This window comes from Magnetospirillum sp. UT-4, assembly GCF_902729435.1.
Taxonomy (GTDB): domain Bacteria; phylum Pseudomonadota; class Alphaproteobacteria; order Rhodospirillales; family Magnetospirillaceae; genus Magnetospirillum.
Map to the genome: position 1 here is coordinate 25,011 of NZ_LR746521.1, position 114,503 is coordinate 139,513.

96 protein-coding genes, 1 tRNA gene and 1 other RNA gene (1 of these 98 only partly in view) are annotated in these 114,503 nt (G+C 68.5%); 50 read left to right on the forward strand and 48 right to left on the reverse strand.

Annotated features, from left to right (window positions below; translation table 11 throughout):
- Window positions 1-258: 258 nt before the first annotated feature.
- From MTBUT4_RS15365 to MTBUT4_RS15380, 4 genes are all read right to left on the reverse strand, one after another.
- On the reverse strand, window positions 259-1,779 hold the full coding sequence (locus tag MTBUT4_RS15365; RefSeq protein ID WP_173980575.1) for a replicative DNA helicase: 1,521 nt from the start codon (window positions 1,777-1,779) through the stop codon (window positions 259-261).
- A gap of 102 nt (window positions 1,780-1,881) precedes the next feature.
- Complete coding sequence (locus tag MTBUT4_RS15370) at window positions 1,882-2,244, reverse strand: response regulator (protein ID WP_173980576.1); 363 nt, start codon at window positions 2,242-2,244, stop codon at window positions 1,882-1,884.
- On the reverse strand, window positions 2,241-5,372 hold the full coding sequence (locus tag MTBUT4_RS15375) for a CheR family methyltransferase (RefSeq protein ID WP_173980577.1): 3,132 nt from the start codon (window positions 5,370-5,372) through the stop codon (window positions 2,241-2,243). Before MTBUT4_RS15375 ends, MTBUT4_RS15370 begins: the two co-directional genes overlap by 4 nt.
- Window positions 5,373-5,618: 246 nt before the next feature.
- Complete coding sequence (locus tag MTBUT4_RS15380) at window positions 5,619-5,957, reverse strand: copper-binding protein (RefSeq protein WP_173980578.1); 339 nt, start codon at window positions 5,955-5,957, stop codon at window positions 5,619-5,621.
- A 60-nt stretch (window positions 5,958-6,017) separates the two neighbouring features.
- Between MTBUT4_RS15380 and MTBUT4_RS15385 the strand changes: the two genes are divergently transcribed.
- Complete coding sequence (locus tag MTBUT4_RS15385; protein WP_254434886.1) at window positions 6,018-6,359, forward strand: GIY-YIG nuclease family protein; 342 nt, start codon at window positions 6,018-6,020, stop codon at window positions 6,357-6,359.
- A gap of 49 nt (window positions 6,360-6,408) precedes the next feature.
- Here the strand turns inward: MTBUT4_RS15385 and MTBUT4_RS15390 are convergent, their stop codons facing one another.
- The 3 genes from MTBUT4_RS15390 to MTBUT4_RS15400 form a co-directional block, all read right to left on the reverse strand.
- Window positions 6,409-9,597, reverse strand: coding sequence for an efflux RND transporter permease subunit (locus MTBUT4_RS15390; protein WP_173980579.1), 3,189 nt, complete (start codon window positions 9,595-9,597; stop codon window positions 6,409-6,411).
- Window positions 9,594-11,054, reverse strand: coding sequence for an efflux RND transporter periplasmic adaptor subunit (locus MTBUT4_RS15395; RefSeq protein WP_173980580.1), 1,461 nt, complete (start codon window positions 11,052-11,054; stop codon window positions 9,594-9,596). The genes MTBUT4_RS15390 and MTBUT4_RS15395 overlap by 4 nt, the downstream gene beginning before the upstream one ends.
- A 61-nt stretch (window positions 11,055-11,115) precedes the next feature.
- Window positions 11,116-11,520 carry a hypothetical protein gene (locus MTBUT4_RS15400; protein ID WP_173980581.1) on the reverse strand — a complete coding sequence of 135 codons (405 nt, stop codon included), beginning with the start codon at window positions 11,518-11,520 and terminating at the stop codon, window positions 11,116-11,118.
- 243 nt (window positions 11,521-11,763) lie between these two features.
- Here MTBUT4_RS15400 and MTBUT4_RS15405 point away from each other — a divergent pair, with 243 nt between their 5' ends.
- The 3 genes from MTBUT4_RS15405 to MTBUT4_RS15415 all read left to right on the forward strand — a co-directional run bounded on the left by MTBUT4_RS15405 (window position 11,764) and on the right by MTBUT4_RS15415 (window position 14,759).
- Window positions 11,764-12,390, forward strand: a complete 627-nt coding sequence (locus MTBUT4_RS15405; protein WP_173980582.1) for a peptidoglycan-binding protein — start codon at window positions 11,764-11,766, stop codon at window positions 12,388-12,390.
- A gap of 476 nt (window positions 12,391-12,866) precedes the next feature.
- Complete coding sequence (locus MTBUT4_RS15410; protein ID WP_173980583.1) at window positions 12,867-14,330, forward strand: site-specific integrase; 1,464 nt, start codon at window positions 12,867-12,869, stop codon at window positions 14,328-14,330.
- 102 nt (window positions 14,331-14,432) lie between these two features.
- Window positions 14,433-14,759, forward strand: a complete 327-nt coding sequence (locus MTBUT4_RS15415; RefSeq protein ID WP_173980584.1) for a DUF3768 domain-containing protein — start codon at window positions 14,433-14,435, stop codon at window positions 14,757-14,759.
- A 729-nt stretch (window positions 14,760-15,488) separates the two neighbouring features.
- On the opposite strand, the gene MTBUT4_RS15420 is transcribed toward MTBUT4_RS15415, so the two are convergent.
- A complete protein-coding gene (locus MTBUT4_RS15420) occupies window positions 15,489-16,856 on the reverse strand; it encodes a hypothetical protein (RefSeq protein ID WP_173980585.1) in 1,368 nt (455 codons plus the stop codon).
- A 27-nt stretch (window positions 16,857-16,883) separates the two neighbouring features.
- The gene (locus MTBUT4_RS15425; RefSeq protein ID WP_173980586.1) at window positions 16,884-17,816 is read right to left on the reverse strand and encodes a hypothetical protein; all 933 of its coding nucleotides are present in this window, start codon (window positions 17,814-17,816) and stop codon (window positions 16,884-16,886) included.
- On the opposite strand from MTBUT4_RS15425, the gene MTBUT4_RS15430 reads away from it, so the two are divergent.
- The 3 genes from MTBUT4_RS15430 (at window position 17,779) to MTBUT4_RS15440 (ending at window position 19,778) form a co-directional block, all read left to right on the forward strand.
- Window positions 17,779-18,642, forward strand: a complete 864-nt coding sequence (locus MTBUT4_RS15430; RefSeq protein WP_173980587.1) for a hypothetical protein — start codon at window positions 17,779-17,781, stop codon at window positions 18,640-18,642. The two genes, MTBUT4_RS15425 and MTBUT4_RS15430, sit on opposite strands and share 38 nt — an antisense overlap.
- A 69-nt stretch (window positions 18,643-18,711) precedes the next feature.
- Window positions 18,712-19,608, forward strand: a complete 897-nt coding sequence (locus MTBUT4_RS15435) for a hypothetical protein (protein ID WP_173980588.1) — start codon at window positions 18,712-18,714, stop codon at window positions 19,606-19,608.
- A gap of 2 nt (window positions 19,609-19,610) precedes the next feature.
- Entirely contained in the window at window positions 19,611-19,778 is a 168-nt protein-coding gene (locus MTBUT4_RS15440) for a hypothetical protein (protein ID WP_173980589.1), read from the forward strand.
- Window positions 19,779-19,817: 39 nt separating this feature from the next.
- Here the strand turns inward: MTBUT4_RS15440 and MTBUT4_RS15445 are convergent, their stop codons facing one another.
- Window positions 19,818-20,534, reverse strand: coding sequence for a recombinase family protein (locus MTBUT4_RS15445; RefSeq protein ID WP_173980590.1), 717 nt, complete (start codon window positions 20,532-20,534; stop codon window positions 19,818-19,820).
- A 152-nt stretch (window positions 20,535-20,686) separates the two neighbouring features.
- On the opposite strand from MTBUT4_RS15445, the gene yhdJ reads away from it, so the two are divergent.
- The gene (yhdJ, locus tag MTBUT4_RS15450) at window positions 20,687-21,565 is read left to right on the forward strand and encodes an adenine-specific DNA-methyltransferase (RefSeq protein ID WP_173980591.1); all 879 of its coding nucleotides are present in this window, start codon (window positions 20,687-20,689) and stop codon (window positions 21,563-21,565) included.
- On the opposite strand, the gene MTBUT4_RS15455 is transcribed toward yhdJ, so the two are convergent.
- The 3 genes from MTBUT4_RS15455 to MTBUT4_RS15465 form a co-directional block, all read right to left on the reverse strand.
- Window positions 21,530-22,555: a type II restriction endonuclease gene (locus MTBUT4_RS15455; protein WP_173980592.1), complete on the reverse strand. Its 1,026-nt coding sequence runs from the start codon at window positions 22,553-22,555 to the stop codon at window positions 21,530-21,532. The two genes, yhdJ and MTBUT4_RS15455, sit on opposite strands and share 36 nt — an antisense overlap.
- 54 nt (window positions 22,556-22,609) lie before the next feature.
- The gene (locus tag MTBUT4_RS15460) at window positions 22,610-23,503 is read right to left on the reverse strand and encodes a LysR family transcriptional regulator (protein WP_173980593.1); all 894 of its coding nucleotides are present in this window, start codon (window positions 23,501-23,503) and stop codon (window positions 22,610-22,612) included.
- Between the two features lie 265 nt (window positions 23,504-23,768).
- Window positions 23,769-24,227, reverse strand: coding sequence for a hypothetical protein (locus MTBUT4_RS15465; protein ID WP_173980594.1), 459 nt, complete (start codon window positions 24,225-24,227; stop codon window positions 23,769-23,771).
- 141 nt (window positions 24,228-24,368) lie between these two features.
- Here MTBUT4_RS15465 and MTBUT4_RS15470 point away from each other — a divergent pair, with 141 nt between their 5' ends.
- From MTBUT4_RS15470 to MTBUT4_RS15485, 4 genes are all read left to right on the forward strand, one after another.
- Entirely contained in the window at window positions 24,369-24,617 is a 249-nt protein-coding gene (locus MTBUT4_RS15470) for a hypothetical protein (RefSeq protein ID WP_173980595.1), read from the forward strand.
- Window positions 24,618-24,688: 71 nt separating this feature from the next.
- Window positions 24,689-26,338 carry a citramalate synthase gene (gene cimA / locus MTBUT4_RS15475; RefSeq protein WP_173980596.1) on the forward strand — a complete coding sequence of 550 codons (1,650 nt, stop codon included), beginning with the start codon at window positions 24,689-24,691 and terminating at the stop codon, window positions 26,336-26,338.
- 15 nt (window positions 26,339-26,353) lie between these two features.
- Window positions 26,354-27,046 carry a M48 family metallopeptidase gene (locus MTBUT4_RS15480; protein ID WP_173980597.1) on the forward strand — a complete coding sequence of 231 codons (693 nt, stop codon included), beginning with the start codon at window positions 26,354-26,356 and terminating at the stop codon, window positions 27,044-27,046.
- Window positions 27,043-27,801 carry an RNA methyltransferase gene (locus tag MTBUT4_RS15485; protein WP_173980598.1) on the forward strand — a complete coding sequence of 253 codons (759 nt, stop codon included), beginning with the start codon at window positions 27,043-27,045 and terminating at the stop codon, window positions 27,799-27,801. The genes MTBUT4_RS15480 and MTBUT4_RS15485 overlap by 4 nt, the downstream gene beginning before the upstream one ends.
- Window positions 27,802-27,852: 51 nt before the next feature.
- On the opposite strand, the gene MTBUT4_RS15490 is transcribed toward MTBUT4_RS15485, so the two are convergent.
- The 5 genes from MTBUT4_RS15490 to MTBUT4_RS15510 form a co-directional block, all read right to left on the reverse strand.
- Entirely contained in the window at window positions 27,853-29,748 is a 1,896-nt protein-coding gene (locus tag MTBUT4_RS15490) for a PhoX family phosphatase (protein WP_173980599.1), read from the reverse strand.
- A 102-nt stretch (window positions 29,749-29,850) separates the two neighbouring features.
- Window positions 29,851-31,146, reverse strand: a complete 1,296-nt coding sequence (locus tag MTBUT4_RS15495; protein ID WP_173980600.1) for an HlyD family type I secretion periplasmic adaptor subunit — start codon at window positions 31,144-31,146, stop codon at window positions 29,851-29,853.
- Window positions 31,139-32,806 (reverse strand): ATP-binding cassette domain-containing protein, encoded by a 1,668-nt coding sequence (locus MTBUT4_RS15500; protein ID WP_173980601.1) that lies wholly within the window; start codon window positions 32,804-32,806, stop codon window positions 31,139-31,141. The genes MTBUT4_RS15495 and MTBUT4_RS15500 overlap by 8 nt, the downstream gene beginning before the upstream one ends.
- Window positions 32,803-34,092, reverse strand: a complete 1,290-nt coding sequence (locus MTBUT4_RS15505) for a TolC family outer membrane protein (protein WP_173980602.1) — start codon at window positions 34,090-34,092, stop codon at window positions 32,803-32,805. Before MTBUT4_RS15505 ends, MTBUT4_RS15500 begins: the two co-directional genes overlap by 4 nt.
- A gap of 29 nt (window positions 34,093-34,121) precedes the next feature.
- The gene (locus MTBUT4_RS15510; RefSeq protein WP_173980603.1) at window positions 34,122-37,580 is read right to left on the reverse strand and encodes a FecR domain-containing protein; all 3,459 of its coding nucleotides are present in this window, start codon (window positions 37,578-37,580) and stop codon (window positions 34,122-34,124) included.
- A 245-nt stretch (window positions 37,581-37,825) separates the two neighbouring features.
- On the opposite strand from MTBUT4_RS15510, the gene MTBUT4_RS15515 reads away from it, so the two are divergent.
- The 4 genes from MTBUT4_RS15515 (at window position 37,826) to MTBUT4_RS15530 (ending at window position 53,358) form a co-directional block, all read left to right on the forward strand.
- A complete protein-coding gene (locus MTBUT4_RS15515) occupies window positions 37,826-39,775 on the forward strand; it encodes a peptidase domain-containing ABC transporter (protein WP_256367265.1) in 1,950 nt (649 codons plus the stop codon).
- Window positions 39,772-41,952 (forward strand): peptidase domain-containing ABC transporter, encoded by a 2,181-nt coding sequence (locus MTBUT4_RS15520; protein WP_173980605.1) that lies wholly within the window; start codon window positions 39,772-39,774, stop codon window positions 41,950-41,952. The genes MTBUT4_RS15515 and MTBUT4_RS15520 overlap by 4 nt, the downstream gene beginning before the upstream one ends.
- Before the next feature lie 14 nt (window positions 41,953-41,966).
- The gene (locus tag MTBUT4_RS15525) at window positions 41,967-43,331 is read left to right on the forward strand and encodes an HlyD family type I secretion periplasmic adaptor subunit (RefSeq protein WP_173980606.1); all 1,365 of its coding nucleotides are present in this window, start codon (window positions 41,967-41,969) and stop codon (window positions 43,329-43,331) included.
- A gap of 73 nt (window positions 43,332-43,404) precedes the next feature.
- Window positions 43,405-53,358, forward strand: a complete 9,954-nt coding sequence (locus MTBUT4_RS15530; protein ID WP_173980607.1) for a hypothetical protein — start codon at window positions 43,405-43,407, stop codon at window positions 53,356-53,358.
- 435 nt (window positions 53,359-53,793) lie between these two features.
- Here the strand turns inward: MTBUT4_RS15530 and MTBUT4_RS15535 are convergent, their stop codons facing one another.
- The 3 genes from MTBUT4_RS15535 to MTBUT4_RS15545 all read right to left on the reverse strand — a co-directional run bounded on the left by MTBUT4_RS15535 (window position 53,794) and on the right by MTBUT4_RS15545 (window position 56,121).
- On the reverse strand, window positions 53,794-54,294 hold the full coding sequence (locus tag MTBUT4_RS15535; protein ID WP_173980608.1) for an RT0821/Lpp0805 family surface protein: 501 nt from the start codon (window positions 54,292-54,294) through the stop codon (window positions 53,794-53,796).
- Between the two features lie 165 nt (window positions 54,295-54,459).
- A complete protein-coding gene (locus MTBUT4_RS15540) occupies window positions 54,460-55,029 on the reverse strand; it encodes a DUF1013 domain-containing protein (RefSeq protein WP_173980609.1) in 570 nt (189 codons plus the stop codon).
- A gap of 99 nt (window positions 55,030-55,128) precedes the next feature.
- A complete protein-coding gene (locus MTBUT4_RS15545) occupies window positions 55,129-56,121 on the reverse strand; it encodes an NAD(P)H-quinone oxidoreductase (RefSeq protein ID WP_173980610.1) in 993 nt (330 codons plus the stop codon).
- Between the two features lie 78 nt (window positions 56,122-56,199).
- On the opposite strand from MTBUT4_RS15545, the gene MTBUT4_RS15550 reads away from it, so the two are divergent.
- The gene (locus tag MTBUT4_RS15550; protein WP_173980611.1) at window positions 56,200-56,382 is read left to right on the forward strand and encodes a DUF1192 domain-containing protein; all 183 of its coding nucleotides are present in this window, start codon (window positions 56,200-56,202) and stop codon (window positions 56,380-56,382) included.
- Here the strand turns inward: MTBUT4_RS15550 and MTBUT4_RS15555 are convergent.
- On the reverse strand, window positions 56,372-59,068 hold the full coding sequence (locus MTBUT4_RS15555) for an HAD-IC family P-type ATPase (RefSeq protein ID WP_173980612.1): 2,697 nt from the start codon (window positions 59,066-59,068) through the stop codon (window positions 56,372-56,374). The two genes, MTBUT4_RS15550 and MTBUT4_RS15555, sit on opposite strands and share 11 nt — an antisense overlap.
- Before the next feature lie 217 nt (window positions 59,069-59,285).
- On the opposite strand from MTBUT4_RS15555, the gene MTBUT4_RS15560 reads away from it, so the two are divergent.
- Complete coding sequence (locus MTBUT4_RS15560; protein WP_173980613.1) at window positions 59,286-60,815, forward strand: hypothetical protein; 1,530 nt, start codon at window positions 59,286-59,288, stop codon at window positions 60,813-60,815.
- Between the two features lie 33 nt (window positions 60,816-60,848).
- Here the strand turns inward: MTBUT4_RS15560 and MTBUT4_RS15565 are convergent, their stop codons facing one another.
- A complete protein-coding gene (locus MTBUT4_RS15565; RefSeq protein WP_173980614.1) occupies window positions 60,849-62,690 on the reverse strand; it encodes an ATP-binding protein in 1,842 nt (613 codons plus the stop codon).
- Between the two features lie 4 nt (window positions 62,691-62,694).
- Window positions 62,695-63,213, reverse strand: coding sequence for a molybdopterin-dependent oxidoreductase (locus MTBUT4_RS15570; RefSeq protein WP_173980615.1), 519 nt, complete (start codon window positions 63,211-63,213; stop codon window positions 62,695-62,697).
- Window positions 63,214-63,409: 196 nt separating this feature from the next.
- On the opposite strand from MTBUT4_RS15570, the gene MTBUT4_RS15575 reads away from it, so the two are divergent.
- Window positions 63,410-65,176, forward strand: coding sequence for a PAS domain S-box protein (locus MTBUT4_RS15575; protein WP_173980616.1), 1,767 nt, complete (start codon window positions 63,410-63,412; stop codon window positions 65,174-65,176).
- 10 nt (window positions 65,177-65,186) lie between these two features.
- Here the strand turns inward: MTBUT4_RS15575 and MTBUT4_RS15580 are convergent, their stop codons facing one another.
- The 3 genes from MTBUT4_RS15580 to MTBUT4_RS15590 are packed head-to-tail and all read right to left on the reverse strand — an operon-like array spanning window position 65,187 to window position 67,485.
- Window positions 65,187-66,518, reverse strand: a complete 1,332-nt coding sequence (locus tag MTBUT4_RS15580) for a sensor histidine kinase (RefSeq protein WP_173980617.1) — start codon at window positions 66,516-66,518, stop codon at window positions 65,187-65,189.
- A complete protein-coding gene (locus tag MTBUT4_RS15585; protein WP_173980618.1) occupies window positions 66,518-67,186 on the reverse strand; it encodes a response regulator transcription factor in 669 nt (222 codons plus the stop codon). The genes MTBUT4_RS15580 and MTBUT4_RS15585 overlap by 1 nt, the downstream gene beginning before the upstream one ends.
- Window positions 67,183-67,485 carry a PepSY domain-containing protein gene (locus tag MTBUT4_RS15590; protein ID WP_173980619.1) on the reverse strand — a complete coding sequence of 101 codons (303 nt, stop codon included), beginning with the start codon at window positions 67,483-67,485 and terminating at the stop codon, window positions 67,183-67,185. The genes MTBUT4_RS15585 and MTBUT4_RS15590 overlap by 4 nt, the downstream gene beginning before the upstream one ends.
- A 109-nt stretch (window positions 67,486-67,594) precedes the next feature.
- Here MTBUT4_RS15590 and MTBUT4_RS15595 point away from each other — a divergent pair, with 109 nt between their 5' ends.
- Genes MTBUT4_RS15595 through MTBUT4_RS15605 form a run of 3 tightly spaced genes read left to right on the forward strand, consistent with a single transcriptional unit; the run spans window position 67,595 to window position 69,087 of the window.
- Entirely contained in the window at window positions 67,595-67,762 is a 168-nt protein-coding gene (locus tag MTBUT4_RS15595) for a hypothetical protein (RefSeq protein ID WP_173980620.1), read from the forward strand.
- A 10-nt stretch (window positions 67,763-67,772) separates the two neighbouring features.
- Window positions 67,773-68,624 (forward strand): DUF1924 domain-containing protein, encoded by an 852-nt coding sequence (locus MTBUT4_RS15600; protein WP_173980621.1) that lies wholly within the window; start codon window positions 67,773-67,775, stop codon window positions 68,622-68,624.
- A 1-nt stretch (window position 68,625) separates the two neighbouring features.
- Window positions 68,626-69,087, forward strand: coding sequence for a diheme cytochrome c (locus MTBUT4_RS15605; RefSeq protein WP_173980622.1), 462 nt, complete (start codon window positions 68,626-68,628; stop codon window positions 69,085-69,087).
- A gap of 11 nt (window positions 69,088-69,098) precedes the next feature.
- Here the strand turns inward: MTBUT4_RS15605 and MTBUT4_RS15610 are convergent, their stop codons facing one another.
- The 5 genes from MTBUT4_RS15610 to MTBUT4_RS15630 form a co-directional block, all read right to left on the reverse strand.
- A complete protein-coding gene (locus tag MTBUT4_RS15610) occupies window positions 69,099-69,677 on the reverse strand; it encodes a TMEM165/GDT1 family protein (protein ID WP_173980623.1) in 579 nt (192 codons plus the stop codon).
- Between the two features lie 21 nt (window positions 69,678-69,698).
- Window positions 69,699-69,773: transfer RNA gene (locus MTBUT4_RS15615), tRNA-Val, on the reverse strand.
- 43 nt (window positions 69,774-69,816) lie between these two features.
- Window positions 69,817-70,398, reverse strand: a complete 582-nt coding sequence (locus tag MTBUT4_RS15620) for a TIGR00730 family Rossman fold protein (RefSeq protein WP_173980624.1) — start codon at window positions 70,396-70,398, stop codon at window positions 69,817-69,819.
- Window positions 70,398-71,030: a thiamine phosphate synthase gene (gene thiE / locus MTBUT4_RS15625; RefSeq protein WP_173980751.1), complete on the reverse strand. Its 633-nt coding sequence runs from the start codon at window positions 71,028-71,030 to the stop codon at window positions 70,398-70,400. Before thiE ends, MTBUT4_RS15620 begins: the two co-directional genes overlap by 1 nt.
- The gene (locus tag MTBUT4_RS15630) at window positions 71,000-71,962 is read right to left on the reverse strand and encodes a class I fructose-bisphosphate aldolase (protein ID WP_173980625.1); all 963 of its coding nucleotides are present in this window, start codon (window positions 71,960-71,962) and stop codon (window positions 71,000-71,002) included. Before MTBUT4_RS15630 ends, thiE begins: the two co-directional genes overlap by 31 nt.
- A gap of 219 nt (window positions 71,963-72,181) precedes the next feature.
- Between MTBUT4_RS15630 and MTBUT4_RS15635 the strand changes: the two genes are divergently transcribed.
- Window positions 72,182-72,442 (forward strand): hypothetical protein, encoded by a 261-nt coding sequence (locus MTBUT4_RS15635; RefSeq protein WP_173980626.1) that lies wholly within the window; start codon window positions 72,182-72,184, stop codon window positions 72,440-72,442.
- Window positions 72,443-72,452: 10 nt separating this feature from the next.
- On the opposite strand, the gene MTBUT4_RS19325 is transcribed toward MTBUT4_RS15635, so the two are convergent.
- Together MTBUT4_RS19325 and MTBUT4_RS15645 are read right to left on the reverse strand one after the other, a co-directional pair.
- Window positions 72,453-72,809 carry a hypothetical protein gene (locus MTBUT4_RS19325; protein WP_217424188.1) on the reverse strand — a complete coding sequence of 119 codons (357 nt, stop codon included), beginning with the start codon at window positions 72,807-72,809 and terminating at the stop codon, window positions 72,453-72,455.
- A complete protein-coding gene (locus MTBUT4_RS15645; protein ID WP_173980627.1) occupies window positions 72,806-73,285 on the reverse strand; it encodes a DUF3124 domain-containing protein in 480 nt (159 codons plus the stop codon). Before MTBUT4_RS15645 ends, MTBUT4_RS19325 begins: the two co-directional genes overlap by 4 nt.
- Window positions 73,286-73,390: 105 nt before the next feature.
- On the opposite strand from MTBUT4_RS15645, the gene MTBUT4_RS15650 reads away from it, so the two are divergent.
- From MTBUT4_RS15650 to MTBUT4_RS15670, 5 genes are all read left to right on the forward strand, one after another.
- Entirely contained in the window at window positions 73,391-73,651 is a 261-nt protein-coding gene (locus tag MTBUT4_RS15650) for a DUF4164 domain-containing protein (RefSeq protein ID WP_254434887.1), read from the forward strand.
- Between the two features lie 4 nt (window positions 73,652-73,655).
- Window positions 73,656-73,982: a cell division protein ZapA gene (locus MTBUT4_RS15655; RefSeq protein ID WP_173980628.1), complete on the forward strand. Its 327-nt coding sequence runs from the start codon at window positions 73,656-73,658 to the stop codon at window positions 73,980-73,982.
- 125 nt (window positions 73,983-74,107) lie between these two features.
- Window positions 74,108-74,264, forward strand: a non-coding RNA gene (gene ssrS / locus MTBUT4_RS15660) — 6S RNA.
- A gap of 11 nt (window positions 74,265-74,275) precedes the next feature.
- A complete protein-coding gene (locus MTBUT4_RS15665; protein ID WP_173980629.1) occupies window positions 74,276-74,881 on the forward strand; it encodes a 5-formyltetrahydrofolate cyclo-ligase in 606 nt (201 codons plus the stop codon).
- Window positions 74,878-75,693: a TIGR00282 family metallophosphoesterase gene (locus tag MTBUT4_RS15670; RefSeq protein ID WP_173980630.1), complete on the forward strand. Its 816-nt coding sequence runs from the start codon at window positions 74,878-74,880 to the stop codon at window positions 75,691-75,693. Before MTBUT4_RS15665 ends, MTBUT4_RS15670 begins: the two co-directional genes overlap by 4 nt.
- A 10-nt stretch (window positions 75,694-75,703) precedes the next feature.
- On the opposite strand, the gene MTBUT4_RS15675 is transcribed toward MTBUT4_RS15670, so the two are convergent.
- The gene (locus MTBUT4_RS15675; protein ID WP_173980631.1) at window positions 75,704-76,450 is read right to left on the reverse strand and encodes a YkgJ family cysteine cluster protein; all 747 of its coding nucleotides are present in this window, start codon (window positions 76,448-76,450) and stop codon (window positions 75,704-75,706) included.
- Between the two features lie 43 nt (window positions 76,451-76,493).
- Here MTBUT4_RS15675 and MTBUT4_RS15680 point away from each other — a divergent pair, with 43 nt between their 5' ends.
- The gene (locus tag MTBUT4_RS15680) at window positions 76,494-78,344 is read left to right on the forward strand and encodes an SLC13 family permease (protein WP_254434892.1); all 1,851 of its coding nucleotides are present in this window, start codon (window positions 76,494-76,496) and stop codon (window positions 78,342-78,344) included.
- Window positions 78,345-78,415: 71 nt separating this feature from the next.
- On the forward strand, window positions 78,416-79,264 hold the full coding sequence (locus MTBUT4_RS15685) for a PfkB family carbohydrate kinase (protein ID WP_173980632.1): 849 nt from the start codon (window positions 78,416-78,418) through the stop codon (window positions 79,262-79,264).
- A 3-nt stretch (window positions 79,265-79,267) separates the two neighbouring features.
- Here MTBUT4_RS15685 and paaI read toward each other — a convergent pair whose 3' ends face one another.
- Window positions 79,268-79,735, reverse strand: a complete 468-nt coding sequence (gene paaI / locus MTBUT4_RS15690) for a hydroxyphenylacetyl-CoA thioesterase PaaI (protein WP_173980633.1) — start codon at window positions 79,733-79,735, stop codon at window positions 79,268-79,270.
- Window positions 79,736-79,914: 179 nt separating this feature from the next.
- On the opposite strand from paaI, the gene MTBUT4_RS15695 reads away from it, so the two are divergent.
- Complete coding sequence (locus tag MTBUT4_RS15695) at window positions 79,915-81,135, forward strand: diguanylate cyclase (RefSeq protein WP_371738020.1); 1,221 nt, start codon at window positions 79,915-79,917, stop codon at window positions 81,133-81,135.
- A gap of 37 nt (window positions 81,136-81,172) precedes the next feature.
- On the opposite strand, the gene MTBUT4_RS15700 is transcribed toward MTBUT4_RS15695, so the two are convergent.
- From MTBUT4_RS15700 to MTBUT4_RS15740, 9 genes are all read right to left on the reverse strand, one after another.
- Window positions 81,173-81,640: a RidA family protein gene (locus MTBUT4_RS15700; protein WP_173980634.1), complete on the reverse strand. Its 468-nt coding sequence runs from the start codon at window positions 81,638-81,640 to the stop codon at window positions 81,173-81,175.
- Window positions 81,641-81,662: 22 nt separating this feature from the next.
- Window positions 81,663-81,866: a hypothetical protein gene (locus MTBUT4_RS15705; protein ID WP_173980635.1), complete on the reverse strand. Its 204-nt coding sequence runs from the start codon at window positions 81,864-81,866 to the stop codon at window positions 81,663-81,665.
- Window positions 81,867-81,888: 22 nt separating this feature from the next.
- A complete protein-coding gene (gene lexA, locus MTBUT4_RS15710; protein WP_173980636.1) occupies window positions 81,889-82,596 on the reverse strand; it encodes a transcriptional repressor LexA in 708 nt (235 codons plus the stop codon).
- A gap of 102 nt (window positions 82,597-82,698) precedes the next feature.
- Window positions 82,699-83,901 (reverse strand): gephyrin-like molybdotransferase Glp, encoded by a 1,203-nt coding sequence (gene glp / locus MTBUT4_RS15715; RefSeq protein ID WP_173980637.1) that lies wholly within the window; start codon window positions 83,899-83,901, stop codon window positions 82,699-82,701.
- Window positions 83,901-84,377, reverse strand: coding sequence for a cyclic pyranopterin monophosphate synthase MoaC (moaC, locus tag MTBUT4_RS15720; protein ID WP_173980638.1), 477 nt, complete (start codon window positions 84,375-84,377; stop codon window positions 83,901-83,903). The genes glp and moaC overlap by 1 nt, the downstream gene beginning before the upstream one ends.
- Window positions 84,377-85,192, reverse strand: a complete 816-nt coding sequence (gene trpC / locus MTBUT4_RS15725; RefSeq protein ID WP_173980639.1) for an indole-3-glycerol phosphate synthase TrpC — start codon at window positions 85,190-85,192, stop codon at window positions 84,377-84,379. The genes moaC and trpC overlap by 1 nt, the downstream gene beginning before the upstream one ends.
- Window positions 85,189-86,253, reverse strand: a complete 1,065-nt coding sequence (trpD, locus tag MTBUT4_RS15730; protein WP_173980640.1) for an anthranilate phosphoribosyltransferase — start codon at window positions 86,251-86,253, stop codon at window positions 85,189-85,191. Before trpD ends, trpC begins: the two co-directional genes overlap by 4 nt.
- Complete coding sequence (locus MTBUT4_RS15735) at window positions 86,253-86,843, reverse strand: aminodeoxychorismate/anthranilate synthase component II (protein ID WP_173980641.1); 591 nt, start codon at window positions 86,841-86,843, stop codon at window positions 86,253-86,255. The genes trpD and MTBUT4_RS15735 overlap by 1 nt, the downstream gene beginning before the upstream one ends.
- 80 nt (window positions 86,844-86,923) lie before the next feature.
- The gene (locus tag MTBUT4_RS15740; RefSeq protein ID WP_173980642.1) at window positions 86,924-87,811 is read right to left on the reverse strand and encodes a methyl-accepting chemotaxis protein; all 888 of its coding nucleotides are present in this window, start codon (window positions 87,809-87,811) and stop codon (window positions 86,924-86,926) included.
- A gap of 183 nt (window positions 87,812-87,994) precedes the next feature.
- On the opposite strand from MTBUT4_RS15740, the gene MTBUT4_RS15745 reads away from it, so the two are divergent.
- Both MTBUT4_RS15745 and MTBUT4_RS15750 read left to right on the forward strand, forming a co-directional pair.
- Window positions 87,995-90,400 (forward strand): heavy metal translocating P-type ATPase, encoded by a 2,406-nt coding sequence (locus tag MTBUT4_RS15745; protein WP_305792117.1) that lies wholly within the window; start codon window positions 87,995-87,997, stop codon window positions 90,398-90,400.
- Window positions 90,401-90,480: 80 nt separating this feature from the next.
- Entirely contained in the window at window positions 90,481-91,617 is a 1,137-nt protein-coding gene (locus tag MTBUT4_RS15750) for a divergent polysaccharide deacetylase family protein (RefSeq protein ID WP_173980643.1), read from the forward strand.
- Between the two features lie 171 nt (window positions 91,618-91,788).
- Here MTBUT4_RS15750 and msrA read toward each other — a convergent pair whose 3' ends face one another.
- Window positions 91,789-92,427 carry a peptide-methionine (S)-S-oxide reductase MsrA gene (gene msrA, locus MTBUT4_RS15755; RefSeq protein ID WP_173980644.1) on the reverse strand — a complete coding sequence of 213 codons (639 nt, stop codon included), beginning with the start codon at window positions 92,425-92,427 and terminating at the stop codon, window positions 91,789-91,791.
- A 114-nt stretch (window positions 92,428-92,541) separates the two neighbouring features.
- Between msrA and MTBUT4_RS15760 the strand changes: the two genes are divergently transcribed.
- The 17 genes from MTBUT4_RS15760 (at window position 92,542) to MTBUT4_RS15840 (ending at window position 111,094) form a co-directional block, all read left to right on the forward strand.
- A complete protein-coding gene (locus MTBUT4_RS15760) occupies window positions 92,542-93,111 on the forward strand; it encodes a cytochrome c oxidase subunit 3 (protein ID WP_173980645.1) in 570 nt (189 codons plus the stop codon).
- 2 nt (window positions 93,112-93,113) lie between these two features.
- Window positions 93,114-93,407, forward strand: a complete 294-nt coding sequence (locus tag MTBUT4_RS15765) for a cytochrome C oxidase subunit IV family protein (RefSeq protein WP_173980646.1) — start codon at window positions 93,114-93,116, stop codon at window positions 93,405-93,407.
- 400 nt (window positions 93,408-93,807) lie between these two features.
- The gene (locus tag MTBUT4_RS15770; protein ID WP_173980647.1) at window positions 93,808-94,899 is read left to right on the forward strand and encodes a ParA family protein; all 1,092 of its coding nucleotides are present in this window, start codon (window positions 93,808-93,810) and stop codon (window positions 94,897-94,899) included.
- Between the two features lie 79 nt (window positions 94,900-94,978).
- Window positions 94,979-95,491: a chemotaxis protein CheW gene (locus MTBUT4_RS15775; RefSeq protein WP_254434888.1), complete on the forward strand. Its 513-nt coding sequence runs from the start codon at window positions 94,979-94,981 to the stop codon at window positions 95,489-95,491.
- Window positions 95,492-95,496: 5 nt separating this feature from the next.
- Complete coding sequence (locus tag MTBUT4_RS15780; protein ID WP_254434893.1) at window positions 95,497-96,918, forward strand: protein-glutamate O-methyltransferase CheR; 1,422 nt, start codon at window positions 95,497-95,499, stop codon at window positions 96,916-96,918.
- A complete protein-coding gene (locus MTBUT4_RS15785; protein ID WP_173980650.1) occupies window positions 96,915-97,463 on the forward strand; it encodes a chemotaxis protein CheW in 549 nt (182 codons plus the stop codon). The genes MTBUT4_RS15780 and MTBUT4_RS15785 overlap by 4 nt, the downstream gene beginning before the upstream one ends.
- A 13-nt stretch (window positions 97,464-97,476) precedes the next feature.
- The gene (locus tag MTBUT4_RS15790; protein WP_173980651.1) at window positions 97,477-99,099 is read left to right on the forward strand and encodes a methyl-accepting chemotaxis protein; all 1,623 of its coding nucleotides are present in this window, start codon (window positions 97,477-97,479) and stop codon (window positions 99,097-99,099) included.
- Window positions 99,099-101,390, forward strand: coding sequence for a response regulator (locus MTBUT4_RS15795; protein ID WP_173980652.1), 2,292 nt, complete (start codon window positions 99,099-99,101; stop codon window positions 101,388-101,390). Before MTBUT4_RS15790 ends, MTBUT4_RS15795 begins: the two co-directional genes overlap by 1 nt.
- Window positions 101,387-102,442 (forward strand): chemotaxis-specific protein-glutamate methyltransferase CheB, encoded by a 1,056-nt coding sequence (gene cheB, locus MTBUT4_RS15800; protein WP_173980653.1) that lies wholly within the window; start codon window positions 101,387-101,389, stop codon window positions 102,440-102,442. The genes MTBUT4_RS15795 and cheB overlap by 4 nt, the downstream gene beginning before the upstream one ends.
- Window positions 102,439-104,145, forward strand: coding sequence for a response regulator (locus tag MTBUT4_RS15805; protein ID WP_173980654.1), 1,707 nt, complete (start codon window positions 102,439-102,441; stop codon window positions 104,143-104,145). The genes cheB and MTBUT4_RS15805 overlap by 4 nt, the downstream gene beginning before the upstream one ends.
- A 20-nt stretch (window positions 104,146-104,165) precedes the next feature.
- A complete protein-coding gene (locus MTBUT4_RS15810) occupies window positions 104,166-105,782 on the forward strand; it encodes an ATP-binding protein (RefSeq protein WP_173980655.1) in 1,617 nt (538 codons plus the stop codon).
- Window positions 105,783-105,855: 73 nt separating this feature from the next.
- On the forward strand, window positions 105,856-106,572 hold the full coding sequence (locus MTBUT4_RS15815) for a hypothetical protein (protein ID WP_173980656.1): 717 nt from the start codon (window positions 105,856-105,858) through the stop codon (window positions 106,570-106,572).
- Between the two features lie 20 nt (window positions 106,573-106,592).
- On the forward strand, window positions 106,593-107,357 hold the full coding sequence (locus MTBUT4_RS15820; RefSeq protein ID WP_173980657.1) for an MBL fold metallo-hydrolase: 765 nt from the start codon (window positions 106,593-106,595) through the stop codon (window positions 107,355-107,357).
- Between the two features lie 172 nt (window positions 107,358-107,529).
- Window positions 107,530-108,795, forward strand: coding sequence for a PP2C family protein-serine/threonine phosphatase (locus MTBUT4_RS15825; protein WP_173980658.1), 1,266 nt, complete (start codon window positions 107,530-107,532; stop codon window positions 108,793-108,795).
- A gap of 11 nt (window positions 108,796-108,806) precedes the next feature.
- Window positions 108,807-109,685: a methyl-accepting chemotaxis protein gene (locus MTBUT4_RS15830; protein ID WP_173980659.1), complete on the forward strand. Its 879-nt coding sequence runs from the start codon at window positions 108,807-108,809 to the stop codon at window positions 109,683-109,685.
- A gap of 22 nt (window positions 109,686-109,707) precedes the next feature.
- Window positions 109,708-110,367 (forward strand): STAS domain-containing protein, encoded by a 660-nt coding sequence (locus MTBUT4_RS15835; protein ID WP_173980660.1) that lies wholly within the window; start codon window positions 109,708-109,710, stop codon window positions 110,365-110,367.
- The gene (locus tag MTBUT4_RS15840; protein WP_173980661.1) at window positions 110,360-111,094 is read left to right on the forward strand and encodes an ATP-binding protein; all 735 of its coding nucleotides are present in this window, start codon (window positions 110,360-110,362) and stop codon (window positions 111,092-111,094) included. Before MTBUT4_RS15835 ends, MTBUT4_RS15840 begins: the two co-directional genes overlap by 8 nt.
- A 3-nt stretch (window positions 111,095-111,097) precedes the next feature.
- Here the strand turns inward: MTBUT4_RS15840 and dmeF are convergent, their stop codons facing one another.
- Window positions 111,098-112,036 carry a CDF family Co(II)/Ni(II) efflux transporter DmeF gene (gene dmeF / locus MTBUT4_RS15845; RefSeq protein ID WP_173980662.1) on the reverse strand — a complete coding sequence of 313 codons (939 nt, stop codon included), beginning with the start codon at window positions 112,034-112,036 and terminating at the stop codon, window positions 111,098-111,100.
- Between the two features lie 162 nt (window positions 112,037-112,198).
- Window positions 112,199-114,503, reverse strand: the 3' portion of a protein-coding gene (locus MTBUT4_RS15850) for a vitamin B12-dependent ribonucleotide reductase (protein ID WP_173980663.1). Its footprint extends 1,352 nt past the window's final position; 2,305 of the gene's 3,657 nt are visible here — the last part of the coding sequence; its start codon lies beyond the right edge, outside the window; its stop codon occupies window positions 112,199-112,201.

Sequence of the window (114,503 nt, forward strand, 5' to 3'; positions counted from 1 at the left end):
GGGCGCGCGCCGTCAGGTGCGCTTCGCGACAGCGAAAACCTCTGCGTTTTCAGGTCTTGGGCGCGTGGACACGCGCCGCCCTCACCCCGGCTCGCTGACGCTCGCCCCCCTCTCCCGCAGGCGGGCGAGGGGGCAATTGCCAGCCGAGAATTAAACCGGACAGAAGTGGGTCAAGCCTGGGCATGACGGAAAGGGGGGCACAACCGGATGCCGCCTTCCGTTTCATAGCCGCCGGTCCTGGAGCTGCTGGGGTGACCCTCAGAACCCCGGGTCCTGGTAGTGGTCGCCGGTGATGAGGTTGCCGAACTTGGTGAATTCGCCGTGGAACGACAGGCGCACGGTGCCCACGGGGCCGTGGCGCTGCTTGGCGACGATGACCTCGGCGGTGTTCCACACCTCTTCGCAGCGCTGCTGCCATTTGGCGTGGCGCTCGTTGAACTTCTCGGGGGTCTCGTCGGGGCGCTGGCCGGGTTCGGCGCGTTCCAGGTAGTACTGTTCGCGGAACACGAACATGACCACGTCGGCGTCCTGTTCGATGGAGCCCGATTCGCGCAGGTCGGCCAGCTGCGGCCGCTTGTCCTCGCGCTGCTCGACGGCGCGCGACAGCTGCGACAGGGCGATCACCGGGACGTCCAGCTCCTTGGCCAGGGCCTTCAGGCCGCGGGTGATCTCGGAGACCTCCTGCACCCGGTTCTGTTCCGACGACCCGCCCGAGCCGCGCAGCAGCTGCAGGTAGTCGATGACGATCAGGTTCAGCCCGTGCTGGCGCTTGAGCCGCCGCGCCCGGGTGCGCACCGCCGAGATGGAGAGCGCCGGGGTGTCGTCGATGAACAGCGGCAGGCGGTGCAGTTCCTGCGCGGCGGTGACCAGGCGCTCGAATTCGTCGTTGGCCAGCTCGCCCTGGCGGATCTTGTGGCTGGGGATCTCGGCCTGCTCGGCGAGGATGCGGGTGGCCAGCTGCTCGGCCGACATTTCCAGCGAGAAGAAGGCGGTGACCGCGCCGTCCACCGCCTTGCGGGCGCCCAGCGCGTCGACCTCTTCCCGGTAGGCCTTGGCGGCGTTGAAGGCGATGTTGGTGGCCAGCGAGGTCTTGCCCATGGACGGGCGGCCGGCCAGGATCAGCAGGTCCGACGAATGCAGGCCGCCCAGCTTGGTGTCGAGATCGACCAGCCCGGTGGGCACGCCCGACAGCTTGCCCTGGCGCTTGTGGGCGGCCTCGGCCTGGCGCACCGCCTCGATCAGCACGGCGTTGAAGGTCTCGAAGCCGCCTTCGGTCTGGCCGGTGGTGGCAAGCTCGTAGAGCTGCGCCTCGGCCTTGCCGATCTGCTCCATGGCCGAGGTCTCGATGGTCGGCTCGAAGGCGTGGTTGACCAGATCCTCGCCCAGGGCGATCAGCTCGCGGCGCAGGTGCAGGTCGTGGATCAGCTTGCCGTAATCCTCGGCATTGATGATCGAGACCACGGAATTGGCCAGCTGGGCCAGATAGGCGGTGCCGCCGATCTCGGCCAGGCCGCCGTCGCTCTCGAAATAGGTCTTCAGGGTCACCGGATTGGCGATCTGGCCGCGCTCGACCAGCTTGGCGCAGGCGGCGAAGATGCGCCCGTGCGCCGGCTCGGCGAAGTGTTCCGGGCGCAGGAACTCGGCCACCTTCTCGAAGGCGCGGTTGTTCAGCAGCAACGCCCCCAGCAACGCCTGCTCGGCCTCGAAATTGTGGGGTGGCGTGCGGAACGTCGCGCCCTCGTTGGAAGGTGCGCCGCCGAAGGGGATGACGGATGACATGCCGCGAAGGGTAGACCGGATCGCCCGTCCGCGGGGAGGGGGATTCTTGTCCACAGGGTGTGGAACCCGGGGAAGGCGGGGCGTGGCGGCGGCAACCGGGCCTTACGCCGTCAGTTCCCTGACGGCGGCGACCAGCTGGATGGCCTGGAAGGGCTTCGACAGGATGCGGCCGGACCCGAACCGGGCCGGCAGGATGTCGCGGCCATAGCCGGTGAGGAAGACATAGGGGATGCCGCGGGCGGCAAGGATATCGGCCACCGGAAAGATGTCCTCTCCCCGGACGTTGACATCCAGGAGGGCGACGTCCATCCGCTCGTTGCAGGCCGCGTCGAGCGCCTGGTCGAGGCGGCCGAACGGCCCGACCACGTCGTATCCCGCGTCCTCAAGGGCCATCTCCAGGCCCATTGCCACCATCATCTCGTCCTCGATCACCAGCACGCGCCGGCCGGTACTCTCGCGTTTCATGGGGAAACCCCTTCCGTGTGCTGGATGATCTCGGCGGTCGCGGGGATGACGAGCGTGACCACAACCCCTTCCGGCCGGTAGTCGATGGCGGCGCGCCCTCCCAGCTCGAAGTCGAGACTGCGCCGGATCAGCTCGCTCCCCAAACCCGTGCGTTCCGGCGGTTCCACCGGGGGGCCGCCCGATTCCGTCCAGGTCAGCACCAGGTCACGGCCATTCTTGCCGGTGTCGAACGCCCATTCCACCCGCAACCGGCCGATCCTGTTGGCGAAGGCCCCGTACTTCACCGCGTTGGTGGCGAGTTCATGAATGACGATGCCCAGCGTCGTCGCCACCTGCGGCCGCAGTTCGACCTTCGGCCCGTTAAGGCTGGCGCGCGCCGCGTCGAGGATGAAGGCGTCCAGTTCGGCCTGCAGCAGCTCGGCCAGGTCGACGTCGGACCATTCCTTGGCGGACAGGATGTCATGGGTCTTGGCCAGGCCGTGGATGCGGCCGACGAATCCTTCGGCGAATTCCGCCACGCTGGTGCTGCGCCGTGCCATCTGGGCCGCCATGGACGCCACCACCGAAAGGATGTTCTTGACCCGATGGTTGAGCTCGGCCACCAGCAGCCGCTGGCGTTCCTCGGCCTTGACCATGTCGCTGACGTTGAGGAAGGTGATGATCGCCCCGTTCACCTTGTCGTACATGGTCTCGTAGGGGACGATCCGCATCAGGTAGTGGGCGCTGCCGTCGCGGCGAACCACCCGCCGCTCCAAGGGTTCCGACGTGCCCAGCACCTTGTGGACGTCCTCGACCAGACCGTCATAGTCGATGTGGCTGACGATATCGGCCAGCGACCGGCCGCGGTCGGTGGAAATCAGCTTGTAGATGGCATTCATCGCCGGGGTGAAGTTGCGGATGACGAGGTCGCCATCGAGGAAAATCGTGGCGATGCGGGTGATGTCGAGCAGGTTCCGCAGGTCGGCGCTGGCACGGTCGAGCTCATCGACCTTGCTGGCCAGCTCCGCATTGACCGTCGACATTTCCTCGTTGATGGATTGCAGCTCTTCCTTGGATGATTCCAGTTCCTCGTTGGACGACTGAAGTTCCTCGTTGAGGGACAGCAGTTCCTCGTTGCTGGACTTCAGCTCCTCCGTCGCCGTCTCGTACTCCTCCACGGTGGTCTGCAGCCGCTCGCGGGTCTGGTTCAGATCCTGCTCGAGATGAAGGAGGGCGCCGTCGCGGTCGGCGGCGCGGGCCAGTTCCGCCTTGGCGATTTCCTCGGAACTGCGGGCCGATCCGATGTCGGTGAAGATGATGAGCCAGAATGGCTGCCCGTCGATCTCGGGCAAGGGCTCGACGGCGATGTCCACCGTCTGGATGTCGCCGTCGATCTGCACCGCGACGGCGTCGCGCCGCGCCGGCCGCCCGCTTTCCTGGACTTCGCGCAGGGCCGAACGCAACGGCAGGTTCAGCCCGCCGCGCGCCATGGCCAGCAGGTTGCGGGTGGGCGCTCCCGCCGGCGCCTCGAGATACTTGCCGGTCCGTGCCGAGTAGTGGATGACCTCGCCGTCCCGGTTGACCAGGATATGGGCCGGGGCATAGCGCTCGAGGACGCGGCGTTCGAGTTGCCGCACCACGTCGTCGCCCTTGCTGGCGCGGGCCGGCACCGGCGGGCGCGACGGACGCGGGCTGCCGGGCGTGCTGGCAAGCGCCATGGCCGGCAGGCGCGAGGGGCTGTCCTTGCGCTGATAGATCCGGAACTTCTTGTCCAGCGGGGCGAACAGGCTGCCGTGCTGGGTCAGGTTCTCGGCGTTGCCGAGGAACAGGTAGCCGCCGCGACGAAGGGCGTAGTGGAAGACCGGAATGACCTGCGACTGAAGCTCGGCGTTGAAGTAGATCAGCAGGTTCCGGCACGACACCAGGTCGATCTGCGAGAACGGCGGGTCGCGCAAGATGTTCTGCGGCGAGAACAGGCAGCACTCCCTGATCTCCGGCGTCACGGTGTAGCTTTCGCCGTCACGGACGAAGAACCGGGCCAGACGTTCCGGCGACACCGAGGTGAGCAGATTCGCCGGGTAACGGCCGAGGCGGGCGATGGTCAGGGCCTCCTCGTCGATATCGGTGGCGAAGATCTGCAGGCGCGGCGCCGACATCGAATTGCCCGCCATCTCGCGCAACAGGATGGCCAGGGAATACACCTCCTCGCCGGTGGCGCAGCCCGACACCCAGACCCGGACGGCATCGGTGCTTCCCTTGCCTTCCAGGATCTTCGGTATCACCAGCTCGGCAAGGCGTCCGAAGGCTTCGCCGTCCCGGAAGAAGCCGGTGACGCCGATCAGCAGATCGCGGAACAGGGCCAGCGCCTCGTTCTCATCCGTCCGGATCAGCTGAACGTAGCCCGGCAGGTCCGTCACCTGATGCACCTTCATCCGGCGTTCGACCCGCCGCAGGAAGGTCTTGTCCTTGTAGCGGCTGAAATCGTGCCCTGTACGCTGCTGAAGCGCCGCGTAGATCGCGGTCTTGGCATCCTCGACCACAGCCCGCTGTTCGGCGATGTCGTGCCGGCTGCTCAGGCCCATGTGGCCGATGAACCCGGCGAAGCCGTCCGCCAGTTCCTCGATCGATACCACCCGGTCCACGTAGCCGGTGCCGATGGCGGCCTGGGGCATGCCCGGGTAGCTGGGGCCGTCGCCGCCGCGGCCCTGGGCGAAGGTCACCCCCCCGGCCTCGCGCACCGCCTTCAGGCCGAGCGCGCCGTCGCTGCCGGTTCCCGACAGGATCACGGCAATGGCCCGTTCGCCGAATTCTCTGGCCAGCGAGGCGAGCAGGATGTCCACCGGATTGCGTTCGTTGTGGCGCGGCTTGAGCACCAGGCGGCCATCGACGACGGTCAGCACGGAAACCGGGGAATTGAGGTAGACGTGGCCCGGCTGGATGCACTCACCGTCCCGCGCGGTGACGGTCGGCATGGTGGTGACGCGACCGATGATCTCGGGCATCAGGCTGTCGCGGTCGGGTGCCAGATGGGTGACGACGATGAAGGCGGCATGCGGTTCGGGGGGCATCCTTCGGAACAGCGCCGTCAATGCCTCGACACCGCCGGCGGATGCACCGATGCCGACGACGGCAAAGGCGGGATCGGCCATCACCAACTCCCGACTGGAATATTCAAGCTCGGATACGGGATCCGAAGCACGGCGGAAGACCCACAAATAGCGATTATAGTTCGCAGCCTGACCATCCGATACGGATAAAGCAGAACTATGGCAGGGGGCATAGAGGATTGCCACCCCGTCGGAGCGGGGGAATGGTGGAACGCCCGCATGCGTTCCTGCGGGTTCACCCATTCGCGGCCCTCGCGGCAGGTGCCGCGAGGGCCGGGCAGGGGGGCGCTATTTTCGGGTCAGGCCGGTGATCATGTAGATGCCGTCGCCGCCGCGTGCGAGCTCGAAGTCGATCCGGTCGCCGGCCTTGACCCGGGACAGGTCGATGCCGTCCGCCACCGCGAAGTCCATGGTCATGGCCGGCCAACCCAGGGCCTTGATGGGGGCGTGGGTCACCTTGACCTGGCGCGCATCGGCCCGGACCGCGTCCACGGTGCCGCTGCCGGCCACCGCCGGCTGCTTCTGCGCCATGTGGCCGTCGCCGTGGCCGGACATGGAATGGCCCGATTGGGCGAAGGCCGGTACGGCGGCGACGGCGAGGATGGATGCGAGGATGATGGTCTTCATGTCGATGTCTCCGGTCTGTCAAGTTAGCGAGGGGTTAATTCCCATGGACATAGCTTCGTCATGCCCGCGAAAGCGGGCATCCATTCCGGCGGTAGGGCCGCTATGAGCGCGATGACGAGGCGCCCTTGCGTATACATTCTGGCCAATAGGCGAAACGGCACCCTGTATATCGGGGTGACCAGCGACGTCATCCGGCGCATCTGGGAACACAAGACAGATGCTGTTGAAGGTTTTACCAAGACTTATGGCGTCCATATGTTGGTGTATTACGAGATGCACGAAACCATGCCAGATGCCATTCTTCGAGAGAAGCAAATGAAGAAATGGAACAGGGCGTGGAAGATAGAAATGATCCAGCGTTTTAATCCACAATGGCGTGATCTTTACGACGATATCATCTGAAGGCCACCACCGTATGGATGCCCGCTTTTGCGGGTATGACGAACCAAAATTACCCACTTGGAAATCCGGATTGGGAGCACTGGCCAAGGGCGCCCTTGGACGATGGCGTGGGGTTGCGGATGGCGTCGAGCCGGTTGACCAGCACGAACACCGCGGGAATGACGAAAAGGGTGAGCAGGGTGGCGGTGGCCATGCCGCCGACCATGGGGGCGGCGATGCGGCGCATGACGTCCGAACCGGTGCCGGCGCCGTACATGATCGGCAACAGGCCGGCGAAGATGGTGGCGACCGTCATCAGCTTGGGGCGCAGGCGCAGGAGGGCGCCTTCGCGCACCGCATCAAGGACGTCCTCCATGCCGACCGGCCGCCCCTCCTCGGCGGCTTTGGCGCGGCGCTTGTCCAGTGCCAGGTTCAGGTAGACCTGCATGATGATGGCGGTTTCCACCGCAACGCCGGCCAGGGCGATGAAGCCCACCACCACCGCCACCGACAGGTCGAAATCCAGCAGCCACAGCAGCCAGAACCCGCCCGACAGCGCCACCGGCAGGGTGACCATGATCACCGCCACGTCGATGGCGCGACCGAAGGCCAGGTAAAGCAGGACGACGATCAGCAGCACCGCCACCGGCACGATCATCCCCAGCCGCTTCTCGGCCCGTTCCAGGAATTCGAACGGGCCCGACCAGGCGACCGAATAGCCGGCGGGCAACTGCACCTGCTGCGCCACCACGCGGCGGGCCTCCTGGACGTATCCGCCCAGGTCGCGGCCGGCGATGTCCACATAGATCCAGCCGTTGAGCCGGGCGTCCTCGGAACGGATCATCCCCGGCCCGTCGGCTATGGCGATGCGGGCGACGTCGCCCAGGGCGATATGGGCGCCCGAGGGCGTGACCATGGGCAGCTCGCGGATGGCCTCGATGCTGGTGCGGTCGTCGTGGGGATAGCGGATGTTGATGGGATAGCGTTCCAGCCCCTCCACCGTCTCCGAGACGCGCATGCCGCCGATGGCGGTGCGGATCACGTCCTGGACGTCGGCGATGGACAGGCCGTGGCGGGCGGCGGCCCGGCGGTCGATATCGACGTCGAGGTAGCGTCCGCCCACGGTGCGCTCGGCATAGGCCGAGGCGGTGCCGGGCACCGTCTGCACCACCTTCTCGATCTCCGCCGTGATGCGGCCGATCTGCTCGAGATCGGGGCCCGCCACCTTGATCCCCACCGGGGTCTTCACCCCGGTCGCCAGCATGTCGAGCCGGTTCTTGATGGGCATGATCCACACATTGGTGACGCCGGGCACCTGGACCAGCTTGTCCAGCTCGTCGCGGATCGTCCGCATGGTCACGCCGGGGCGCCATTGGTCCTTCGGCTTCAGGCGCACCGTGGTTTCGACCATGGTCAGCGGCGCCGGGTCGGTGGCGGTTTCGGCCCGGCCGACCTTGCCGTAGACGGTCTCCACCTCGGGCAGGGTGCGGATCAGGCGGTCGGTCTGCTGCAAAATTTCCCCCGCCTTGCCGATGGAAACGGCGGGCAACAGGCTGGGCATGTAAAGGATGTCGCCCTCGTCCAGCTCGGGCATGAACTCGGTGCCCAGCTGGGCGATGGGGACGAGGGTGGACGCCGTCACCACCAACGCGGCGGCCACCATCATCACCGGATTGCGGACCACACCGCCCAGCAGCGGCCGGTACATCCAGATGAAGACCCGGCTGATGGGGTTCCTGTGCTCGGGGATGATGCTGCGGCCGCGGATGAACCAGCCCATCAGCACCGGCACCAGGGTGATGGACAGGATGGACGCCGCCGCCATGGCGTAGGTCTTGGTGAAGGCCAGCGGCTTGAACATGCGGCCTTCCTGCGCCTCAAGGGCGAACACCGGCACGAAGCTGAGCGTGATGATGAGGAGCGAGAAGAACAGCGCCGGCCCGACCTCGCAGGTGGCCTCGGCCACCACCTTCCAGCGGTTCTCGCTGGTCAGCGGCGTCTGCTCGATCTTGCGGTGCAGGTTCTCGATCATGACGATGGCGGCGTCCACCATGGCGCCGATGGCGATGGCGATGCCGCCCAGCGACATGATGTTGGCGTTGATCCCCTGCAGCCGCATGACCAGGAAGGCGGCCAGCAGGCTGACGGGCAGGAACAGCACCACCACCAGCGACGAGCGCAGGTGCAGCAGGAAGGCGGCGCAGACCAGCACCACCACCAGCATCTCCTCGACCAGCTTGTGGGACAGGTTGTCGATGGCCCGCTCGATCAGGCCCGAGCGGTCATAGGTGATCACCACCTCGACGCCCTTGGGCAGGCTGGCCTTCAGATCGTCCAGCTTGGCCTTCACGGCGGCGATGGTGGCAAGGGCGTTTTCGCCCCAGCGCATGATGATGACGCCGCCCACGGCCTCGCCCTGGCCGTCCAGCTCGCCGATGCCGCGCCGCAGTTCCGGCCCCAGGCGGATGGCGGCCACGTCGGACAAAAGAACCGGCGTGCCGCCGGGGCTGGCCTTGAGCGGGATGGCTTCCAGGTCGGCGGGCTCGTCGATGTAGCCGCCGGCGCGGACCATGTATTCGGCCTCGGCCATCTCGATCACCGAACCGCCGGTCTCCTGGTTGGCCTTCTGCACGGCGGCCTTCACCGCCGACAGCGGCAGGCCGTAGGCGCGCAGGCGCAGCGGATCGACGACGATCTGGTACTGCTTGACCATGCCGCCGATGGTGGCGACCTCGGAGACGCCGGAAACCGTCTGCAGCTCGTATTTCAGGAACCAGTCCTGGATGGAACGCAGCTGCGACAGGTCGTGCGCGCCGGTGCGGTCGACCAGGGCGTACTGGAACACCCAGCCGACGCCGGTGGCGTCCGGCCCGAGCGCCGGCCTGGCCCCCTCGGGCAGCCGCGGCGTCACCTGCGACAGGTATTCCAGCACCCGCGACCGGGCCCAATAGAGATCGGTCCCATCCTCGAAGATGATGTAGACGTAGCTGTCGCCGAACATGGAATAGCCGCGCACGGTCCGCGCCCCGGGCACCGCCAGCATGGCCGTGGTCAGCGGATAGGTGACCTGGTCCTCGACCACCTGCGGCGCCTGGCCGGGATAGGAGGTCTTGACGATGACCTGGACGTCGGACAGATCGGGCAGGGCGTCGACCGGAGTGCTGCGCAGCGCCCAGCCGCCGCCGACCACCAGCAGCGCCGTCATCATCACGATGAGGAACCGGTTGGCCAGCGACCAGCGGATGATGGCGGCGATCATTGGACCGCCTCCACCTTGACGACCTGGACCATGCCATCGGCATCCTTGCCCAGGTCGAGGCGGACCTTGGCCCCGGGCGCAAGATCGGGCATGGCCAAGCCCTCGGCCAGGGCGAAATCCATGGTCATGCCCGGCCAGCCCAGGGCCGGGATGGGGCCGTGGGTGACGTTGAGGGTGCGGGCCCCGGCATTGACGGAATTGACCGTGGCCTCGGCGGTCACCAGGTCCTCGGCCGCCTGGGGGGTGTGGCCGTCATTCTCCATGCGGGCGAACCCGGCCTTCAGGCTGGCCTCGGAATCGATCAGGAACTGGCTCGACAGCACCACCCGGGCGCCCTGGTCCAGGCCCTCCAGGATTTCCGTGCGGTCCTGGTGCTGGGCGCCGACCTTGACCGCCACCGACCTGAACCGGCCGTCGCCAAGGGCCTGCACCACCCGGTCGCTGCGGCCGGTGCGGATGACCGCCTCGGACGGTACCGCCAGCACCGGCTTGCGGGGTTTCCCCTTCAGGGTGATTTCGGCGAACATCCTGGGCCGCAGCTTCATCCCCGGATTGGCGAAGCGCAGGCGGACCCGCAGGGTGCGGGTGGTCTCGTCCAGTTCCGGATAGACGTAATCGACCCGCCCGCGCCAGACCTCCTGCGGCAGATGCGCCAGCCGGGCTTCCGCCTCCATGCCCGGGAAGACGCGGTCCGACTGGCTTTCCAGCACGTCGGCGATGACCCAGATGGACGACAGGTCGGACAGGGTCATGATGGTCTGATCGGGGCGGATGTACATGCCCTCGCCGACGCCCAGCTGCACCACGACGCCGTCCTGGGGGGCGTGGATGCGGAAGCGGTGGGCCGGCCGGCGGCTGGAGGCGATCTCCTGGATCTGGCTTTCGGACACGCCGAGCGCCCGCAGCTTGTAGGCGCCGCCCGAACTCATGCCGGCATTGCCGCGTTCGAGGTCGCGGACGTATTCCGTCGAGGTCGCCGCCAGCTCCTGCGAGAAATACTCGAACAGCAGATCGCCCTTGCGCACCTCGGTGCCCAGCGAGCGGACCACCAGCTGCTCGATCCAGCCGTCCTTGCGCACATGCACGTGCGAGGTGCGGTCCTCGTTCTGGGCGACATAACCGACGGTGCGGATGTCGGCCGAGAAATCGGCCGGCTCGGCGGTGCCGGTACGGACGCCGATGGTGTTGACCACCGCCGGCGACAGCGTCACCTGCGCGTCGTCGCCGGCCTTCCGGGCACCCGGCTCCTCGCCCTCGTAGACGGGGATGAGGTCCATGCCCATGGGCGACTTGCCGGGGGCGTCGCGCCGGTAATTGGGGTCCATGGGCGCGACCCAATAGGCGATCTTCTTCCCGGACGGGGGCGCGCCGCCGGTGCCCAGGCGTTCATAGGCGATACCGCCCGCCGTGCCCACGGCCACGGCCACGGCGACGGCCAGCAACCAACGTGCCGACATGGGATGTTCCTTCCAGCCAGACTTCAGGGCGGCGCGACCGGTCGCGCCACGTCAAGGGCAGTCAGGCGGAGAAACGGGGGGGGCGGAGGGTCGGCGGGACCGAGTGGGCGACCGAGATTTCGCCCGGCGCGTGCCGATGCACAATCGCTACCGGGACAAGCGCGGCAAGCTCGATGACGGCCGGAAGGGTCCCGGCAACGCCGGTGCCGCAGGCCATCACCCAGGACCCGCAATGGCCGGGAACCATGCCGGCCGACCCGTCCTGGCATGCCGCCGCCTGGCGCTCGCCCATCTCGGCATGGCCGCTATGGGTGGCGTGCTGCGGCGCGTCCATGCGGTGCCCCGCCATGGCGTGGCCGCGGGCCTGCGCCGGCCCCGGATGCCGCCCCAGATCGGCGACGGCCGGCCACGCGCCGAGCATCACGGCGGCGACGAGCAGGACCAGACGAAGGGCAAGAGGACGCATGGGATTTCCGGGGCGACCGACCACCGCTGCAGGCTACCGCCGCCGGGCAGCCGGCGTCAAGCTCGGGCGGCGAGGAATCGGGGGAAGGCAGGACGTCCCGCAGGGTCGTCGTCGCCCCCGCGTTTCGGTTGGCTCCGGCTCGCCCATCCTCTCTACACGGTTCTGTGTATGTTCTGGACTATTGTTGTGAAATGCGGTATATATTCCGTCATCGGACGCCGTAGCAGAACGAGGTGCCGTCACATGCTTAATCTCAAATCCCCCATTGGCACGAACTACCGCATCGAGCCCAACGACCTCATGAACACCAAGCTAGCGCTCAACCAGCTTGGCTACTACGATATCCCGCCCCACCGCGGCATCGACGACTGGACCGACGACGCCATGTTCGACGGCATCAAGCGTTTCCAGAAGGACAACGGCCTGAAGGTCGATGGCTTCATGCGGCCGGAAGGGCCGACGGAGCAAAAAGTAAACATACGCCTAGCTGCAAATGAGGGGCCTTCCCAGTCAGGCCAAGGCAAGCCGGGTGTCGTAGATACGGTTAAGCAAGGCATGGGCGCGGCCGGCGATCTGCTCGGCAATTACCTGGACATGCGCATTGGTAATATAAAAAATTCGGACAGGTATTTTCACTGCAAGGGCAACTGCGAGGCCGCTCGCCGTGGTCCGGCCGGTGAGACTACGGCCGAAACCATTGGTAATGCCCGCGAATGGTGGGATCAAAACGTAAAAGGCTACCCCAGTTGGGACAGCGACGAGGATCAAAAAGCCAACCGCACTGGACGGGCGGCAGGAAGAATTGGTGGGCAGTCCTGCGGCGCTGCGTGTGGTCAGTATCGTCCCAACGGATTGCCTTCGAGGTACTGAAATGAAAAAATGGTTGATCCCTCTTCTGATCGCAGTGGCTGCCTTCGTTGCTGGCGGCAAAGTCTGCGCATTCTTCGCCCAGGACGCTTGTTTGGATGCAGGAGGGAGTTGGGACGGTCGCAGAAATCTGTGCCTGGGCGTGGATACACCCACCGAGTCCTCTCCTCGGTAACTCGGCGGGGCGGTTCGGGGTGGGCTTACATCACGCAAGCCCGCCCCGACCAAACCGTTTCGGTTGGCGCCCGCCCGCCCATCCTTTATGCTTGCCCCCCGCCTTCCGCCAGCACGATTGAAGCCCGATGACCACCGACACCCGCGTCTATCTGTACTACATAAATTGACAGTTAATGTGTTGTTTTAATTAGATATTTTTTGTACACAGGGCGCGCACATGGCTTAGGTTGTTGCGATCTTGGGGCAGAAACGCTAGCGTTGATGCACAACTGATACACAACTGCTGCGCGGAAACGTTGTGAATGCTCCCTAAGCCGCAGAGCCAGGGCCGTGGCATGCGGACAAGGCTTGAAATCCCCGGTGTGCAGGGTCTCGTCGTTTTCCAGCGCCAGGATGCCGGTGATAACTGGTACGCGCGCATCCCCATCCGCGTGCCCGGCGAGCGCCGCTACAAGGTCATGGTGCTCCGCGACGAGAACGGCCAGACCACCACCAGCCAGGACATCGCCATCCAGCTTGCCATGCTGGAATACGGCAGGGTGTTGGCAAAGAAGAAGGACGGCACCGTCTCGACCTTGTGGGACGTGTCGTTCGGCCGGGTTCTCGATGAGTACCTTGAGCACCTCCAGGCCGATCCAAAATCAAAGCCGTCCACTCCGCGCCGCGCTCGCTTTGCGGCCAAGCCGTTGAAGGACTACTTCGACGGGCGTACGCCCATCCTGGATGTCGCCAAGCGTCTGGATGAATACCCGGCGTGGCGCTTGCGGCAGCCCGTCCGAGCGGGCAAGCAGCCGCGAGCCAGCAAACGCTCTTCCATGGCCGCCAATGCCGAGCGCGTGGAACCGAAGCTGGTTGCCCCCACAACCGTCCAGCATGAGATGAATGTCCTCAACGCCTGCCTCACTTGGGCGGCCAAGAAGAAGGGCTACCTGCGACTGGAGGACATTCAGGACTATCGCTTCGGCGTGGACGACGAGGAAAAAGGCACTCGATCTGCCTTGGAGCGCAGCGAATGGGAGACCATTCGCGATTGGTGCTGGGAGTGGGCGCAGTCGAACAATAACGCCTATACCCGTCGCCGCCGGACGATGTTCTACTATTACTGCATCTTCCTGGTGCATTCCGGTATGCGCGTGGGAGAAGTGCATCATTTGCGGTGGCGCGACATCCTGATCACGCATGTCGAGGACGAGGTCGAAATCCGGACCGAGATCACCATCATGGTCAACAAGTCCAAGCAGAAGCGCAAACGCGATCACATCCCCATGCCAGAGATCGAGGACGCCATCGTCGAGCTACAGGTGCAGCGTTCGGAGTTCCCAGGCGACAATTTTCAAAAGCCTGACGACTATGTCTTCTGCAACGAAGATGGCACGCCCGTTTACAACAATGCCTGGGGCGATCTGTGGAAGGACATGTTGAATGCGCTCTATGAGACGCGCGGCATTGACCTGCGGACGGACAGAGACGGCAGGGCGATCACAAGATACTGCTTGCGCCATTCCTACATGACGTGGCGCCGCATCGAGGGTGGGGCGTCCTACGATGATCTCGCGGAGAATACCGGCACATCGGCCGCCATGCTGCGCAAGACCTACATCAAGACCAACAATCAGGCCAACCGGGCCAAGCTGACCTATGTCCGTCCCGAGCATGTGGCCGAACGCGAGGCCGCGTACCAACAGCGGTTTGGAGTATCGAGGGCATTGGATCGGGACGAAGAAAAAGCTCTCGCTGACGAAGAAGACCTCGATGCGCTGGGGTGAGGCGCAGCGCCCGTAGACGCCCTGCGCGCTCCACCGCTATAGCAGCTGTATCGGGCGCAATGCCCAATCCCGGAGACGTGCCCGCGCAACAGCGAGGGCCGCATGGACCGCACAGCACGTATCGCCGAACTCAACGACCGCCTTCGCCGCGACCACACTTGCGGCAAGGTGGTCATCACTAGAGGCATCCAGGCACTCGGCCACCAATCCATCCTGGACGTGCTCGCTGCCGTCGCAGCATTCTCCGATTTCACCCCCGACAACGATCCCTACTCCGAGCATGATTGCGCGGTGATGACCGTTGGCGACCATTGCGTCATCTGGAAGATCGACTACTACGACACCGACCTGAACTTCGCCTCAGACGATCCGGCGAACCCCGGCGTGACCATCCGCGTGCTGACCATCATGTTGTCGGACGAATGGTGATGACGGGCGCAGAGCCCAAGGGGGCGTTACCGGCTGTAATCATCAGCACCCTAATGGTCCACACAGGCGGCGAAACAATCTGCTTCCCTTAGTTGCGCGATAAATTCAGCGCTCATTTTGGCGAACTACTTTGCCACAAAAACCCACGTAAAATCATATTGTTATCGACGGCAATCTGGAGTTGTTGCGATAATTCATGCTGAAAAACCAAATCATTTCAATGTGATAACCGGCTTCGGCATGGCATGCGTTTGGCGAATTTCAGTCGCATTGATCTTGCATTGCTAAAATAGTTCCCAGCAATGAGCTCCTATGTAAGCCTGTGCGAGCAATACAGGCGCCGTTCCGGAGGCGGCGATCAAACATCCATATCAGGAGGCCGCCAGCAATGCAGCACAAGGACTTCCCGTAGCTGAAGGTCAGCCGTTCAGCATAACGACAAAGCTATGTGACCGGCTGCTCGATTAAGGCCGCCACGGCTCATCCATGAACACACGTCAACTCGACTTTCACTCGCACAGCGGGGAGAGAACCCATGTCTGCGCCCTTTCGTTCCGCACATCCGCCCGATCTCGGTCAACTGACCCGTAACCGGGCACTCATCTTCATCGCCCTCCAGCCGTTCAACACCACTCTGGTCAACGATACGAGAGCAAAGGCGCTGCTGGCCTACGCCGGTTTCAGGTCGTTCGATGTCCTGAACTTTCAGCACACCAGTGGCGCGTTCCACTACCCCCACGCCTTGCTCAGCGCCGGCAATGCCAACCTGAATGTTGTCGTCTCGCAGACCGAGGTGAGCCCGGTGTGGCGGCGAAATCTGGCAGGAACGACGTTCCTTGATAGCGGCGGCTTCTCTGTCGCTACCGGGGCGCTGAGCGTCCAAGAATACTTCCAGCGCCGGCACCAGCTCTGGGCATGGCAGGCCGCCTTCGGTGCCCGACTGGACAATGTGATCGTCGCTGGCATGGATGTGCCTACGGCGGCGTTTCGTAAGCGCATCGCCGCCTGCACCAGCACCCCGGCCTCTGTGACCTCGATGCGGGTCAGGTAATCCACCGCTCCCAGCGCACGGGCGAAGGAGAGGTAGCCAACAAGTTCGCCCATGGCGGTTCCAGACAGAGGATCATCCTCGTTGCCGGAATTCTCGATGAACTTTGTCAGCAGCTTGCCGGCGCTGTCTCCCGTCACCTCACCCAGGAAAACCAACTTGCCATTTTCGGCATGAACGGCCAGCAGCACCGGGGAGGGACCGATAGCCGGCGGCTCGACCGAGGCACTCGCCTTCAGCTTTTCCAGGCCGCGATCGTACTTGGAGGTGTCGCTCGACGAAGCGGCCCTCTCTCGGCGGATTTTGGCCATTCCGGCACGAGACGCCTCGATCCCCTTCCGGCCATGGGCATCGGCCTTATTTTCCAGGAACCACACGACGTCGATGTTACCGTTGGCGTCCGGCGTAGCTTCGTTTTCAATGAATTCCAGTGTCGATGCCATCGTGCTGATACGCTTGCGCATTCGCACTTTGAGCTTATCGGACGCCTTGATCACGCCCTTCTTACCCAGGCCGAACACCGCCTTGATCAGCGGGTTGAACTTGCAAGCCTTCTTAGGGTCGGGATCGACACCCCGGCTCTTGAGGTAATGGTCGTAGTCAGCCGTGCCGAAATAGGCCAGATAGAAGGCATAGGCCAACGCGAGGGCGGCATAGATGCGACGCCACACTTCCTTCTCGCCGGAAGCGACACGGGTCTCCGCTTCGTACACGGCGCTTGCCGCCGCCTCACATTCCGTGGCCTTGTCCATATAGGACAGCTGGCCCGGAACGGCCGCCTCGATTTCCTCGTCCGACATGCCGTCCACATTGTTGGCGGTGGTCATGCCGACAACAGCCTCGCCCTTATCCTGATCGTCGGCCGGGATGCCGGCGACATCGGCGACTTCGACCTGATCTGCCGGGATGCTCTCGGCAGCATTACTCGGAGTAATGTCGGCCAAACTCGCGCTGGACGGCCCAATATTCTCGTTCTGATCAGCGCTCATAGCGATACTCCCCTCATCATTAGTTGTAGCAACGGTGGGATGGATGTCGGTGTTGGTCATGGTGTCCTCCTGTGGATGCGAGTGGGATTACGGGAAGGCGATCGGCGGCGTCAGCGGAGGCGTGGCGCTGCGCAACGTGGCGACGATGGCCGGGACGAGATTTCGTTCGTGCGCGGCGATGTAGCGATCGGCAGTGGCATAGGTCTGGCGCAAGAAGGCCTCGGTGTTGGCGAAGGCCATGACCATCTGCCCAAGCGGGTTCAGACCGCCGTTCAGATTGTCCCCCTGAAGGATGAGGGCGGAGTGGAACGGCGTCCCTTCCAGCACGGTGCCCTTCAGAAGGTCTGCGGTGGCGAGGATTTGCCACGGGGCGAAGCCGCTGAACGGGACGGCAGTCGTGTAGGGGAATCCATCCCCTTCGTGGTCATCGACGAACTGGATAGGAAAACGGTGAATGCCGTCCGACTTCAGCAGGCGATCAGGCAGGCGTTGTGTCGCGACGACATTGCCGGTGCCGACGTAGCGGCTGCCGCCCTTCCCCATATTCTTGGTGGGGTTCGAGGAATCGCACGAGATGGTGAAGTCGGGATCCTGCAACAGGTAGCGAAGCGCACGCTGGATTAGCGAGAAGATCGCGACCATTCGCGCCTCGGTGACGCCGAAGATGTGCAGCCAGTTGTTCCGGCCCGAGAGCATGCCGTCGTGGCACATGTTCCATAGCAGCAGCAGAAGGTCCTCGGGCTCCAGCCACCAGAGGCCACCCAGCGCCCAGCCCTCGCAGGCCTGTTCACCCCAGACGAGAACCTCGTTGAGGTGCTTGATGTGCCGATACCAGTGAACCAGGCTGTGCGGCCCGGTGCCGGCGGTCATCCCCTGAATGACATTCAGGAGGCGGTAACGACCGGGGATGCGCCCTTGGACCTGATCCCGAATGTTACTCTCGGTGCGCAGCAAGCAGTTTTGGTAACTGCCGATGCCGGAGATGGCCGCGACCGAAACCGTGATCGGGCAGTGCTTCATTGGCGGCCCCTCGCTCCTGTCTCCGGGCACCTATTGGCTCAACAAGAAAAAGGCTGGCGACATCACTGGCATCGCCCGCTTCGCCAAGCATGGCGCCAGCTTCGAAGTGCATCAGCCGAAGACGGTCGCCAACACGACGGAGGTTGCGGTCTCTGCCATTGGTATTCAGACGGCCGTGGACGCCTTCAACCAGGCTCGCCGGAAGCAGAGCTCCTCCGAATATAAGGAGTTCAACCTCGACAAGCTCTTGGGTATCGACGAATACCAGAATGCCCTGGCGACGAACCGGGCGCGGCTGCGCTGCGATTTGCAGATGCCGACCATTGCCGAAATCTCCTATCCCGAGGACTGGCAGTGGTTGGCCGAAACGGTCCTCGACGGAGACACCTGCAAATGGGTCTCGAAGACCATGAACACCACCGGCGACAATGAGATCGCTAAGGCAGTTCACGCCGGGACCGACAGAAATCTGGTCAACTTCCGTGTCTCGAACAACGGGTTCCATGTTCTCGACGCCCTCTGTGAGACCGTGGTGGCTTCGCAGTTGGTCCAAGCTCCGATCGGCGACGAGTTGTTCCAGGCCACCTATTCCTTCCAGTCCAAGGACCTGCCGGGGGCGCTGTCGGCGATCAAAGCCCTGCTGCCGGACTCGCCGGTAGTCATGTCCATCGCGGCCAGGGCCATCCGGCTGCGGGCCGAGCAGGACGACACCGTGGCTGAATTCCTGGTCCCGACCCTTGTCAACGGCACCCGCTATCCCAAGGCGGCCAAACTGGGCGGCTTCGTGACGGAAGACGAACCGGAAAACGAGCAGGACGTCGCCTGATCCCCGCCGGCATTCCCCCGGTCGGCGTCAATGTCGGCCGGGGGCATCTCCGAACCAAGGACTACCCCGATGCATACCCAGATGATTGGCTACATTATCAGTTGCCTGCCGAGCAACGAGCGGCGCGAGGAGCGCCTTGCCGCCCACAACCAGCAGATCGACGAGTTGGGCGCCCACACAGACCTGCCGCTCGTGATCCTCGCCATGGGCTACCAGCCGCACGAGTTCCACGACACCCTTGGCGATCGCATCCGCTACATCACCTTGGGCCAGCCGGTACCGCCAGCCGAAGCCCGCAACATCTGCCTGAGGGACTTCTATGCCAGCGGGTATCGCTGGGCGGCGCTGATGGACAATGACGCGGCCCTTTACCACAGCCCCACCCACAACAGCGGCTACCACTTTATCGGGGAGATGACGGCCCAGATCGACCGTTACGACAACATCGGATTGTTCTATCCCATCAACCCCATGCAGACGCCTTTCCGCGCCCGCTGGGAGGATAGCGGCTATTTCACCAACCACGTCTTCGAACGTGGCATCTCGGCAAAGGGCACGCTGGTGTTCGTCCGCAACTTCGCTCAGTTCGGCCAAAAGCCGATCTACCAGGACCCGGCCTTCACCTTTATGGAGGACAACGCCTTCGCCTTCGCGGTGTTGGCGGCGAAACAGACCGTGTTCCAGAACTGGAACATGGTGCTGAAGGAACTCGTCGCTGCCGGCCCGCTCAGTTTCTTCGGGGATATGGCCAGCCGGGGACCTCGTGGTGCGCTGGCCCGCCAGCAGATCGTTGCCAAGTTCGCCACCGACGGCCTTCGCCTGAACACCAACGGTAACCTCAACACACGCGCGATGGTCAATCGGTGCTGGCCCAGCGGCGTGCCCAGCATGGTGGTCGTGCCGAAGCCCGCGTTGCCTGTCATCCACACGCCCTCGCTCGTCGCCAGTTCCAAGAAGGAGGTTTAGCCATGTATGTCGTGACCCTGTCCAACGGCCGCCCGCTCGTGATCGAAGACCGCGAGGTGCCGACCGAACCCCGGACCGCCTGCGAGCGGATGCTGATCGAGTTCCTGGCCGAGAATGCCGTTCACTGGAAAAGCCGGTTCCCGTTGCTCAACATCGAGGATGGCAAATAGCACCTTCCTGGTAACGGGTTCGGCCATTGGGCCGACCCGTTACCGCAAGTAATGGCTTGGAAGGTCGTTCATCCGAACGAGGAGCCGCTGCACCTGGATCGCTTGCCATTTCCCGCCCCTGGGTGTGGGGACCCCAGCCTCGTTCAATTTCGCGGCGATGCCGGTGGCGCTGGTGACGCCGTGGGCAACAAGGTAGTCGAGGGTTGGGGCAAGGTCGGCGGCCCGACGATCGGCCCGTTGCACCGACACAGCCCGCCCCACCTCTGCACCTCGTGCCCGCCCTTCCGCAGTCAGGTTGCCCGGCGAGCCCAGTTGCACCCCACGGGCCTTTGCCGCTGCCAAGGCGGCTTTCGTCCGTTGGCTGATCAATCCGGCTTCCAGTTCCCCGACGGCGGCCATCTGCGTCAGCAGGAAGCGGCCTGTCGGTCCCGAAGGCACATGGGGCAGATCGCAGAACACCACGTCCACGCCGCTGTCGATCAGGTGAAGGAGGAACTTGGCGTTGCGAGCCAGCCTATCCAGCTTGGCGACAACGAGGGTGGCCCTGTGCAGGCGACAGGTCATCAGGGCGGCGTCGAGCTGCGGACGGTCCTGGCGCTTTCCGCTCTCGACCTCGACCAACTCGGCGGCCAGTTCCCATTGACCGCCGTTCAGATAATTGGCGACCGCCTCGCGCTGCGCCTGTAGCCCCAGCCCCGACTTGCCCTGCCGGTCGGTAGAGACCCGCAAATAGCTGACGAAGCGCCCCGAGGCCATGCCCTTACGTTCCCTTCAACGGACGTTTAAGCAAATGTAACGTTAGGTTGTGCAAGGGTCTACGTGGAAGGCGCCCCACAGGTCGGTCGACCCGCACAGCGAAGCATGCTATATAGTGCGTGAGTGTAGGATAAATGGGCCTATAGGTTGAGATGTCCGCGAAATTTGAGACAGAACATCATTGCATAGTCCACGATGACGCTCTCTCTGCTCTGGGAAGAGTAGAAACCGGATCCGTTGACCTCATTTTTGTCGATCCACCGTATAACATTGGAAAAGATTTCGATGGCATACACGATCGCATCGACGAGGTTGAATATTTTGAGTGGTGTTGGAGGTGGCTTGAGGAGTGCTGTCGCGTCCTAAAGCCGACCGGAACATTTTATCTAATGAATTCCACTCAGAATATGCCGGCACTAGACCTATGGTGCCGGGACCGGCTTGCAATATTGTCGCGCCTAGTGTGGACTTACGATAGCTCCGGGGTGCAGGCTAAGCGTTATTTTGGATCGATGTACGAGCCAATTCTGCATATGGTAAAGGATCCAAAGGCCTACACTTTCAACAGCGAGGATATCCTTGTCGAAGCAAAAACAGGAGCAAAACGGGGGCTAATCGATTATCGAAAGAACCCTCCGCAGCCCTACAACACGACCAAAGTCCCCGGGAATGTCTGGGACTTCGCGCGCGTCCGCTTTAAGATGGAAGAGTACGAAAACCACCCATCACAAAAGCCAGAGGCGTTGCTGGAGAGAATTATCCTGGCATCAAGCAACCCAGGAGATGTTGTTCTAGATCCGTTTGCGGGATCTTTTACCACGGGTGCCGTGGCAAAGCGCCTAGGGCGTCGCTCCATCAGCATCGAGCGAAATGAGGCCTATGTAAAAATAGGAGTGCGCAGACTTAATATCCCCTCTTCCTATTCTGCAGATGAGCTAGAGAAGAAGAAGGTTAGGAAAACGCAAAATCTATCGAAGCGCGATCGACAGAAGGATTTAGTCGAGCAGGCCGAACTCGAGCTTGAATTGTAGGGTGAGCTTGCTCTTAATCCGTTCCAGAGCAGTTTCTGGAATTTTATGCGCGACCTCCCTGAGGTCCCTCAGGGTGTAAACATTTTCGAAGAGGGACATGTAGGATTCGAGCTTACCCGCCGCAAACCTGTTCGACTTTTCGGCGTCACTCTTAATACGAGTGATAGCGTCCTCCTTGGTTTGGTCGATCTTGATGACGAATGACAGCGGGAAGCGGTTTACTTTATCGAAGTCGAGGAAATATTTATTAAAATCCAAGGTCTCCGTTACTTGAAAAAAGCGGCCAAGCGGCTGGAGCACGAAATCAATTCCGCCGTCGTTAGCATTTGTCCGACCCGTCCGGTATAACGTTAGTGGCAGAGATTCGACGCTTTGACGCTCAAGGCCAATCCACACCGACATCTGAGAAAAATGCTCAGACAATAAAACGAACGAGGCGACCTCGAACAACCGTGCGTCAGCTTGTGGCGAAAATGCCTCTTCGAGGAAGTCCTTAAGATCCTCTACAGTTTCAATTTCTGCAATATCGTCCAGAATATCGGACTGCTTCTCTGTTAGAAGATCGATATATGCTGTGATTGCCTCAACCAAAAAGGATGCAACGGCGTTCGGGTCTGCCCCTCCGTATTTAAGGAGATCGGCAGAGATAGTGCGGGCTTTTTGTCCGCCTACCGTAGTGGCAACGACCGGTGTCGGCACGAGTTCAGCGGCCTGCCGTACAAATTCGTCATTGAGGCGATTGTCTAAGGGGTGATTCTGCAGTTTTGCCCCAAAAGGCAAAGCGCGCATCCGAGCGAGCAAATCGGTGAACCTAGAGGTCCGCCCACTCAGATAGTCTTCGGCCAACACCAAAAGCGCATATAGATTGCCAAGGGACCGCCTCGCCTTGCTTCCGCGATCCGCTGCCCGGGTTTTCCGCGCAAGGTATTGGACGAGAGGGTGGTGCGGGGGCACGCCGCGAGCGCGCGCAATATCGTGAATAAAGTCCATTTCTCACGAATATCACAGCGCAACTGAAAGGTGAAGGGGCATCAGTCCCGTTGATCAAAGTCCTTCTTGGATCTTGTGCAGCAGGAAGTCACGGAACACAGTGATGCGCTTGGAGTGGCGCAGTTCTTCCGGATAGACGAAATAGGCGTCGAGCTTGGGGCCCTTCAGCTCGGGCAGGATGTGCACCAGGTTGTCGGCCTCGGTGCTCATGTAGTCGGGCAGGGCCGCCACCCCCAGGCCCGATTTCACCGCGCGGTAGATGCCGTAGATGTTGTTGACCTCGAGCACCGGCTTGCGCGACCGCGCCGGGCTGGCGCCGGCTTCCAGCAGCCAGTTGACGTTGGAGACCGGCGGCGAGACGCGCGCATCGTCGCCATAGACGATGACATGGTGGTTGTCGAGGTCCTCGGCGGTCCGCGGCATGCCGTGCTTCTTCAGGTATTCCGGCGCGGCATACACGTTGTAGTGCATAGTCAGCAGGTGGCGCTGGATCAGGTCCGGCTGCCGGGGCGGCATCATGCGGATGGCGACGTCGGCCTCGCGCATGGCCAGGTCCAATTCGCCGTCATAGAGCACCATGGTGACGGCGATGTCGGGATAGAGGTCGAGGAATTCCTTGATCCGGGGCGTCAGCCACAGCGAGCCGAACGCCACCGTGGTGGTGATCTTCAACGGCCCTTGCGGGCGCTCGCGGCTTTCCGTCAGCAGCGCCTCGGTCATCGCCAGCTTGGAGAAGATCTCGCGCGCCGTCTTGTAGAGCAGTTCGCCCTGTTCGGTGAGGATCAGGCCGCGGGCATGGCGGTGGAACAGGGGAAGGTTGAGGCTTTCCTCCAGGGCGCTGATCTGGCGGCTGACCGCCGATTGGCTCAGGTTGAGGACCTCGCCCGCGTGGGTAAAGCTTCCAGCCTCGGCCACGGCGTGAAAGACCCTAAGTTTGTCCCAATCCATGATCTATCGAGCGGGCTCCTCTTCCCAGAGTAGGTCGGTCAGAGCCAGATGGCAGCCTACTACCCCGCTTGAGAAGCTACTTTGCCGCAACTTCATCACGCTGTCCATTCGCGTGATATCCGATCTCCTGCCGGCGAACTCGTTGATGATCAGCCACTTATTGGCATATCTGTGGCGGCTTCAACACCAGTCCGACCGAGAAATCTTCCAGTGCGCGCCGTGGACATCCAGCGGCAGGCCTAGCGTCGATCAAGAGCGATCAAGCCTACCACACCCCATCCGGCACGAACGAAAAACCTATATACTGATAGGCCCGCTCGCACCGCCGCCTGCCTTCCGCCAGCACGGATTCCCGCTCGATGCCCGGCAGGTTTATGACGGCATCCTGATAGACCAGATAGGCTTCGCAATTAGCGCTGACCACCAGCGCCCGGCACACGCGTTCCGCCTCGGGATCGTCGTCATTGTAGGCCCGGATGGCGTTGACCATGCGCTTGTCGTAGCGGTCGGCCTGCTGTGAGAACTTCATGAACGCCTGGATATCCGTCTCGGCATCAATCTTCAGATTGTTGTCGCGGGTGTACAGGTGCTGCTTCAGGCGCTCGATCAGCGTCTGGTAGATGGGGATGAGTTCCAGCCGGTGCTCTTCGCAGAAGCCGTTGGTGGACCACGCCCGCGTCGGGGTGAACGCGAGGACAAAGAGCAGTAAATGGCGAAGCAGCATGGCTCACCTCCGCATTAGCGTAGCGTGAGGGCTTTGGAAGAGCAGCCGATCATTTACGGACGAATAAGGTCTGCGTTCGTAGACAGCTAAATACTTTGGGCATTAACTTTGCGGATAATTCCGCGTCCGAGGGCGCATCCAATGAACACCACTACTGACAACCCCACGGCGGCGGCACGCCGCTTCCTCCACGTCTGGACCACCATGCTGGGTCTCACGGATCGGCCAGACCGTCCCCGCGTGGAACAACTGGTCAAGGACGCATACCGCGCGGCGGGGTTGAGGCGTGCGCTCAGACGAGCGTTTCAGTTGGCTCGCGCGCTGGCATTCTATATGTTGTTGGCCCTGCGTCAGAAGCGCGCCCTGCACGCTTTAGTTTATGAAACATGATCCGCGGTGACGCGGATTGATACACAAACTGTACACAGCGCGTTTCTGCGGCTGCAACTGGTTGAAAAACAATGGAAAATAGCTCCAGAGTTTATCTGTACGACACCACCCTCCGCGACGGCGCCCAGACCCAGGGCGTGGATTTCTCGGCGGCCGACAAGACGCGCATCGCCCGCGAGCTGGACGCGCTGGGCATCGACTACGTCGAGGGCGGCTGGCCCGGGGCCAATCCCACCGACGACACCTTCTTCGCCAATCCGCCGGAGTTTTCCCGCTCCCGCCTGACCGCCTTCGGCATGACCCGCCGCGCCGGCCGTTCCGCCGCCAACGATCCCGGCCTCAACGGCCTGGTCGCCCATCCGGCGGTCAAGGCGGTGACCATGGTGGGCAAGTCGTGGGACTTCCAGGTCACCGTGGCGCTGGGCATCGAGCTGGACGAGAACCTGCGCATGATCGGCGAGTCCATCGCCCATCTGGGGACCAAGGTGCCCGAGGTGATGTTCGACGCCGAACACTTCTTCGACGGCTACCGGGCCAATCCCGGATACGCGCTGCAGGCGCTGCGGGCGGCCCTGGACAATGGCGCCCGCTGGCTGGTGCTGTGCGACACCAACGGCGGCTCGTTGCCGCACGACGTGGAGCGCATCGTCTCCGAGGTGGTGGCGGCCGGCATTCCGGGCGGGCGGCTGGGCATCCACTGCCACAATGATTCCGAGAACGCGGTGGCCAATTCGCTGGCGGCGGTGCGGGCCGGCGTGCGCCAGGTCCAGGGCACCATCAACGGCCTGGGCGAGCGTTGCGGCAACGCCAACCTGATCTCCATCATCCCCAACCTGATGCTGAAGATGGGCTTCGAGACCGGCATCGGCGCCGACGGGCTGAAGAAGCTGGTGCGCCTCAGCCGGACGCTGGACGAGGTGCTGGACCGGGTGCCCAACCGCAACCAGCCCTATGTCGGCACCTCGGCCTTCGCCCACAAGGGCGGGCTGCACGTCTCGGCGGTGGCCAAGGACCCCAGCTGCTACGAGCACGTCGATCCCGCCACGGTCGGCAACCAGCGCACCATCGTGGTGTCGGACCAGGCCGGCCGCTCCAACATCGTCGCCCGCATGGCCGATCTCGGTCTCGACATGGAGACGGTGAAGCGCGACGCCCTGGTCGGCGTGGTCGAGCAGATGCAGGTGGGCTTCGACCCCCGCCAAGTCTCGGACCTGGTCGATCTCATCAAGCGGCTCGAGCACGAGGGCTATGCCTACGACCAGGCCTCGGCCAGCTTCGAGCTGCTGGTGCGCCGGGCGCTGGGCCAGGTGCCGTCCTATTTCCGCCTCGAGCGCTACCGCGTGCTGGACGAGCGCCGGCGCAACGCCAACGGCGAATGGGTGACCCTGTCCGAGGCCACGGTGAAGGTCGAGGTCGGCGGGCGCGACTACATGGAGGTGGGCGAAGGCAACGGCCCCGTCCACGCCTTCGACGTGGCCTTGAGGAAGGTGCTGACCGGCGCCTATCCCGAACTGGTCGCCCTGGAGCTGGCCGATTACCGCGTCCGCATCGTCGAAAGCACCGCCGGCACCGGCGCGCGCACCCGCGTCACCATCGAAAGCACTGATGGTCAGGGCAACCGCTGGACCACGGTGGGCGTGCACACCAACGTGCTGGAGGCCTCGCTGGAGGCGCTGCAGGACTCCATCGCCTTCATGCTGTATCGTTCCGCGGTCGCTTAAGGATCGGGGAGGCCCATGATTGCCGACGAAGCGCTGACCCAGGTGTTGGACTGGATCGCGGTCTACGCGCCGCCGTCATCGCGCACCGCTATCGTCACCGCGCTCAATTCCGCCCGCGCCGAGGACGGCTCGGACCCCGGGATCGTCGATTACTGGCGCACGGTGGCCGAGACCCTGGTCGCCGACGGCCAGCTCGAGGCCGCCCGCGAGGCGCTGAAGAAGTGGCAGGCCCTGGCCCCCGCCGACCATCCCATCCACGCCGTCCTGGGCGGCGGCCCGCCGCCCGCGAAGGCGGAGGAACGGAAGCCCATGGTGCCCCTGCCCAAGCGCGAGGAGCCCAATCACCGCATCGTCCGGGTCATCGACAGCACCTACACCTTCAAGCGCATCGCCGCCCAGTACGACAAGGTCGGCGACCGCAAGGTGGTGTCGGGGTGGGAGGTGTTCCTCGATCCCGACGACAAGACCAGCCGCGCCGTGCTCAACGAATACGACGACCACACCTACGGCCCGTGGGCGGTATCGGGGGTGTTCACCGATTTCGCCGGCGCCGCCGCGGTCGAGGTGGTGGTGCGCTCCATGCAGCGCCACTCGGTGTTCACCTCCAAGAAGTCCGAGACCTCGCGCCGGATGCTGACCAATGTCGGCCTGCCGCTGATGGCGGTGGTGGGCGTCATCATCGGCTATGTCATGGGCGTGCTGCATTGAGCCAGCCGGAAGGCCCCGCCATCATCCTGGTCCGCCCGCAACTGTCCGAGAACATCGGCACGGCGGCGCGCGCCATGCTCAACAACGGCCTCACCGACCTGCGGCTGGTGGCGCCCAAGCCCGACTGGCTGTCCGACCGCGCCATCGCGGCGGCCTCGGGCGCCGACCGGGTGGTGCTGGGGGCGAAGGTGTTCGCGACCACCCAGGAGGCCATCGCCGACCTCAGCCGGGTGTGGGCGACCACGGCGCGCAACCGCTTCATGGTCAAGCCGGTGGACACCCCGCGCTCGGCCGCTCCGGTGATGCGGGCGGCGGATGCGGAGGGCCTGCGCTACGGGGTGATGTTCGGCCCCGAACGCACCGGCCTCGAGAACGACGACGTCTCGCTGTCAGATACCGTGCTGACGGTGCCGCTCAATCCCGAGTACTCGTCGCTCAACCTGGCCCAGTGCGTGCTGCTGGTCGCCTATGAATGGTACCAGGCCGCCGAGCCGACCCTGCCCGAGCGCCACATGACCAAGGGCGCCGAGCCGCCCGCCACCAAGGAAAAGCTGCAGCACTTCTTCGACCATCTGGAACGCGAACTGGATGCCTGCGGCTTCCTGCGCATTCCCGACAAGCGCCCGGTGATGGTCAGGAACATCCGCAACCTGTTCCAGCGCGCCCACCTGACCGGCCAGGAAGTGCAGACCCTGCACGGCATCGTCCACGAGCTGGTGACCTATCGCCACAAGAAGGGCGAGGGGACGAAATAGCGCAGCGACGGCGGGCCTTGGCGCCCGCCCGCCGCTTGCGGGGATCCGGTATCAGGTTCCGACCGGGCCGCCATCGGCCTTGGTGATGGCCACCACCGACGGGCGGGGCGGCATCCTGTCGTCGAAGTCGGGCCAGCGGGTCGACGGGGCATCGAACACCGAATCCTCGCCCGGGTGCTGCACCGCCACGAACAGGGTGGTGCCGTCGGGGGTGAAGCAGGGGCCGCACATCTCGGCATCCTTGGGCACGCCGTAGAAGAACTTGGGCAGCGCCCGGCCCTTGCCTTCCAGGTCGCAGGCATACATGCCGTCGGGCAGGTTGTTCCTGGCCTGGGCCGAGCCCTGGTCGGTGGAGATCCACAACCGCCCGCGATTGTCGAAGGTGACGTTGTCGGGGCAGGACAGCGGCTTGCCGAACTGGGCGGTCTGCGGGTGGTAGCGGGCGCCGTCCTCGGCGCGGCCGGCCAGCAGCAGAACGTTCCAGGTGAACCTGTCGGCATCGTGGCGGGCCCGGCCGGCCTTGCCGGCGCCCGGCGGTGCCAGTTCCAGGATGTGGCCGTGGCGGTTCTCGGCGCGGGGATTGGCCGGGTGCAGCTTGTCGGCCGGGCGCTTGGCGTTGTTGGTCAGGGCCATGTAGACCTTGCCGGTGGCCGGGCTGGCTTCCACGTCCTCGGGGCGGTCCATGGGGGTGGCGCCCAGCAGGTCGGCGGCGCGGCGGGCCTCGATCACCACGTCGGCCTGGGACGCGAAGCCGTTGGCGGCGGTGAGCGGCCCGCGCCCGAACACCAGCGGCAGCCACGTCAGGGTACCATCGGCGTCGAAGCGGGCCACCGACAGGGTGCCCTGGTCGAGCAGGCCCAGATTGGCGCGGCGGTCGCGCGGGTCGTACCTGCCCGTGGAGACGAAGCGGTAGAGGTACTCGAACGCCTGGTCGTCGCCGGAATACACCACCACGCGGTTGTCGGGGGTCAGGGCCACGGTGCCGGCCTCGTGCTTGAAGCGGCCCAGGGCGGTGCGCTTCACCGGGGTGAAGGTGGGGTCGTAGGGGTCGATCTCCACCAGCCAGCCGAAGCGGTTGAACTCGTTGGGCTCCTTCTCGACGTCGAAGCGGTCGTGAAAGCGCGACCAGGCGTAGCGGCTCTTGCCCTTCACGCCCATGCGGGCGTAATTGGCGGCCTCGGCGGTCTTGTTGGGGTCGCCGCCGAAATAGGTATCGACGTTCTCCTCGGCGATCAGCACCGTGCCCCACGGGGTGACGCCGCCGGCGCAGTTGTTGAGGGTGCCGATGACCCTGGTGCCGGTGGGATCGGCCTTGGTCTTCAGCCGGTCGTGGCCGGCGGCCGGGCCGGACAGCCGGATCTCGGTGGAGAGCGCCGAGATGCGGCGGTTGAAGGGGCTGTCGGCCACCACTTGCCACTGCCCGCCGGTCCGGCGGATCTCGACGATGCCGTGGCCGTGGGCGGCCAGTTCCACGTCGACCTGCTCGCGGGTCAGCTTCTGGGTCTTGGTCTTGATGTCCAGGCCGGGGAACATCAGCTCGGCATTGGTGTACTCGAAATTGGCGCACAGCAGGCCGTGGTCGGAACTGAGCGATCCGACCGGCAGCGGCATGAAGGCCAGGAAGTCGTTGTTGTAGCCGAAGCGGGTCTCCTGCTCGGCCGCATTGAGGGTGCGGGGATCGAAGGCGGCGGCGCCGCTGCGCAGCGCGTCGCCCCAGCGGATCAGCACCTCGGCCCGGTAGCCCGGCGCCACCTTGTGATCGACGCCGATGGCGTGCTCGGCCTGGGCGAAGGTCAGGCTGGACGGATCGGACGCGGTCGCCGCCCGGGCGCCGGCGGGCAGGGTGGCCATCGCGGCGGCGGCGGCGGCGCCGCGCAGCACGCTCCGGCGCGACAGCCGCGCGGCGATGATCTCGGCGATGGCGGGAGCAGGCGGGCGCTCTGACATGATCGGGGCTCCGTCACTGTAGGGAGAGGTCCAGCGTGGCGCCATTCTAAGGCCGCCGCGACCGTTCGGTGTGACAATCCGGAAAAATCGCCCGGTCCGGGATCACCGTTCCTGCAAAGCGCGGTCGGCGTAGCCGAGGAAGGGGTCGAGCAGGTAGCGCAGCACGCTGCGCGAGCCGGTGACGATGCTGGCCTCGACCTGGACGCCGGGATAGAGGCGGTAGCGCTGGTCGCCGCTGGTGAAATGGTCGGACCCGGTTTCCAGCCGCACCCGGTAATAGGCGGCGCCGCGCTCGGTGACCAGGGTGTCGGGGCTGACGTGGACCACCGTTCCGTCGATGGCGCCGAAGCGGGTCCCCTCGGTCGAGGCCAGGCGGATGCGGGCCTGCTGGCCGGTGCCCACATGGCCGACGTCGTAGACCGGCAGGCGGGCCTCGATGATCAGGCGGTCGCCGCCCGGCACGATGTCGGCGACGGCGCCGCCGGGGGCGATGATGCCGCCGACGGTGACCACGTGCAGGGTCTTCACCACCCCGTCCACCGGCGAGCGGATGATGGTGCGGTTCTGGCTGTCCGACAGGCGGCGGGCGCGCTGCAGCAGCTCGTCGTGCTCGCGCTGGGCGGCGGCCTGGTGCTCCTTGACCTCCTGCTCGTAGCCGTGGCGGATTTCGGCGATGCGCGACTTGGCCTCGCCGATGGCCAGCTCGGCCCGGCGCAGGGCGGCATTGTCCTCTTCGTTGCGGCTTCTCAGGTTGGACTGCTCGCGCAGCAGGGCCAAGTGGTTGTAGCGGTTGGTCAGTTCGTCCTTCAGCAGGTTCTCGCTGATGCCGACCTGCTCGTCGATCAGCTTCAGCGAGTTGCGGGTGTTGCGCTGGCGCGCCGAGATCTCGGCCATGGCCTGCTCGCGCTGGGCGATGGCCTGCTGCTGGCTGGCCACCGCCGACAGGAAGCGGTCGCGGCGGCTGCGGAACAGGTTGCGGGCCTGGCGGCTTTCGGCCGGGTGGGCGCGTTCCATCTCGGGGGGCAGGGCGAGGTCGGCGGCCTCGGCGGCCTCGGCCCTGAGGCGCAGCAGGTCGAGGGACAGCGCGGTCAGGCGCACCGCCATCTCCTCCACGTGCGAATCGGTGGCGGTGGTCTGCAGCGCCACCAGCGGCTGGTCGTGCGCCACCGCGTCGCCCTCGCGCACCAGGATCTCGGCGACGATGCCGCCTTCCAGGTGCTGCACGCTTTTCACCTGCGACGACGGCACCACCTCGCCGGCGGCGGAGGCGACCACGTCCACCTGGCCGATGGAGGCCCACAGCGTCAGCAGCACCAGCGCGGCGGCGCCGGTATAGAGGAACAGGCGGGCGCCGCCCATGGTGAGCAAGACTTGGCGCAGGCGGGCAAGGTCAAGCATCGGCGGTTACCCCCGCAGCCGCCTTCAGCCGCGGCACCGGCTTGACCCCCAGGTCGAGCAGCAGGGTGGCCCCCCGGGCGATGCCCGGGTCGTTGCCGCACACCACGATGGTGCGCTGCTCGGCGGCCAGGGCGGTGAGGGTGGCGTAGAAGGCGGTGCGGGCCTCGGCATCGAGGCCCTCGGTGGGCTCGTCGAACACGCACAAGCGGCCACCGGTGGCCAATGCGCGGGCCAGGGCCAGGCGGCGGCGCAGGCCGGGCGGCAGGTGGCGGCCATTGGCGACGATGGCGGTGTCCAGCCCGGCCGGGGTGGAATCCAGCCACGCCTTCAGCCCGGCGGCGGCGATTGCGCGGTAGAGGCCGTCCTGGTCCAGCTCGGGATTGGCGGTGCGCAGGATGTCGGCCACGCTGGACTCGGGGAAGTCGGGCTCCTGCGGCAGGTAGCAGACCTGCCGGCGCCACCATTCCAGGCTGAGCTGGCGCATGTCGATTCCGTCGACGGTGATGCGGCCGCGCAGCGGCTCGGCCAGGCCCAGCAGCAGGCGGGCGAAGGTGGTCTTGCCGGAGCCGCTGGGACCGGCCACCAGCAGGGTGGCGCCGGGGGCGAGGGCGAGGGTGAGGTGCTCGGCCAGCGGGGTGGCGTCGGCGGCATGGGCGAAGGCGAGGTCGGACAGCTCGAGGCGGCCGGAATAGTCGCGCACGGCGCTGCCGCTGGCCTGCTCGCGGGGCAGCCGGACGAACTCCTCGATGCGGCGTAGCGCCAGCCCGGCGCGGGCCAGCGGCTCCATCAGCTGGGCCAGCCGGGTGACCGGCCCGAGGGCGCGGGCAGCCAGGATGTTGGCGCCGATCAGCTGCGCCGTGGTCAGCTCGCCCTTGACGCTCAGCACCGCGCCGATGGCGATCACCGCCACCCCCTGCAGCACCGTCAGCAGATGGGTGACGGACCCGGCGATGCCTTGGCCGGCGGCGATGCGGTCGCGCACATCGGCGGCCTCGCCGCGGTGGCGGTCCCAGGCCCGCATCAGCCAGCCGGCGGCGTTGAAGGCGCGCACGCCGTCGCTGGCCTGGGCGGCGTGTCCGGTCAGGGCGCCCAGCGCCGCCTCGGCCGCCAGTCCGGCGGCCAGGTGCCGGCGGGCCCAGCGCTCGCCGGCCCAGGCGAAGGCGGCGGCCGCCGCGATGAAGGCCAGCGACACCAGCCCCAAGGCCGGGCTGATCAGCATCAGCACCAGCACGGTGATGGCGGCGAAGGGAACGTCCAGCAGGCTGGCGAGGTTGGCCGGATTGTAGGTGCGCTCCACCGTCTCGGCGCCGCGCACCATCTCCAGTCGGATGGCGTGGGGGACGCGGTCGAGCACCGGCGCCTTGACCGACAGCAGGGCGGCGAAGGCCGCGCTTCCCCGGGCGGCATGGCCGGGGGCCAGGGCCTCGGCGGCGAGGCGGCGGCGCGCCTCGCGGAAGCCCAGCTCCAGCAGGGCCGCCAGCACCACGCCGACGGTCAGGGTGGCCAGGGTGGCATCGACCCCATAGGGGATGTAGCGGGCCAGCACCAGCATGACGAAGGCGGTGCTGGCCAGGCCCAGCAGGTTGATCAGCAGCGAGGCGGCCAGCAGCTCGGCCAGGCGGGCCGGCCGGGTCAGCAGGCCGCGCAGCAGCGCCTTCATCGCACGGCGTTCTCGTCCAGCCGGCCCATGGTCGAGAGCAGGGTGAAGGCGGCGATGGCGACGTCGGCATCGGCCGAGGCGGCGGCGCTGCTGGCGTTGATCAGGGCGGTCTCGCCGGCCAGCACGTCGATCAGCGAGCGGGTGCCCAGCTTGCGCTCCTTGCGCGCCAGCTCCAGGAACTCGCCGGCGATGTTGGCCTGGTTCTTCAGGTAGTCGGCGCGGGAGCGCTGGGTGTCCAGGTTCTCCCAGGCATTGCGCACCTGCTCCTCGACGGTGTCGCGGGTGTCGGCCAGACGAGCCTCGGCGGCCGAGATGGCGCTCTTGGCGGCGCGCAGCGAGTTGACCGCGGTGAAGCCCAGGTTGAGCGGATAGCTGACCTCGACCTTGGCCAGCATTTCGCTCTGGTTGCCGGCGGTGCCCGAGTAGTTCTGCTTGTTGCGGGCCTCGCCGATCAGGTCGACGCGGGGATACAGCTGGGCCGCCTCGGTGGAATCGGCGGTCTTGCGGGCGATGTCGGCGGCCAGCTCGGCCACCTTCAGCGTCACGTTGCCGTCGCGGGCGATGGCCACCGCGTCGTCAAGCTGCCCCGGGATGCGGTCGGCCGGCACCGGCGGGATCTCGACGGTGGTCAGCTTCTCGGGCGAGCGGCCGAACAGGGCGCGGAAGCGGTTCTGGGCGGTGGCGAAGGCGCCCTCGGCGGCGACCCGGGCGGCTTCGGCGCCGGCCAGCTGGGTCTTGGCCTGCAGCACGTCGGTGGACAGGCCCGAGCCGCGTTCCACCCGGGCCTGCTCCAGGCCGGTCTGGCGGCGGATGTTGGCCTCGGATTCGCGGGCGAAGGTCAGCTGCTTGTGGGCGCGGGCCAGGTTGGTGTAGGCGGTGACGGCATCCAGCACCAGGGTCTGGCGGGCGCCGTCCTTGGTGATCTCGGCCTGGCGCTGGGCCAGCTCGGCCCGCTCGATGCCGGCGTTGACGGCGCCGAAATCCCACAGCATCTGCTTGATCTGCGCTTCGTAGCGCTTGAAGTACATGTCGGTGTCGATGCTGCCGGCCGGCTTGTTCTGGCTCTCACGGCCGTAATCGATGGTGTTGGTCAGCGTCGGGTACCAGCCGCCGCGCGCCACCTCGACCAGCTCGCGGGCGCCGGTGACGTCGGCCTCGGCCGCCTGCATGCGGTTGTGGCCGGGCAGGACCTGGTCGAGCATCTCCCGGAAGGTCTCGGCGGCGGCGGGGCCGGGAACGGCGAACGCCGCCAGGGCCACGGCGGAGACGAGAACGGTAAGGCGCATGACGAAAAAATCCCCCTAGGAAATACCGGTCAAGTTGAGACCATGACGAAATCGGTGTTGTCGATGGTGCCGTCGCTGGTGACGATATCGACTGCGGCGATGCCAGCGGATGCCTCGCGGTTGGCATCCCAGGCGATGGTGGTGCCGGTGGTGCTGGTCTTGGTATAGGCGATGAACAGCGCGCCGGTGCCCAGTGTGCCGCCTCCGCTGATGACGGCGGCCAGCGCGGTCTCGGCGTCGGCGTAATCGGCGCCGGTGATGAACAGCAGGTTCTTATTTGTCAGGTTCGCATTCGCGAAGTCTGCCGGATAGGTCGATACCGAGTCCGCGATGTGACTCCCCGTGCTCACCACGGTAGGCAGTCCGGTGAAGGCCGACAGGCTGAAGACGAACGAATCGTCGGCGTTCGAGAAGGAGGTGACGGTATCGCGCCCCTGGCTGGTGGCGGTGTACATGAACACGTCGGCCCCGTTGCCGCCGGTCAGGTAGTCGGCGCCGGCGCCGCCGATCAGGGTGTCGGCGCCGTCGCCGCCGACGATGATGTCGGCGTTGGCGGTGCCGGTGACGGTGGTGCCGGTGGTGCTGAGGACGGCGATCTCCTCGATGTTGGTCAAGGTGACGTTGGTGAAGTCGGCCGTGGTGGTGTCCGTCGACAACTGCACCTTGTCGGTGCCGCCGGTATCGGCCGAGGCCCAGATGGTGGTGATCTTGCCGGTGCCGAGCTGGTCGCCCTTGACGGTGATGAGGTCGCCGGCGGCATTGGCGCCGGTATCCGACTTCAGGGTGCCGATGTTGTTCAACGTCTTGCCCGAGACGTCGAGGTCCTTGTCGGCGGTCTGCAGGATGCCGCCGGCGGCGGTACTGGTGAAGGTGGTGAACTCGCCCAGGGCATCGGCATCGACGGTGAAGGTGGTGGCGCCGCCGCTGCCGGTGACGGTGTCGAAGCCGCTGGTGGTCGTGGCGATGTTGCTCAGGTTGATGGTGGTGTCGGCCGAGGTCAGGGTCCCGCCCGCGACGGTGCTGACGAACTTCGAGACCGCCGCCAGCACGGCGGCGTCGAGTTCGAAGGTGGCGGCGGTGGAAGTGTTGAGATGGGTGACCGACGACACGTTGGTCCAGGTGTCGATGCCGGTCAGCGACAGCGAGGCGGAGGACCCATCGGAGAACCGAAGCGATCCGCCGCCGCTGGGGCTGATCAGGGTGGTCAGCCCGGTCAGGTCGCCGGCGGACAGGATGAAGGTGGCGCCGGTGTTTCCGGTGGACTCGAAGGTTTCGACGCCGGTCACGGTGACGCTCGACAGGTCCAGGGTGGTCGCCGAGGTGGTCAGTTTGTCGGTGCCTGCGCCGCCGGTTAGTACCTCGACGTTGCTGATGCTGACGGTCTGGCCGCCGGCCGCCAGGGTGATGGAATCGGTGCCGTTGCCGCCGGTCACCGTTTCGATGCTCGAGACGGTGAGTGTATTGCCGATGTCGTCCAGCATCAGGACATCGGTGCCGGTGCCGCCGGTGACCGACAGGCCGATCACCGGAGTGAGCAGGGTCAGCATGTTGCCGCCATTGGCGAGCTCGATAGTCTCCACCCCGCTCAGGATCGCCGAATGGGTGCCGGCGGTGGCCAGGGTCAAGGTATCGGTGCCCTGCCCCATGTTGATGGAATCCGTGCCGCTGCCGTGGCTGAGCGACCCGGTCAAAGTCCAGGTGTTGTCGCCGGTGCTGAACAGATCGGGGTAGTCGGGGAACATGCTGCTGGTGATGGCGTCGGCGTAATCGCTCAGGGTGATCGACACCGCGCCATCGTTTCCGATGGCGAAGGTGTTGTCGCCGGTGGCCGCCGACAGGTTGATGGTCTCGATCCCGGTCGCCCGCCACCCGTCGTTGGGCCCGGCGCTGTCGAGAATCAGCTGGTCGGCGTCCCCCGTCTGGTCGTCGGAGATGGTGTCGCCCAGGCCCAGCGCGCCGTCGATGGTGATCTCGTTGCCCTGGCCGCCGGTGCCGATGATGATGTCGGTGACTCCGTCCGTGACGGTGACGGTTTCCGGACCGCCGGTGAGGTAATGGAACTCCGCGTCCTGGCCGCGGGCGATGTCCTCGAACTCACGGATGATGTCGTCGATCCGATCATCGACGAATTCGTTTATCTGCTGATTGAAAAAGTCAATGAATTCGTTCAGGTCGAACAGCTGACCTTCATCGCCGAACGGATTGAAGGGGTCCGGACCCAGCACCTCGTCCCCGGGGCCGAACAGGCCGAACACGTCGTCCCCCGGCCCGCCGAACAGCCCGAACGCCCCCGGCTCGGTGCCGAACATTGCGGCCATCATGTCGTCGATGCCGCCCAACAGGGCTTCCGGCCCGCCCTGGGGGCCGAACAGGTCGGCGGCGACGCGGGCCATCTCGGCCCGTTCGCCGGCCAGTTGCTCGCCCAAAGCCTGCTCGGCGGCGGCGGCCTGCTCGGCCCCGGCCTGCTCGGCGGCGGCCTGTTCGGTGGCGGCCTCCTCCTGCGCCGCCTGCTGCCCGGCCTGTTCGGCCTGGGCGGTGCGCTCCTGCTGCATCTGCTGCAGCTGTTGCGGGCTGGGCGGCGGCGGCAGGGTCTGCAGGGTGTCGCCGAATTGCTGCTGCAATTGCTGCAGCGGCACGATCACCGGCGGCGGCGGCGGCTGGAAGGCGCTGGTCACGGTGGTGGTGGCGCCGACCTGGGACAGCACCTGGACGCCGCCCTGGGTGCTGACCGTGACCTGGCCGACGGTGCCGTCGGGGTCGGGCAGCAGCGACACGGTGTTCTGCTGGCCCTCGGCGGCGGCGTTGCCGGCGCCCGAGGTGCCGCGGATGCCGAGGCTGGCGACCGGAGTCTTGATCGCCATGCCCTCGATGCCGTTCTTGGCGATCATGCCGCTGGTGAAGGAGAACTGGCCCGCGGTCAGCGACAGCACTTCCTTGCCGCCGCCGGCGCCGGGCTGCGGGATCACCATCTCGTCCACCGCCATGCGGCCGTTGGAGCCCAGCGAGAACACCGAGGCGTCGTCGAAGGTGAGGCCGACCTTGCCGCCGGCCCCGGTGGTGATGACGTCGCCGACATTGACCGCCATGCCCTCTTTCAGGGCGGAGGTGCTGCCATCGACGTGGCGCACCTGGACCGGGCCGGAGACCTTGGACACCGTGCCGACATGCTCCAGCGCCGGCCCGGGGCCGGCGGCCTGGGCGTACTGGGCGGGGGCCAGCGGCCCGGCCAGGCGGGCCGCCCACTGGGCGTCGATGACGGCGCCGGACGCGGTGGCCAAGGCGGGCGGCTGGGGCAGGTCGAAGTAGCCCGGCACCACGATCTCGAGGCCGTCGCCGCGCAGCAGCAGGTCGCCGCCCTCGCGCACGAACTCGGCATGCAGCATCCAGTCGCCGTGCGGCAGCACGAGCACGCCATCGGCCGCATCGGTCAAAGCCAGAGCCTCCGGCGCCTTGACGCCGGATTCGTTCGAGACTGTCGATGCGAGCATTCCCCACCTTTTCGAATGCATGCACTACCCGGAAAGTTTAACACCCGATCATCGGACTATCCAGGTGTTTGATGAACGCCACCATGCGCGGCGTCCGATCGCCGAGGATGAAACTTTTGTGAAGTGGTATGGCCGTGCCACATATTCCTGCCAATGCAGACAATATTTGGCACAATTTTACCGTTGCCCGGCTTGGTGCGCTGCGCACACAATGCCCGCAGTGGAATTGAGCGTGATGCATTGCAATGTCTTCAGGGTCCCAAGACGAAGGAATCGTTTCCATCTCAGACCTCAGAAGGGGTGGGGGATACGTTGGGGTAGCCTCGGTCGTTCTGAACGTATTGGCCCTGGCCCTGCCGCTGGCTCTGCTTCAGGTTTACGACCGCATCATTCCCAATTCGTCCATCGGCACCTTGCTGCTGCTTCTGGCCGGCGTCGCCGGGGCGATCTTCCTGGAATCGACGCTGCGGGTGGCGCGGGCCGAGATCATCAGCTGGATCGGCGTGCAGTACGAACACAAGTCCGCCTGCAATTCCTTCACCCGGATCATGAATACGCCGGCCGACGAGTTGGAGCGGGTCGGTGCCGGCGAATTGATCGAGCGCCTGGGCGGCTTGCCCACCGTGCGCGAGGTGTTCGCCGAGAACTGGACCCTGGTGGTCTGCGACCTTCCCTTCGTGCTGCTGTTCCTGGGCGGCATCGCCTATCTCGCCGGCTGGCTGGTGCTGGCGCCGACCCTGGTGCTGGCGGCCTTCATCGGCTTCACCCTGGCCGGCAAGGCCAAGGCGGAGAAGGCCATCGCCGATTTCAACCAGGTCCGCGACCGGCGCCAGAACTTCTCCATCGAGGTGATCCAGGGCGTCCACTCGGTCAAGGCGCTGGCCATGGAAGCCCAGATGATCCAGCGCTACGCCCGGCTGCAGGCGGCGGTGGCGCAGAACTCCCACCGGGTGGTCAGCGTCAATGCCGAGTCCATGGGCATCGCCGGCATCTTCTCGCAACTGCTGACCCTGTCGGTGGTGGTGTTCGGCGGCCTGATGGTGGTGGACAACGCGCTCACCGTCGGCGGCCTGTCGGCCTGCACGCTGCTCGCCGGCCGGGCGCTGCAGCCGATCCAGAAGGCGGTCGGCCTCTATACCCGCTGGCGCCAGGCGGTGATGATGCGCGACCGCTTCGAGACCATCTTCGCGCTGCCGCAGGAGTGCCAGCCCGCCAGCCCGGTGACTTCGCCGCTGGTGGGCAAGGTCGAGCTGAAGGACGTCCATTTCCGTCCGGTCCCCGACGAGGACCCGATCTTCGCCGGCCTCGAGCTGACGGTGGAACCGGGCGAACGGATCGCCATCGGCGGCGAGAACGGCGCCGGCAAGTCGACCCTGCTGCGCCTGATCCACGGCAGCATCGCGCCGCACCAGGGCAGCGTCCTGCTGGACGGGGTGCCGGTGGGCGAGTACGACCGCGACCACCTGCTGCGCCATGACGGCGTCGCGCTGATCCCGCAGCGGGGCGAGCTGCTGCGCGGCACCATCCTGGAAAACCTCACCATGTTCCGCGCCGAGCGGCGCAAGGAGGCGCTGCGCCTGGCCGGGCTGCTGGGCCTGGACGACGTCATCTACCGGCTGGCCAACGGCTACCACACCCGGGTCGGCGACGGCGGCTCGGACATCCTGCCGCGCGGCGTCATCCAGCGGGTGGCGGTGGTGCGCAGCCTGGTCAGCCGCCCGCGGGTGCTGCTGTTCGACGAGGCCAACGCGGCCATGGACGGTCCCGGCGACGAAAGGCTGCGCAACTACTTCGAGACCCTGTCGCGCGACGTCACCCTGATCATGATCACCCTGCGCCCGTCGCTGCAGCGCCTGGCCGACCGCATGTACCGCATCGAGAAGGGCGTGCTGGTGCCGGCGGTGGCGGCGGCACCCCAGCCCGTCGCCGCGGCGCCGGCCGAGCAGGCGCCGGTTGCCGAGACCCCGGCGGCGCGGCCGCCCATCGCCGTGGTGCCGGCGCCGAAGCCGGCGCCCGCCCCGCGGGCGGTGCTCGCCGCGAGGGCCGCCGCCGCGCCCGCCGCTGGTCGCGCGCCCGCCTCGAGTCTTGTGCCCGCCCCCGGTTTCGTCGCCGTCTCGGAGTCCGGCCCCGCCGCCGATGTGGCGCCCGCCGAGGGTGTGGTGCCCGCCGCTGGCTTCGTGAAGGTCTCGGCATGACCCTCCTCGACGCTCCCGACATCGCCTGGGGAACCCCGCACCGGCGCTACGACCTCAACGAGGAGCAGGCGGCCAGCGGCACCCTCGGCGGCTTCAAGGCGGTCACCGACCTGGCCGCCACGGTGCTGCCGCTGCTCACCGCGCTGGGCTGGGAAGGCGACCTGGTCCATGTCGCCGAATCGCTGCCCCACTTCGCCGAGAAGCTGGACCTCACCGATCTGCTGAACGTGATGGCCAATCTGGGCTTCACCAGCCATTCCCTGGATCTGGCCCCGGCGCGCATGGATCCCCGGCTGATGCCGTGCCTGTACCTGCCGCCCGAGGGGCACGCCCTGGTGCTGGTGCGCGCGGAGGAGGGCGGCATCGTCGCCTTCGATGCCGGCGAGCAGGTCTACCGGACCGTCCCGGCCCCGGCCGAGCGCGGGCGCATCTATCTGTTCCGCCCGCTCGACGCCGACACCCAGCAGCGGCTGGAGGAGACGCCGAAGAACTTCGTCACCTCGGTGCTCAAGCGCTTCGTGCCGCTGTTCCTGCGCATGCTGGGTACCAGCCTGGTGTCCAATCTGCTGGTGCTGGTGACGCCGCTGTTCATCATGGCCATCTACGACCAGTTCCTGCCCACCGGCTCGGTGCCGCTGCTGGTGTCGCTGCTGGCCGGCTCGGTCATCGCGGTGGCCGGCGACTTCGCCATCCGCGGCGTGCGGTCGCGCATGATCGCCTATATGGGGGCGCGGCTGGATCATCTGCTGGGTCTGGCGGTGTTCCGCCGCCTGATGCTGCTGGCGCCGCCCTATACCGAGCAGGCCAATTCCAACGCGCAGATCGCGCGGCTGCGCGATTTCGAGATGATCCGCGAGTTCTTCACCGGACCGCTGGCCACCACCCTGGCCGAGGCGCCGTTCATCGTCGTCTTCCTGATCGTCATGGCGATCATCGGCGGGCCGCTGGTGTTCGTGCCGCTGGGCGCCCTGGTGGTGTTCGTGGTGATCGCCATCGTCGCCCGCCCGGTGGTCGAGGCCCGGGTCAACGCCTCGACGCGGGCGGCGTCGCGGCGGCAGGAATTCCTGGTCGAGGCGCTGTCCAAGCCGCGCGCCATCAAGGAGGCCGGGGCCGCCGGCATCTGGTCCGAGCGGTTCCGCGAATTGTCGGCCGATGCCTGCCTGAAGAACCATTCCACCGCGCGGGCCAACCTGATCGCCGCCACCTTCTCGCAAGGCGTGGTGGTGCTGGCCGGCGTCGCCACCCTGGGCTGGGGCGTCGACCGGGTGCTGGCCGGCGCCATGTCCGGCGGCGGCCTGATGGCCACCATGATCGTGGTGTGGTGGATCCTGCGTCCGATCCAGACCGGGTTCTCGCTGGCCTCGCAGATCGAGCGGGTGCAGGCCTCGGTGACCCAGATCAACCGCCTGATGCAGCTGAAGCCGGAGCGCATGCTGACCCCGTCGATCCAGGCGGTGCCCCAGTTCCGCGGCCGGGTGACGCTGTCCAACGTGTCGCTGCGCTACAGCCCCGATGCCGACCCGGCCATCCTGGGCGTGACCATGCAGGCCGAGCCCGGCGAGGTGGTGGCGCTGGTCGGCCCCAACGGGTCGGGCAAGTCGACCCTGCTCAAGGTGATCCTCGGCCTCTACCGGCCGCAGACCGGGGCGGTGCTGATCGACGACATCGACATCCGCCAGCTCGATCCCATCGAGCTGCGGCGCCTGGTCGCCTACGTCCCGCAGCAGCCCGACATCTATTTCGGCACCATCTCGCAGAATCTGCGCCTGGCCCGTCCCGAGGCCTCGCTGGACGAGTTGCGCTGGGCCTGCGGCGAGGCCGGGATGCTGGGCGATATCCTGGAACTGCCCTATCAGTTCGACACCAAGCTGGGCGACGGTACCACCGACCGCCTGCCGGCCAGCTTCCGCCAGCGCCTGTCGCTCGCCCGCGCCTATCTCAAGCGGGCGCCGGTGACGCTGTTCGACGAGCCGGCCTCGACGCTCGACTTCATGGCCGACCGCCAGTTCATGATGACGCTCGAGCGCATGAAGACCCATTCCACCGTCTTCCTGGTCACCCACCGCCCCAGCCACCTGAAGCTGGCCGACAAGGTCGCCGTGATGGTGCAGGGGCAGTTGCGCATGTACGGGCCGGCCAAGCAGGTCCTCGACCGCCTGCCGCCCAACTTCTTCTAAGGGTTACGTCCGCCATGACCGCCACTTCCGCCACCTCCCAGTCCGCGCCGGCCCCCAAGCTGGAGAAGGCGTCGCGCCAGATCCGGCACCTGGCCCAGTTCGCCATCGTCGAGGAGGCCGGCATATCCGTGGTCTCCCGCTCGGCGGTGGTGATCATCGGCGCGGTGGTGGTCGCATTCGTGCTGTGGGCGGCCGTCATGCGCATCGACGAGGTGGCGGTCACCTTCGGGTCGGCGGTGCCGGCCAAGTCGGTGCAGGTGGTGCAGCACCTGGAAGGCGGCATCGTGCGCGAGGTCCTGGTCGAGGACCGGGCGATGGTCGAGGAGGGCCAGGTGCTGGTGCGCCTCGACCCGATCCAGGCGACCGCCGAACTGGAACAGGCGCAGAGCCGGCGCTGGGGGCTGATCATCAAGGCGGAACGCCTGCGCGCCTTCGCGGAAGGCCGCCAGCCGGTCTATACCGGCATTCCCGAGAAGTACCTGGCGGTGGTCAACGACCAGCAGGACATCCTGGCCGCCAACTCGCAGCGGTGGCTGTCGCAGAAGAAGGTCTTCGAGGAGCAGATCCTGCAGAAGCGCGAGGAAATCCACGCGGCGCAGTCGCAGCAGCGGTCGGTGTCGGAACAGCTGAAGCTGGTCACCGAAGAAGTGGCCATGCGCGAGACCCTGTACGCCGCCGGCCATTCCAGCAAGGTCGACTATTACGCCGTGCGGCGCCAGCGTGCAGCCGTCGAAAGCGAGCTGTCGCGCCTGAAGGGCCAGGAGGCCACCGCCGCCAAGGCGCTGGACGAGCTGTCCAAGCGCATCGCCGACCTCGACAACAACCAGCGCCAGGACGCCCTGGGCGAGTTGGGCACGGTCACCGCCGAACTGGCCCAGGTGGAGGATTCGCTGGCCCGCCTGACCGACCGGGTGACCCGGCTGGAGATCGTCTCGCCGGCGAAGGGCTACGTCCAGAACCTCAAGGCCAAGACCATGGGGGCGGTGGTGCCGGCCGGCGGCATGCTGATGGAGATCGTCCCGGTGGGCGACGACCTGCTGATCGAGACCCGCATCAGCACCCGCGACGTCGGCCACCTGCACAACGGCCAGAAGGTGATCGTCAAGGTCGCCTCATACGACTTCGTCCGCTTCGGCAGCGTCGAGGGGCACCTGCGCGACGTCTCGGCGACCACCTATGTCGACGAGAAGGACAACTCGCCCTACTACAAGGGCTGGGTCGAGATCGAACACCCCTGGGTCGGCGGCATGCCGGGCGAGAACGTCATCCTGCCCGGCATGACGGTGCAGGCCGACATCATCACCGGCCGCAAGACGCTGCTGGAATACCTGCTGAAGCCGCTGCAGCGCTCGTTCTCGCAGGCGTTCCGCGAGCGCTGAGTGGAAATGGCATATACATTTGATGTATAATTGACCGGGAATTGTGCCCCAGTCGGGGCGCGTGGAGGACGGAATGGCTGAAGATACTCTGAACACGACCGAGGGCCAGGGTTCCGACACCGGCACCGACACCGGCACTGGCGCCGGCACTGGCACCGACAACGTATCGACGCTCGACGCCCTCCACCTGGACGGCAAGGGCCTCGACGGCCTCGAGGACGCCCAGGAGCAGGAGCTCAGCAACACCGACGAGGTCGAGGGCGACGACGTCAAGGCCTTCGCCAACGTCCAGAGCGCCGGCCGCGAGACCTTCGAGAGCATGGTGGCCGGCGCGCCGGCCGAGGAGGGTGCGGTCCCGGTCGGCGACCAGGTGGTCCCCGATCCCTACGTCCCCAGCGAGCCCGACAACCAGGTCGCCGCCCAGTTCAGCAACCCCTTCCCGGCCTTCCCGCAGGAGGCCGAGGCCGAGGCCGAGGAGCCCGCGCCGGCTCGCGTCGAGCCCGCCCCGCCGCCCGAGGAGCCCGAAGTGGCCGAGCGCCCCATCGAGGACGCCATCGGCACCGACGAGGAAGAGGAAGCCCCGGCCGCCGAACAGGCCGCCGCCGCCCCGGTCGTCCAGGAACTGCCGCCCGAGACCGACGAGGTCCCCCCCGATGACGGCGAGGCGCAGGCGCCGTCGCTGGCGCTGGCCTCGGCGGCCAGCGGCGTCGAGGATGAACTGACCCACCTCGACTTCACCATTTCCCTCAATGACAGCGACGGCAGCGGCGATACCCTGTCGCGCCTCGAGATCAAGGGCGTTCCCGACGATTTCAAGATCGTCAACAGCGACCGGGTGGAGATCGGACAGTGGGTCGGCGATACCTGGATTCTCCCCAACCCGACGGCCGACGACCTGGCCAACATCTACCTGATGAACGTCGATTCCGACGACGACGCCGACTTCTCGGGTGATTTCGAGCTGACGGTGACGGCGACCACCACCGACCCCACCAGCACCGCCAACACCACGCTGCAGGTGCCCGTCCATATCGAGGCGGTGGCCGATACGCCGGTGATCGCGGTGGCCGATACCTTCGCCATGGAGAACCAGTGGCAGGATCTGAGCATCGACATCACCAACAAGGACCAGGACGGGTCGGAGTATCAGCAGGTCTATGTCACCGGCCTGCGTGACGGCGCGCAGTTGAACCACGGCACCGTGCTGACGGCCCCGGTTGTCATCGACGGAGTCACCATTCCGGCCGGTTCGGTGCTGGTGAACGCCGCCGATCTCGCCGACCTCAAGGTTCTGCCGCCGACCAATGACAGCCACGATTTCACCCTGACCGTGCGCGGGCTAAGCACCGAGACCTCCAACGGCGACGCCGCCATTTCCGATCCGCTGACCATCCAGGTCGATGTCGGCATCGTCGCGCCGTCGGCCTCGGGCTCCGGCACCGGCAACGAGGACCAGTGGGTCAATCTCGACCTCAACGCCTCGGTCAACCTGCCCGACGGCACCGAGGTGCTGACGGTCTCTCTGTTCGACCTGCCGGCCGATGCCGAGCTGGCCTACCAGGATTCCGGCACCGTGCTGGTTCCGGGCGGCGACGGCAGCTATGCCATCGCTCTGACCGACCTCGACAATCTCAAGGTCCGCTGGGCCACGCCAGAGCACACCGATGCCGATATCGGCTTCAAGCTGACCGCGACGGTGCGCGACGGCGACACCGACGTGGATACCGCCACCGTCCAGGCCGGCGCCCCCGACGTCAATTCGGTCACCGTCGATGTCACCGCCGTGGTCCGTGCCGTGGCCGACGCCCCGACCCTGTCGGCCAGCGCCATCGGCGTCGAGGACCAGTGGCACGCTTTGACCATCGATTCCGCCCTGGTGGATGCCGACGGCTCGGAAAGCCTGTCCATCACCGTCACCGGCCCGGCCGGCTTCGCCCTCAACGTCGGCACCGAGAGCGCCGCCGGCTCGGGCACCTGGACTCTGACTCCCGATCAGCTGGCCGGCCTGCAGTTCAAGCCGCCGCTGGACAGCGACAGCGACTTCAACCTGACCATCACCGCCACCACCACCGAGGCGGCGACCGGCGATCAGGTGGCGGTCAAGACCGCCAGCACCACCTCGACCATCACCGTCAAGGTGCTGTCCGACGCCGATGCCCCCACCGTGCTGGTGGACGAGCCGGCCAAGCATGTGGCCGAGGACGGGTTCTACAACCTGCGCACGGTGCTGGAGGACGGCGGCTATGCCGTCACCGGCGCGCTGGGCGAGCAGGGCGGGGCGGACGGCCTGACCGCCAGCCCCGACGGCTCGGAAAGCCTGACCTTCCAGATCGACCCGGTGGAGGGTATCGGCCTGCGGCTGCAGACCTTTGACGCCGGCACCGGCACCTGGTCCGACATGGCCCTGACCGACGGCCTGTGGACGGTGAGCGCGGCGCAGGTGTTCAACGGCCAGGTCCGGGTCGGCGGTCCGGCCGACTGGGCCTCGTCCAACACCGCCGACGCCATCCACTTCGACATCCGCACCGTGGCGACCGAGGCCAACGACGCCACCGACGACGCTCTGCAGGCGGCCAACCCGACCCTGACGCGCGACGGCCAGGCGATCAGCGCCTTCGACCGCCTGACCCTGGTCATCGATCCGGTGCACGACACCGCCACCCTGGTCGATGCCAATGCCGGCATCGAGGACCAGGTCGGCGGCATCACCATCGACCCGGTGGCGACCTTCACCGACACCGATTTCTCGGAGCGCCCCGATCCCAACGGGACGGTGACCATCGTCGCCAGCGATCCCGACATGACCAGCGGCCGCTTCGAGCTGACCCTGGACGGCACCACCACCACCCTCACGCCCACCATCGGCGGCGACGGCGCCTATACCTGGTCCATTCCCGGTTCGGCCTTCGTCCAGTCGGGCGGTGACGCCAACCAGTGGACCTTGGCCGGCCTCAAGTTCTTCCCGGCCACCCATCTGGCCGAGGACGCCAGCTACACCGTCAACGTACCCGCCTACGACACCCAGACCGGGGTGTCGCGGGTGCTCACCACCACCGGGACGGTGACCGTCGAGGCGGTGGCCGACGCCCCCGATCTGGCCGCCGGCCGCACCTACGGCATGGAGAACACCGCCATCGCCGTGGACATCTCGGCGTCGCTGGTCGATCTGGACGGGTCGGAAGCGCAGTGGGTCTATGTCGCCGACTTCCCCGCCGGGGCCACCTTCAACCACGGTTCCATCACCGCCGAGGCGGTGACGGTGGACGGGATCACCATTCCCGCCGGGGCGCTGAAGCTGGCGCCGGCCGACCTGCCGACCCTGACGGTGACGCCGCCGGCCGATTATTCCGACGACATGACCTTCCGCGTGTGGTCCACCACCGAGGAAGCGCGCAACGGTGACATGGCCATCAGCGGGCCGGTCACCGCCATGGTCGATGTCGGCATCGTCGATCCGTCGGCCTCGGGTTCGGGCGCCGGCAACGAGGGGGCCTGGACCACCCTGAACCTGTCGGCCAGCGTCAACGCCGCCGATGGCAACGAATCGCTCAGGGTGTTCATCGAGGACCTGCCGGCCGGGGCCGAACTGGCCCGCGTCGATAGCGGCGCCAGCTTCACCCAGGTCACCTATACCGGCTCGGACGGCCAGTCCCATACCGGCTACGAGGTCACCGGCAACCTCGCCAACGTCAAGGTGCGCTGGACCGACACCAACTCGGATTCCGACATGGCGCTCAACCTGCGCGCCATCGCCTATGACCGCGACGCCGACGCGGCCGCCGATTCCGGCGGCATCGACCGCGCCACCGTCATCACCGATACCGTGTCGCCGGATTCCGCCGACGTGGTGGTGCCGGTCAACGTGGTCATCGCGGCGGTCGCCGACGCGCCGACCCTGGCGGCCAATGCGGTGGGCGTCGAGGACAAGTGGGTGGCGCTGAACATCACCACCGCGCTGACCGACACCGACGGCTCGGAAACCCTGGCCGTCTATGTCTCGGACCTGCCTGCCGGGATGACGCTGTCCGCCGGTACCTACCTCACCAGCGCCGAGACCCTGGCCGACGGCACGACCACGGTGCCTGCCGGGTCTTGGAAGCTGACCCAGGCGCAGCTGAGCGGGCTCAAGGCCAACGGCCTCGCCACCGACAGCGATTCCGACTTCACCTTCACCGTGAAGTCGGTTTCCACCGAGGCTTCCACCGGCAGCCAGGTGGCGACCAAGATCGCGGTGAGTTCGGCCAGCGTCACCGCCACCGTGTTCGGCGACGCCGACAAGCCGACGGTGCGGGTCGATGCCGACACCCAGATCATCAACGAAGACACCCTGTTCCAGCTGCGCTCGGTGCTGGCCGGCTACGATCCGGTCAGCGGCGCCTCGGGCGAGGCGGGGGCGGCCCTGGCCACCAGCGCGGCGACGGCGGTGTCCACCGACGGCTCGGAAACCATCACCCTGTTCCGGGTCTATCCGACCGAGACCGGCACCCGCCTGGCCATCAGCGCGGATGCCACCATCGCCACCGGCGAGTACCAGGCGCTGCCCGCCTCCGGCTACTGGGAGGTCTCGTCCGCCGACGTGTTCGCCGGCAAGGTCTATGTGGGCGGCAAGGCCAACTGGTCCTCGGCCACCGATGGCGACACCATCCACTTCGACATCCGCACCGTGGTGCGCGAGGCCGATTACAACGCCGACACCTCGGCGCTGGCCGGCACCGGGCTGAGCCGCGCCACCGAGAACGTCTCCGACCCCATGACCCTGACCCTGAAGGTCAATCCGGTGGCCGACACCACCACGGTCGGCACGCTGTCGGCGGGGAACGAGGACACCCTGATCTCCTTCAACCCCAAATTCACCCTGAACGACCAGGACGGCTCCGAGCACCTGTTCGGCACGGTGGACATCCTGATCCCCAAGGCGACCGCCCACGGCCAGCTGACCGATGCCGGCGGCAACGCCTACGCCTTTACCGATGACGGCACCAACTACGTCTATTCCTTCCCGGTGGGCAGCCTGACCACGGTCAAGACGGTATCCGGCGTCCCGGTCGAGTTCCGGCTGGACAACGTCAGGTTCGACAACGTCGAGCATTCCGACACCGACCTGATCTACAAGATCCGCGTCACCAGCGAGGATGCCGGCGGCACCCAGAACAGCTACACCACCCCGAACCGGACCCTGACGGTCAAGGCGGTGGCCGATGCTCCGGTCGTGACGGTGGGCAACGCCATCGGCGGCGTCGTCACCGGCACCGAGGACACGGCGGTGGCGCTGGACCTGTCGGCCGTGCGGGTCGATCTCGACGGTTCCGAATCCCTGTCCAAGGCCGAGCTGTGGAGCGTCGATACCGGCTGGACGGTGGGCTACGCCGATGGCTCGCTGGCCCAGGACCTGGGCGGCGGCCAGTGGCGGCTGGACACCGCCCGCCTCGACGAGGTGGTGGTCAATCCGCCGGCCGACAAGCACTTCACCGCTGCCAACAACGTGCAGATGGAGTTCCACGCCTGGACGCTGGAGGCCGCCACCGGCAACCAGCTGGCGGTGGCCGAGGCGACCAGCCACACCACCTTCCAGGTGGTGGTCAACGCCGATGCCGACACCCCGACCCTGCAGCTGTCCCATGCCCGCGTCGATGAGGATTCGCGCGTCAAGCTGGAGATCCGGGCCGCGCTGACCGATGCCGACGGCTCGGAAACGCTGGCCTATTTCGTGTCCAACCTGCCCGATGGCGGCACCCTGCAGACCGCCGCCGGCGCCCAGGCCGGCGTGCTGGTGTCGTTCGACGGCAACAACCAGCCGGTGGCCGATGCCAACGGCACCACCTGGATGCTGACTCCGGCGCAGATCGGCGACGTGTGGTTCACGCCCAAGCATGATTCCAACGTGGACGGCAACATCACCGTCACCGCCCGCTCGACGGAAGGCTCCAACCTCGACATCGCCGAGAACACCCAGGTGCTCAAGGTCATCGTCAAGGGCATCTCGGACGGCCCGGAAATCCCGGCCGAGCACCTGCTGACCGACGCCCAGGGCAATGCCGTGCTGGATGCCAACGGCCGCCAGATCCTGAAGGCGGTGGGCATCGAGGACAAGGTCACCGAGGCCGATGGCGACGCCACCGGCACTTCCTCGGGTGCCCTCATCGATCCCGGCTTCGGGTCCTATGGCACGCTGGACATCGACAATTCCGAGACGCTGTCCATCGTCATCAAGAACGTGCCCGCCGACGTCTCCATCGAGATGGCCAATGGTGGCGACTCATATCTGAAGTACATCGGCGGCGACAAGTGGTCGGTCGATCCGGCCCATCTCGGCGACGTGCGCTTCCGCGCGCCGGACGACTATGCCGGGACCTTCGACGTCAAGCTCGACCTGATCACCACCGAGGATGACGGCCATTCCCTGGGCCAGGAGCGCACCCTGCGGGTGGTGGTGGATGCCGACGCCGACACGCCGTCGGGCTCCATCGGCGCCTCGGTGACCGAGGACGGCTGGCTGTCCGGCGCAACCGACAACGGCATTCTCATCAACGTCTCGGCCGGCGTCGCCGACAAGACCGGCGGGGTCGAGCGCATCAGCGCCCTGGTCATCGACCTCGACACCAGCCTGCTGGGCGGCATCGATGCGGGCGACGTGTCGCTGACCTTCGGCGGCCAGACCTATACGCCGGTGAACGGCCACATCGTCATTTCGCTGTCGGAATCGCCCACCGGCGACCAGCTGCCGCTGGCCGGCAACTTCACCGACAACACCGCCAACGGCCTCAGCCTCGACAGCGGCACCCTGGGCGCGCTGCGGCTTTACGGCGTGCCGGCGGACTGGTCCAACGACATTCCCATCAAGCTGACCGTCACCGCCACCGACGTGGATGATTCCACCGCGGTCAAGGTGGTCAACGGCAAGGTGGCGATCGCGCCGGACGTGGATACGCCCACCTTCACCGTGGACGACAGCACCATCAGCGCCTATCCCGGCGAAGTCATCGATCTCGCCTCCGACACCGGCGCCAACCTGACCTTCGGGCTCAACGACGCCGACCTGTCCGAGGCGGCCAGCTACTTCATGGTCACCGGCGTGCCGCAGGGCATGGAGCTGTCCTGGGGCATCAATGCCGGCGAGGGGACCTGGATCCTGCCGGCCGGCGGCGGCACCTTCCCGCCGACCTTCACCACCGACTACACCGGCTCCGCGACGCTGAACTTCTACGCCGTGGTCAAGGACACCGATGCCGAGGGCCATGTCGATACCGACCGCTTCGGCCCCGTCGCGGTGACCCTGACGGTGGCGGCCGATGGCGGCCATCCCGGCAGCGGGCCGTGGCCGACCACGCCGCCGGCCACCATCGGGGCGCCGGACATCACCGGCACCCTGGCGACGCCCGAGGACATCGCCTTCAACCTGGGCGGCCTGACGGTGACCGCCGACAACCCGGCCACCGAGACCATCAGCGGCCTGGTGGTGACCGACGTGCCGGCCGGCGCCTCGGTTTCGGGCGGCTACTACAACTTCCTGACCGGCGACTGGGTGGTGCCGGCCAGCGCCGCCTCGTCGCTGTCCATCACCCCGCCCGACGACTTCTCGGGCACCATGTCCATCAGCCTGCGGGCGGTGGCGGTCAAGGACGGCCTTTATGCCGTCACCGAGGCCGCGTCCGTGCCGGTGACGGTCAGCCCGGTCACCGACGGCGCCTCGTTCTCGCTGGCGGCCAATGGCGGCGCGGCGGTGGTCGAGGACATGGGCGACGTCCCGCTGACCATCTCGCTGTCGGAACTGGATGCGGATCATTCCGAATCCCTGGTCGACGGCGTGCTCACCATCCGCCTGACCGGCGGGGCGGGGCAGCTGGTGGACGAAAACGGCACGCCGCTCACCCCGGTCGCCGCCAACACCTATCAGGTCAACGTCGCCGAGTTCGCCGCCAACGGCAGCAGCACCCTGACCGGGCTGTATTTCCGTCCGCCGGCGCAGTATTCCGGCACCGTGTCCCTGAGCTTCTCCATCGACGTCACCGATCAGGGGGCGACGGCGGTCAGCGCCGCCGGCAGCCTCAGCTTCACGGTGGTGGCCGATGCCGACGTGCCGACGGTGTATGCCGAGAATGTCAGCGGCAACGAGGACACCGCCATCGCGCTGGACGTGATGCTGGACGGCAAGGACCTGGTGGGGGCCAACGCCTACGGCTCGGAAGGCATTTCCGTGGTCATCGGCAACGTCCCGGCCGGGGCGCTGATCCAGGGCGCCTTCAACAACAACGACGGCACCTGGACGGTCAAGGGGGCCAATGTCAGCGTCGTCAACGATCCCACCCATGGCTGGGTGGCCAAGCTGACGGGGGTCAGCTTCCTGCCCATGCAGGACGACAGCACCGACTGGACGCTGTCGGCCACCGCCTACACCTCGGAGAACGGGGTGAAGAACGAGATCGCCTCGGCCAGCGGCACCTTCACCGTCACCGTGAACGGCGTCGCCGACCAGCCGACCATCGATCCGCAGGCGGTGTCGGGGACCGAGGACGTCGAACTGGCGCTGAACCTCAACGCCCAGCTGATCGACCTGTCGGAAGGCCTGTCGGTCACCATCTCGGGGGTTCCCGCCGGAGCCGTCTTCACCGATGGGGCCGGCCACGCGGTCGGCACCGAACTGTCGGCCGGCGTGTGGAAGATCGAGTCCGCCGATATGGGCAGCCTGCACTTCAAGGGGCCGCTCAACGCCTCGGGCAGCTGGGCCATGTCGGTCTTCGCCACCTCGGTGGATGACGGCTCGACCGCCAACAGCGTGACCAAGGCGTTCTCCGTCACCCTGGCGGGCGACGCCGACATGCCGACCCTCACCGTGACCGACCTCACCCCCGGCGCTGCCGACAACCAGGCCTCGGGCAGCGAGGATACCGCCTTCGCGGTCTCGTTCTCGGCCGCTCTGACCGACACCGACGGCTCGGAGACGCTGTCGGTGACCATCACCGGCGCGCCGGCGGGCACCAAGTTCCTGGCTGTCGACGGCACCCAGGTGGTGGAATCCTCAGGCGGCAAGTGGATCATCGACGCCGCCGACATTTCCGGACTGAAGATGGTGCCGCCGGCCAACTGGTACGGCGACGCGGTGCTGACCGTCACCGCCACGGCGGCGGAAGGGGCCACCGAGCAATCGGCATCCGCCCAGCTGACGGTGCATGTGGACCCGGTCAACGATGCCCCCGACGTGTCCCTGTTCACGGTCAGCCAGGGCGTCAACGGCACCTCGGTGTCGGAGCCGATCCACGTCCTGCCCGGGCCGGACACCATCCAGGTCGCCGACGTCGATGGCACCGCCCTGTCGGGCATGACCATCGGCTTTGCCGGCGGCCACGAGATGGGCGACAGCCTGGGCGTGTCGGGCCTGGCCCTGGGCTTCGACGAATCCGGCTCGCTGGTGGTCGAAGGGACCGGCATCACCGTCTCCTACGACACCGGCAACCATGCATTGGTGTTCTCGGGCAGCGGGACCTATGCCGAGTACGGCGCCATCGCCTCCAAGGTGGTGCTGACCAACGATACCGGCGCCATCGATCCCGGCAACCGCACGTTCAACGTGACGGTGTTCGACGAAGCGGGGGCGCAGGACACGGTGCAGACCAGCGCCTCCATCGGCGCCACCGGAGCCACCGACCCGGTGACCCTGCAGGGCGACGCCCTGGGCGACATCCGCTGGACCTCGTCGGGAACCGTGGTCAACGGCGATTCCCTGTACGTCAGCCCCGAATCGGGCGGCACCACCTTCAACGGCACCAACGGGCTGGACATGCTGGTGGTGCAGCACGCCGACGGCAGCGCCGGCGACTGGCTGCTGCAGGTGGATCAGAACGATCCCACCGTGATCACCGGCATCTCGGCGACGGACAAGGACTTCATCGTTCACCTGGACCAAGGCTCGGGCACGGCCGAGATCGACCAGAACGGCGACCTGGTGTTCAACGGCGACGCCTCGGGCCGCATCGAGTTCGAGGACCACAGCACCATCGTGTTCAACCACATGGAAAAGCTGGCGGTCTAGGGTCCGTACTCAATTAGGGTCCGTACTCAATTAGGGTGTGGCCTGCGTTGGCGTTCCAAGGGCGCAATGGCAGGCGCCGGCGCGACGGCGATGCTGGACGCATCGCCTAGCGGCGGCAACGTACCAGGGCGCCCTTGGAACGCCAACCCTCCGGGCCGGACGAATTTGCCCTCCCGGTGCGTCAGGCCGCTTGCGCGATGGTCCACATCGCGCTGCGCGTCCTTCCTGCCAGGCGGGCAAATTCGTCTCGGCGCAGGCCACACCCTAATTGAGTACGGACCCTAGAGCGCGATGACATTAGGTCGGCGCACGGGGTGCGCCGACCTAATGTCTGAATCGCACTCTAATTTATTGATTTAGAGGCGGATTCAGCTATCAGGTTGGATCGCCTCGCGATTCAACCTGATAGCATCCGGCTCTAATCGAGTACGGACCCTAATTCATCACCTTCCACGAGCCGTCGGGCTGGCGGCAGGCGGTGCCGTAGGATTGCTGCTCGCGCCCGCCCACCGAGACCGTCTGCTGATATTCGCGGCAGTACTGGCCGGGCGCCGCCTCGAAGGTGCGGGTCGGGGTGATGGTGCCGTAATGGCCGCTGTCGGGGTTGTTCCACGCGATGGACTGGCCGGAGCGGGCCGATTCGAAGGCCTGGCCGCCGGCGCGGCTGGCATAGGCCTGGTCGGCGCGGTCCAGCGACGAGCCCACCTCGGAGCCGATGAAGGCGCCCAGCAGGGTGCCCACGGCGGTCATTGCCAGCTGCCCCTTGCCCTTGCCGAACTGCGAGCCGGCCAGGGCACCGCCGACGCCGCCCAGCACCGCACCGCCGGTCTGCTTCGAGATCATCCCGCCGCCACCGCCGCCGCCGCTGTTGTAGCCGGGCTGGGCACAGGCCGAAAGCGAAAGGGCCAGAACCGCGGCGATCGCAACCTTCCTCATCTTTACCTCCACTGGACCGGGGCCGCATCGGCCCACGCTCGCGAAGATAAGCCGGAATGGAGGCGGAAGCGGGGCGCGATTATGGCGAAAGCGGGGCGGGGGGCAAAACGCAAACGCCCGCCGTTGCCGGCGGGCGTCATGGTCGGGATATGGGACCCGAGGGCTCTATTCGGCGTGGTCGCCGTCGTCGTGGTACTGGGGCGCCGTCGCGCCGACGCGGGGGTGGGCCAGGGCCACCGCCTTTTCCAGGTCGGCCTCGCTGCACAGGCCCAGGGTGACCGGGTTGCGCGGCTTGATGTTGGCGGCGTTCCAGTGGGTCTTGTCGCGCACCGACTGGATGGTCGGCTTGGTGGTGCCGATCAGCTTGCACAGCTGGGCGTCGGTCAGTTCGGGGTGGTGCTTGAGCAGCCAGGCGATGGCGTCGGGGCGGTCCTGGCGCTTGGACACCGGGGTGTAGCGGGCGCCCTTGGGCTTGGAGCGGGGCTGCGGGTAATCGGTGGCGATGATCTTCAGGCGGCCGTCGGGATCGGCCTCGCAGCGATCGATCTCGTCACGGGTCAGCTGGCCGTTGCCGACCGGATCGAGGCCGACGATGCCGGTCGCCACCTCGCCATCGGCGATCGCCTGCACCTCCAGCGAGTGCAGGCCGCAGAAATCGGCGATCTGCTCGAAGCTGAGGGCAGTGTTCTCGACCAGCCAAACGGCCGTCGCCTTGGGCATGAGCGGCAGTGCCATGAAACCTCCTTGTGGGGTCCGCGCGGGCCGCAACCCTAGGGGCGGCCCGGGACGTCATCTGAAATGCGCGGCTAGTTATATGGGACGACCCCGCCCCGGTCAAACGGTGAGGACGATCTTGCCGATATGGGTATTACTCTCCATCAGCGCATGCGCCTCGGCCGCCCGTTCCAGGGGAAACGTGGCGTGGATCACCGGGCGCACGGTGCCGGCCTCGATCAGCGGCCATACCTGTGCGCGCAGCGCCTTGGCCATCCGCGCCTTGGCCTCGTCCGATTGCGGCCGCAGGGTGGAACCGGTGAGGGTCAGGCGCTTCAGCATCATCGCCATCAGGTTCAGCTCGGCGGTCGAGCCCTTCTGGAAGGCGATGTTGACCAGCCGCCCGTCGGCGGCCAGGGCCTTGAGGTTGCGGGCGATGTAATCGCCGCCGACCATGTCGAGGATGACGTCGACGCCCTTGCCGCCGGTGGCGGCCTTGACCACCTCGACGAAATCCTCGGCGGCGTAGTCGATGGCGCGGTCCGCCCCCAGGCCCCGGCAGGCCTCGCCCTTGGCCGGGCCGTTGGCGGTGGCGAAGACGGTGGCGCCCAGGGCCTTGGCCAGCTGGATGGCGGTGGTGCCGATGCCCGAGGCGCCGCCATGCACCAGGAACCGCTCGCCCGCCTGCAGCCGGCCGCGCTCGAACACGTTGTGCCAGACGGTGAAGAAGGTTTCCGGCAGCGCCGCCGCCTGCACCATGTCGAGGCCGGCGGGAACCGGCAGGCAGTGGCGGGCATCGGCCGCCACGAAATGGGCATAGCCGCCGCCGGCCACCAGGGCGCAGACGGGGTCCCCCACCGCCAAAGAGTCGACTCCCTCCCCAAGCGCGGCGACATGGCCGGCCACCTCCAGCCCGGGCAGGTCCGAGGCGCCGGGCGGCGCCGGATAGGCGCCCTGGCGCTGCAGCACGTCGGGGCGGTTGATGCCCGCCGCCGCCACCCGGATCACCACCTGGCCGGGGGCCGGGGCGGGGACCGGCCGGGTCGCCGGCTTCAGCACATCAGGGCCGCCCGGGGCGGAAATCTCGATGCAGATCATGGTGTCCGGCAGCATGGGCTTGTTCCCCTTCTCCTGTCCGCGGCGGCGCCAATCTGGTACGTTCGTCCCCATATGGCAAGGACGGAGGCGGCGATGGATTGGGACGACCTCGACCCCAAGACGAAGAAGCCGGCGCCCAGGGTGCTGGACACCATGGGCATCGAGGAGCTGGAAGCCTATATCGCCGACCTCGAGGCCGAAATCACCCGCGTCCGCGCCGCCATCGCCGCCAAGCGCAGCGCCCGCGCCGGCGCGGATTCGGTTTTCAGGAAATAGCGCGCCGCCGCAGCACCAGCTTCTCCGCCTCGATCGCCAGGAAGACCGCCAGCCCCGCCAGGGCGATGCGGCCCCAGGCGTCCAGGCCCAGGGGGGCGCTGTCGAACAGCGCCTGCATGGGCGGGGCGTAGGTGAACAACAGCTGCCATGCCACCACCATCGCGATGGAGACCAGTGCCGGGCGGCTGCCCGTCACGGCGTCGCGCGACAGCGCCGGCGAGAGGAACCGGCGGACGCTGAGCAGGTAGACCACCTCGCCCAGCACCATGGTGTTCACCGCCACCGTGCGGGCCACCTCGATGGGGGCGCCGGCCCGGACCTCCCACAGATAGGTCGCCAGCACCGCCGCCAGCAGCAGCACCGACACCAGCGTCACCCGCCAGGCCAGGAAGCCCGACAGCAGCGGCTCGTCGCTGCGCCGGGGCGGGCGGCGCATGACGTCGCGCTCGGCCGCCTCGAAGGACAGGGCCAGGGCCAGGGTCACCGCGGTGATCATGTTGATCCACAGGATCTGCTTGGCGGTGATGGGCAGGGTCAGGCCCAGCACCACGGCGGCCACCATCACCAGCGCCTCGCCGCCGTTGGTGGGCAGGATGAACAGGATGGCCTTCCTGAGATTGTCGTAGACGATGCGCCCCTGCTCGACGGCATGGGCGATGGAGGCGAAATTGTCGTCGGCCAGCACCACCTCGGCCGCCTCCTTGGCCGCCTCGGTGCCGCGCGCCCCCATGGCGACGCCCACATCGGCGCGTTTCAGCGCCGGTGCGTCGTTGACGCCGTCGCCGGTCATGGCCACCACCTGGCCGGCCTGCTGCAGCGACATCACCAGGCGCAGCTTGTGCTCGGGCGAGGTGCGGGCGAACACCGCGGTGGTCTCGGTGACCTCGTGCAGGGCGGCCTCGTCGAGGCCGTCGAGATCGGCGCCGGTTGCGACCTTGCCGCTGTCCAGGCCCAGCTGCCCGGCGATGGCGGCGGCGGTGACGGCGTGGTCGCCGGTGATCATCTTGACGGCGATGCCGGCGGCGCGGCAGCGGTGCACGGCGGCGACGGCCTCGGGGCGCGGCGGGTCGATCAACCCGACCATGCCGAGCAGGGTGAAGCCGCCCTCCAGATCCTCCAGCGCCAGCACCCGTTGGTCGGCCGGCATGGCGGCCAGGGCGATGGCCAGGACGCGCTCGCCGCGGGCGGCCATGGCCTCGGTGGCGGCGTGCCAGCGCGGCAGGTCCAGGACCTCGTCGGCGCCGTCGCGGCGCTGACGGTTGCACAAGGCGAGGATGCGCTCGGGCGCCCCCTTGGCGACGGCGAAGGCATGGCCGTGATGGTCGTGGTTGAGGGTGGCCATCAGGCGGTTCTCGGCCTCGAAGGGAATCAGGTCGAGGCGCGGCATGCGCTTGGCTTCGAGGCCCCAATCCACGTCCAGCTTGCCGGCCAGCGCCAGCAGCGCTCCCTCCATGGGGTCGCCGGCCACCGTCCAGGCGCCGTCCCGCTCGGCCAGGTCGGCATCCGAGCACAGGGCGGCGGCGCGGGACAGTTCGACGGCGTCCGGGCAATCCGCGGGCGCCACCGCGGCGCCGTCCCGCAGCAGGCGGCCGAGGGGCGCGTAGCCCTCGCCTTCGACGGCGTAGACGGCGGCGGCGGTCTCGACCGAGCGCACGGTCATCTCGTTGAGGGTCAGCGTCCCGGTCTTGTCGGTGCAGATGATCCCCACCGAGCCCAGGGTCTCCACCGCCGGCAGCCGCCGGATGATGGCGTTGCGCCGGGCCATGCGCTGCACCCCGATGGCCATGGTGATGGTCATGATCGCCGGCAGGCCCTCGGGGATGGCCGCCACCGCCAGCCCGACCGCGGCCAGGAACATCTCGTCGAGGGCGAAGCCGTGCACCCAGCGGCCGAAGGCGAAGGTGAAGGCCGCCACCACCAGGATCGCCGCGGTGAGCTGGCGGCCGAACTGCGCCATCTGGCGCAGCAGCGGCGTGGTCAGGGTCGCCACCTCGGTCAGCAGCGCGCTGATGCGCCCGATCTCGGTGGCCGCGCCGGTGGCGACCACCATGCCGGCACCGTGGCCGGCGGCGACCAGACAGCCGGAATAGGCCATGGACTGGCGGTCGCCCAGCGGCGCCTCGGCGGCGACCGGGTGGGCGGACTTGTCGGCGGGCAGCGATTCGCCGGTCAGCACCGCCTCCAGGATGCGCAGGCCCTTGGCGTGCAGCAGCCGCAGATCGGCCGGGACCTTGTCGCCGCCCTGCAGCAGGACCACGTCGCCGACCACCAGCTCCTCGGCCGGGACCTCGAGCTTGTGCTCGTCGCGCAGCACCACCGCGGTCGGGGTCAGCATGCCGCGGATGGCCTCCATGGCCCGCTCGGCCTTGCCTTCCTGGATGAAGCCGATGACGGCGTTGATGATCACCACGCCGAAGATCACCCCGGCATCCACCCAATGCCCGAGCATGGCGGTGACCGCGCCGGCGGCCAGCAGGACGTGGATCAGCACGTTGTTGAACTGGGCCAGCAGCATGACCAGCGGCCCGCGCCGGCGTGCCGCCGGCAGGCGGTTGGGGCCGTCGCGCTCGAGCCGCCTGCGCGCTTCCGCGCCGGTCAGGCCGGCATGGCCGCTGTCCAGGCGGGTGTGGACCTCGTCGGTGGACAGGGCATGCCATGCGGGCGGGTTGGGAGCCGAGGAAGCCATGGGAAAACTCCTGCTGGCCGCATCCACCTCCAGGATAGGGCCATGCCCGGCAGGGCTCAAGCCGATCCGGATTGCAGGGCTTCAATATGCGCCATGTGCACTCCATGTTTATTGCGCGGCTGGCGATTTGGTATTAGGTTTTTAGAACCAAAGTATGGTTGGTGGGGCCATGGCGCTCGGTGGATTGTGGCACAGGGCACGGCAGGGCGTCGCGCGGATGCTGGCGCCCGTGGCCGACATGTTCCGGAACGACGACGACGACATCGTTCCGGTGCCGCTGCGGTCGCGCCGGGCGGAACGGGCCGACCGCAGGCGCCTGCGCCGCGCCGGCTATCTCGATCCGTTGCAGTTCATGGAAGTGGTGGCCGGCCTGGGCCGGCGCGAGGCGAAGGAGCGGCTGCACATCTTCTCGCTCTCGGATTTCCGCAAGGCGGCCGGCGCCGAGAAGTGGAACCGCCTGGGCGGCCTGGTCGAGGTCGCCGTCGACCAGATCATCCGCCGCCACATCGATCCCGAAACCGATTTCTACACCCGCCTGGACGCCGAGACCGCGTGCGTGGTGCTGCCGCGGGCCGACCGCAAGGTGGCGCGCACCCGGGTCACCACCATCACCCGCGACATCGCCTCGCATCTGTTCGGCAATTCCGTCCTGGCCGGCCGGCGGCCGCAGGTGGTGGTGGCCAACGTGGCGCTGAGCGAGGTGCTGGGCAACCGGCGCGCCATCCGCACCGCGGTGGCCGCCGCCGCCCCCGCCGCGGCGCCGCCGCCGACCGAACCCGCCGCCGCCCAGGACATCCACCGGGTGACTCTGGCCAAGCTGCTGGGCGAGCCCGAGGCCGCCCCGGCCGCCGCGCCCTACTCGATTTCCGGCGGCCCCCGCCACGGGGGCGACGAGCCGGTGTGGACGGTGATGCACGCCGAGCCGCGCCCCCGCCCGGCCGCCGAGACCATGCCGGCCGAGGCCGAGTGGATCGACGCCGAGCTGACCCAGCGGGCGCTGGCGGCCGAGGTCGGCGGCGCCCATCTGGCGCCCGAGACCAGCCTGACCCTGGTGTGGACTCCGACCTGGGTGACCAGCAGCAGCAGCATCGGTGCCTTCCACGCCCGCGTCATCCGCCTGGACGAGGAGGGCGGCGAGGCGCTGGAGGGGGTCAACGCCTATGCCGACGCGTCGCCGGTCGAGGCGCTGACCCTCGACCGCTTCGTCGCCACCCAGGCGGCGCGCGAGCTGACCGGCATCTTCGTCGGCAGCCGCCGCATCGGCCTGACCGTGCCGGTGCACTGGACCTCGCTGGCGCCGCGCTGGCGCGACTGCATCCGTATCCCGTTCGAGGAATGTCCGGCGACGGCACGCCGGCGTTTCCTCAAGATCGAGGTGTTCGGCCTCAACCCCGACATCTCGCCGGGCATCCTGCACAGCCTGTGCAATCCGCTGGAGGGGCTGGGCTGCGACGTCATGGTGCGCCTGCCGCTGTCGGTGCCCGAGATGATCGGCGCCATGCGCGGGGCGCGTGCGGTGGGCGTCGATCTGGCCGAACTGCCCGAGGAGGACCGGGTCGGCGACGACGAGTTGTTCGCCCGCCTGGAACGTTTCCGCGACGCCGCCCGGCGGGCCCGGGTGCCGTGCTACGTCTGGAGCGTGCGCCGCCGCGCCATGATCGAACGGCTGGTCGATGCCGGCTTCTCGCTGGTCAACGGCGCCGGCGTGATGGGCGACGTCGCCCATCCCATGGTGACGCGGCAGTGACCGCTTCCCCGGCCAAGCCGGAGGACGGGGCGGCTACCGCGGCAGGGTGAAGCAGAAGCGCGAGCCCTGGCCTTCTGCGCCCGATTCGACCCAGATGCGGCCGCCATGGCGTTCGACGATGCGCCGGCAGATGGCTAGGCCGATGCCGGTGCCTTCGAAGCTGCCCGGGGTGTGGAGGCGCTGGAACACCTTGAACAGGCGGTCGAGCTGGTCCGCCGGGATGCCGATGCCGTTGTCCGAGACCGCGAACACCCAGCAATCGGCATCGGCGCGGCACTCCAGCGCGATCTCGGGCGGGCGTTCGCCGGTGCGGAACTTCACCGCGTTGCCGATCAGGTTCTGGAACAGGCGGGTCAGTTCGTCGCGGCTTGCCGTCACCTCCGGCCATTCGCCGGCCAGGGTGACGCGGGCGCCGGCCTCGGCGATGGCCGGCCCCAGGAACAGCAGCGCCTCGTCCACCACCTCGCGGCTGGGAAGCGGCGCCATCGGCTCGCCCATCCGCCCGACCCGGGAATATTCCAAGAGCGAGACCAGCATGCCGTCCATGCGGGCGGCGCCCTCGGTGACGAAGCCCATCATCTCGCGGGTCTCGTCGTCCAGGGCGGCGGCCAGCTTGCGTTCCAGCAGCTGGGTATAGGCGCGCACCATCCGCAGCGGCTGGCGCAGATCGTGGGACACCACGTAGGCGAACTGCTCGAGATCGGTGTTGGAGCGCGCGAGTTCCTCGGATTGCAGGGCGAGGCGGTCGAGCAGCTGGCGTTCGGCCATGCGCGCCATTTCCGCCTCGAGCACGTTGCCGCAGGCGCCCACCAGCGGGCCGAGGTATTCGGCCACCGCCGCGCCATAGCCGCCGGGCCGGTCGAGCAGGGCCAACACCGCCAGGGTGCGGCCGTCGCCGACGATGGGCACCGCCAGGGCCGACCCGGCGCCGCCGCCGGGGGCGTTGTCGATCACCGGCCCGCTGGCGGCCAGCACGGCGGCCACCGCCGTGGCCAAGGCCGGCAGGTGGTGGTCGGCGAGGGCGGCGGTCTCGATCGCCTGGATGCCGCCGCCGGTGCGCCGCGCCGCGGCGCACAGACCGTGCCGGCCTTCCGTCGCCGAAACCCTGGCGACGAAGCCGGAGTCGGACCCGGTCAGCTCGACGGCCTGACGCAGGACCATGCCGTAGCGTTCCTGCGGGTCGGCGCTGGAAATGAACCCGGCCTGCAGCGCATCGATGGCCTTGCGCAGGCGGTTGTCGGCCTCCACCGCCGCCGCCGCCTTGCGCAGGTCGGCGTCGCGGGCGCGCAGCAAATTGATGTTCCGGCTCTGGCGCAGCAGCATGATGGCCAACGCCATCCCGAAGATGCCGAACAGGGCCAGCATGATCAGCATGCCTTGGCGGTGACCGGAGAGGTAGGCGCGCTGAACCGAGGCCTGCTCCATGGAATCCTGGAAATTGGCGTCGGTCAGCTGTTTGATGTCGGCCCGGACGGCGGCAATCGCCTCCAACCGCTGCCGCAGCGCGTCGGGCGTGATTTCCCCGCCCAGGAGGGTGTCGAGGGCGGCCAGTTCGCGTTCGAGCAGGGCGCCCACCGGCAGGCCGTAGAGGCTACGGTTGTCGCGCTGGCGCAAAGCCGCCAGGTCGAGATGGAAGCCCAGGCGCTCCACGCTTTCCGGCCGCGGGTCGGCGACCGCCAGGCGCAGCGCCCACTCCAGGTCGGCGACGTCGTACAGCAGCGCCGAGAAGTCGCGCTCGCGGTGCAGCGACTGAACGGGAAGCGCCTCTTCGACCCGGGCGACGGTGGACAGCACGTGCAGGCTGCCGAACAGCGTCACCGCCGCCACCAGGACGGCGACCAGATGGAATCGGCTGAGCTTGGACCCTGCGTGCATCCGGTCAGGGACTCGCCGGCTCGAGGCTTTCCAGCAGCCACACCCAGCGCAGGCGGTAGATCGTGTCGTGCAGTTCCTTGTCCATGTCGCGCGGATAGATGATGCGCAACGGCCCCTTGTCGCGGACCGCCATGGGCTTGCCATCGCGGCGGGTGGCCACCAGGATCGGCCATCTGGTCCAGTCGCGGCCGGGGATGACCTGCGAGAAGCCGTCGCGGGCGGTCGCCTTCACCGCGGCGGCGTCGCCCAGGCCCGCCCGCTTCAGCACGTCGGCCAGCAGCGGGCCCTCGTAGGTGCCGTCGTCGGCCGGCCAGAACGTCGAGGTGGTGACGCGGTGGAGCGGCAGCGCTTCGAGATCGGCCGGACTGAATACGGTCCGGGCGCCAGTGGCGCCGACCTTGAGGACCGGCTCGCCCGCCTGCAGGCGGGGAAGCTCGACCGGCACCGGCACCGCCGCATTCTGGGCCGGTGCGGGGGGCGCAAGCAGCATCAGGAATGCAACAACCACAAGACGAAACGTCACCGCCGACTCCTACGCCGTTCGGATAGGAGGCCAGCGTACTCCATCGCGCGCGCCCAGAGAAGCATTGTCGCCGCAGGCCAGCCAAGCGGCGCCCTGCATGGGCGCGGACCGGCCATGCGGATTCCGGGCCAACGTCATCTTTCGGATTAAATCGAAGGTATGCTATCTATGGCCGCGAGGGCGGACAGGAGCACCGATGACGGAAAGCCAGAAGATCATTCTGCTGGTCGAAGACAGCGACATCGACGGCACCATCATCCTTGGCCGCCTGTCGAAGTTTCCCGAGCTGACGTGCCATTGGGTTCACAGCCTGGCGGCGTGCCGGGAGATGCTGGCCGTCATTTCCGTCGATGCCATCCTGCTCGACCTCAATCTCGACGACGCCGCCGGCCCCGAACTCATCGAGGCGGTGCGCGGGCTGTGCAACGCCGCGCCGATCGTCATCCTGACCAACACCGACGACGAGCGGACCAGCCTGATGGCGCTGCAGTCGGGCTGCGAGGACTATCTGGTCAAGGTCAAGAGCGACGGCCAGACCATCCGCCGGACGCTGCTCTATTCCATGGAACGCAGCCGCCTCGACCTTGCCCGCCGGACCGCCGAGGAGACCGCGCGCCAGCGCGAGGCGCTGGCCGACCTGATCCTGGAAATCGCACCGGAGGCGATGCTGGTGATCGACCGCGGCGGCCGCGTGGTGCGCGCCAACCAGCATGCCTGCCAGGTGTTCGGATATGCCGCCGACGGCCTGGTCGGGCGTGACCTGGATGCCCTGGTTCCCCAGGATGCGCGCCGGCACCATCACGAGCGGGTCGCCCGCTTCACCGCCGGCCCCGCCGCATCCGGCCTGCGCATCCCCTCCGAGGTGAGGGGGCTGCGCCGCGACGGCCGGGAATTCCCGGCCGAGGTCAACCTGGCCCCGCTGTGGTTCGACGACGAGGCCTATGTGGTCGTCAGCGTGCGCGACCTTACCCTGGCCAAGGCGGCGGAGGCGGCGTCGCGGCTGAACGGCGCCATCTTCGAGCATGCCCGCGAAGGGCTGATGATCACCGATGGCGACGGCGTGGTGCTCAGCGTCAATCCCGCCTTCACGGCCATCACCGGCTTCGAGGCCGACGAGGCCGTCGGCGCCTCGGTCGGCTTCATGAAATCGGGGCGCCACGACCCCGCCTATTACCGCCAGATGTGGCACAGCCTGACCGGCGAGGGACACTGGGCGGGCGAGATCTGGAACATGCGGCGCGACGGCTCGGTGGGGCCGTTCTGGCTCAGCATCTCGGCGGTCCGCAATGCCGATGGCCGCATCTCCAACTACGTCGCCATCTACACCGACATCGCCGACATGAAGCGCCATGAGGAGGCGCTGCACCACATGGCGTACCACGACGCCCTGACCGGCCTGCCCAACCGCTCGCTGCTGGGCGACCGCATGCGCCAGTCCCTGGCCAAGGCGCGCCGCAGCGGCCGCATGCTGGCGGTGGCCTATATCGACCTCGACGGCTTCAAGCCGATCAACGACGCCCAGGGCCACCATGCCGGCGACATGCTGCTGACCGAGGTGGTCGAGACGGCGGCCCTCGAGGACGTCGAGCGCGCCCGCGACGTCCTGCAGGCCTGCCGTGCCATGGGGGTGTCGTCGGCGCTGGACGATTTCGGCACCGGCTATTCGTCGCTGACCTATCTGCGCCACCTGCCCATCGACACCCTCAAGATCGACCGCTCGTTCGTGTGGAACCTGACCGACGACGCCGAGGATCTGACCATCGTCCAGGGCGTCATCGTGCTGGCCAACGGCTTCGGCCGCGAGGTCCTGGCCGAAGGCATCGAGAAGGCCGAGCACGGCGAGATCCTGCTGCGGCTGGGCTGCCAGCTGGGCCAGGGCTACCGCATCGCCCCGCCCATGCCGGCCAACGATTTCCTCGCCTGGCGCGCCGCCTGGCGGCCCGACAACAGCTGGACGGCATAGAGCCCGCGCGTCAAAGGCCGACCCGGACCGCGAGACCGCCCAGCTCGGAGCGGGAAAAGGCGAGGCTGCCGCCGTTGAGATCGACCAGATCGGCGACGATGGCCAGGCCCAGGCCCCAGCCCGGCGCCATCTCGTCCAGGCGGCGGCCGCGCCGCGACGCTTCCTCGGCCTGCTCCGGGGACAGGCCGGGGCCGTCGTCCTCGACGGTCAGCAGCAGGCCGCCATCGCCCGCCCGTCCGCTCACGCGCACCCGCCGGGCCGCCCATTTGGCGGCATTCTCCATCAGGTTCCCGAGGATCTCCTCAAGGTCCTCGCGCTGGCCGCGAAAGGCCAGGTCCTCGGGAATGTCGATGTCGAAGGCCAGGTCGCGCTCGGCGAAGATGCGGCCGAGGGCGGCGGCCAGGCCTGCGACCACCGCGCGCAGGGGAACCGCCATTCCCAGCACGCGCCCCGCCCCGGCCACCGCTGCGGCGCGGCCCAGGTGGTGGTCGATGAGGCGGCGCATGGTGCGCACCTGGGCCTTCAGCACCTTGCGGTCGGCCGCTCCCTCGGCCTCGGCCGCCAGGATCGCCAGCGGCGTCTTCAGACCGTGCGCCAGGTTGCCGACATGGGTGCGCGCCCGTTCGATGAGGACGGCGTCGGATTCGAGAACGGCATTCATGGCCTCGGCCAACGGCATCACCTCGCGCGGGTAGCGCCCGTCCAGCCGCGCGCGGGCGCCATCGCGCACCGATCCCAGATCCTGCGCCATGCGGCGCAGCGGCTTGAGGCCGAAGCGCACCTGGATCAGCACCGCCATCGCCAGTCCCAGGCCCAGCAGCCCCAGCGACGACGCCAGCAGCAGGTTGAAGTGGCGCACGCCGTCGTTCACCTCGCCCAGGTCGCCGGCGACCAGGGCATGGATGCGGCCGTCGATGCCGGGCAGCTCGAAGTCGCGCTCGGCCACCAGCAAGGCTTCGCCGGCCGGGCCGGGCGCCTGGCGGATATGCAGGCCGTTGCCGCTGTCGCTGCCGGGGATGACGGCATCCCACAGCGACCGCGAGCGCAAGGGCTCCTGGCCGGGCGGGACGACCTGCCAGTACCAGCCGGAATAGACCTGGCCGAAGCGGGGATCGCCGTGCGGGCGGACCAGCCCTATTGTCCCTTCCGGCGATGCCTCGATCACCGCCATCAGGCCGAGCAGCATGGCGTCGAGGCGCTGGCTGAACTCGCGCTCCACCGTCTGGCGGAAGGCGAAGGCCAGGCCGAAGCCGCCGACCGCCAGCATCACCGCCAGCCAGACCATGGCACCGGCCACCAGCCGGAACGACAGCGACGGCGATCGCGGGCCGGTCCGGGCCATCACCCTGCCTCCGGACCGGCCAGGCGGTAGCCCTGGCCGCGGATGGTCTCGATGCGTTCGGGACCGATCTTGCGCCGCAACCGGCCGATCAGCACCTCGAGGGAGTTGGAATCGGGGTCGAACAGGCGGTCGTAGACGTGCTCCATCAGTTCGGTGCGGCTCACCACCTTGCCGGGATGGTGCATCAGATAGGCCAGGATGCGGAATTCCTGGGCCGTCAGCTGGACCGGCACCCCGTCCAGGCCGACCCGGCCGGAATTGGTGTCCAGGCGCAACGGGCCGCAGGCCAGCTCGGGCTGGGCATGGCCCGAGGCCCGCCGGATCAGCGCCCGCAGGCGGTAGAGCACCTCCTCCATCTCGAAGGGCTTGGTCAGGTAGTCGTCGGCGCCGGCGTTGAAACCGGCCATCTTGTCCGACCACCGGCTGCGCGCGGTCAGGATCAGCACCGGCATGGTATGCCCGGCCTCGCGCCAGCGCCCGAGAACGCTGACCCCGTCCAGCTTCGGCAGGCCGAGGTCGAGGACGACGGCGTCGTAGGGCTCGGTGTCGCCCAGGTGCCAGCCGTCCTCGCCGTCATAGGCGACGTCGACGGCGAAGCCGCCCGATTCGAGCAGCCGCTGCAGTTGGAAGGCGAGGGCCGGTTCATCCTCGACGATCAGCACCCTCATCGGTGTCTGCCCCGGCTGGAGGATTTCAGCAGCTCGCCGGTGGCGGCGTCGTAATAGAGCTTCACCACCTGGCCGTTGGCGCCGAGCAGCTTGAGTTCATAGACCAGGGCGCCGTGCTCGTCCTCCAGCTCGGCCTCGATCAGGCGGCCGGGATGGGTCTGCCCGGCGCGGGCCAGGATGTCAGCCAGCGGCAGGATGCGCCCCTCCTCGAGGGCGCGGCGGGCGCGGTCGTGGTCGCCGTCCGCCCGGGCGGGCGAGGCGAGCACGAGAACGGCGAGGAGGATTGCGGCGATCTTCATGTCCTGACCGTAGGCGTCCGAAACTGAACCGGAGATGAACGGGCCGCTCAGCCCACGTTCAGGTTGGCGGCGTTAGGGTATCCGGCATCGGCACCCAAGGAGGGACGCTATGCTCGGAAAGATGATCGTTCAAGGCCTGTTCGCGGCGGCATTGGTGGGATCGGCCGCCGCACTCTATGCCCAGGCCGCGGATACCCCTTCGGCGCCGCTTGCCCTGGCCTCGGCCGTCGGTCTCGACCGCGACCACGACCACGATGACGACCACGATGACGATTAAGGAGACCGCCATGTCGCCCAGACTGCAATCTGGCCTGCTCAAGCTGTGGCATGCCTGGATGGCCGGGGCCTTCCTGGTCGCCTACGCGACCGCCGACGACGACACCTATGCCATGCACCTGTTCGCCGGCTACGCGGTCCTGGCGGCGGTGGCCGCCCGCCTGCTGGCCGGGCTGGCGGTACGGAGCGGCCCGCTGGCCCTGACGCGGCCCAGCCTGAGCAGCCTGCTCGCCCTGCGGGCCGGGCGCCGGGGGCGTCATCCCCTGCTGGCCTGGTTCGCCGCCGCGCTGCTTGCCGCCATCGGCCTTGCCGCGGTGACCGGTGCCCTCGCCGACGGCGCCACCTGGATGGAAGACCCGCACGAGGCGGTGTCGGAGCTGTCGCTGTGGGTGATTTTTGGCCACGTCGCCTTCGTCGTCTTCCTTTACGGCGGCAAGCGCCTGCTGGCCCGTGCGGTGGCCGCCGCCGCCCTGCTTGCCCTGCTGCCCTCGCCGGGCTTCGCCGCCGATGCCCGGCGCGACGCCATCCTGGCCGACTACGCCGCCGGGGCGCGCAAGGTCGACGCCGCCTTCGCCGGCTTCGATGCCGGCCGCGGCGAGACGCTGTTCCGTACCCGCTGGGCCAAGGGCGACGAGCGCACCCCCTCCTGCACCGCCTGCCATACCGACGATCCCCGCAATCCCGGCCGCAACGCCAAGACCGGGCGCGCCATCGACCCGGTGGCGGTGTCGGCCAATCCCAAGCGCTTCACCGATCCGGGCGAGGTGGAAAAGCAGTTCGGCCGCGACTGCAAGAACGTGCTGGGACGCGACTGCACCGCCCTCGAAAAGGGCGACTACATCACCTTCATGGCGGGGCGCTGACATGCGCGGCGTGCTTCTCGCCCTGGCGCTGCTGGCCGCTCCCGTCGCCGCCGCCGCCGACGACCGGGTGCCCCCGGTCAAAGATGCCCTGGTGCTCAAGGAATGCGGGGAATGCCACATGGCCTTCCAGCCGGCCTTCCTGCCGGCGCGGTCGTGGCAGCGGATGATGGACACCTTGGCCGATCATTTCGGCGAGGATGCCAGTCTTCCCGCCGACAAGGCCGCCGCCATCCGCGCCACCCTGACCGCCAATGCCGGCGATGCCCAGAACCGGGGGCTGGCCCGCAAGTACATGCGCGGAATCGATCCGGCCGGAGCGCCGCAGCGCATCACCGCCAACCCGGCGTTCGAACGCGAGCACCGCTTTCCCGACCGGGTGTGGCAGGACCCCAAGGTGGTGACCCGCTCCAACTGCCCGGCCTGCCACCGCGGCGCCGAGCAGGGCTGGTACGAGGATGATTGAGCGGCATCCGGTCAGAAGACGGCGAAGGCGTCGCCGACATTGGCCAGGGCGAGGACGCCCATGACGGCGAAGATCAGGGCGGCCGCGCCGTGCACCAGCTTCAGCGGCACTCTGGTCGCCGCCACCTCGCCCAGCAGCACCGCCGGCACGTTGGCCAGCATCATGCCCAGGGTCGTGCCGGCGGTGACCAGGACCAGGTCGTTGAAGCGGGCCGACAGGGCGATGGTCGCCACCTGGGTCTTGTCGCCGATCTCGACCAGGAAGAAGGCCACCAGCGTCGCCAGGAACGGCCCGAAGCGCGAGCCGCAGGCGGCATCCTCGTCGGCCTTGTCGGGGACAAGCATCCATCCGGCCATGGCCAGGAACGACAGGCCCAGGATCCAGCGCAACAGCTCGCCGCCCAGCCATTGCGCGATCAGCACGCCCACCCAGGCCGCCAGGGCATGATTGGCCACCGTCGCCACCAGGATGCCGAGGATGACCGGCACCGGCCTGCGGAAGCGGGCGGCCAGGCACAGCGCCAGCAGCTGGGTCTTGTCGCCGATCTCGGCGACGGCGACCACAGCGGTCGAGACGAGCAGTGAATCCATGGAGCGGGGGGTCCGAAGAGATGGTGGGCGATGTAGGGATTGAACCTACGACCCCACCCGTGTGAAGGGTGTGCTCTACCGCTGAGCTAATCGCCCATCTCTCGAAGAGGCGGCTTTATAAGGCGGCTCTCGGGGGCTGTCAAGCCGTGTCGCGCGCGATGACGCGGACCACCTCGGGCGGGGCGTAGGCCTGGAAGCGGGCGAGCAGGGTGGCGGGGTCGGACTCCACCGCCACCATGGCGCGGTGGCGTTCGCGCAGGAAGCCTTCGGCCGCCATGTGGTCGAGGAAGGTGTGCAGCTGGCCGTAATAGCCGGCCACGTCGAGGAAGCCCAGCGGCTTGGGATGCAGTCCCAATTGCCCCCAGGTCCACACCTCGAACAGCTCCTCCATGGTGCCGATGCCGCCGGGCAGGGCGATGAAGGCGTCGGCCAGGTCGGCCATCAGCGCCTTGCGCTCGTGCATGGAGCCGACCACGTGCAGGCGGGTGAGGTCGAGGTGCCCGACCTCGAACTTCATCAGCGCCTCGGGGATGACGCCGACCACCTCGCCGCCGGCCTCCAGGGCGGCGTTGGCCATCACCCCCATCAGCCCGACATTGCCGCCGCCGTAGATCAGACCCAGCTCGCGCTCGGCCAGCAGCCGGCCCAGGGCGGCGGCCGCCTCGGCGTAATCGGGGCGGTTGCCCATGCTGGAACCGCAGAACACGCAGACCCACTGCATCATCCACCCTCCATGATGCGATCGAAGGCGGCCACCGCGGCGGCCGGGCCTTCGGGATGCTCCCACACCCCGGCCGATACCGCCAGGAAGTCGGCGCCGGCCGCGACCAGCGGGCGGCAATTGTCGACGGTGATGCCGCCGATGGCGACGCAGGGGATGGTGAACAGCTCGCTCCACCAAGCCAGGATCTCCGGCTCGGCGTGGGCCTTGGGCTGCTTGGTGGCGGTGGGGAAGAAGGCGCCGAAGGCGACGTAGTCGGCGCCGGCCTCGCCCGCGCTCATGGCCAGATGGCGCGAATCGTGGCAGGTGACGCCGACGATGCCGTCGCCCACCGCCTTGCGGGCGTCGCCGTAGCTGCCGTCCTCCTGGCCGATATGGACGCCGTCGCAGCCGGTCTCGAAGGCCAAAGCGGGGTGGTCGTTGAGCAGCACCGCGATGCCGCGGCGCTGGGCCGGCGGCCGCAGCACGTCCACCGCGCGGGCCAGGGCATCGTCGTCCAGCCCCTTGAGGCGGATCTGCACGCAGGCGACGTCGCCGCCGTCCAGGGCGGCTTCCCAGGTGGGCAGCCAGGCGCGGGGGTCGGGCAGGGCCGGCGGGGTGATCAGGTAGAGGCGGCAGCGTTGGGTGGCGATGGTCTTGCCCTTCCGGCCAGGATGTCCATGACGGTGGTCAGCATCATTACCGCCTCGGGCCACGGGCGCTGGAAGCTGTTGCGCCCGATGATCGAGCCGAAGCCGCCGCCGTCGCGGATGGCCTCGATCTCGTCGTACAGCGCCGCCAGGTCGGACTTGGCGGCGCCGCCCGAGAAGACGACGATTCTGCTGCCGTTGAAACACGACTGGACGACATGCGCAACCCGTTTGGCGAGGGAGGAGGTGTCGATGCCGGCGGCGGCATAGGCCTTGGCCGCCTCGGGCTGCTCCATATGGGCCGAGGGCAGCTTGACCTTGACGATGTTCGCCCCCATCAGGCAGGCCATGTGGGCGCCGTAGGCGACCACGTCCAGCGCCGTCTCGCCGGCCGCCGACAGCCCGCCGCCGCGGGGATAGGACCACACCACCACCGCGATGCCCTTGGCCCGCGCCTCGGCGGCCAGTTCGCGCAGATCCTCCAGCATGTCGTAGGCGCGGTCCGAGCCGGGATAGATGGTCATGCCGATGGCGGCGCAGCCCAGCCGCAGGGCGTCGTCCACGCCGGCCGTCAGGGCCTGGGTCGGCGCTTCGAGATCGCCAGACAGGGCATTGGCGCTGTTGACCTTGAGGATCAGCGGCAGCGCCCCGGCGTAGCGGTCGGCGCCGGCCTCCAGCAGCCCCAGGGGCGCCGCGAAGGCGCTGCAGCCGGCCTCCAGCGCCAGGCGGAAATGGTAGAGGGGATCATAGGCCGGCGGGTTGACGGCGAAGCTGCGCGCCGGGCCGTGCTCGAAGCCCTGGTCGACCGGCAGGATCGCCAGCCTGCCGGTTCCGCCCAGGCGGCCCTGGGCGAGCATGCGGTAAAGGTTGGCCTTGGTGCCGGGGGTGTCGGCCTGGTAGCCGGACAGGATGGCGCGGATGGTGTCGTCGGACATCGGCGGCGCTCGCGGATTGTGGCGGAGTCTGGGCGGCAGATGGCGCCGCGCCGCCGCCCATGCAACGGCGCCGGCCGGTTTCGGGGGGGAACAAAGGGCGGTCCCCGTTGCCCCGAAAGAATCACAATCGCACCCTAATGCCGCCACCGCGCATTGGGATGATGCCCTCCATCGAACGGGGACACCCGTTCGCGGACCAAAGCAAAAGGAATCACTTCCATGCGTGTCACCCGTACCCTTGCCGCCATCCTGGTCGCCACCTCGCTGCTGCCCGTCGCGGCGCTGGCCCAGACCGCCGCCCCGGCCGTTCCGGCCCAGCCGGCCCAGCCGGCCGCGGTGGCCGAGAAGGCGGTCGAGGCCAAGACCGAGCAGGCGGTCAAGGCGGTCGAGACGACCGGCCCCGCCAAGAAGCAGGTGGAGAAGAAGGTCGAGAAGAAGGTCGAGGAGAAGAAGGCCGAGACCCCGGCGGTCAAGCAGTAGCCTTCCGGCCTCACGATCCCCCCCGGGCCGTCGGTCCGGGGGCGGAGGCGTCCTCCACCCGGGCCCCGGTTTCCGCCGCCACCGCCCGCAGCCGGGCCAGCGCCTCCGGCCCGGTCGCCACCCGCACCGCCCCGATCCCCGCCGCCAGCGCCGCCAGCGCCAGGCCGGGCGCGGCGCCGCAATCCAGCACCGCCTCGAACGGCGCCCCGGGGAACTCCTCGTCCAGGCGGCGCAGCAGCGCCTGCCACCAGCCGATGCCGTGCAGGCCGGCCGCGCCCGGCGGGCTGTCCAGGATCACCGGGGCGCCGGCGGCGGCGGCCAGCGCGCGGCGGGCGTCCTCGAGCCCGTGGATGCGGGTCCGGGTCACTTGCGCTCTTCGGCGATGACCTTGCCGGGGCTGGTGAAGGCCAGCGAATGGGGACCGAAGAAATAGGCGTTCACGGTTTCGATGATCGGCGGATTGATGGGCCGCTCGGCGCTCCACACCACCAGGAAGTTGGCGCCGGCGCCGCCGGCATCGTCCTTGTGCTCGACGAACACGTCGGTGGAGGCCATGGCGCCCAGCCGCGCCGGCTGCGTCATGTATTCGCGCAGCAGCTTGCCGGCGGTGTCGTAATAGCGCACCGAGCGCACAATCAGCCCGTCATCGGGATCGGTGTTGCGGACGGACAGCATGGACGACAGCAGCAGCATCTGCGGCTGGCCCTTGGAATCCAGGTTGCCGTGCCAGATGTGGGAATAGACCGGCACGTAGACGGTCTGGCCCCGGCTGGACTCGAGCGGGTCGGCCATGGCGGGAAGGGTGGCCAGGAACAGGGCGGCGGCAAGGACGAGGGCGCGCATGGGAGCTCTCCGGATGGACGGCCGTTTCAGGCTAGTCGGCCCTCGTTGACTCGGCAAGTCTTCGGTCCTACCCTCGCTCCACGATTGGAAATCCGGGGGATCATGGTGACCGGCCAGCTTTTCGACGACCGCGCCGGGCCGGTGTCCGGCACCTGGGGCCGTACCGAGGCGGCGCTGGACCGGCTGGGATCGGCCATCGACCGGCTGGAGGCGGCGGCGGCCCGGGTCGGTGCCGGCGACCTGCTGCTGGCCGGCGAACTGCGCGACGCCCGCGACCAGCAGGCGGCGCTGCAGGACACCACGCGGGTGGTGGCGCAGCGGCTGGACGCCACCATCGACCGCCTGCGCACCATTCTCGAGGAGTAGCGCCGTGGCCGTCGTCACCATCACCGTCAACGGCCGCCTCTACGAGATCGCCTGCGACGATTCCCAGACCGCCCGGGTGCAGGAACTGGGGGGCGAGGTCGACAGCCGCGCCCAGACCCTGCTGAAGCAGCTGGGCAACGTTCCCGACGCCCGGCTGCTGGTGATGGTCGGGCTGATGTTCGCCGACGAATTGTCCGAAATGCGCGAGCAGCTGAAGCGCGCCGGTGACGACGTCGCCGCCGCCGCCGAGGGCGACCAGCGCCTGGCCGAGGGCGTCGAGAACCTGGCCGGGCGCATCGAGGCCATTGCGGAACGCCTGGAAAGGTCTTAGTCGCTCCGCCCTCGGGCGGCTGGCGCGCGCCTGCCTCCCGCGGCATCAGCCGCGCGGCCCTTTGGGCCTACCCAATTCTCGACGAGGCAAGCTCGCCGGGATTTGGTATAGTTGGGACTGGGAGCGGATCGCTGCACGGCCCGTCAGGCACTCAATGTCCCTGGGGCGATACTTAACCTCTAGGGAGCTGTCCCTGGCGGGACCCTGGTCCCGACACACGGCGCCCACCTGCTAAGCAGGCCACGGAGGACTTGCAACGCCAACGGCCGAGGCGGCACCGCTCCCGCAATTCCATGACCCAGCCCCCCGAGATCCGCCCCACCGACATCGCCGCCGCCAAATCCCTCGCCCGTGCCCGCGCGGTCGAGGTCCGCCGCCGCGCCTTCGTCGAGGCCGGCCCCGCCGCCGGGCTCAAGCTGGCGGCCCAGGCCGGGGCGCTGGAGGTCGGGCACGGCCGGGCGGTGGCCGGCTACTGGCCGATGGGCGACGAGATCGACCCGATTCCGCTGATGGAGCGCCTGCTGGGGGCCGGCTGCCGGGTGGCGCTGCCGGTGGTGACGGCGCGCGGCCGGCCGCTGGACTTCCGGGCCTGGGAACCGGGACAGGCGCTGGAGCCCGGACCGCACGGCACCGCGCACCCGCCGGCGGCGGCCCAAGCGGTGGTGCCCGCCGTGGTGTTGGTGCCCCTGCTGGCCTTCGACCGTGACGGCTGGCGCCTCGGCTACGGCGGGGGCTATTATGACCGCACCCTGGACCTTCTGCGGCGCAATGCCCAGGTCAGGGCCATCGGCGTCGCCTTCGCCGCCCAGCGGGTGGCCCATGTGCCGCGCGACGGCCGCGACCAGCGTCTGGACGCGGTCCTTACCGAATTGGGCGTGGTGACGCCGGAGGCACGATGAGGCTGTTGTATCTTGGCGATGTGGTCGGCCGCTCCGGCCGGGATGCGGTGATCCAGCGCCTGCCCGACATCCGCCGCCGGCTGGAGCTGGATTTCGTGGTGGTCAACGGCGAGAACGCCGCCCACGGCTTCGGCATCACCCCGAAGATCTGCGAGGAGTTCTACGCCGCCGGCGTCGATGTGCTGACGCTCGGCAACCACGCCTGGGACCAGCGCGAGATCATGCCCTACATCGACGGCGATCCGCGCCTGCTGCGGCCCCTCAACTATCCCAACGGCACGCCGGGCAAGGGCGTCGGCCTCTACGGCGCACCGCGCGGCCGGAAGGTGATGGTGGCGCAGGTGATGGGGCGGCTGTTCATGGACCCGCTGGACGACCCCTTCGCCGCCATCGAGCGCGAACTGGCCCGCTTGAAGCTGGGGCCGGGCGGGGCCGAGGCGATCATCATCGACATCCACGCCGAGGCGACCAGCGAGAAGATGGCCATCGCCTGCCATTGCGACGGCCGCGCCAGCCTGGTGGTGGGCAGCCATTCCCACGTTCCCACCGCCGATGCCCGCATCCTGCCCGGCGGCACCGCCTATCAGACCGATGCCGGCATGTGCGGCGACTACGATTCGGTGATCGGGATGAAGAAGGACCCGGCCGTCTACAAGTTCGTGCGCAAGCTGCCGGGCGAGCGGCTGTCGCCGGCCGACGGCCCGGGAACGGTGTGCGGGGTGTTCGTCGAGACCGACGACCGCACCGGCCGCGCCGTGCGGGCCGCCGCCCTCCGCCAGGGACCGCATCTGGCCGAGGCGTGGCCGGAATAGGGGGGCCGGCCTAACGCCGCCGTCGCTGCGGCGCGGGCGGGACCGGAAACCAGTCCAGGCGCAGCTCCGGCGGCACCACCGGCTGGCCCGACCACCAGCGGGCGGCGGCGTCGGGCTGGCCGGCGACCGCCTGCAGCGCCGGCATCAGCTCGACCCCGGGGCAATCGTGCCCGGCCTTGATCAGCGGCAGCACCAGCCCCTTCAGCGCCCCTTCGAAGATCATCCGCGGCTCGGGCCTGGCATCGGCCGAGACGCCCGCCGCCGCCGCCACCGGCATGGCGGCGTAGCGGGCCATGCAGTGGCGCACGTCCACATGCCACAGGCTGCGGCACTTCAGCGGCCGGACGTCGTAGATGGCGCAGGCGCCGTCCTTCAGGAACGCGCAGGGGCGGCCCGGGCGCCAGTCGGCGATCAGGGCGGCCTCGGGCCGGCCGGCGAGATCGCGGGCCAACGCCAGCACCTCGATCAGGGCGGCGCCGACCCGCTGGTGGCAGCACCAGCCGCAGCCCTTGCGGCAGGCCGCCGGCGGTCCGCCCAGGGCATAGGCGGGGGTGGCGCGGATGGACTTCCACAGCTTTTCGGCACGGGATCGGGCGATGGCGACCGCCGCGAGGGCGCCGTCGCCGTCGCGGACGCCCTCCACCGCCTGGCGGGCGGCGTCGAAGGCCGCCTGCTCCAGCGGTGGCGGCGGAACCGCCCGTGCCGCGGCGCGGAGGGAGGAGAGGGCGGCGTCGGCAGTGAAATCGGGCTGGGCCATGACCATCACTCTAGCACGAGTGACGGAGGCGCGCCCCGTGGAGATGAGTGTTGCCGCCACCCCCCAGATGTGGCTGACGCTGGGCCTGCTGCTGGCGGCGCTGGTGCTGTTCGTGGGCGAATGGGTGCCGGTCGAGATCGTCTCGCTGGGGCTGCTGGCGGTGATGGCGGTGCTGTTCCACCTGATGCCGGTGCCCGGGCCGGACGGCGCCAACCTGTTGTCGCCCGAGACCCTGCTGGCCGGCTTCGGCAATCCGGCGCTGCTGACGGTGATGGCGCTGCTGGTGGTGGGCGAGGCGATGTCGCGCACCGGCGCGCTCGACCGTGTCGCCGATGCCGTCTCCCGCCTGCAGCTGCCGTTCTGGGCGACGCTGGCGGCGGCGCTGGCGCTGGTGGGCGGGATCAGCGCCTTCCTCAACGACACGCCCGTGGTGGTGATGTTCCTGCCGGTGTTCCAGGCGCTGGCCCTGCGTGCCGGGCAGGCGCCCAGCCGGGTGATGATGCCGCTGTCCTTCGCCGCCATCCTGGGCGGCAGCACCACGCTGATCGGCTCGTCCACCAACCTGCTGGTCAATTCCGCCCTGATCGGCATGGGCCTGCCGGGGCTGGGCTTCTTCGACCAGACCGCGATCGCGCTGCTGATCGCCGTGCCGGGGGTGCTGTACGTCGCCCTGGTGCTGCCCCACACCCTGCCGCGGCGGGGCGCCCATCCCGCCCATCTGCTGGCCCAGGGCAAGCAGTTCGTTTCGCAATGCTGGGTCGCCGCCGGCTCGGCGCTGGATGGGGCGGTGGCGGTAGCTGGCAGCTTTCCCGCCCTGCCCGAGGTCACCGTGCACCTGATCGTGCGGGGCGGCCAGCCGCTGTTCCCGCCCTATGACGAGGCGGTGCTGGCCGCCGGCGATCTGCTGGTGCTGGCGGGGACGCGCCGGGCGCTGGCCGACGCGGCGGCGCGCTATCCCGGCCTGCTGACCCAGCCGGAAACCGCCGATGTGGACGGGGCGCCGCCGGCGCGCCCGCGCGAGCGCGGCAACGGCGCCGCCGACAAGGTGCTGGTCGAGGCCATGGTGCCGCCTACTTCGCGCTACGCCGGCCTTTCGGTGGACCAGTTGCGGCTGCCCCATCACCACAACCTCGTGGTGGTCGGCATCGAGCGGCGGGCCCGCATGCTGCGGCGGCCGATGACCGAGCTGCCGCTGCAGGCGGGTGACGTGCTGCTGCTGTTCGGCGCGTGGGTGGACCTGGACGAGGTGGCCCGCGAACGCGATCTGGTGGTCATTTCGGGCAGCGCGGTGAGCCTGCGCCAGCCCCACCACGCCAAGACCGCCGGGCTGGTGTTCGCCGCCATGGTGGCGCTGTCGGCCTTCGGTCTGCTGCCCATCGCCGCCGCGGCGGTGGCGGCGGCGGCGATCCTGGTCGCCGCCGGGGCGTTGACGCCGCGCCAGGCGGTGCGGGCCATCGACATCAAGGTGGTGCTGCTGGTGGGCGCCGCGCTGGCCCTGGGCGAGTCCCTGGACGCCACCGGGGCCGCCGCCTGGCTGGCCGAGGCCCTGCTGGGCGCGTTCGGGGGCGCCGGCGGCTGGCTGACCCTGACCCTGTTCTTCGGTCTGGTGGCGATCGCCACCAACGTGCTGTCCAACAACGCCTGCGCGGTGCTGTTCACGCCCATCGGCGTGGGCGTCGCCCAGCGCCTGGGGATCGATCCGGCGCTGTTCGCCATCACCGTCATCCTGGCATCCAACTGCTCGTTCCTGACGCCGGTGAGCTACCAGACCAACCTGCTGGTGATGGGCGCGGGCCATTACCGCTTCGTCGACTATTTCCGCGCCGGCCTGCCGCTGTTCCTGCTCTGCTGGGGGCTGTTCGCGCTGGGGGTGAGGATCGTGTGGGGGATATGACCCCCCGAACGGAGCGTTTCATCCGGACCGGGCCTCGGGTACCCTCGCGGTGGCGGCAGCGGAGACGGGCGATGGCGCGGATCGTGGTGGTGGGCAGCGTGGCGTCCGACGAGGTGGTCCGGCTCGAGGGCCGCTGCCGCGAAGGGGCGCACCTGCAGGGCCGGGCCGCCGGCACCCGCCTGGGCGGCGGTGGCGCCAACACCGCGGTGGCGCTGGCGGCGGCCGGGCACCGGGTGAGCCTGGTCACCGCGATCGGCGACGACGAGGCCGGTGCCTGGCAACTGGCGGCGCTGGCCGACGCCGGGATCGACACCTCCGCCATCCGGCAGGTGCCCGGTCCCAGCACCCGCTCGATCCTGCTGGTGGATCCCGAGGGCGAGCGCACCATCGTCAATCTCGGCCGCGCCCGCGAGCCGGAGCCGCCCGGCCGGCTGCTGCATCTCGCCGCTGACCTGATCTACGTCCGCACCCGCACTATCGGGCTGGCGCCGCTGCTGGCCGAGGCGGCGGCCCGCTGCCCGGTGGTCGCCCACGTGCCGCCGGTCGAGGACGGCGTCTTTCCTGCCCGGATCGTCCTCGGCTCGGCCGCGGACCTGTCACCCCAATTCCTGGCCGATCCGGTGGGATCGGCGCGCCGGGTGGCCGGAGACCTGCTGCGCTGGATGGTGCTGACGCGAGGGCCGCAAGGGGCGATGGCGTTTCCGACCGAGGGCGCGGCGGTGGCGGTGGCGCCGCCGCCGGTGGCGGCGGTGGATTCCACCGGGGCCGGCGACGCCTTCGCCGCCGGCCTGTGCCATGCGCTGGCAGAGGGGCGCCTCATGGCCGAGGCGCTGGCCGTGGCGGTGCGCTGGGGCGCCGCCAAGGTGGCGCAGGATGGCTCGGCACTTCGGCCCGAGACCGTCCGGGGATTGCTCGCCTGACGGTCAGCGATGCTGATCGTCGGGCAGGGTGTGCCCGTCGATGATGCGGCAATGGCCGCGGAACAGGCCCACCACTTCGCCGTCCTGGCGCGTCACCTCGACGTCGTAGGTGCCGTTGCGGCCCTTGCGGTGACGCTCGACACATTCGGCGGTGAGGCGGTCGCCCAGCCGCGCCGCCGCCGGATAGGTGATCGAGCACGACAGCGCCACGGCATTGCGGTTGTAGGAGTTGCAGGCATAGGCGAAGGCGTCGTCGGCCAGCTTGTAGGTGAAGCCGCCGTGGCACAGGCCCAGACCGTTCAGCATCTCCGCCGTCACCGTCATGGACATGCGGGCGTAGCCGGGACGGATCTCGTCCAGGCAGACCCCGAGGAAGCGGGAGCTGGCATCCTTCTCCATCATCGCCCTGCCCACGCGCTGGGCCAGGGCCAGGGCCTGGACATGGGCCTGGGCCTGTGACTGTTCGCTCATGGCGCTTCTCCGCTGTGGTCGCCAGCATCGGTGATACCGACCGAGGCGGTCTGGCGCAACCGCAGCGTCGCGGTCACCCGAACGTGCCGCACCCGGGTGTCAAATGCCTTGCCAGCGGACCGCCGCGCCGCTACCGTCCGTATGGGCAGTATCGTATCGGATACCGGGGTGGGGTTCAGGTGGGTTTCCTGCGCGAAGCATTGACGAAAATTCTGGCGGTCGTGTTCGCCGGCATGACCATGGCCGAGATCGTCGACCTGCTCATTCCGTCGCGCCAGTCGGCCTTCGTCCAGCGCCGCCGCTCGCTGCTGATCCTGTCGCGCGTGCGTCTGGTCGGCGTGACCTTCGCGGTGCTGACGCCGCTGTGGATTCCGGTCGACCTCATCATCTTCGATACCGCGCTGGGCATGTACCTGGCGGCGCTGCGGGTGCTGGCCTCCATCGCCTTCGTGCTGCTCTGCCTGTCCTATCGCGGCGCCGACAGCATGTTGGTGGCGCGCTGGGGCCTGGTCTGGCTGCTGGCCATTCCCACCGTCTTCTTCCTGATCAGCCATCCCTTGCTGGCCCAGTTCGCGGTCACCGACCCGGCCCAGCAGGTGATCGCCGCCGGCTACGCCTTCCTGCCCTTCGTCATGGTGGCCGGGCTGGCGGTCTTCCCCATCACCGCCATCGAGGGCGCGGCGCTGTCGCTGCCGCTGCTGATCGCCTACCTGCTCACCGGCCTGCTGGGCTACCAACTGCTGCCCTTCGCCTCGCACCTGGGCGCCCAGTGGCTGCTGCTGCTGCTGGCGGTGGTGGCGACCCTGGCCGGCATGTCGCAGCTGCACTTCATGAGCCAGCTGGTCGACCAGTCCTCCCATGACGGCCTCACCCGCGCCTACAATCGCCGTGTCGGCGAGGAAATGGTGGTGCAGCAATACGTCACCGCGGCACGCGCCCGGCAGCCGCTGTCCTTCGCCTTCGTCGACCTCGACAATTTCAAGTCCATCAACGACCGCTACGGCCACGAGGAGGGCGACAACGCCCTGCGTTCGGCCTCGGCGGCGTTGCGCAAGGTGCTGCGCCGCGGCGACATCCTGATCCGCTGGGGCGGCGAGGAATTCCTGGCGGTGATGCCCAACACCGATTCCGAGGGCGCGCGCATCGCCATCGAACGCCTGCGGGAGAGCGGCCTGGGCATCCGTCCCGACGGCAAGCCGGTCACCGCCTCCATCGGCCTGGCCGAGCGCATCGTCGATGAATCGCAGCAATGGACCGACCTGGTCGAGCGCGCCGACCAGCGCATGTACCTGGCCAAGCAGACCGGCAAGGACCGGGTGGTCGGCATCGGCGACAAGCTGATCGCCTGGACCGACGAAACCGCCCCGCCGCCGCCGGCTCACGCGGCAGAGGCGGAGTAGCCGCGGAGTTCCCCTGAATTCCGTTAATCCGCGCCGGTCACTCGACCTCGAACACCCCTTCGATCTCCACCGCGACGTTCAGCGGCAGCGAGGGGGCGCCGACGGCGACGCGGGCGTGGCGGCCGGCATCGCCCAGCACCTCGACCATCAGGTCGGAGGCGCCGTTGACCACCTTGGGCTGGTCGGTGAAGTCGGGGGTGCAGGCGACGAAGGCGGTCAGCCGCACCACCCGGCGCACCCGGTCGAGGTCGCCGCCGCAGGCGGCCCGGGCCTGGGCCAGCAGGTTGAGGCCGCACAGGCGGGCGGCCCGCACCCCGTCCTCGACGGCCAGTTCGGCGCCCAGACGGCCCAGCACCACCGGCTTGCCGCCCTCCAGCGGCAACTGGCCGGAGACGAACACCAGCGCCCCGGTGCGCACGTAGGGAACGTAATTGGCGACGGCGGCGGCGGGGACCGGCAGGGCGATGCCCAGTTCGGCCAGGCGGGCTTCGGTGCGGGACGCCATGATGCTCTCCTGCGGTGAAAGGTCAGCTCACCACGATCTGGTTGCTCGCCCAGCGCCGCGCCAGCGGGTTGGCCAGGCTGCGCCATTCCTCGAAGCGGCGCCGGGCGTCGGCCTCGGCCTGCTTGCGGTTGATGCGCCCGACATAGGTGACGCTCATGTCGGCGCGGTCCTGGGCGGCGCGGCCGTCGGCGGTGAAGGCGAAGCTGAGGCGGGCGGCGAGGGACATGGGAAGGCCTCTGGCGAAGGGGTCAGTAGGTCCGCATCAGGCCGACCAGGCGGCCCTGCACCCGCACGCGGTCGGGCGGAAAGATGCGGGTCTCGTACTTCTTGTTGGCCGGCTCCAGCGCGATGGAGGCGCCCTTGCGGCGCAGCCGCTTCAGCGTCACTTCCATCTCGTCCACCAGCGCCACCACGATGGTGCCGGCATCGGCGCCGTCGCAGCGGCGGATCAGCACGGTGTCGCCGTCGAGGATGCCGGCATCGATCATGGAATCGCCTTCGACCGTCAGGGCGTAATGTTCGCCCGAGCCGAGCAGGGCCGAGGGCACCTCGACGGTGGAGGAATGGTCGCGCAGCGCCTCGATGGGAGTGCCGGCGGCGATCTTGCCGTACAGCGGCAGCGACACCGCGTCGGCGGCTCCGGCCACCTGGGCGGCCCCGGCCAGGGCGTTCTGGGCAAAGTTGCCCTTGATGACGGTGGGGGAGAACTTGGCCGAGGCCGGCAGCGGCAGGTCGCCCACGTTCTCGGGCAGCTTCATCACCTCCAGCGCCCGGGCGCGGTGGGCGAGGCGGCGGATGAAGCCGCGTTCCTCGAGCCCGGTGATCAGGCGGTGGATGCCCGACTTGGACTTGAGGTCGAGGGCGTCCTTCATCTCGTCGAACGACGGCGAGATGCCGGTCGCCCGCAGGCGCTGGTCGATGAACATCAGCAGTTCGTACTGCTTGCGAGTCAGCATGGTGAAGGTCTCCCCGCGTCCGGATACCGGAACAAAGCCTAAACTCTGTCCTGTGTTCTATGCCTGTTCCCAGGCCCCGTCAAGGGGAAAAAACGCCGCACCTTACCAGTGCGGCGCCAGCGGCAGCACCGGAACGCATTCGCCGGCCTTCGCCGGCGGCGCATGGGGCGGGCGGACGATCAGGCAGCCGGCGGCGGCCAGCCCCGACAGCGCGGCGGAATCCTGAAAGGCCAGCGGCGTGGCGACCAGGGCGCCGCCGGCGTCGCGCGACAGGGTGGCGCGGAGATGGTCCTGGCGGGCGTCGTTGGCACCCACCGCCGCCCCCAGGATGGCGCTGGCCAGGGGCGTTTCGGCGGCCAGCCCGGACAGGGCGTTCAGCATGGGCACCAGGAACAGGTAGGCGCCGACCATGGCGGACACCGGGTTGCCGGGCAGGCCCAGCACCGGCACATGCTTCAGGCGGCCGAACATCAGCGGCTTGCCGGGGCGCATGGCGATTTTCCAGAAGTCCAGCTCGAGCCCCTGTTCGGAAAGCACGTCGCGGACCAGGTCGTAATCGCCCACCGAGGCCCCGCCCGAGGTCACCAGCAGGTCGCAGCCGGCGGCGGCGGCGACCATGGCGGACAAGGAGTCCCTGCTGTCGCGGGCGATGCCCAGGTGGACGGGCTGGCCCCCGCAGCCGGCGATCAGGGCGCACAAGGCGGGGCCGTTGGAGGAGACGATCTGGGTCCCGGCCAGGGGCTCGCCGGGCATGACGATTTCGTCGCCGGTGGAGATCACCGCGACGCGCGGACGCCGCCGCACCGGCAGCCACGGGATGTTCATGGCGGCGGCGAGGCCGAGATGGCGGGCGCCGACCAGGGTGCCGGCGGTCAGCAGCGGCTGTCCGGTGGCGAAGTCGGCACCGGCGGCGCGGATGTGGCGGCCGGCGGCCTGGGTAGCGGCGACGGTGACGCGGTCGCCGTCGCGGCTGGTGTCCTCCTGGATCACCACGGTGTCGGCACCGGCCGGAACCGGGGCGCCGGTGAAGATGCGCACCGCCTCGCCCGGTCCCACCGCCACCGTGGCGGCGCGGCCGGCGGCGGACTCGCCGGTGACCGTCAGCGTCGCCGGGGCGGCGGCGAGGTCGGCGGCGCGCAGGGCATAGCCGTCCATGGCCGAGACCGCCACCGGGGGATTGTCGATGCGGGCGGCGATGTCGGCCGCCAGCACCCGCCCGAGGGCGTCGGGCAGCGCCACCTGTTCGGCCGGAAGGGGCTTGAGACCGGCCAGGACACGCGCCCGCGCAACTTCCACCGCAATCATTACGTCGCCTCGTAAGTACCGGATTTTCCACCAGACTTGTGGACAAGGCGGATGTCGGTGATGCGCATCGACTTGTCCACCGCCTTGACCATGTCGTAGACCGTCAGCGCCGCCACCGACACCGCCGTCAACGCCTCCATCTCGACCCCGGTGCGGCCCTTCAGCCGGCAGGTGGCCTCGATGTCCACGGCGTTACGGTCGGGGGCCAGCGTCAACTCCACATTGACGGCGGTCAAGGCCAGCGGATGGCACAGCGGGATCAGGTCGGGGGTGCGCTTGGCGCCCATGATGCCGGCCAGCTGCGCCACCGCCAGCACGTCGCCCTTCTTGAGCCCGCCGGCCTGGATCAGCGCCAGGGTTTCCGGCGCCATCAGCACCGCGCCGCGGGCGGTGGCCACCCGTTCGCTTTCGGCCTTGTCCGAGACGTCCACCATCACCGCGTTGCCGGCGGCGTCGAAATGGGTGAGCCCGGCCATCAGGCCTTGGGCTCCAGGCCGCACCCGGCGATCAGCACCCGGGTCGCCATCTCCACGTCGGGGCGCTTCATCAGTGCCTCGCCGATGAGGAAGCGCTTCGCCCCGGCGGCGATCATGCGCTTGACGTCCACCGGCGAATCGATGCCGCTCTCGCACACGATGTCGCGCCCGGCGGGCACCAGCGGCGCCAGCCGCTCGGTGGTGCCGAGGTCGGTCTTCATGACCCGGAGGTCGCGGTTGTTGATGCCGATCAGCGGCGATTTCAGCCTGCAAGCCCGCTCCAGCTCGGCCTCGTCATGGACCTCGATCAGCACGTCCATGCCGTAGCCCAGCGCGATGTCCTCCATGTTGGACAGGTCGGCATCGGGCAGGGCGCCGACGATGAGCAGGATGCAATCGGCGCCCAGCGCGCGGGATTCCACCACCTGGTAGGGATCGACCATGAAATCCTTGCGGATCACCGGCAGCTCCACCGTCGACCGGGCCTCGCCGAGATCGGCGTCGGAGCCCTGGAAGAACTTCTGGTCGGTCAGCACCGACAGGCAGGCGGCGCCGCCGTGGAAATAGGCCCGTGCCAGCTGCGACGGGTTGAAGTCCTTGCGGATCACTCCGGCCGAGGGCGACGCCTTCTTGATCTCGGCGATCAGGCCGATGCCGCCGGCCTCGACCTTGCGGGTCAAGGCCGCCGCGAAACCGCGCGGCGGCGCCTGGTCCTGCGCCCGCTTCAGCAGTTCCTGGATGGGGCGGCGGCTCTTCTGTTCGGCGACCTGGTGGCGCTTTTCGGCGCAGATGCGGTCCAGGATGGTGGCGGTCATGCGCTGGCGCCCTCGCGGTTGGTGATCTCGACCATGCGCTGCAGCACGCCCAGGGCGGCGCCGCCATCGATGGCGGCGGCGGCCAGGCCGGCGCCCTCCAGCAGGTCCCCGGCCTTGCCCGCCACCACCAGGGCGGCGGCGGCGTTCAGCACCACGATGTCGCGGTAGGCGCCTTTGGCGCCGCCCAGCAGATCCTTCAGCGCCGCCGCGTTGGTGGCGGCGTCGCCGCCCTTCAGGCGGGCGGGATCGGCGCGGGTCAGCCCGGCATCCTCGGGTCGCACCTCGAAGCTGTGGACCTTGCCGTCCTTCCATTCGGCGACCAGCGACGGCGCCGTGGTGGTCAGCTCGTCCAGCCCGTCGAGGCCGTGCACCACCCAGGCCCGCTCGGCGCCCAGGCGGCCCAGCACCTCGGCCATCGGTTCCACCCACTGGCGGGCGAACACGCCCACCACCTGGCGCCGGGTGCCGGCGGGATTGGACAGCGGCCCCAGCAGGTTGAAGATGGTCCGCGTGCCCAGCTCGACGCGGGGGCCGGCGACGTGGCGCATGGCGTTGTGGTGGCGCGGCGCCATCAGGAAGCCGATGCGGTTCTGCCACAGGCAGTCCTTCACCAGCGCCATGTCGCAATCGACCTTGACCCCGAGGGCGGCCAGCACGTCGGCCGAGCCCGACTTGGACGACAGGGCGCGGTTGCCGTGCTTGGCCACCGGCACGCCGGCCCCGGCCACCACGAAGGCGGCGGCGGTGGAGATGTTGAAGGTGCCCGAGCCGTCGCCACCGGTGCCGCAGGTGTCGATGGCGCCCTCGGGCGCCTCCATGTGCAGCGCCTTGGCGCGCATGATGCGGGCGGCGCCGGTGATCTCCTCGACGGTCTCGCCGCGCACCCGGAGCGCCATCAGCAGGCCGCCGATCTGGGCCGGGGTGGCGTCGCCCGACATGATGATCTCGAACACCTCCTCGGCCTGCGCCTCGGACATGGGGTGGCCGATGGCGACCCGGCCCAGGACCTCCTTCATCAGTGCCAGGGTGGCGGGCGCGGGTGCGGCGGCGGGGGCGGTCATCAGGCGGCGTGTCCCTTGGCGGTGCGGCACAGCTCGACGAAATTGCCGAGCAGCTTGTGCCCGTGTTCGGTCTCGATGCTCTCGGGGTGGAACTGCACCCCCCACACCGGCAGTTCCTTGTGCGCCAGGCCCATGATCAGGCCGTCGGCGCTCCAGGCCGAGACGTGCAGGCAGTCGGGCAGGGTGGCCCGCTCGACCACCAGCGAGTGGTAGCGGGTGGCGCGGAACGGCGAGGGCAGGCCGGCGAAGCAGCCGGTGCCGTCGTGGAAGATGTCGTCGACCTTGCCGTGCTTGGGCTCGGGCGCCCGCACCACGCGGCCGCCGAAGGCCTGGCCCATGGCCTGCTCGCCCAGGCAGACGCCGAACAGGGGAACTTTTCCGGCGCCCTCGCGGATCAGGTCGAGGCAGATGCCGGCGCGGTCGGGGTCGCAGGGGCCCGGCGACAGCACGATGCCCTCGGGTCCCATGGCCAGCGCCTCGGCCACGGTCAGCGCGTCGTTGCGCCGCACCTCGACCTTGGCGCCCAGTTCGCCCAGGTAGTGCCACAGGTTGTAGGTGAAACTGTCGTAATTATCGATCAGCAGGAACATCGGCCCGCCCCGGAATTCGTCAGGGGCGCAGAATGAAGCGCCCCGCGGTCCAGGTCAAGAACGCGCGGGGCGCAACGCCGTCAGGCCTTGCCCCCGGCGGCGAAAGCGAAGGCGTCGGCCGCCTGGCCGACCAGGTGCGCGATGCGCGTCCGGGCGTCCTCCAGGGTCTCGCCGGTGGTGGACAGGCTGATCATGAAGGTGTCGATGTAGTCGATCACGTCCTCGCACTGGGTGCGGCCGTCGCTGGCCGCCTCGGAGATCTCCTCGACCCTGGAATGGATCTGCTCGAGTGCCCGGTCGAAATCCTGGATGGTGGTGGAGATGAAGCCGACGCCTTCCGAGACGCTGCTGGCGGTCGCGGCGGTGTCGCCGGTCGACACCATCAATTCGCCCACCCGGTTGGTCAGGGTGTCCACCGCCGATTCGATGCCCAGGGTGACGTCGCTGGCCTTGCGGGCCAGGCTCTTCACCTCGTTGGCGACCACCGCGAATCCCTTGCCGGCCTCGCCGGCGCGCTGGGATTCGATGGTGGCGTTGAGCGCCAGCAGGTTGGTCAGCTTGGCGATCACCTGGATGTCCTTGGAACTGGTGCCGACGCTGGCCAGGTGGGTGTCCAGCTCGCCCAGCCGCTCCTGGATGGCGCGCACCGAATCGGCGAGCCGGCGGATGCCGGCGATGGCGTTCTCGACGGTGGCCAGCGACTGACCGGACCGCGCGGCGGCGTCGCTGGAGACCTCGTCGGTTTCCTTGGCGGCGCTGTCGATGCCGGCGATGGCGCCGCTCATCTCGTTGGCGACGTCGCTCAGACGGTTGAAGACCGACATCTGGTCGGCCAGGAAATGGCTGACGTCCTCGATGCTGGTGGCGATCTCGCCGGCTTCCTGGCGGAAGGCGCCCAGCCGTTCCACAATCGCCTTGGCAAAGGCCGCCTGGTCGCGGCCCTCCTCTGATTCATGCCCGACGGGCATCGGCAACCTCCCTCGCGTGTCGAACACGCCCGGTCCCCGTCCGGGTCTTCAATTGCCCTGGATTATGCCCCATGTTCCAGGCGGGAAAAGTAAATTTGCACGCTGCAACGCACAAATAGTGAAGAATTCTTATATAAGGGTATGGTTTTTTATCCCTTCGGCTTAAGGGGTGGAGTGCGTGATATGACGATCGACCAGAGGATGGGCGACCAGAGGATGGGCGCGGTCAGCCTGCCGGTCCGCGGAATGACCTGCGCCGCCTGTTCGACCCGCCTGGAGAAGGTTCTGGGCAAGGTCGAGGGCGTCGCCGCGGCCAGCGTGTCGCTGGCCGGCGAGCAGGCCGACATCCGCTTCGATCCCGCCCGCACCGACGCCGCGCAGCTGGCCGAGGCGGTGGCGCGCGCCGGCTTCTCGGTGCCCGAGGCGGAGGTCCGCCTGGCCATCGGCGGCATGACCTGCGCCGCCTGCTCGACCCGGCTCGAGAAGGTCCTCGCCCGGGTGCCCGGGGTGACGGCGGCGGAAGTGAACCTGGCCACCGAGCAGGCCCGGGTGGTGGCGCCCGCCGGCACCCTGTCCGCCGCCGATCTGGTGGCGGCGGTGGACAAGGCCGGCTTCACCGCGCGGCTGATCACCGATCATGCCGACCACGCCACCCGCGAGGAGGAGGAGCACGCCCGCGACCTCGCCCGCCAGACCACCCGGCTGGGGATTTCCGCCGCCCTCACCCTGCCGCTGGTGCTGGGCATGGGGTTCGAGATGCTGGGCCTGGGCTGGTGGTCGGTGCCGGCCTGGGCGCAGATGGCGCTGGCGACGCCGGTGCAGTTCTGGATCGGCGCCCGTTTCTACCGTGGCGCCTGGACCTCGCTGAAGGGCGGGGCGGGCAACATGGACGTGCTGGTCGCCCTTGGCACCTCGGCCGCCTATTTCCTGTCGGCCTGGGCGCTGCTGGCCGGTCATGGCGGCCACGGCACCCTGTATTTCGAGGGCGCCGCGGTGGTCATCACCCTGGTGCTGCTGGGCAAGCTGCTGGAGACCCGGGCCAAGCGCTCGGCCGCCGGGGCCATCCGCGCCCTGATGAAGCTGCGCCCCGACGTCGCCCGGATCGAGCGCGACGGCCGCCTGGTCGAAATCCCGGCCGAGGCGGTGGCTCCCGGCGACGTGGCGGTGGTCCGCCCCGGCGAGCGCATGCCGGTGGACGGCGTGGTGGTCGAGGGCCTCAGCCAGGCCGACGAATCCCTGGTCACCGGCGAGAGCCTGCCGGTGGCCAAGGCCCCGGGCGACGAGGTGATCGCCGGGGCGGTCAACGGCGACGGGCTGCTGCGGGTGCGGGCCGTGCGGGTGGGGGCGGAAAGCACCATCGCCCGCATCATCCGCATGGTCCAGGGGGCGCAGGCCTCGAAGGCGCCGGTGCAGCGGCTGGTGGACCGCATCTCGGCGGTGTTCGTGCCGGTGGTGGCGTCCATCGCGGCGCTGACCTTCCTGGCCTGGTGGCTGCTGGCCGGCGACCCGCAGACCGGGTTCGTGGCGGCGGTGTCGGTGCTGGTGATCGCCTGCCCCTGCGCCCTCGGTCTCGCCACTCCGACCGGGCTGATGGTGGGCACCGGCGTGGCCGCCCGCCACGGCATCCTGATCAAGGACGCCGAGGCGCTGGAGCGCGCGCACCGGGTCGGCGTGGTGGTGTTCGACAAGACCGGCACCCTGACCGAGGGGCGCCCGGCGGTGACCGCCTTGGCCGGCGACGGCGACCTGCTGCGGCTGGTCGCCTCGGCCCAGCAGGGCAGCGAGCATCCGCTCGCCCGCGCGGTGCTGGCCGAGGCGGCGGCGCGGGGGGTGACGCCGGCCCCGGTCGCGGACTTCACCGCCTCGCCCGGCCGCGGCCTCGCCGCCACCGTCGAGGGGCGGCGGCTGCTGATCGGTTCGCCCCGTCTGATGGCCGAGAGTGGCGTCGATCTTACCGCCTTCGCGGCGGCGGCGACCGCCGAGGAGGAAAAGGGCCGCACGGTGATGTGGGCCGCGGCCGAGGATGGCGCCGTGCTCGGCTTCGTCGCCGTCGCCGATCCGGTCAAGCCGGGGGCGGCGCGGGCGGTCGCCGCCCTGGCCGCCCTGGGGGTCGAGTCGGTGATGCTGACCGGCGACAATGCCCGCGCCGCCCGCGCGGTGGCGGACGAGATCGGCATCGCGCGGGTCATCGCCGAGGTGCTGCCCGGCGACAAGGCCGCCGAGGTGGCGCGGCTGAAGGCGGACGGCGTCACGGTGGCGATGGTGGGCGACGGCGTCAACGACGCCCCCGCTTTGGCCGCCGCCGACATCGGCATCGCCATGGGCACCGGCACCGACGTGGCCATGCAGGCGGCGGGCATCACCCTGGTCAAGGGCGATCCGGCGCTGCTGCCGGCGGCGCTGTCCATCTCGCGCGCCACCTACCGCAAGATCCGCCAGAACCTGTTCTGGGCGTTCTTCTACAACGTGGTGGCGATCCCGGCGGCGGCCTTGGGCCTGCTCACCCCGGTGATCGCCGGTGCTGCCATGGCCTTCAGCTCGGTGACCGTGGTGTCCAATTCGCTGCTGCTGCGTCGCTGGCGGGAGTGATCCCAAACCACCGTTGTCCCTTGTCCCTGCCGAAAGTTCATCGGTATAACCGCCTGTCCGGTATGGGGAGGTAGGCGGGGGTGTCGCGGCGCGAGATCAGGCGATTGCTGCTTGAGCCCAGGAACCGGCTGATCGACCGGCCGTGGGTGGCGCCGGTGCTGATGGTGGCGGTGCTGCTGGTCGGCATCGGCGTCGGGGCGGCGGTGGGCGTCGCCATCCTGGCCAACCGCGCCGAGCAGCAGGCCCGCCAGAGCTGGGAGGAGGCCGAGCTGGCGGTGGAACGGCCGGCCCAGCGCGAATTGCCGCCGCCCGGCCCCGCCGAGGCCGGCCTGGTCGAGCCGGTGGTGCCGGTGCCGCCGCCGCGCCCCGGCGGTCCCGCCGATGACGGCGCCGAGATCGGCCCCGAGGCCGAGGCGCCGGCCGAGGCCGAGACCGCCGCGCTGCCGCTGATCCTGCCTCAGCCTCCGGTGGTTCCGGGACTGCCCGACACGCCGGCATGGCTGCGTCATGCCGTGCCGGCGCCCAAGGTGGCCGGCCGGCCGATGATCGCGGTGGTGATCGACGATCTCGGCGTCGATCGCAAGCGCAGCGAGCGGGTGGCGGCCTTGCGTCCGCCGCTGACCCTGTCCTACCTCACCTATGCCACCAACCTGGCGCAGGCCACCGCGTCGGCCCGCCAGCGCGGCCACGAGCTGATGCTGCACGTGCCGATGCAGCCGCAGGGGCAGGCCTACGATCCCGGTCCCGACGTGCTCGAGGTCGAGGCCAATCCCGAGGAGAACCGGCGCCGCCTGAACTGGGGCATGAACCGCTTCGACGGTTTCGTCGGCATCAACAATCACATGGGCTCGCGCTTCACCGCCGACCGCGTCGGCATGCGGGTGGTGATGGAGGAGCTGAAGCGCCGCGGCCTGCTGTTCCTCGATTCCGTCACCACCGAGAAGAGCGTGGCGCCCGAGCTGGCGAAGCGCTACGGCGTGCCCTTCGCCGCCCGCCACGTGTTCATCGACAACGACCCCAGCCTGGGCTCGGTGAGGGTGCAGCTGAACAAGGCCGAGGCCCATGCCCGCAAGCACGGCGCCGCCATCGTCATCGGCCATCCCCACGACGCCACCATCGAGGCGCTGGCCCAATGGCTGCCCGGGCTGGAGGCGCGCGGCCTGACCCTGGTTCCGGTCACCGCCATCATCAAGGCCGGGGCGGTGACGCAGCCCTAGCCGGATGCGGAAAAATCCCCCATTTTTCTTCCGTCATTCCCGCGCAGGCGGGAATCTATGCCTCAGCGCACTATATATTGCGGCAAGCTCTCCGCATTGCCCCAACATGGACCCCCGCCTTCGCGGGGGTGACGGGTCAGAGGGTGGCAAACCGAGTTTTTCCGCACCCTGCTAGCCCGCGAAGCGCACCCCGGTGCCGCCCAGGCCGCAATAGCCGCCGGGGTTCTTGGCCAGGTATTGCTGGTGGTAGGCCTCGGCGTAATAGAAGTCGGGGGCGTCCAGGATCTCGGTGGTGACCGGGCCGTAGCCCTCGGCCGCCAGCCGGTGCCCGTAGGCCTGGCGGGTTTCCTCGGCGGCGGCGCGCTGCTCGGGCGAGAACACGTAGAGGCCCGAGCGGTACTGGGTGCCGATGTCGTTGCCCTGGCGCATGCCCTGGGTGGGGTCGTGACCCTGCCAGAACAGCCGCAGCAGCGATTCGTATGAGACCGCCTTGGGGTCGAAGGCGACCAGCACCAACTCGTTGTGGCCGGTGCGGCCGGAGCAGACCTCCTGGTAGGTGGCGTTGGGGGTGAAGCCGCCACCGTAGCCGACCGCGGTGACCAATACCCCGGGCCGGGTCCAGAACAGCTTCTCGGCCCCCCAGAAGCAGCCCATGCCGAACATGGCCAACTCGCTGCCGGGCGGGAAGGGCGGCAGCAAGGGCGTGCCCAGCACCGCGTGGCGGTCGGGCACCGGCATGGCATCGGCGCGGCCGGGCGGGGCCTCGTCGGGACTGGGCATGCGGGTCCTGGAAAAGCCGAACAGCGCCATGGGATCCTCCCGGGTTCCAGAAGGAGATAAGCCTTCGTGCCCCTTCGCGCCAGCCCCCGGGGGCCTTGACCGGGGTCAATGGCGGGGTGCCGCCGCCGCCGTAGCGTGCCGGCCATGACCGATGCAACCGAGACCGGCCAGGGCTGGGGCGCCCTGTCCAGCCTGCCCGGCAACCCCATCATGTGGGTGCTGATCATCAGCGAGCTGCTGGTGTTCGGCGCCTTCTTCCTCGGCTTCGGCGGTGCCCGCCTGTTCGAGCCCGAGGTGTTCCGCGCCGGCCAGGCCCGGCTGGACATCGCGCTGGGCGGCGCCAACACCCTGATCCTGGTCAGCAGCGGCTGGCTCGCCGCCAAGGCGGTGCAGGCGGCCCATGACGGCCGGGTGGCGGCCTCGCGCCGCTTTCTGGCGGCGGCCGGCGCGCTTGGCGTGGCGTTCCTGGCGGTGAAGGGGGTGGAATACGCCGACAAGGCGGCCCACGGCATCGGCATCGAGACCGACACCTTCTGGACCCTGTTCTACCTGATGACCGGCTTCCACGCCATGCACGTGGTGATGGGCATCATCGTGCTGGCCATCGTCGGCTGGCGGTTCTCGGCGGAGAACATCGAGACCGGCACCGCCTTCTGGCACATGGTCGATCTGATCTGGTTGATCCTGTTCCCCATCGTCTATCTGGTGCGGTGACCATGACCCACGACGAAGCCGCCAGGGACTGGAGCCGCCGGCTGGCGCGGGCCTGGGCCTGGCTGGCCGGCCTCACCGGCCTGTCGCTGGTGGCGGTGCTGGGATTCGGCCAGGTCGAGGCCGGCGCGGCGGCGGCGGCGGTGGCGCTGGCGGCCTCGTACTTCAAGGCCCGGCTGGTGCTGCACCACTTCCTCGACCTGCGCCGCGCCGATGCCGGCTGGCGCGGCTTCTTCGCCGCCATGCTGGCGGCGATCCTGGGCGGCCTGATGGTCGCCTATCTGATCCCCGCATTCTGACACCCCCCTCTGGCTGAAGCGCAGGGCGACCGGCGGCCGTCGGTCTATGGCTTTCCACCCCTGGCGGCGGCGGCGCGCGTCCGTATATTGTCAGGTGACCGGTGGGCGGCCGAACTACGCACGCAGCGGTCAATAGAGGCGAATTCCATCCTCGCGGGGCGGCGGGGGAAGTTAATGAATTCTTTATTTTTCGGGCAACCTTGTGACAGGCGAAATCCATTTCGCTGTCTTTTGTTGCGCAGACTCCGCGTCTATGCTTAACCTGTGTGGCAAAGATGGGTAGCTATGCCCTAATATGTCTTACGAAAAAGTCGTCCTTGGCCCGGTGCCAGGAGGCGACGTCTAGGGGTGAAGACTCCGAACGAGTATCGGCAAGCGGCAAAAGCGAGCGGTCGGGGCGATGAGACCCTATATTGTTGCCATATTCAACCAGAAGGGCGGTATATCCAAGACCACCACAAGTACCAACCTTGCGGTGTGTCTGGCTGCCCATGGTAAATCGGTGGTGCTCATCGACCTGGATTCCCAGGGCGATTCGACCAAGAGCCTGGGCGTCGATCCCGCCGTCAAGCGGGGTGTCTACGACCTGTTCATCGGCGCCGCCGACATCGCCGAGGTGATGCTGCCGACCATCTTCGACGGGGTGCGGGTGGTGCCCTCCACCTACAGCCTGGCCGGGATCGAGATCAAGCTGTCGGAGCTGAAGGATTCCCAGCGCACCCTGACCAACATTCTGGGGCACACCCATTTCGACTGCGACTACGTGGTGATCGACTGCCCGCCGGCGCTGGGCATCCTGCCGGTCAACGCACTGGCGGCGGCGCACGGTGTGATCATTCCGGTCACCGCCACGCCCTATGCCAATGACGGCCTGATGCGGACGCTGCCGTCCATCAAGTACGTGCAGGAGGGGCTCAACAAGAACCTGCTGCTGCAGGGCGTGCTGTTCACCATCCACGACCGCCACAAGACCGCCAGGAAGATCGGCAAGCTGATCCGCTCGCGCCTGGGAGGCACCGTCTACGACGCCGAGATTCCGCGCGACACCACGGTGATCGAGGCCGCCACCGCGCGGCTGCCGGTCTGCGTCTATGCGCCGAAATCGCCGGCCGCCCAGGCCCATCTCGATTTCACCGTGGAATTCCTCGACCGCCACCGCAAGATCGCCGCCAAGGCCGGCGAGGAGGTGGCGGCGCCGGCCGAGCGGCCCCAGGCGCTGGAGCGCCTGCAGCGCTGGCAGGGCGAGTTCGCCAATGCCCTCGACCGGCCGGGGTCGGAACGGGTGCGCCAGGGGCGGGACCAGCTCGACCGCATGCTCTACGGCGAACGCACGCCGATGGAACGGATGCACCTGTCGCTGGTCCATTTCTTCATCGAGAACCGGCTGTCGCTGATCGTCTTCCTGCTGGCAGTCCTTGGCATCGCGGTGGCAATCGTCGGCATGGGCTTCGAAGGGATGCGCATGCTGGCCGTCGCGTTCGGCCTCACCTGAGATTTCCCCCCAAGCTCCAGGCCGATTGTAGGGCGCCCGCGCTTTTGCTTTAATGGCGGAAGTGTTCCAGGGGGCAAGGGTGCCGGGGATTTCCGCCAGCGAACCTCATTCCTTCGTCGTCTTCCGGGTCGGCTGCGAATCTTTCGCGCTGGCCGTCGATGTCGTGCGCGAGGTGGTGCCGTACTGCCAGCTGGCGCGGCCGCCGCAGCTGCCGGCGGTGGTGGAGGGCGTGCTCAACCTCGGCGGTGCCGCGGTGCCGGTGCTGCGGGCCGACCTGCTGCTGGGTCTGGGCAAGGGCGTCTTCGGGCTGGATGCCTCGATCCTGGTGATGCGGCCGGGGGCGGAGGGCGAGGTCGGGCTGCTGGTCCATCATGTCGAGGCGGTGCGCCCGGCGGTGGATTTCCGCCTGCTGCCGGTGGCCGACGACACCTCGTTCCAGGGCTGCCTGGCGGGCGAGCTGGACGACGGCGGCGCGTCCGTTCATTTCCTCGACTGGACCCGGATGCTGATGGAGGAGGAGCGCCGCCGCCTCGGCGAATTCCGCGAGCGGGCCGAGGCGCGGCTGGCCGCATGGGTGGAGCCGGGTTCGTGAACACCATGCCGCCGCCGGCCACCCTGGTCGCCGACCCCTTCTTTCCCCGTCTCAAGGCGCTGGTGATCGAAACCACCGGCATGGCCTTCTACGCCGACAAGGACGACGACCTGGCCGCCATCGTCTCGGCCCGCATGGCCGAAATCGGGGCCGGCAACTGCCTGCGCTACCTGGACCTGATCTGCGACCCCGAGCGGGGCGGCGCCGAGATGGATGCGCTGGTGGCCGAGCTGACCATCGGCGAGACCTATTTCTTCCGCCACAAGGAACAGTTCGACGCCCTGCGCGACCTCATCCTGCCCGACGTGCTGGCCCGCAACGCGCCGTTCCGCCGGCTGCGCATCTGGAGCGCCGGCTGCGCCACGGGGCCCGAGCCCTATTCCCTGGCGATCATGCTGCGGCGCGAGTTCGGCGCCCAGATCGCCGGCTGGCACGTGGCCATCGTCGGCACCGACATCAACCAGAAGTTCCTCGCCCGGGCGCGCGAGGGACGCTACGACGAATGGGCGTTCCGGGCGGTGCCCGACGACCTGCGCCGCGACTGCTTCGAGAAGGTGGGGCGGCAGTGGGTGATCCGCCCCGAATACAAGTCGTTCGTCACCTTCCAGTACCACAACCTGATCCGCAACCGCTTCCCGTCGCTGGTGGACAACATCGCCGCCTTCGACATCGTCATCTGCCGCAACGTCATCATCTATTTCAGCCCCGAGACGGTGCGCGAGCTGGTGCCCTGTTTCCGCGAATCGCTGATCGACGGCGGCTGGCTGGTGATGGGCCATGCCGAGCCCAACCAGGAGCTGTTCCGCAGCTTCCGCACCGTCAACGCCCCCGGCGCGGTGCTGTACCAGCGTCTGGACAATCCGCGCACCGAGCCGGCGCCGCCGGCCGCCATCGTCCGGCCGGCGCCGCCGCCTCCCCCGCCGCCGCCGCCGCCGCCCCAGGCGCGCCTGCCGAAAGCGCTCCCGACGCGGGCGCCATCCAGTCCGGCCCCGCTTTCGCCGCCGCTTCCCGTTTCCCCCCGGCCGGCGCCGCCGGCCCTCGACCGGGTGCGCGAACTGGCCGATCTCGGCCGCTGGGAAGAGGCGCTGGCCGCCTGCGACGGCCTCATCGCGACCGACGCCCTCGATGCCGGCGCCCATTTCCTGCGGGCGCTGATCGTCGAGCAGATGGGCGACCTCGGGGCCTGCGAAACGGCGCTGCGCCGGACCATCTACCTCGACCGGCAGGCGGTGCTCGCCCATTACCATCTCGGCCTGTTCCTGGCGCGACGGGGCGATTCACAGGGGGCGCGCCGCTCGTTCCGCAACGTGCTGGCGCTGCTCGAACGGCTGGACGCGGACAGCGAACTGGAGAACGGCGACCATCTCACCGCCGGGCAGTTGCGGGAGACCGTCGCCATGCATCTTTCGTCCATCGGTGAGACATGAGCGCGACCGCCCCCGACTTCTTCGCCGAACAGGTGCTGCGCCTCAGGGCCGAGCGGCTGGCGGCCCCGCGCGAGCGCAGCGAGGAGCGCCCCGCCGGGACCGGCGTGCTGTGCTTCCAGGTGGCCGGCGAGACCTATGCGCTGCCGCTGGATGCGCTGGCCGAGGTGATGCCCCTGGCCGGGGTCACGCCGGTGCCGGGCCAGGCCCAGCACCTGTTGGGGGTGACCAACGTGCGCGGCGAAATCCGCCCGGTACTCAACCTGCATGTCCTGCTCGGCCTGGCCGAGCCGGCGCCGAACCTCCGCTGCTACGGGGTCTTCCTGCGCGCCGGCGGCCGCGAGGTCGGCCTGCGCGCCGATCTGGTCGAGCGCATCCGCTTCATCGACGAGGCCGGGCTGACCCTGCCGCACCGCACCGCCAACGGGCTGCCGCAGCGCTTCGTCGCCGGCATCACCCCCGACACCACCATCCTGCTCGACCCGGCCCAGATCCTGGCGCTCGACGTCCTGCGGGACCGACGTACCGACCCACGCCGCGCCACCTGAAGGAAAGCCGAGGATGCCCGCTCAACTCTCCCTGTGGAAAAAGATGAGGTTGCGCCACAAGTTCACCGTGGTGGCCTTCCTGTTCACCGCCGTCCTGGCCGGCCTGATCGGCTTCAACGCCTGGACCATCCTGGGCCAGAAGGAACACACCGCCATTGCCGACCTGTCCGGGCGCCAGCGCATGCTGTCGCAGAAGTACGTCAAGGAGGTGATCCTGGTTGGCCAGGGGCTGATGCCGGCGGCGGAACCCGAGGCCACCCTGCGCACCCTGCGCGAGACCCAGGCGGCCCTGATGGACGGCGGCAGCATTCTGGCCGATGCCGAGACCGGCCGGCGGGCCATGGTCCCGGCCGAGCGCAACAGCGACGTCCGCGCCCGCCTGGCGGAGCAGGCGGTGCTGCTGCGCCAGCTGGAGGGCGAGGCCGGCCGCTACCTGGCGATGGCTGCCGCCGATCCGCGCCGGGGCGAGAAGCTGAAGGAGCTGGTCGGGCTGCAGGCGCTGCTGACCCAGAACGCCGACCAGGCCCTGAAGGCCTACATCCGCGAGACCGAGGACCAGATCAACCAGGTGCTGCTGTACCAGATCCTGGTCGGGCTGGCCGGGGCCCTGGCCAGCGTGGTGATTTCCTGGGGCATCAGTCGCCAGATCGTCGATCCCCTGGCCGCCTGTGCCGAGGCCGCCACCGAGATCGCCAAGGGCAATCTGCGCCTCGATCCCCAGCGCATCACCTCGGGCGACGAGCTGGGCATGCTGCAGGGCGCCTTCAACCAGATGCTGGCCAGCTTGCGCGAGATCGCCCACCAGTCCCGCTCGGTGTGCGAGAACCTGTCGCTGGCGGCGGCCCAGATCCTGGCCTCGACCCAGGAACAGGCGGCCGGCACCAAGCAGCAGGCGGCGGCGGTGCAGGAAATCACCACCACGGTCGAGCAGATCAACCTGTCGTCCAAGCAGGTGGCCGAGCGTTCCCGCCAGGTCGCCGGCACCGCCGAGGCGGTGGCCACCTCCGGCACCGCCGGGCTGCAGGCGGTGCGCGATGCCACCGCCGGCATGGAGGCGATCCGGGAGCAGACCGAAACGGTGGCCGAGAACGTCATCACCCTGTCCGAGCGCACCCAGGCGGTGGGCGAGATCATCGCCACCGTCAACGACATCGCCGAGCAGTCCAACCTGGTGGCGCTGAACGCCGCCATCGAGGCCGCCGACGCCCGCGAATCGGGGCGCCGTTTCTCGGTGGTCGCCAACGAGATCAAGAACCTGGCCGACCAGGCCAAGGAGGCGACGTCGCAGGTGCGCGGCATCCTCGAGCAGACCCAGAAGGGCATCAACACCTCGGTGATGCTGACCGAGGAGGCGCTGAAGAGGGTCGAGGTCGGGCGCGAGCGCACCAACCTGTCCGAGCAGGTCATCCGCCAGATGGCCAACAACATCCAGGAAAGCGTGCACGCCTTCCAGCAGATCGTCGGCGCCACCAACCAGCAGCAGATCGGCCTCGAGCAGGTCACCCAGGCGCTGCACGAGATCCGCCAGGCCAGCCAGCAGACCGCCACCACCACCGGGCAGCTGGAGAAGGCATCGGTCGAACTCACCCGGCTCAGTGAGCAGCTGGCCAAGACCCTGGAGATGTACCGGCTTTGATGGATATCCGCGAGCGCCTGCTGGCGGCCTTCCAGATCGAAAGCCGCGAGCATCTGGGCGCTATCCGCAAATTGCTGGAGGACTGGGCGGCTCGCCGCGAAGGCAGCGGCATCGCCCAGCTGGACGAGGCGTTCCGCCGCGCCCACTCGCTGAAGGGGGCGGCGCGGGCGGTCGACCTCCGCCAGGTGGAGCAGATCGCCCATCGCCTGGAGACCCTGTTCGCCCGGGTGCGGACCGGGCGGTGCAGGCTGGACGGCGCGGCGGTCACGGTGATCGGTCGCGGCCTCGACACCATCGAGGACTGGACCGAGTCGCTGGCCGGCGGTGCCCCGCCCGGCGACGGCGACGACGCCCTGGCCGCGATCGACGCCTTTCTGGCCGAGGATGCCCCCCAGGCGGCGGCGCCGCCGGTGCCGGTGCCGCTGGAGATCCTTGCCGCCACCGAACCGCCCCCGCCCGAACCCACGGCGCCCGAACCCACGGCGCCCGAACCCACCCTCGCCGAACCGACCTTGGCCGAGCCGCCGCGCGTCGCGGTGGCGGCGGACGAGACGGTGCGGGTGCGCGCGGTCCATCTCGACCGCCTGCTCGGCACCTCCAACGAATTGCTGACCGAGACCATCACCCAGCGGGTGGTGACCGAGGGGCTGCTGGAGGTCGACCGCCGCCTGGCCGAGATCGACCGCGAATGGCGCCGCATCCGCAAGGCGGCGGCGGCGGCGCTGCGCGATCTCGGCGACGGCGAGCGGGCGGCGACGCTGGACCGCCAGGCCGAGGTTCTGGAGGAGCATCTGAAGGTCGCGGCGCGCCAGGCGCGCCAGTCGCGCCGCATGCAGCAGCGCACCGGCTGGTCGCTGCGCCAGTTGTGCGGCGAACTGCAGCAGGAGGTTCGCGACGCCCGCATGGTGCCGGCCGACAGCGTGTTCGGCGGCTTCCGCAAGATGGTGCGCGACCTTGCCCGCGACGCCGGCAAGCAGGTCGAGGTGGTGGTCGCCGGGCTCGACGTCGAGGCCGACCGCATGGTGCTGCAGGGTCTGAAGGACCCGGTCATGCACCTGTTGCGCAACGCCCTGGCGCACGGCGTCGAGGCGCCGGCCGACCGTGCCGCCGGCGGCAAGCCCGCCGCCGCCGTGGTGGCGCTGCGCTTCGACGTCGCCGACGGGCGCCTGGCGGTGGTGGTCGAGGATGACGGAAGCGGCGTCGATTATCGCGCCATCCGCGCCAAGGCGGTGGATCATGGCCTGTTCACCGAAGCCGAGGCCGCGGCCCTGGCCGAGCAGGCGCTGATCGACATCATCTTCGATCCCGGCTTCTCGACCTCGCGCGCGGTCGATGACCTGTCGGGGCGCGGCATGGGGCTGTCGGTGGTGCGCGAGACGGTGACGGCCATGAACGGCACCGTCGAGGTGCGGCCGCGCGACCCGGCGGGCACCCGCTTCCGCATCTCGGTGCCGCTCTCGGTGTCGACCCAGCGATTGTTCCTGGTCAGCTGCCAGGGCCATACCTACGCCGTGCCGACCGAGGGCATCGACCGTCTGCACCGGGTGCCGGCCGAGGCGGTGCGCACGGTGGAAGGCAAGTCGGTGGTCTATCTCGGCGACGAACAGCTGCCGCTGCTGTCGCTGGCCCATCTGCTGGCCCTGGGCGAGACCGCGGTCAAGGTCAGCAGCAACGTGGTGCCGCTGGTGGTGCTGAGGAACGGCGAGCGTCGCGTCGGCGTGGCGGTGGACGAGTTCCTGTCCATCCGCGAGGCGCTGGTCAAGGACATCGGGGTGCCGGCGGCGTTCGGCACCATGGTGGCCGGCGGCATGCTGCTCGAAGACGGCAACGTCGCCCTGGTGCTCAATCCCTTCGAGATCGTCGAGACCTTCCGCAAGTCCGGCACCACCCGCGTGCTGACCACGGTGGAGAAGCCGGCCGAGCGCCGCGTGCCGGTGATCCTGGTGGTCGATGATTCGCTGACCACGCGGACCCTGGAAAAGAGCATCCTGGAGGCCCACGGTTACGTGGTGCGCCTGGCGGTGGACGGCATCGAGGCGCTGGCGCGGCTGCGCGCCGAGCATGTGGACCTGGTCATCTCGGACATCCAGATGCCGCGCCTGGACGGCTTCGGGCTGCTGCAGGCGATCAAGGGCGACCAGGCGCTGAAATCGGTGCCGGTGATCCTGGTCACCTCGCTGGAGGCGCGCGAGGATCGCGAGCGCGGTCTGGCTCTCGGCGCCGACGCTTATGTGGTAAAACGGAAATTCGACCAGAAGGACCTTCTGGAAACCATCGGGCAGATCCTATGAGCAGGCCGATTCGCGTTCTCATCGTCGAAGATTCGCTGGTCGTGCGCGAATTGCTTCTCCACATCATCGGGTCGGACCCCCGCTTCCAGGTGGTCGGCGCGGTGGAAAGCGCCGAGGAGTGCCTGGCCCGGCTCGACACCCTGCAGCCCGACGTCATCTCGCTCGACATCCGCCTGCCGGGGATGAACGGGCTGGACGCCACCTTGCAGATCATGGCCCGGCGGGCCACGCCCATCGTGGTGGTCGCCGCCAATGTGGACGACGACGAACTCAACATCGCCATGAACGCGCTGCGCGCCGGCGCCCTGGCGGTGGTGGAGAAGCCGGTGGGCGTCACCAACGCCGATTTCTCGGGGATGGCGGCGCATCTGTGCACCCAGCTGGCGATCATGAGCCAGGTCAAGGTGGTGCGCCAGGGCATCAGCCGGGGGCTCAATTTCGGCACCGCCGAACCGCCGGCGGCGCCGCGCCGTTCCGGCGCCGATTACGGGCTGGTCGGCATCGTGTCCTCGACCGGCGGACCGCAGGCGCTGACCCAGCTCTTGGGGGCGCTGCCGGCCAGCTTCCCGCTGCCCATCCTGCTGGTGCAGCACATCACCGCCAGCTTCCTCGACGGCTTCGTGTCGTGGCTGGCCGGGGTGACCCCGTTCGATGTCCGCATCGCCCAGGGCGGCGAAACCCCCGAGCCCGGCACCGTCTGGGTGCCGCCGGGCGACCGCCACATGGGGCTGAAGGGCGGCCGGCTGGTGCTGCTGGACGATCCGCCGCTGCACAGCCAGCGGCCTTCGGGCAGCATCCTGCTGTCCTCCATCGCCCGCGACCAGGGGCGGCGCGGCATCGGCGTGGTGCTGACCGGCATGGGCAGCGACGGCGCCGAGGGCATGGCCGACCTCAAGGCCGCCGGCGGCTACACCGTGGCCGAGGACGAAAGCACCTGCATCGTGTTCGGCATGCCGGCGGCGGCCGACAAGGCCGGCGGCGTGCGCGAGATGCTGCCGCTGCCCGCCATCGCGGCGCGGCTGAAGGACCTGGCGGGAGGGCGCGGGGCATGACCGGTGAAGGCGCCAAGCCGCTGATCCTGATCGTCGAGGATTCCGCCACCCAGGCGCTGCGCCTGCAGCACGTCCTCGAGACCGAGGGCTTCGCCACCCTGTGCGCCTATTCGGGTGAAGAGGCGCTGGAGGAGATGAACCGCGCCCTGCCCAGCCTGATCATCGTCGATTACCACCTGCCGGGCATCCAGGGCGACGAGCTGTGCCGTCAGATCCACATGAACCTGACCACCCGCTCGATTCCCATCCTGATCCTCACCGCCGACGAGACCCAGTCGACCGAGCTGCACGGGCTGGAATCCGGTGCCGACGACTTCGTGTCCAAGTCCGACGACGTCGACATCCTGCTGCTCCGGGTCCACAACCTGCTGCGCAAGTCGCGACGCGACGCCACCATGATCGACGTCGCCCGCTCGCTGTTCCGCCGCGCCCGCGTGCTGATCATCGACGACAGCGTGACCTACCGCGAATCCCTGGCCAGCGAACTGCGCGAGGAGGGCTGCGAGGTGGTCCAGGCGGTCAGCGCCACCGAGGGGCTGCGGCGCCTGGGCGAGGGCGCCTTCGACTGCGTCATGGTCGACATGGTGATGCCCGAGATGGACGGGCTGGCCTTCTGCCGCGAGCTGGCGGCGCGGCGCGACGATGCCGAGCCTCCCATCGTGGTGCTGATGCTGTCGGCCTACGAGGGCAAGGAGAACGTCCAACTGGCTCTGGAAGCCGGGGCCGACGACTTCGTCGGCAAGTCGACCGAGATGAGCGTGCTGCGGGCGCGCCTGCGGGCGCTGCTGCGGCGCAAGTTCCTGCAGGAGCAGAACGAGCGCATCATCGAGGAATTCCGGGTCCGCGAGATGGAGGCGCTGCGCGCCAAGGCCGAGAAGGAGGCCGCCGAGGCGCGCGCCACCCTGGCCGAGGGCCTGGCGCGGGCCAACCGCGATCTGGAGGAGGCCAACCGCCAGCTGCGCGAGACCCAGGTTCACCTGATCCAGTCCGAGAAGATGGCCTCGCTGGGCCAGCTGGTGGCCGGCATCGCCCACGAGATCAACAACCCGCTGTCCTTCGCGCTCTCCAACGTGTTCTCCATCGAGAACTGGCTGACCACGGTGCTGGCCGAGGCCGGCGCCGGGCTGGCCCCCGATCTGGCGGCCAAGCTGGACAAGGCCCGCGCCCGCATCGTCGATACCGGCCAGGGACTGGAACGGGTGCGCGAGCTGGTGGTCAAGCTGCGCACCTTCTCGCGCCTGGACGAGGGCGAGTTCAAGGCCATCGACGTCAAGGAGGCGCTGGAATCCATCCTGCTGTTCCTGCGCCACAAGATGTCCGACCGCATCGACGTCATCCGCGACTATGCCGCCGACAACGATCTCAGCTGTTTCGCCGGCCAGCTCAACCAGGTGCTGATGAACATCGTCGCCAATGCGGTGGACGCCATCGCGGAAAAGGGTACCATAACCGTTCGCACCGCCATCGAAGGCGACATGTTCGCCATCGCGGTGAGGGACAGCGGCAGCGGCATCGCCAAGGACCACCTGGAACGCATCTTCGACCCCTTCTTCACCACCAAGCCGGTGGGGCAGGGAACCGGGCTCGGCCTGGCGATCTCCTACAAGATCGTCCAGGCCCATGGCGGGCGCATCCAGGTCGACAGCGAGGTCGGGCGCGGGACCGAATTCAAGGTATTGATACCGCGCGGCCTGGTCGGCTGACGGGAAAAGGGGAAGCGTACATGGCGACCGCACCGGGCAAGGCCAACGTCCTCGTCGTCGATGACGAGCCGCAGATCCTGACCGCCATCACCGATCTGCTGGAGGACGAGTTCGCGGTGTGGACCGCCTCGGATGCCGAATCGGCCCTGCGCATGCTCCGCGTCCAGGACATGGCGGTGATCCTGTCGGACCAGCGCATGCCCGGCATGACCGGGTCCGAGCTGCTGGGCCAGGCCCGCGAGATGTCGGACGCCACCCGCGTGCTGGTGACCGGCTATTCCGATCTCGACGCCCTGGTCAAGGCGGTCAACCTGGGCCAGATCCACGCCTACCTGTCCAAGCCGTGGAACCCGCTGGAGCTGAAGGTGGTGGTGCGCACCGCCGCCGACCGCTGGCGCCTCGGCCGCTCGCTGGAAAGCGAACGCCGCCTGCTGCGCGCGCTGATGGACCACAGCCCCGACGCCATCTTCTTCAAGGACCGCGAACTGCGCTTCAGCCGCATCAGCCCGGTCCAGGCGGCGGTGCTGGGGGTGACGTCGCCCGACGAGGTGATCGGCCGCACCCTGTCCGAACTGGTCCATGACGGACGCGCCGGCGCCGTGGAGGAGCAGGAACGCGACATCATCGATCGCGGCGTCGGCACCATCGACAAGCTGGAATCGGTGGTCGGCGCAGATGGCGCCACCAGCTGGTATTCGGTCTCGAAGGTGCCGGTCCGCGACGACGACGAGGTCAGCGGCCTGATCGGCATCGCCCGCGACGTCACCAAGCGCAAGCAGGCCGAGGACTTCCTGCGCCGCGCCCACGAGGAGCTGCAGAAGGCGGTGGAGGAGCGCACCGCCTGGCTGCGCGACGAGATCCGCCGCCGCGCCATGGCCGAGGAGCAGGCCCGCTCGGCCCGCGACGTGGCCGAGGCCGCCAGCCGCGCCAAGACCGTCTTCCTCGCCAACATGAGCCATGAACTGCGCACGCCGCTGAACGCCATCATCGGCTTCTCCGAGCTGGCCGAGACCCTGATGAACGAGGCGGAACTGGCCAAGTACGGCAGCTACCTCGGCAACATCACCGAATCCGCCCATCACCTGCTTCGGGTGATCAGCGACATCCTGGACGTCTCGCGCATCGAGGTCGGCAAGGTCACCCTGCGCGAGACCGAGATCGACGTCGGCGAGGTCATCCAGTCGGCCATGCGCCTGGCCGGCCACGTCGCCGGCGTCAAGGGCCAGACCCTGGCCTTCCGCATCGCCGACAACTTCCCCCGCCTGCGCGCCGACGAGCGGCTGGTCAAGCAGGTGCTGCTCAACATCGTCGCCAATGCCACCAAGTTCACCCCCGAGGGCGGCCATATCAGCGTCGGCGCCTTACTCCGGGAAGATGGCGCGGTGATGATCACCATCGAGGACGACGGCGTCGGCATCGCCGCCGACGACATCCCGGTGGTCCTGCAGCCCTTCGGCCAGGTCGAGAACACCATGGCGCCCAAGCACGAAGGCACCGGCCTCGGTCTGCCGCTGGCCAAGGGGTTCATGGAACTGCACGGCGGCGCCCTGGCGGTTCACTCGGCGGTGGGCGAGGGGACCCGGGTGACCCTGGTGTTCCCGCCCGAACGCACCGTCGCCCTTGCCGTGACGCGCTGACACTCAAGCGGCCCATCTGTTCGCCCTAGGCCACAGGTGCTATAAGGCATCCAAGAGGCATGGATCGGGTGGCATGGTCATTCAATCGCATTCGTCAGAGGCCGGCTGGCACGACCGTGCGGCCCGCATGAAGGACCAGGTCGCCACCCTGTACGAACGCTGCCAGGCGGCCTATCACACCTTCGACGGATTGCCGCAGCTGATCGACCAGATGCGCATCATGTCGGTCAATGCCGAGCTGGTCTCGGCCCGCGCCGGCGATCACGGCCGGGCGGTGCGGGTGCTCACCCAGTTCGTCACCGAGGCGGTCACCCGCATGCTCGCCATGATCCCGGAAATGGTCGCCCTGAAGAAGTGTACCTACGCCCAGGCCGGCATGGTGCTGCGCATCGCCAACGACGTCGACAAGATCGAGGGCGGCGGCGCCCGCATCCTGGCCACCGGCCGGACGCCCGGTGATTCCGCCCTGGCGGCGCTGGAGGCGGCATGGCGCAACGAGATGAAGGGCTTCGGCGAGGCGGTGGCGGGGATGCGCCGCGCCCACGAGGGGCTGGTCGGGATGGTCCGCACCGCCCGCGAGGTGGTGTTGCAGGTCGAGCTGATCTCCGCCAACATCGCCATCGAGGCGAGCGGGGCCGGACCGTTCGAGGCCGACATCAAGGCCATCGCCGATTTCATGCGCGGACGCGTCGAGGAATTGCGGGCGATGGTCGACAATGCCGGGCGGTCGCTGCGCGCGGTGGCGGACATGAACCATGCCCTGGCGGCGCTGGCCGTGGGCAGGATTTGACATAAGGACGGGTGGGCGGAATGAAGTGCTTCACCATCTGGCAGCAGGGCGACCACCGCTGGCTCGCCTTCGGCCAGGATCCCGAGCAACTGGACACCATCATCGACACCACCCAGTTCGTGGTGACCAGCGACCGCGACGCCGTGCTGCTCGACCCGGGCGGCATCGAGCTGTTTCCCGCCATGGTCGCGGCGGTGACCCAGGAAGTGGGGGTCGAGCGCCTCAAGCACCTGTTCCTGTCGCACCAGGACCCGGACGTGTCGTCGGCGCTGTCCCTGTGGCGGCGGGTCTGCCCGGCCGACCTGACCATTCATGTGTCGTGGCTGTGGACCGGCTTCCTCAGTCATTTCGACAGCCACGCGCAGTTCGTCACCCTTCCCGATCCGGGCGCCGAGATCAGGCTATCGCCATCGGTCGCGGTGCGCGCGGTGCCGGCCCATTACCTGCATTCGCCGGGAAATTTCGGGATCTACGACGCCAGGGCGAAGATCCTGTTCAGCGGCGATGTCGGCGCCAGCCTGGTGCCGCGCGAGCGGCGGACCGGCATCTTCGTCGAGAATTTTTCCGAGCACACCGGCTACATGGAGGGGTTCCACCGCCGCTGGCTGGGCAGCCGCGACGCCCGCGACAAGTGGGTGGCCATGGTGCGGCGCCTGGACGTCGACATGCTGGCCCCCCAGCACGGCCTCATCTTCCGCGGCGAGGACGTCGGACGCTTCCTCGACTGGCTGGCGGCGCTGCCGGTGGGCAGCGGGCTCGACGCCTACGATCAGGTCGGGTTCTGATCACCCTTCGCGGCGGCTAGCACCGGCCATTCATTCGCCCCTGGGTCCAACCCCCGCCCTTCTGCCAAGAGGCTAATACCTCTGGTCAGAAGGCCCACGCCTTCGTATAGTTTCTTGACGACAGGCTGTGCGTCAAGGTTTTGGCTCAGCCAGTGTCAAGGACAGGTCCGGGATGAATGCGCAGGTGGACGCCGGTCTGGTACTTCTCGGCGGTCAGCGGGAGCAGCGCACCGTGCAGCGGGCCGAGGCGGTTTCCACCCCGCGCCATCCGGTCCGTTCCCGTGATCTGCGCATCCTGCTGGTCGAGGACATGCTGGGCGACGCTCGGCTGATCCAGCACGCGCTGCGCAACCAGACCGATCTCCACCCCACCGTGGTCCATGTCGAGACGCTGGCGGCGGCCAGGGACAAGCTGGTCGAGGAGGAACCGTTCGACGTCGCCCTGCTCGACCTGTCGCTGCCCGATTCCGCCGGTATCGAGACGGTGACCCGGCTGCTGGCGGCGGCGCCGCTTCTGCCCATCGTGGTGATGACCGGGCTGTCCGATCCGGTGCTGGCCGAGCGCGCCCTGGAACTGGGCGCCCAGGACTATCTGGTCAAGGGCGAAGACCCGGGCTCCGCCGTCGGCCGCGCCATCCGCTACGCCATCACCCGGATGGCGGCGCAGATCGAACGCGGCGAGCTGATTGATCGCCTGCGCCAGGAGCAGGACCGGGTCGGGCGCGAGCTGGCGGCGGCGCGCGCCATGCAGTTCGACCTGCTGCCGCGGCCCGGCCTGGTCGAACCCGGACTGCGCGCCCTGGGAATTTCCATCGAGGCCTATTTCGAGCCGTCCTCGATGATCGGCGGCGATCTGTGGGGCCTGTTTGAGCGCGGCGCCGGCCGGCTCGACCTGTTCTCCTTCGACTTCTCGGGTCACGGCATCTCCGCCGCGCTCAACGTTTTTCGGCTGCACACCCTGATGGGCAGCCTGTGCCGCTCCACCAGCGACCCGGGGGAACTGCTGACGGCGGCGAACCGCGAACTCAAGACGCTGATCGCTCCCGGCCAGTTCGCCACCATGTTCCACGCCGTCCTGGACCTGGAGAACGGCGAGCTGGCATGGGCCGGCGCCGGGGCGCCGCCACCGCTGGTCTTCACCACCGACGGCATGCGCATGCTCGACACGTCCGGCCTGCCGCTCGGCATCTCGGCCGGCACCCGCTATCCCACCCGGTGCATGGAATTCCCCCATGGTGCCGCGCTTTTTGTCTACAGTGACGCGATGACCGAAAGCCTGTGCCCCGACGGCACCATGGTGGGCGAGGACGGGCTGCGCGCCATGGTCGTCGATTGCGCCTCGACGCAGGGGCTGGCCGGGATCATGGCGCAGTTCCAGGACGCGGTGCCGGGCGGCAGTGACGACGACCTGACCGCCCTGTGGCTGCGGCGGACCTGAGGAGGCGGCGCGTGGACGGAGGCAAGAGCCATTTCGCGGACCAGGGCATCCGCCAGGCGGCCGAGGAATTGCGCGCCATTGCCGGGCAGGTCAGCTCGGCCAGCAGCGAACTGACCGGCCGCTTCTTCGACCTGGCCAAGTCCACCGCCAAGCAGACTGCCTGCGTGCACGACGTGCTGGCCGCCACTGGCGCGGTCAGTGATGGCGACAGCCGCGATTTCAGCGCGGTTATGGATCATCTTGGCGGCACCCTGTCCAAGTTCGTCCAGGAGGTGCTGCACCTGTCCAAGCAGGCGGTCAGCATGGTCCGCTCCATCGACACCATCATCGAGGACCTGTCGCGCCTCCAGCGCTCGGTCGAGGGCATCGACCGCATCACCGCCAAGACCAACCTGCTGGCGCTGAACGCCCGCATCGAGGCCGAGCGTGCGGGCGAGGCCGGCCGCAGCTTCGGCGTGGTGGCCGGCGAGGTGCGCGAGCTGTCGCGTACCACCAAGGAGCTGGCGGCGGGCATCAAGGGCGAGATCGCGGCCATCGCCGCGGCGCTGAAGGAAGGCCATGCCAGCCTGGCGCAGGTGGCGTCGGTGGACATGACCGCCGAGATCGAGGCCAAGGACGAGGTCGAGGGCACCCTGGCCATGCTGGTCGAGCGCGACGCCATCCTCGCCCGCACGGTGCAGGAGAGCATCGGCATCGCGCAGGCGGTGGAATCCGCGGTGGCGGCCATCGTCACCGATATGCAGTACGAGGACCGTACCCGCCAGCGGCTGATCCGGGTCGCCGAGGCGCTGGAAGGGCTGGCGGCGACGGGGGAGTTGGAGTTCGGCGCCTCCCACCTGGCCGAGACCGACGGGCGGGAGCCGGGCGGCGGCGACATGGAACTCTTTTAGGACGGGAAAGGGCACCGGGATCATGGAGATCCACGTCGACACCGGAGAACCGCAGGTCTTTCGTCTGGCCGGGCGCTTCACCTACCAGGACAACGACGGATTCACGCCGGTCATCGAGGCCGCCAAGTCGGGATCCGGGCGCACCGTGGTGATCGACCTGGAACGGCTGGATTTCGTCGATTCCTTCGGCATCGGGCTGTTCCTGCTGGCCTCGGAGGCGGCCAAGGGGCAGCACAATACCCTGGTCGTGCGCAATGCGCGGGGCGCGGTCGGCCGCATCTTCCAGCTCGCCAACCTGGACGTGGCGCTGTCGGTGGAAGCGGCGCCGCGCCATAGCGTCAGCGAAAGCCTGCCGCGGGTCGGGGTGCGGGTGTCGCCGCTGCGGCGCGAGGCGGATGGCGGCTGCGCGGTGGCGCTGTCGGGGCGGCTGACCTTCGCCGATCACGAGACCTACGAGGCGGCGCTGAAGGAGTGGGTGTGCGCCGGCTGCAAGCTGCTGCGCATCGACGTGTCGGAGCTGGACTTCATGGATTCCGCCGGCCTGTCCCTGCTGCTGCTCGCCCGCGAGGAGCTGGAACGCAACGGCTGCGCCGTCGAGCTGCTGTCGCCGCGGGGCAAGGTGGCGCAGTTGTTCAACCTCGCCGCCATCGCCTCGGTGGTGAAGATCCGCGACGATGCCTGAGCCCGCCATCCTGCTGCTCGCCGACGGCGTCCGGGTCGCGCCGAAACCGGTGCACGACCTCGATGCGGCCGGCGCCCAGGTGGTGCCCTTCGTCGAAGGAATGGGCCTGGATTCGGCCCACCGCATCCTGCTGGCCGCCGGCGACTTCTCGCGCATCCAGCTCGGCCTGCATCCGCCCCTGAGCGGCTTCGTGCAGGGCGACGGCCCGCGCCCGCTCGAGCTGGGACGGCGCTGCCTCGATGCCGTGCGCGGCGGCGGCTTCTGCCTGTCGCTGATCGCCGCCACCGCCTATGAATGCGATGTCGCCGCGCTGTGCATCCGCTCCATCGCCCAGCGCTTCGCGCCGCCCGAGGCGGTGCGGGACAGCATCGAACTGGCCCTGGGCGAGGCGGTGGGCAACGCCGTCATCCACGGCAGCCTGGGAATTTCCAGCGACATGCGGGCCAGCCTGGCGGAATACCAGCACTTCCACAGTCTGCTGGAGGACCGCCTGCGTGATCCCCATTTCGCCGGCCGCCGGGTCGACGTGGCGGCTTCGGGCGGAGGCGGGCATCTGACCGTCAGTGTCTCGGACCAGGGCGAAGGATTCGACATCGACAGCCGGCTGGCCCGTTCGGCCGATCGCGAGGCCAAAAGCGGCCGCGGCCTGGGCCTGATCCGCCAACTCGCCGCCGACGTCGCCGGCGAGGATGGCGGCCGCACGCTGGTGATGCGTTTCGCGTGGTGAGAGCTATTCCGATCCGGCGCAGCTGTGGACCTCGATGGTGACGTGGCTGAGGCCGGCCAGCCCGGCCAGCCGGTCGCGGTAATAGTCCACCGGGCGGGGCGTTCCCGCCACCACCGCGACGATGGCCGCCAGATGGCCCGGCCCCACCTGCCACAGATGCAGGTCGGCGACACGGGTTTCGCCGTCGCCTTCCATGGCGGCCCGCACCGACCGCGCCATGCCGTCCTCGCCGCTCATGTCCAGCAGGACGGCGCCGGACTGGCGCAGCAGCCCCCACGCCCAGCGGCCGATGACCGCCGCGCCGACCAGGCCCATGGCCGGGTCCAGCCACCACCAGCCGTAGGCCTTGCCCGCCAGCAGCGCCGCCACCGCCAGCACCGAGGTCAGCGCGTCGGCCAACACGTGGAGATAGGCGGCCCGCAGATTGTGGTCGTGGTGGTGGTGGTCATGGTCGTCATGGTCGTGCCCATGCCCATGCCCATGCCCATGCCCGCCCAGGATGAAGGCGCTGACCAGGTTGACCACCAGCCCCAGTACCGCCACCGTCAGCGCCTCGGCGAAGGCGATGACCTGGACCGACAACAGCCGCTGGACCGATTCCCAGGCCATCAGCAGCGCCGTCAGCCCCAGCACGGCGGCACTGGCGAAGCCCGCCAGCGACCCCACCTTGCCGGTGCCGAAGGCGAAGCGGGGATCGTCGGCATGGCGGCGGGCGAAGGCATAGGCGGCCATGGCGATACCCATGGCCGCCGCATGGGTCGACATGTGCCAGCCATCGGCCAGCAGCGCCATGGAGTTGAAGACGGTCCCGGCGGTGATTTCCACCACCATGGTCACCAGGGTCAGGACCAGAACGACGCGGGTGCGCCGCGCCGCCCCATCCTCGCCGCCGGTCTCAAATCGGTGCGAATGGCGCCAAGGCGACAGGTCACGTGTGTGCATGGGGAGCGGCCTGAGAGTGAAAATGACTTGCGTCAATGGTACAACCTCCGCCCCACCGGGTCAACGCCCCGGCTCCGGCGGAAAAACAAGAAAGGGGCGCCGAAGCGCCCCTTCCCCGGAGATAGCCTGAAGAAGGATCCAGGCTATTCGTTCCGTATGTTCTTACGAACACCCCGTGGTGCCGCCGCAGGTGTCGCATTTCAGGCAGGTGCCGTTGCGGACCAGGGTGAAGTTGCCGCATTCGGGGCAGGCGTCGCCTTCGTAGCCCTTCATGCGGGCGCGGCGGATCTGCTCGGCGCGGGCGTCGAATTCCTGGATCGCCGCTTCGGCGTCCACCGACAGCGCCACCATCGGCTGGGCCATCTGCAGGGTGGCGCCGGCCAGGTCGGCCGACAGCGAGGCCGCGGTGGTGGTGGCGGCAACGCCGCCGCCGCCGCCGGCGACCACCAGGAACTTGGACCGCACATAGCCCTTCGAGGCGACGCGCTCCACCACCGAGCCCAGCGGGCCGGTATCGAGGTGGCTTTCCGCCTGACCGCGGCCCACCGTGTCGGGGGTGAGGTCGTTGGGCTCCACATGGGCCAGCTCGTTGCGGCCCAGATAGGAGATGGCCAGCTCGCGGAAGATGTAGTCCAGGATGGACGTGGACATCTTGATGGTCTCGTTGCCCTCGACCATGCCCGACGGCTCGAAGCGGGTGAAGGTGAAGGCCTCGACGTATTCCTCGAGCGGGACGCCGTATTGCAGGCCCAGCGACACCGCGATGGCGAAGTTGTTCATCATGGCGCGGAAGGCGGCGCCTTCCTTGTGCATGTCGATGAAGATCTCGCCCAGCTTGCCGTCGTCGTACTCGCCGGTGCGCAGATAGACCTTGTGGCCCCCGACGATGGCCTTCTGGGTATAGCCCTTGCGGCGGTCGGGCAGCTTGCGCCGGCTGGCGGCGATGATGCGTTCGACGATGCGCTCGGCGACGATCTCGGCCCGGGCCGCCAGCGGCGCCTCGGCGATCTCGGCCTCCAGCTCGCCGGCATCGTCCAGCAGGGCCGATTGCAGCGGCTGCGACAGCTTCGAGCCGTCGCGGTACAGGGCGTTGGCCTTCAGGCCCAGGCGCCAGGACAGCATGTAGGCGTCCATGCAATCCTCGACCGTGGCGGCGTTGGCCATGTTGATGGTCTTGGAGATGGCGCCCGAGATGAAGGGCTGGGCCGCCGCCATCATGCGGATGTGGCTTTCCACCGACAGGAAGCGCTTGCCGATCTTGCCGCAGGCGTTGGCGCAGTCGAACACCGGCAGGTGGGCGTCCTTCAGGAAGGGGGCGCCCTCCAGCGTCATGGCGCCGGAGCAGTAGGTGTTGGCGGCCTCGATCTGGTCGCGGCTGAAGCCGAGATGGGCCAGCAGGTCGAACGAGAAGTCGTCCAGCTTCTCGCGGGCGATGCCCAGGGTGTGGGTGCAGAATTCCTCGCCCAGGGTGTACTTGTTGAAGACGAACTTGATGTCGAAGGCGCTTTCCAGGGCCTGCTCGACCCGCTCCAGGGCGTCGTCGCCGAAACCCTTGGCCTTCAGCGCCTCGTGGTTGATGCCGGGGGCGTCGCGCAAGGTGCCGTGGCCGACCGCGTAGCGGATGATCTCGGCGATGTCGGACTCGGCGTAGCCCAGGGTGCGCAGGGCGTCGGGCACCATGCGGTTGATGATCTTGAAGTAGCCGCCGCCGGCCAGCTTCTTGAACTTGACCAGGGCGAAGTCGGGCTCGATTCCGGTGGTGTCGCAATCCATCACCAGGCCGATGGTGCCGGTGGGGGCGACCACGGTGGTCTGGGCGTTGCGGAAGCCGTGCTTCTCGCCGGCCGCCAGGGCGTCGTCCCAGGTCAGCCGGGCGGCCGCCACCAGGGCGGCGTCGGGGCAGTTCTCGGCGTCCAGCGGCACCGGGCCGACGGCCAGGCCCTCGTATCCCGAGGTCAGGCCATAGGCGGCGCGCCGATGGTTGCGGATCACCCGCAGCATGGGCTCGCGGTTGGGGGTGAAGCCGGGGAAGGCGCCGTGTTCGGCCGCCATCTCGGCCGAGGTGACATAGGCTTCGCCGGTCATCAGGGCGGTGATGGCGCCGATCAGGGCGCGGCCGCGGTCGCTGTCATAGGGAATGCCCGAGGCCATCAGCAGGCCGCCGACATTGGCGTAGCCCAGCCCGAGGGTGCGGTATTCGTAGGACAGCAGGGCGATCTTCTCGGACGGGAACTGCGCCATCAGCACCGAGATTTCCAGCACCATGGTCCACAGCCGGCAGGCGTGGCGGAAGCCCTCGATGTCGAAACCGTTATCCGCCCTTCTGAAGCACATCAGGTTGAGCGACGCCAGGTTGCAGGCGGTGTCGTCCAGGAACATGTACTCGGAACAGGGATTCGAGGCGTTGATGCGCCCGGTGGTCGGGCAGGTGTGCCAGTCGTTGATGGTGGTGTCGAACTGGATGCCC

Coding starts and splice junctions, on each gene's coding strand:
- MTBUT4_RS15365 (WP_173980575.1), bottom strand. CDS start 1,779: ATGTCATCCGTCATCCCCTTCGGCGGCGCACCTTCCAACGAGGGCGCG.
- MTBUT4_RS15370 (WP_173980576.1), bottom strand. CDS start 2,244: ATGAAACGCGAGAGTACCGGCCGGCGCGTGCTGGTGATCGAGGACGAG.
- MTBUT4_RS15375 (WP_173980577.1), bottom strand. CDS start 5,372: ATGGCCGATCCCGCCTTTGCCGTCGTCGGCATCGGTGCATCCGCCGGC.
- MTBUT4_RS15380 (WP_173980578.1), bottom strand. CDS start 5,957: ATGAAGACCATCATCCTCGCATCCATCCTCGCCGTCGCCGCCGTACCG.
- MTBUT4_RS15385 (WP_254434886.1), top strand. CDS start 6,018: ATGCCCGCGAAAGCGGGCATCCATTCCGGCGGTAGGGCCGCTATGAGC.
- MTBUT4_RS15390 (WP_173980579.1), bottom strand. CDS start 9,597: ATGATCGCCGCCATCATCCGCTGGTCGCTGGCCAACCGGTTCCTCATC.
- MTBUT4_RS15395 (WP_173980580.1), bottom strand. CDS start 11,054: ATGTCGGCACGTTGGTTGCTGGCCGTCGCCGTGGCCGTGGCCGTGGGC.
- MTBUT4_RS15400 (WP_173980581.1), bottom strand. CDS start 11,520: ATGCGTCCTCTTGCCCTTCGTCTGGTCCTGCTCGTCGCCGCCGTGATG.
- MTBUT4_RS15405 (WP_173980582.1), top strand. CDS start 11,764: ATGCTTAATCTCAAATCCCCCATTGGCACGAACTACCGCATCGAGCCC.
- MTBUT4_RS15410 (WP_173980583.1), top strand. CDS start 12,867: ATGCTCCCTAAGCCGCAGAGCCAGGGCCGTGGCATGCGGACAAGGCTT.
- MTBUT4_RS15415 (WP_173980584.1), top strand. CDS start 14,433: ATGGACCGCACAGCACGTATCGCCGAACTCAACGACCGCCTTCGCCGC.
- MTBUT4_RS15420 (WP_173980585.1), bottom strand. CDS start 16,856: ATGACCAACACCGACATCCATCCCACCGTTGCTACAACTAATGATGAG.
- MTBUT4_RS15430 (WP_173980587.1), top strand. CDS start 17,779: ATGGCCGCGACCGAAACCGTGATCGGGCAGTGCTTCATTGGCGGCCCC.
- MTBUT4_RS15425 (WP_173980586.1), bottom strand. CDS start 17,816: ATGAAGCACTGCCCGATCACGGTTTCGGTCGCGGCCATCTCCGGCATC.
- MTBUT4_RS15435 (WP_173980588.1), top strand. CDS start 18,712: ATGCATACCCAGATGATTGGCTACATTATCAGTTGCCTGCCGAGCAAC.
- MTBUT4_RS15440 (WP_173980589.1), top strand. CDS start 19,611: ATGTATGTCGTGACCCTGTCCAACGGCCGCCCGCTCGTGATCGAAGAC.
- MTBUT4_RS15445 (WP_173980590.1), bottom strand. CDS start 20,534: ATGGCCTCGGGGCGCTTCGTCAGCTATTTGCGGGTCTCTACCGACCGG.
- yhdJ (WP_173980591.1), top strand. CDS start 20,687: ATGTCCGCGAAATTTGAGACAGAACATCATTGCATAGTCCACGATGAC.
- MTBUT4_RS15455 (WP_173980592.1), bottom strand. CDS start 22,555: ATGGACTTTATTCACGATATTGCGCGCGCTCGCGGCGTGCCCCCGCAC.
- MTBUT4_RS15460 (WP_173980593.1), bottom strand. CDS start 23,503: ATGGATTGGGACAAACTTAGGGTCTTTCACGCCGTGGCCGAGGCTGGA.
- MTBUT4_RS15465 (WP_173980594.1), bottom strand. CDS start 24,227: ATGCTGCTTCGCCATTTACTGCTCTTTGTCCTCGCGTTCACCCCGACG.
- MTBUT4_RS15470 (WP_173980595.1), top strand. CDS start 24,369: ATGAACACCACTACTGACAACCCCACGGCGGCGGCACGCCGCTTCCTC.
- cimA (WP_173980596.1), top strand. CDS start 24,689: ATGGAAAATAGCTCCAGAGTTTATCTGTACGACACCACCCTCCGCGAC.
- MTBUT4_RS15480 (WP_173980597.1), top strand. CDS start 26,354: ATGATTGCCGACGAAGCGCTGACCCAGGTGTTGGACTGGATCGCGGTC.
- MTBUT4_RS15490 (WP_173980599.1), bottom strand. CDS start 29,748: ATGTCAGAGCGCCCGCCTGCTCCCGCCATCGCCGAGATCATCGCCGCG.
- MTBUT4_RS15495 (WP_173980600.1), bottom strand. CDS start 31,146: ATGCTTGACCTTGCCCGCCTGCGCCAAGTCTTGCTCACCATGGGCGGC.
- MTBUT4_RS15500 (WP_173980601.1), bottom strand. CDS start 32,806: ATGAAGGCGCTGCTGCGCGGCCTGCTGACCCGGCCGGCCCGCCTGGCC.
- MTBUT4_RS15505 (WP_173980602.1), bottom strand. CDS start 34,092: ATGCGCCTTACCGTTCTCGTCTCCGCCGTGGCCCTGGCGGCGTTCGCC.
- MTBUT4_RS15510 (WP_173980603.1), bottom strand. CDS start 37,580: ATGCTCGCATCGACAGTCTCGAACGAATCCGGCGTCAAGGCGCCGGAG.
- MTBUT4_RS15515 (WP_256367265.1), top strand. CDS start 37,826: ATGTCTTCAGGGTCCCAAGACGAAGGAATCGTTTCCATCTCAGACCTC.
- MTBUT4_RS15520 (WP_173980605.1), top strand. CDS start 39,772: ATGACCCTCCTCGACGCTCCCGACATCGCCTGGGGAACCCCGCACCGG.
- MTBUT4_RS15525 (WP_173980606.1), top strand. CDS start 41,967: ATGACCGCCACTTCCGCCACCTCCCAGTCCGCGCCGGCCCCCAAGCTG.
- MTBUT4_RS15530 (WP_173980607.1), top strand. CDS start 43,405: ATGGCTGAAGATACTCTGAACACGACCGAGGGCCAGGGTTCCGACACC.
- MTBUT4_RS15535 (WP_173980608.1), bottom strand. CDS start 54,294: ATGAGGAAGGTTGCGATCGCCGCGGTTCTGGCCCTTTCGCTTTCGGCC.
- MTBUT4_RS15540 (WP_173980609.1), bottom strand. CDS start 55,029: ATGGCACTGCCGCTCATGCCCAAGGCGACGGCCGTTTGGCTGGTCGAG.
- MTBUT4_RS15545 (WP_173980610.1), bottom strand. CDS start 56,121: ATGCTGCCGGACACCATGATCTGCATCGAGATTTCCGCCCCGGGCGGC.
- MTBUT4_RS15550 (WP_173980611.1), top strand. CDS start 56,200: ATGGATTGGGACGACCTCGACCCCAAGACGAAGAAGCCGGCGCCCAGG.
- MTBUT4_RS15555 (WP_173980612.1), bottom strand. CDS start 59,068: ATGGCTTCCTCGGCTCCCAACCCGCCCGCATGGCATGCCCTGTCCACC.
- MTBUT4_RS15560 (WP_173980613.1), top strand. CDS start 59,286: ATGCTGGCGCCCGTGGCCGACATGTTCCGGAACGACGACGACGACATC.
- MTBUT4_RS15565 (WP_173980614.1), bottom strand. CDS start 62,690: ATGCACGCAGGGTCCAAGCTCAGCCGATTCCATCTGGTCGCCGTCCTG.
- MTBUT4_RS15575 (WP_173980616.1), top strand. CDS start 63,410: ATGACGGAAAGCCAGAAGATCATTCTGCTGGTCGAAGACAGCGACATC.
- MTBUT4_RS15580 (WP_173980617.1), bottom strand. CDS start 66,518: ATGGCCCGGACCGGCCCGCGATCGCCGTCGCTGTCGTTCCGGCTGGTG.
- MTBUT4_RS15585 (WP_173980618.1), bottom strand. CDS start 67,186: ATGAGGGTGCTGATCGTCGAGGATGAACCGGCCCTCGCCTTCCAACTG.
- MTBUT4_RS15590 (WP_173980619.1), bottom strand. CDS start 67,485: ATGAAGATCGCCGCAATCCTCCTCGCCGTTCTCGTGCTCGCCTCGCCC.
- MTBUT4_RS15595 (WP_173980620.1), top strand. CDS start 67,595: ATGCTCGGAAAGATGATCGTTCAAGGCCTGTTCGCGGCGGCATTGGTG.
- MTBUT4_RS15600 (WP_173980621.1), top strand. CDS start 67,773: ATGTCGCCCAGACTGCAATCTGGCCTGCTCAAGCTGTGGCATGCCTGG.
- MTBUT4_RS15605 (WP_173980622.1), top strand. CDS start 68,626: ATGCGCGGCGTGCTTCTCGCCCTGGCGCTGCTGGCCGCTCCCGTCGCC.
- MTBUT4_RS15610 (WP_173980623.1), bottom strand. CDS start 69,677: ATGGATTCACTGCTCGTCTCGACCGCTGTGGTCGCCGTCGCCGAGATC.
- MTBUT4_RS15620 (WP_173980624.1), bottom strand. CDS start 70,398: ATGCAGTGGGTCTGCGTGTTCTGCGGTTCCAGCATGGGCAACCGCCCC.
- MTBUT4_RS15630 (WP_173980625.1), bottom strand. CDS start 71,962: ATGTCCGACGACACCATCCGCGCCATCCTGTCCGGCTACCAGGCCGAC.
- MTBUT4_RS15635 (WP_173980626.1), top strand. CDS start 72,182: ATGCGTGTCACCCGTACCCTTGCCGCCATCCTGGTCGCCACCTCGCTG.
- MTBUT4_RS15645 (WP_173980627.1), bottom strand. CDS start 73,285: ATGCGCGCCCTCGTCCTTGCCGCCGCCCTGTTCCTGGCCACCCTTCCC.
- MTBUT4_RS15665 (WP_173980629.1), top strand. CDS start 74,276: ATGACCCAGCCCCCCGAGATCCGCCCCACCGACATCGCCGCCGCCAAA.
- MTBUT4_RS15670 (WP_173980630.1), top strand. CDS start 74,878: ATGAGGCTGTTGTATCTTGGCGATGTGGTCGGCCGCTCCGGCCGGGAT.
- MTBUT4_RS15675 (WP_173980631.1), bottom strand. CDS start 76,450: ATGGCCCAGCCCGATTTCACTGCCGACGCCGCCCTCTCCTCCCTCCGC.
- MTBUT4_RS15680 (WP_254434892.1), top strand. CDS start 76,494: ATGAGTGTTGCCGCCACCCCCCAGATGTGGCTGACGCTGGGCCTGCTG.
- MTBUT4_RS15685 (WP_173980632.1), top strand. CDS start 78,416: ATGGCGCGGATCGTGGTGGTGGGCAGCGTGGCGTCCGACGAGGTGGTC.
- paaI (WP_173980633.1), bottom strand. CDS start 79,735: ATGAGCGAACAGTCACAGGCCCAGGCCCATGTCCAGGCCCTGGCCCTG.
- MTBUT4_RS15700 (WP_173980634.1), bottom strand. CDS start 81,640: ATGGCGTCCCGCACCGAAGCCCGCCTGGCCGAACTGGGCATCGCCCTG.
- MTBUT4_RS15705 (WP_173980635.1), bottom strand. CDS start 81,866: ATGTCCCTCGCCGCCCGCCTCAGCTTCGCCTTCACCGCCGACGGCCGC.
- lexA (WP_173980636.1), bottom strand. CDS start 82,596: ATGCTGACTCGCAAGCAGTACGAACTGCTGATGTTCATCGACCAGCGC.
- glp (WP_173980637.1), bottom strand. CDS start 83,901: ATGATTGCGGTGGAAGTTGCGCGGGCGCGTGTCCTGGCCGGTCTCAAG.
- moaC (WP_173980638.1), bottom strand. CDS start 84,377: ATGGCCGGGCTCACCCATTTCGACGCCGCCGGCAACGCGGTGATGGTG.
- trpC (WP_173980639.1), bottom strand. CDS start 85,192: ATGACCGCCACCATCCTGGACCGCATCTGCGCCGAAAAGCGCCACCAG.
- trpD (WP_173980640.1), bottom strand. CDS start 86,253: ATGACCGCCCCCGCCGCCGCACCCGCGCCCGCCACCCTGGCACTGATG.
- MTBUT4_RS15735 (WP_173980641.1), bottom strand. CDS start 86,843: ATGTTCCTGCTGATCGATAATTACGACAGTTTCACCTACAACCTGTGG.
- MTBUT4_RS15740 (WP_173980642.1), bottom strand. CDS start 87,811: ATGCCCGTCGGGCATGAATCAGAGGAGGGCCGCGACCAGGCGGCCTTT.
- MTBUT4_RS15745 (WP_305792117.1), top strand. CDS start 87,995: ATGACGATCGACCAGAGGATGGGCGACCAGAGGATGGGCGCGGTCAGC.
- msrA (WP_173980644.1), bottom strand. CDS start 92,427: ATGGCGCTGTTCGGCTTTTCCAGGACCCGCATGCCCAGTCCCGACGAG.
- MTBUT4_RS15760 (WP_173980645.1), top strand. CDS start 92,542: ATGACCGATGCAACCGAGACCGGCCAGGGCTGGGGCGCCCTGTCCAGC.
- MTBUT4_RS15765 (WP_173980646.1), top strand. CDS start 93,114: ATGACCCACGACGAAGCCGCCAGGGACTGGAGCCGCCGGCTGGCGCGG.
- MTBUT4_RS15770 (WP_173980647.1), top strand. CDS start 93,808: ATGAGACCCTATATTGTTGCCATATTCAACCAGAAGGGCGGTATATCC.
- MTBUT4_RS15780 (WP_254434893.1), top strand. CDS start 95,497: ATGCCGCCGCCGGCCACCCTGGTCGCCGACCCCTTCTTTCCCCGTCTC.
- MTBUT4_RS15785 (WP_173980650.1), top strand. CDS start 96,915: ATGAGCGCGACCGCCCCCGACTTCTTCGCCGAACAGGTGCTGCGCCTC.
- MTBUT4_RS15790 (WP_173980651.1), top strand. CDS start 97,477: ATGCCCGCTCAACTCTCCCTGTGGAAAAAGATGAGGTTGCGCCACAAG.
- MTBUT4_RS15795 (WP_173980652.1), top strand. CDS start 99,099: ATGGATATCCGCGAGCGCCTGCTGGCGGCCTTCCAGATCGAAAGCCGC.
- cheB (WP_173980653.1), top strand. CDS start 101,387: ATGAGCAGGCCGATTCGCGTTCTCATCGTCGAAGATTCGCTGGTCGTG.
- MTBUT4_RS15805 (WP_173980654.1), top strand. CDS start 102,439: ATGACCGGTGAAGGCGCCAAGCCGCTGATCCTGATCGTCGAGGATTCC.
- MTBUT4_RS15810 (WP_173980655.1), top strand. CDS start 104,166: ATGGCGACCGCACCGGGCAAGGCCAACGTCCTCGTCGTCGATGACGAG.
- MTBUT4_RS15815 (WP_173980656.1), top strand. CDS start 105,856: ATGGTCATTCAATCGCATTCGTCAGAGGCCGGCTGGCACGACCGTGCG.
- MTBUT4_RS15820 (WP_173980657.1), top strand. CDS start 106,593: ATGAAGTGCTTCACCATCTGGCAGCAGGGCGACCACCGCTGGCTCGCC.
- MTBUT4_RS15825 (WP_173980658.1), top strand. CDS start 107,530: ATGAATGCGCAGGTGGACGCCGGTCTGGTACTTCTCGGCGGTCAGCGG.
- MTBUT4_RS15835 (WP_173980660.1), top strand. CDS start 109,708: ATGGAGATCCACGTCGACACCGGAGAACCGCAGGTCTTTCGTCTGGCC.
- MTBUT4_RS15840 (WP_173980661.1), top strand. CDS start 110,360: ATGCCTGAGCCCGCCATCCTGCTGCTCGCCGACGGCGTCCGGGTCGCG.
- dmeF (WP_173980662.1), bottom strand. CDS start 112,036: ATGCACACACGTGACCTGTCGCCTTGGCGCCATTCGCACCGATTTGAG.